105 protein-coding genes, 1 tRNA gene, 1 rRNA gene and 1 pseudogene (1 of these 108 only partly in view) are annotated in these 114969 nt (G+C 75.6%); 76 read left to right on the forward strand and 32 right to left on the reverse strand.

What is annotated here, in order from left to right; translation table 11 throughout:
- Nucleotides 1–7: 7 nt before the first annotated feature.
- The 3 genes from rrf (at nt 8) to ACI78R_RS10535 (ending at nt 2533) form a co-directional block, all read left to right on the forward strand.
- Nucleotides 8–124: ribosomal RNA gene (rrf, locus tag ACI78R_RS10525) — 5S ribosomal RNA — on the forward strand.
- Between the two features lie 1068 nt (nt 125–1192).
- Complete coding sequence (locus ACI78R_RS10530; RefSeq protein ID WP_457040676.1) at nt 1193–2074, forward strand: tetratricopeptide repeat protein; 882 nt, start codon at nt 1193–1195, stop codon at nt 2072–2074.
- 99 nt (nt 2075–2173) lie between these two features.
- Nucleotides 2174–2533 (forward strand): single-stranded DNA-binding protein, encoded by a 360-nt coding sequence (locus ACI78R_RS10535; RefSeq protein WP_454555468.1) that lies wholly within the window; start codon nt 2174–2176, stop codon nt 2531–2533.
- A gap of 11 nt (nt 2534–2544) precedes the next feature.
- On the opposite strand, the gene ACI78R_RS10540 is transcribed toward ACI78R_RS10535, so the two are convergent.
- Nucleotides 2545–3858 (reverse strand): DUF1015 domain-containing protein, encoded by a 1314-nt coding sequence (locus ACI78R_RS10540; protein WP_457040677.1) that lies wholly within the window; start codon nt 3856–3858, stop codon nt 2545–2547.
- Between the two features lie 93 nt (nt 3859–3951).
- On the opposite strand from ACI78R_RS10540, the gene ACI78R_RS10545 reads away from it, so the two are divergent.
- The 7 genes from ACI78R_RS10545 to ACI78R_RS10575 all read left to right on the forward strand — a co-directional run bounded on the left by ACI78R_RS10545 (nt 3952) and on the right by ACI78R_RS10575 (nt 10574).
- Nucleotides 3952–4407, forward strand: coding sequence for a tetratricopeptide repeat protein (locus tag ACI78R_RS10545; RefSeq protein ID WP_457040678.1), 456 nt, complete (start codon nt 3952–3954; stop codon nt 4405–4407).
- Nucleotides 4404–5495 (forward strand): HAD-IIA family hydrolase, encoded by a 1092-nt coding sequence (locus tag ACI78R_RS10550; RefSeq protein WP_457040679.1) that lies wholly within the window; start codon nt 4404–4406, stop codon nt 5493–5495. Before ACI78R_RS10545 ends, ACI78R_RS10550 begins: the two co-directional genes overlap by 4 nt.
- Before the next feature lie 184 nt (nt 5496–5679).
- A complete protein-coding gene (locus tag ACI78R_RS10555) occupies nt 5680–5868 on the forward strand; it encodes a hypothetical protein (protein ID WP_457040680.1) in 189 nt (62 codons plus the stop codon).
- On the forward strand, nt 5868–6665 hold the full coding sequence (locus ACI78R_RS10560; protein ID WP_457040681.1) for a TlyA family RNA methyltransferase: 798 nt from the start codon (nt 5868–5870) through the stop codon (nt 6663–6665). Before ACI78R_RS10555 ends, ACI78R_RS10560 begins: the two co-directional genes overlap by 1 nt.
- Before the next feature lie 92 nt (nt 6666–6757).
- Entirely contained in the window at nt 6758–7813 is a 1056-nt protein-coding gene (locus ACI78R_RS10565) for an NAD kinase (RefSeq protein ID WP_073420624.1), read from the forward strand.
- Nucleotides 7788–9722: a DNA repair protein RecN gene (gene recN, locus ACI78R_RS10570; protein WP_457040682.1), complete on the forward strand. Its 1935-nt coding sequence runs from the start codon at nt 7788–7790 to the stop codon at nt 9720–9722. The genes ACI78R_RS10565 and recN overlap by 26 nt, the downstream gene beginning before the upstream one ends.
- A 135-nt stretch (nt 9723–9857) precedes the next feature.
- Complete coding sequence (locus tag ACI78R_RS10575; RefSeq protein WP_457040683.1) at nt 9858–10574, forward strand: methylase; 717 nt, start codon at nt 9858–9860, stop codon at nt 10572–10574.
- A gap of 36 nt (nt 10575–10610) precedes the next feature.
- Here ACI78R_RS10575 and ACI78R_RS10580 read toward each other — a convergent pair whose 3' ends face one another.
- Both ACI78R_RS10580 and ACI78R_RS10585 read right to left on the reverse strand, forming a co-directional pair.
- Entirely contained in the window at nt 10611–11315 is a 705-nt protein-coding gene (locus ACI78R_RS10580; protein WP_457040684.1) for a hypothetical protein, read from the reverse strand.
- A 43-nt stretch (nt 11316–11358) separates the two neighbouring features.
- Nucleotides 11359–12153, reverse strand: a complete 795-nt coding sequence (locus ACI78R_RS10585) for a TetR/AcrR family transcriptional regulator (protein WP_457040685.1) — start codon at nt 12151–12153, stop codon at nt 11359–11361.
- Nucleotides 12154–12591: 438 nt separating this feature from the next.
- On the opposite strand from ACI78R_RS10585, the gene steA reads away from it, so the two are divergent.
- The 8 genes from steA to ACI78R_RS10625 are packed head-to-tail and all read left to right on the forward strand — an operon-like array spanning nt 12592 to nt 23051.
- The gene (steA, locus tag ACI78R_RS10590) at nt 12592–13728 is read left to right on the forward strand and encodes a putative cytokinetic ring protein SteA (protein WP_245794421.1); all 1137 of its coding nucleotides are present in this window, start codon (nt 12592–12594) and stop codon (nt 13726–13728) included.
- The gene (locus ACI78R_RS10595; protein ID WP_457040686.1) at nt 13725–14675 is read left to right on the forward strand and encodes a copper transporter; all 951 of its coding nucleotides are present in this window, start codon (nt 13725–13727) and stop codon (nt 14673–14675) included. The genes steA and ACI78R_RS10595 overlap by 4 nt, the downstream gene beginning before the upstream one ends.
- Nucleotides 14672–15496, forward strand: a complete 825-nt coding sequence (locus ACI78R_RS10600) for a hypothetical protein (RefSeq protein ID WP_457040687.1) — start codon at nt 14672–14674, stop codon at nt 15494–15496. Before ACI78R_RS10595 ends, ACI78R_RS10600 begins: the two co-directional genes overlap by 4 nt.
- A 16-nt stretch (nt 15497–15512) precedes the next feature.
- Nucleotides 15513–17153 (forward strand): murein biosynthesis integral membrane protein MurJ, encoded by a 1641-nt coding sequence (gene murJ, locus ACI78R_RS10605; RefSeq protein WP_457040688.1) that lies wholly within the window; start codon nt 15513–15515, stop codon nt 17151–17153.
- A complete protein-coding gene (locus tag ACI78R_RS10610; RefSeq protein WP_457040689.1) occupies nt 17146–18288 on the forward strand; it encodes a glycosyltransferase family 4 protein in 1143 nt (380 codons plus the stop codon). Before murJ ends, ACI78R_RS10610 begins: the two co-directional genes overlap by 8 nt.
- On the forward strand, nt 18285–20723 hold the full coding sequence (locus tag ACI78R_RS10615) for a hypothetical protein (protein WP_457040690.1): 2439 nt from the start codon (nt 18285–18287) through the stop codon (nt 20721–20723). Before ACI78R_RS10610 ends, ACI78R_RS10615 begins: the two co-directional genes overlap by 4 nt.
- Nucleotides 20701–22452, forward strand: a complete 1752-nt coding sequence (locus tag ACI78R_RS10620) for a CTP synthase (RefSeq protein ID WP_073419663.1) — start codon at nt 20701–20703, stop codon at nt 22450–22452. The genes ACI78R_RS10615 and ACI78R_RS10620 overlap by 23 nt, the downstream gene beginning before the upstream one ends.
- On the forward strand, nt 22452–23051 hold the full coding sequence (locus tag ACI78R_RS10625; RefSeq protein WP_073419664.1) for an NUDIX domain-containing protein: 600 nt from the start codon (nt 22452–22454) through the stop codon (nt 23049–23051). Before ACI78R_RS10620 ends, ACI78R_RS10625 begins: the two co-directional genes overlap by 1 nt.
- Before the next feature lie 108 nt (nt 23052–23159).
- Here ACI78R_RS10625 and ACI78R_RS10630 read toward each other — a convergent pair whose 3' ends face one another.
- The gene (locus ACI78R_RS10630) at nt 23160–23774 is read right to left on the reverse strand and encodes a fibronectin type III domain-containing protein (protein ID WP_073419665.1); all 615 of its coding nucleotides are present in this window, start codon (nt 23772–23774) and stop codon (nt 23160–23162) included.
- A 122-nt stretch (nt 23775–23896) separates the two neighbouring features.
- Nucleotides 23897–24571: a hypothetical protein gene (locus tag ACI78R_RS10635; protein WP_336026185.1), complete on the reverse strand. Its 675-nt coding sequence runs from the start codon at nt 24569–24571 to the stop codon at nt 23897–23899.
- A gap of 183 nt (nt 24572–24754) precedes the next feature.
- Here ACI78R_RS10635 and ald point away from each other — a divergent pair, with 183 nt between their 5' ends.
- The 8 genes from ald to ACI78R_RS10675 all read left to right on the forward strand — a co-directional run bounded on the left by ald (nt 24755) and on the right by ACI78R_RS10675 (nt 31625).
- Nucleotides 24755–25858 carry an alanine dehydrogenase gene (gene ald / locus ACI78R_RS10640; RefSeq protein ID WP_457040691.1) on the forward strand — a complete coding sequence of 368 codons (1104 nt, stop codon included), beginning with the start codon at nt 24755–24757 and terminating at the stop codon, nt 25856–25858.
- Nucleotides 25837–26817 (forward strand): site-specific tyrosine recombinase XerD, encoded by a 981-nt coding sequence (locus ACI78R_RS10645; protein WP_457040692.1) that lies wholly within the window; start codon nt 25837–25839, stop codon nt 26815–26817. The genes ald and ACI78R_RS10645 overlap by 22 nt, the downstream gene beginning before the upstream one ends.
- A 199-nt stretch (nt 26818–27016) precedes the next feature.
- A complete protein-coding gene (locus tag ACI78R_RS10650; protein WP_073419668.1) occupies nt 27017–27922 on the forward strand; it encodes a ParA family protein in 906 nt (301 codons plus the stop codon).
- Entirely contained in the window at nt 27919–28425 is a 507-nt protein-coding gene (locus tag ACI78R_RS10655) for a hypothetical protein (protein ID WP_073419669.1), read from the forward strand. The genes ACI78R_RS10650 and ACI78R_RS10655 overlap by 4 nt, the downstream gene beginning before the upstream one ends.
- 150 nt (nt 28426–28575) lie before the next feature.
- Entirely contained in the window at nt 28576–29427 is an 852-nt protein-coding gene (locus ACI78R_RS10660; protein WP_457040693.1) for a segregation and condensation protein A, read from the forward strand.
- Complete coding sequence (scpB, locus tag ACI78R_RS10665; RefSeq protein WP_457040694.1) at nt 29424–30248, forward strand: SMC-Scp complex subunit ScpB; 825 nt, start codon at nt 29424–29426, stop codon at nt 30246–30248. Before ACI78R_RS10660 ends, scpB begins: the two co-directional genes overlap by 4 nt.
- A gap of 43 nt (nt 30249–30291) precedes the next feature.
- The gene (locus ACI78R_RS10670) at nt 30292–30726 is read left to right on the forward strand and encodes a hypothetical protein (protein WP_073419671.1); all 435 of its coding nucleotides are present in this window, start codon (nt 30292–30294) and stop codon (nt 30724–30726) included.
- A 50-nt stretch (nt 30727–30776) separates the two neighbouring features.
- The gene (locus ACI78R_RS10675; RefSeq protein ID WP_073419672.1) at nt 30777–31625 is read left to right on the forward strand and encodes a pseudouridine synthase; all 849 of its coding nucleotides are present in this window, start codon (nt 30777–30779) and stop codon (nt 31623–31625) included.
- Nucleotides 31626–31688: 63 nt separating this feature from the next.
- Here the strand turns inward: ACI78R_RS10675 and ACI78R_RS10680 are convergent, their stop codons facing one another.
- Nucleotides 31689–34076 (reverse strand): beta-xylosidase/alpha-l-arabinosidase, encoded by a 2388-nt coding sequence (locus ACI78R_RS10680; protein ID WP_457040695.1) that lies wholly within the window; start codon nt 34074–34076, stop codon nt 31689–31691.
- Nucleotides 34077–34140: 64 nt separating this feature from the next.
- Entirely contained in the window at nt 34141–35148 is a 1008-nt protein-coding gene (locus ACI78R_RS10685; RefSeq protein WP_457040696.1) for a LacI family DNA-binding transcriptional regulator, read from the reverse strand.
- Between the two features lie 428 nt (nt 35149–35576).
- Between ACI78R_RS10685 and ACI78R_RS10690 the strand changes: the two genes are divergently transcribed.
- From ACI78R_RS10690 to ACI78R_RS10730, 9 genes are all read left to right on the forward strand, one after another.
- A complete protein-coding gene (locus ACI78R_RS10690; protein WP_457040697.1) occupies nt 35577–36758 on the forward strand; it encodes an extracellular solute-binding protein in 1182 nt (393 codons plus the stop codon).
- 135 nt (nt 36759–36893) lie between these two features.
- Nucleotides 36894–37730, forward strand: a complete 837-nt coding sequence (locus ACI78R_RS10695) for a carbohydrate ABC transporter permease (protein ID WP_245794427.1) — start codon at nt 36894–36896, stop codon at nt 37728–37730.
- Nucleotides 37731–37732: 2 nt separating this feature from the next.
- On the forward strand, nt 37733–38635 hold the full coding sequence (locus ACI78R_RS10700; RefSeq protein ID WP_457040698.1) for a carbohydrate ABC transporter permease: 903 nt from the start codon (nt 37733–37735) through the stop codon (nt 38633–38635).
- Nucleotides 38636–38647: 12 nt separating this feature from the next.
- The gene (locus tag ACI78R_RS10705; protein ID WP_073419677.1) at nt 38648–39721 is read left to right on the forward strand and encodes an ABC transporter ATP-binding protein; all 1074 of its coding nucleotides are present in this window, start codon (nt 38648–38650) and stop codon (nt 39719–39721) included.
- Entirely contained in the window at nt 39718–40632 is a 915-nt protein-coding gene (locus tag ACI78R_RS10710) for an aldose 1-epimerase family protein (protein ID WP_457040699.1), read from the forward strand. The genes ACI78R_RS10705 and ACI78R_RS10710 overlap by 4 nt, the downstream gene beginning before the upstream one ends.
- A gap of 228 nt (nt 40633–40860) precedes the next feature.
- Nucleotides 40861–41223, forward strand: coding sequence for a chorismate mutase (aroH, locus tag ACI78R_RS10715; protein WP_073419679.1), 363 nt, complete (start codon nt 40861–40863; stop codon nt 41221–41223).
- Nucleotides 41220–41921: a (d)CMP kinase gene (cmk, locus tag ACI78R_RS10720; protein ID WP_457040700.1), complete on the forward strand. Its 702-nt coding sequence runs from the start codon at nt 41220–41222 to the stop codon at nt 41919–41921. The genes aroH and cmk overlap by 4 nt, the downstream gene beginning before the upstream one ends.
- Nucleotides 41918–43264: a ribosome biogenesis GTPase Der gene (gene der, locus ACI78R_RS10725; RefSeq protein ID WP_073419681.1), complete on the forward strand. Its 1347-nt coding sequence runs from the start codon at nt 41918–41920 to the stop codon at nt 43262–43264. Before cmk ends, der begins: the two co-directional genes overlap by 4 nt.
- 170 nt (nt 43265–43434) lie before the next feature.
- Nucleotides 43435–44949, forward strand: coding sequence for a M1 family metallopeptidase (locus tag ACI78R_RS10730; protein ID WP_457040701.1), 1515 nt, complete (start codon nt 43435–43437; stop codon nt 44947–44949).
- A 62-nt stretch (nt 44950–45011) separates the two neighbouring features.
- Here ACI78R_RS10730 and ACI78R_RS10735 read toward each other — a convergent pair whose 3' ends face one another.
- Nucleotides 45012–46490 (reverse strand): MDR family MFS transporter, encoded by a 1479-nt coding sequence (locus ACI78R_RS10735; RefSeq protein WP_457040702.1) that lies wholly within the window; start codon nt 46488–46490, stop codon nt 45012–45014.
- A 187-nt stretch (nt 46491–46677) separates the two neighbouring features.
- On the opposite strand from ACI78R_RS10735, the gene ACI78R_RS10740 reads away from it, so the two are divergent.
- Nucleotides 46678–46751: transfer RNA gene (locus tag ACI78R_RS10740), tRNA-Pro, on the forward strand.
- A 93-nt stretch (nt 46752–46844) separates the two neighbouring features.
- On the opposite strand, the gene ACI78R_RS10745 is transcribed toward ACI78R_RS10740, so the two are convergent.
- From ACI78R_RS10745 to ACI78R_RS10775, 7 genes are all read right to left on the reverse strand, one after another.
- Nucleotides 46845–47063, reverse strand: coding sequence for a hypothetical protein (locus ACI78R_RS10745; RefSeq protein ID WP_457040703.1), 219 nt, complete (start codon nt 47061–47063; stop codon nt 46845–46847).
- 137 nt (nt 47064–47200) lie between these two features.
- Complete coding sequence (locus ACI78R_RS10750; protein WP_457040704.1) at nt 47201–48208, reverse strand: NAD(P)H-dependent flavin oxidoreductase; 1008 nt, start codon at nt 48206–48208, stop codon at nt 47201–47203.
- 207 nt (nt 48209–48415) lie between these two features.
- Nucleotides 48416–49324, reverse strand: a complete 909-nt coding sequence (locus tag ACI78R_RS10755; protein WP_457040705.1) for a PDR/VanB family oxidoreductase — start codon at nt 49322–49324, stop codon at nt 48416–48418.
- 56 nt (nt 49325–49380) lie between these two features.
- A complete protein-coding gene (locus tag ACI78R_RS10760; protein ID WP_457040706.1) occupies nt 49381–51288 on the reverse strand; it encodes an acetoacetate--CoA ligase in 1908 nt (635 codons plus the stop codon).
- Nucleotides 51285–52259 carry a fumarylacetoacetate hydrolase family protein gene (locus ACI78R_RS10765; protein WP_457040707.1) on the reverse strand — a complete coding sequence of 325 codons (975 nt, stop codon included), beginning with the start codon at nt 52257–52259 and terminating at the stop codon, nt 51285–51287. Before ACI78R_RS10765 ends, ACI78R_RS10760 begins: the two co-directional genes overlap by 4 nt.
- Nucleotides 52256–53212 (reverse strand): MBL fold metallo-hydrolase, encoded by a 957-nt coding sequence (locus ACI78R_RS10770; protein WP_457040708.1) that lies wholly within the window; start codon nt 53210–53212, stop codon nt 52256–52258. Before ACI78R_RS10770 ends, ACI78R_RS10765 begins: the two co-directional genes overlap by 4 nt.
- Nucleotides 53209–54417: a cytochrome P450 gene (locus tag ACI78R_RS10775; protein WP_457040709.1), complete on the reverse strand. Its 1209-nt coding sequence runs from the start codon at nt 54415–54417 to the stop codon at nt 53209–53211. The genes ACI78R_RS10770 and ACI78R_RS10775 overlap by 4 nt, the downstream gene beginning before the upstream one ends.
- A 97-nt stretch (nt 54418–54514) precedes the next feature.
- Between ACI78R_RS10775 and ACI78R_RS10780 the strand changes: the two genes are divergently transcribed.
- Together ACI78R_RS10780 and ACI78R_RS10785 are read left to right on the forward strand one after the other, a co-directional pair.
- On the forward strand, nt 54515–55117 hold the full coding sequence (locus ACI78R_RS10780; RefSeq protein WP_457040710.1) for a TetR/AcrR family transcriptional regulator: 603 nt from the start codon (nt 54515–54517) through the stop codon (nt 55115–55117).
- Between the two features lie 337 nt (nt 55118–55454).
- Nucleotides 55455–56261 (forward strand): DNA-formamidopyrimidine glycosylase family protein, encoded by an 807-nt coding sequence (locus tag ACI78R_RS10785; protein ID WP_457040711.1) that lies wholly within the window; start codon nt 55455–55457, stop codon nt 56259–56261.
- A 21-nt stretch (nt 56262–56282) separates the two neighbouring features.
- On the opposite strand, the gene ACI78R_RS10790 is transcribed toward ACI78R_RS10785, so the two are convergent.
- On the reverse strand, nt 56283–57536 hold the full coding sequence (locus tag ACI78R_RS10790) for an alpha/beta fold hydrolase (protein ID WP_457040712.1): 1254 nt from the start codon (nt 57534–57536) through the stop codon (nt 56283–56285).
- Nucleotides 57537–57636: 100 nt separating this feature from the next.
- Complete coding sequence (locus ACI78R_RS10795) at nt 57637–59046, reverse strand: alpha/beta hydrolase family protein (protein ID WP_457040713.1); 1410 nt, start codon at nt 59044–59046, stop codon at nt 57637–57639.
- Nucleotides 59047–59250: 204 nt separating this feature from the next.
- Between ACI78R_RS10795 and ACI78R_RS10800 the strand changes: the two genes are divergently transcribed.
- The 10 genes from ACI78R_RS10800 to ACI78R_RS10845 all read left to right on the forward strand — a co-directional run bounded on the left by ACI78R_RS10800 (nt 59251) and on the right by ACI78R_RS10845 (nt 70076).
- Complete coding sequence (locus ACI78R_RS10800; RefSeq protein ID WP_457040714.1) at nt 59251–60252, forward strand: PaaX family transcriptional regulator; 1002 nt, start codon at nt 59251–59253, stop codon at nt 60250–60252.
- 72 nt (nt 60253–60324) lie between these two features.
- Nucleotides 60325–61176 carry a PaaX family transcriptional regulator gene (locus ACI78R_RS10805; protein ID WP_457040715.1) on the forward strand — a complete coding sequence of 284 codons (852 nt, stop codon included), beginning with the start codon at nt 60325–60327 and terminating at the stop codon, nt 61174–61176.
- 157 nt (nt 61177–61333) lie between these two features.
- Nucleotides 61334–62263 (forward strand): transporter substrate-binding domain-containing protein, encoded by a 930-nt coding sequence (locus tag ACI78R_RS10810; RefSeq protein ID WP_073419685.1) that lies wholly within the window; start codon nt 61334–61336, stop codon nt 62261–62263.
- A gap of 23 nt (nt 62264–62286) precedes the next feature.
- Nucleotides 62287–63225 (forward strand): amino acid ABC transporter permease, encoded by a 939-nt coding sequence (locus tag ACI78R_RS10815; protein ID WP_073419686.1) that lies wholly within the window; start codon nt 62287–62289, stop codon nt 63223–63225.
- A complete protein-coding gene (locus ACI78R_RS10820; RefSeq protein ID WP_457040716.1) occupies nt 63222–64046 on the forward strand; it encodes an amino acid ABC transporter ATP-binding protein in 825 nt (274 codons plus the stop codon). Before ACI78R_RS10815 ends, ACI78R_RS10820 begins: the two co-directional genes overlap by 4 nt.
- A gap of 16 nt (nt 64047–64062) precedes the next feature.
- A complete protein-coding gene (locus tag ACI78R_RS10825) occupies nt 64063–65214 on the forward strand; it encodes a CapA family protein (RefSeq protein ID WP_217651182.1) in 1152 nt (383 codons plus the stop codon).
- Nucleotides 65207–66445, forward strand: coding sequence for a CaiB/BaiF CoA transferase family protein (locus ACI78R_RS10830; RefSeq protein WP_073419688.1), 1239 nt, complete (start codon nt 65207–65209; stop codon nt 66443–66445). Before ACI78R_RS10825 ends, ACI78R_RS10830 begins: the two co-directional genes overlap by 8 nt.
- Nucleotides 66446–67597, forward strand: a complete 1152-nt coding sequence (locus ACI78R_RS10835) for a 2-hydroxyacyl-CoA dehydratase (RefSeq protein WP_457040717.1) — start codon at nt 66446–66448, stop codon at nt 67595–67597.
- A complete protein-coding gene (locus ACI78R_RS10840) occupies nt 67594–68829 on the forward strand; it encodes a 2-hydroxyacyl-CoA dehydratase (RefSeq protein ID WP_457040718.1) in 1236 nt (411 codons plus the stop codon). Before ACI78R_RS10835 ends, ACI78R_RS10840 begins: the two co-directional genes overlap by 4 nt.
- A gap of 2 nt (nt 68830–68831) precedes the next feature.
- Complete coding sequence (locus ACI78R_RS10845) at nt 68832–70076, forward strand: MFS transporter (RefSeq protein ID WP_457040719.1); 1245 nt, start codon at nt 68832–68834, stop codon at nt 70074–70076.
- Nucleotides 70077–70117: 41 nt separating this feature from the next.
- Here the strand turns inward: ACI78R_RS10845 and ACI78R_RS10850 are convergent, their stop codons facing one another.
- The 4 genes from ACI78R_RS10850 to ACI78R_RS10865 are packed head-to-tail and all read right to left on the reverse strand — an operon-like array spanning nt 70118 to nt 73915.
- The gene (locus ACI78R_RS10850) at nt 70118–70573 is read right to left on the reverse strand and encodes a MaoC family dehydratase (RefSeq protein WP_457040720.1); all 456 of its coding nucleotides are present in this window, start codon (nt 70571–70573) and stop codon (nt 70118–70120) included.
- Nucleotides 70570–72117: an acyl-CoA synthetase gene (locus ACI78R_RS10855; protein WP_457040721.1), complete on the reverse strand. Its 1548-nt coding sequence runs from the start codon at nt 72115–72117 to the stop codon at nt 70570–70572. The genes ACI78R_RS10850 and ACI78R_RS10855 overlap by 4 nt, the downstream gene beginning before the upstream one ends.
- A complete protein-coding gene (locus ACI78R_RS10860; protein WP_073419693.1) occupies nt 72114–73010 on the reverse strand; it encodes an amidohydrolase family protein in 897 nt (298 codons plus the stop codon). The genes ACI78R_RS10855 and ACI78R_RS10860 overlap by 4 nt, the downstream gene beginning before the upstream one ends.
- On the reverse strand, nt 73007–73915 hold the full coding sequence (locus tag ACI78R_RS10865; RefSeq protein ID WP_073419694.1) for an SDR family NAD(P)-dependent oxidoreductase: 909 nt from the start codon (nt 73913–73915) through the stop codon (nt 73007–73009). Before ACI78R_RS10865 ends, ACI78R_RS10860 begins: the two co-directional genes overlap by 4 nt.
- A gap of 76 nt (nt 73916–73991) precedes the next feature.
- Between ACI78R_RS10865 and ACI78R_RS10870 the strand changes: the two genes are divergently transcribed.
- The gene (locus ACI78R_RS10870) at nt 73992–74420 is read left to right on the forward strand and encodes a MarR family winged helix-turn-helix transcriptional regulator (RefSeq protein WP_457040722.1); all 429 of its coding nucleotides are present in this window, start codon (nt 73992–73994) and stop codon (nt 74418–74420) included.
- Between the two features lie 15 nt (nt 74421–74435).
- On the opposite strand, the gene ACI78R_RS10875 is transcribed toward ACI78R_RS10870, so the two are convergent.
- Complete coding sequence (locus ACI78R_RS10875) at nt 74436–75302, reverse strand: PaaX family transcriptional regulator (RefSeq protein ID WP_457040723.1); 867 nt, start codon at nt 75300–75302, stop codon at nt 74436–74438.
- A 163-nt stretch (nt 75303–75465) separates the two neighbouring features.
- Between ACI78R_RS10875 and ACI78R_RS10880 the strand changes: the two genes are divergently transcribed.
- The 6 genes and pseudogenes from ACI78R_RS10880 to ACI78R_RS10905 all read left to right on the forward strand — a co-directional run bounded on the left by ACI78R_RS10880 (nt 75466) and on the right by ACI78R_RS10905 (nt 82794).
- Nucleotides 75466–77028 carry an ATP-binding cassette domain-containing protein gene (locus ACI78R_RS10880; protein ID WP_457040724.1) on the forward strand — a complete coding sequence of 521 codons (1563 nt, stop codon included), beginning with the start codon at nt 75466–75468 and terminating at the stop codon, nt 77026–77028.
- Nucleotides 77029–77101: 73 nt separating this feature from the next.
- Nucleotides 77102–77992, forward strand: coding sequence for a branched-chain amino acid ABC transporter permease (locus ACI78R_RS10885; protein ID WP_457040725.1), 891 nt, complete (start codon nt 77102–77104; stop codon nt 77990–77992).
- A 106-nt stretch (nt 77993–78098) separates the two neighbouring features.
- Nucleotides 78099–79154 (forward strand): annotated as a pseudogene (locus tag ACI78R_RS10890) (branched-chain amino acid ABC transporter permease).
- A complete protein-coding gene (locus ACI78R_RS10895; RefSeq protein WP_457040726.1) occupies nt 79151–80404 on the forward strand; it encodes an ABC transporter substrate-binding protein in 1254 nt (417 codons plus the stop codon). The pseudogene ACI78R_RS10890 and the gene ACI78R_RS10895 overlap by 4 nt, the downstream one beginning before the upstream one ends.
- A gap of 3 nt (nt 80405–80407) precedes the next feature.
- Nucleotides 80408–81985 (forward strand): class I adenylate-forming enzyme family protein, encoded by a 1578-nt coding sequence (locus ACI78R_RS10900; RefSeq protein ID WP_457040727.1) that lies wholly within the window; start codon nt 80408–80410, stop codon nt 81983–81985.
- A complete protein-coding gene (locus ACI78R_RS10905; RefSeq protein ID WP_457040728.1) occupies nt 81982–82794 on the forward strand; it encodes a TIGR03084 family metal-binding protein in 813 nt (270 codons plus the stop codon). Before ACI78R_RS10900 ends, ACI78R_RS10905 begins: the two co-directional genes overlap by 4 nt.
- Nucleotides 82795–82870: 76 nt before the next feature.
- On the opposite strand, the gene ACI78R_RS10910 is transcribed toward ACI78R_RS10905, so the two are convergent.
- The 5 genes from ACI78R_RS10910 to ACI78R_RS10930 form a co-directional block, all read right to left on the reverse strand.
- Nucleotides 82871–84370, reverse strand: a complete 1500-nt coding sequence (locus ACI78R_RS10910) for an aldehyde dehydrogenase family protein (RefSeq protein WP_457040729.1) — start codon at nt 84368–84370, stop codon at nt 82871–82873.
- On the reverse strand, nt 84367–85251 hold the full coding sequence (gene folP, locus ACI78R_RS10915) for a dihydropteroate synthase (RefSeq protein WP_457040730.1): 885 nt from the start codon (nt 85249–85251) through the stop codon (nt 84367–84369). The genes ACI78R_RS10910 and folP overlap by 4 nt, the downstream gene beginning before the upstream one ends.
- On the reverse strand, nt 85248–87044 hold the full coding sequence (gene pabB, locus ACI78R_RS10920; protein ID WP_457040731.1) for an aminodeoxychorismate synthase component I: 1797 nt from the start codon (nt 87042–87044) through the stop codon (nt 85248–85250). The genes folP and pabB overlap by 4 nt, the downstream gene beginning before the upstream one ends.
- Nucleotides 87044–87940 (reverse strand): bifunctional methylenetetrahydrofolate dehydrogenase/methenyltetrahydrofolate cyclohydrolase FolD, encoded by an 897-nt coding sequence (gene folD / locus ACI78R_RS10925; protein WP_457040732.1) that lies wholly within the window; start codon nt 87938–87940, stop codon nt 87044–87046. The genes pabB and folD overlap by 1 nt, the downstream gene beginning before the upstream one ends.
- Nucleotides 87941–88047: 107 nt before the next feature.
- On the reverse strand, nt 88048–88911 hold the full coding sequence (locus tag ACI78R_RS10930) for a methylenetetrahydrofolate reductase (RefSeq protein ID WP_073419698.1): 864 nt from the start codon (nt 88909–88911) through the stop codon (nt 88048–88050).
- A gap of 269 nt (nt 88912–89180) precedes the next feature.
- On the opposite strand from ACI78R_RS10930, the gene ACI78R_RS10935 reads away from it, so the two are divergent.
- The 6 genes from ACI78R_RS10935 to ACI78R_RS10960 all read left to right on the forward strand — a co-directional run bounded on the left by ACI78R_RS10935 (nt 89181) and on the right by ACI78R_RS10960 (nt 93898).
- Nucleotides 89181–90782 (forward strand): ATP-binding protein, encoded by a 1602-nt coding sequence (locus tag ACI78R_RS10935; protein WP_457040733.1) that lies wholly within the window; start codon nt 89181–89183, stop codon nt 90780–90782.
- Nucleotides 90779–91441, forward strand: a complete 663-nt coding sequence (locus tag ACI78R_RS10940) for a response regulator (protein ID WP_073419700.1) — start codon at nt 90779–90781, stop codon at nt 91439–91441. The genes ACI78R_RS10935 and ACI78R_RS10940 overlap by 4 nt, the downstream gene beginning before the upstream one ends.
- A 176-nt stretch (nt 91442–91617) precedes the next feature.
- Complete coding sequence (locus ACI78R_RS10945; RefSeq protein ID WP_336026238.1) at nt 91618–92349, forward strand: alpha/beta fold hydrolase; 732 nt, start codon at nt 91618–91620, stop codon at nt 92347–92349.
- A gap of 1 nt (nt 92350) precedes the next feature.
- On the forward strand, nt 92351–92629 hold the full coding sequence (locus ACI78R_RS10950) for a muconolactone Delta-isomerase family protein (protein WP_457040734.1): 279 nt from the start codon (nt 92351–92353) through the stop codon (nt 92627–92629).
- 50 nt (nt 92630–92679) lie between these two features.
- Nucleotides 92680–93048, forward strand: coding sequence for a protocatechuate 4,5-dioxygenase subunit alpha (gene ligA, locus ACI78R_RS10955; protein WP_336026241.1), 369 nt, complete (start codon nt 92680–92682; stop codon nt 93046–93048).
- Nucleotides 93041–93898, forward strand: a complete 858-nt coding sequence (locus ACI78R_RS10960) for a class III extradiol dioxygenase family protein (RefSeq protein ID WP_073419704.1) — start codon at nt 93041–93043, stop codon at nt 93896–93898. The genes ligA and ACI78R_RS10960 overlap by 8 nt, the downstream gene beginning before the upstream one ends.
- Nucleotides 93899–93964: 66 nt before the next feature.
- Here the strand turns inward: ACI78R_RS10960 and ACI78R_RS10965 are convergent, their stop codons facing one another.
- Nucleotides 93965–95323, reverse strand: coding sequence for an aminomethyl transferase family protein (locus ACI78R_RS10965; RefSeq protein ID WP_457040735.1), 1359 nt, complete (start codon nt 95321–95323; stop codon nt 93965–93967).
- A 304-nt stretch (nt 95324–95627) separates the two neighbouring features.
- Nucleotides 95628–97028, reverse strand: coding sequence for a vanillate/3-O-methylgallate O-demethylase (ligM, locus tag ACI78R_RS10970; protein WP_073419706.1), 1401 nt, complete (start codon nt 97026–97028; stop codon nt 95628–95630).
- A gap of 349 nt (nt 97029–97377) precedes the next feature.
- Between ligM and ACI78R_RS10975 the strand changes: the two genes are divergently transcribed.
- From ACI78R_RS10975 to ACI78R_RS11035, 13 genes are all read left to right on the forward strand, one after another.
- On the forward strand, nt 97378–98598 hold the full coding sequence (locus ACI78R_RS10975) for an MFS transporter (RefSeq protein WP_457040736.1): 1221 nt from the start codon (nt 97378–97380) through the stop codon (nt 98596–98598).
- A gap of 189 nt (nt 98599–98787) precedes the next feature.
- The gene (locus tag ACI78R_RS10980; RefSeq protein ID WP_245794435.1) at nt 98788–99546 is read left to right on the forward strand and encodes an ABC transporter ATP-binding protein; all 759 of its coding nucleotides are present in this window, start codon (nt 98788–98790) and stop codon (nt 99544–99546) included.
- Nucleotides 99533–100243 carry an ABC transporter ATP-binding protein gene (locus ACI78R_RS10985; RefSeq protein WP_073419709.1) on the forward strand — a complete coding sequence of 237 codons (711 nt, stop codon included), beginning with the start codon at nt 99533–99535 and terminating at the stop codon, nt 100241–100243. Before ACI78R_RS10980 ends, ACI78R_RS10985 begins: the two co-directional genes overlap by 14 nt.
- A gap of 1 nt (nt 100244) precedes the next feature.
- The gene (locus ACI78R_RS10990; protein WP_073419710.1) at nt 100245–101126 is read left to right on the forward strand and encodes a branched-chain amino acid ABC transporter permease; all 882 of its coding nucleotides are present in this window, start codon (nt 100245–100247) and stop codon (nt 101124–101126) included.
- Complete coding sequence (locus tag ACI78R_RS10995; protein WP_457040737.1) at nt 101126–102232, forward strand: branched-chain amino acid ABC transporter permease; 1107 nt, start codon at nt 101126–101128, stop codon at nt 102230–102232. The genes ACI78R_RS10990 and ACI78R_RS10995 overlap by 1 nt, the downstream gene beginning before the upstream one ends.
- Nucleotides 102229–103491: an ABC transporter substrate-binding protein gene (locus tag ACI78R_RS11000; RefSeq protein ID WP_073419711.1), complete on the forward strand. Its 1263-nt coding sequence runs from the start codon at nt 102229–102231 to the stop codon at nt 103489–103491. The genes ACI78R_RS10995 and ACI78R_RS11000 overlap by 4 nt, the downstream gene beginning before the upstream one ends.
- Before the next feature lie 148 nt (nt 103492–103639).
- Nucleotides 103640–104317 (forward strand): GntR family transcriptional regulator, encoded by a 678-nt coding sequence (locus tag ACI78R_RS11005; protein WP_457040738.1) that lies wholly within the window; start codon nt 103640–103642, stop codon nt 104315–104317.
- 90 nt (nt 104318–104407) lie between these two features.
- Nucleotides 104408–105061, forward strand: coding sequence for a GntR family transcriptional regulator (locus tag ACI78R_RS11010; protein WP_454553952.1), 654 nt, complete (start codon nt 104408–104410; stop codon nt 105059–105061).
- Nucleotides 105058–105771, forward strand: a complete 714-nt coding sequence (locus ACI78R_RS11015; RefSeq protein WP_457040739.1) for a 4-carboxy-4-hydroxy-2-oxoadipate aldolase/oxaloacetate decarboxylase — start codon at nt 105058–105060, stop codon at nt 105769–105771. The genes ACI78R_RS11010 and ACI78R_RS11015 overlap by 4 nt, the downstream gene beginning before the upstream one ends.
- Nucleotides 105768–106862: a 4-oxalomesaconate tautomerase gene (locus ACI78R_RS11020; protein ID WP_457040740.1), complete on the forward strand. Its 1095-nt coding sequence runs from the start codon at nt 105768–105770 to the stop codon at nt 106860–106862. Before ACI78R_RS11015 ends, ACI78R_RS11020 begins: the two co-directional genes overlap by 4 nt.
- 39 nt (nt 106863–106901) lie before the next feature.
- On the forward strand, nt 106902–107852 hold the full coding sequence (locus ACI78R_RS11025) for a VOC family protein (protein WP_457040741.1): 951 nt from the start codon (nt 106902–106904) through the stop codon (nt 107850–107852).
- Complete coding sequence (locus tag ACI78R_RS11030; RefSeq protein WP_457040742.1) at nt 107849–108631, forward strand: DUF1932 domain-containing protein; 783 nt, start codon at nt 107849–107851, stop codon at nt 108629–108631. The genes ACI78R_RS11025 and ACI78R_RS11030 overlap by 4 nt, the downstream gene beginning before the upstream one ends.
- On the forward strand, nt 108628–109674 hold the full coding sequence (locus ACI78R_RS11035) for an amidohydrolase family protein (RefSeq protein ID WP_457040743.1): 1047 nt from the start codon (nt 108628–108630) through the stop codon (nt 109672–109674). Before ACI78R_RS11030 ends, ACI78R_RS11035 begins: the two co-directional genes overlap by 4 nt.
- Before the next feature lie 35 nt (nt 109675–109709).
- Here the strand turns inward: ACI78R_RS11035 and ACI78R_RS11040 are convergent, their stop codons facing one another.
- Entirely contained in the window at nt 109710–110339 is a 630-nt protein-coding gene (locus ACI78R_RS11040; protein WP_454553958.1) for a putative quinol monooxygenase, read from the reverse strand.
- Nucleotides 110340–110578: 239 nt separating this feature from the next.
- Between ACI78R_RS11040 and ACI78R_RS11045 the strand changes: the two genes are divergently transcribed.
- Together ACI78R_RS11045 and purU are read left to right on the forward strand one after the other, a co-directional pair.
- Entirely contained in the window at nt 110579–112156 is a 1578-nt protein-coding gene (locus tag ACI78R_RS11045; protein WP_457040744.1) for a tannase/feruloyl esterase family alpha/beta hydrolase, read from the forward strand.
- Nucleotides 112157–112352: 196 nt separating this feature from the next.
- Nucleotides 112353–113225: a formyltetrahydrofolate deformylase gene (gene purU / locus ACI78R_RS11050; RefSeq protein WP_457040745.1), complete on the forward strand. Its 873-nt coding sequence runs from the start codon at nt 112353–112355 to the stop codon at nt 113223–113225.
- A gap of 24 nt (nt 113226–113249) precedes the next feature.
- Here the strand turns inward: purU and ACI78R_RS11055 are convergent, their stop codons facing one another.
- Together ACI78R_RS11055 and ACI78R_RS11060 are read right to left on the reverse strand one after the other, a co-directional pair.
- On the reverse strand, nt 113250–114455 hold the full coding sequence (locus ACI78R_RS11055; RefSeq protein ID WP_457040746.1) for a cytochrome P450: 1206 nt from the start codon (nt 114453–114455) through the stop codon (nt 113250–113252).
- A gap of 54 nt (nt 114456–114509) precedes the next feature.
- Nucleotides 114510–114969: the 3' end of a PDR/VanB family oxidoreductase gene (locus ACI78R_RS11060; RefSeq protein WP_457040747.1), read on the reverse strand. 524 nt of this gene lie beyond the right edge of the window; the window shows 460 of its 984 coding nt (coding positions 525–984); its start codon lies beyond the right edge, outside the window; it ends in the stop codon at nt 114510–114512.

Consider the following 114969-nt stretch of genomic DNA (forward strand, 5'->3'; position numbering starts at 1 on the left):
ACAGTGTTACGGCGGCCATGGCGAGAGGGAAACGCCCGGACCCATTCCGAACCCGGAAGCTAAGCCTCTCAGCGCCGATGGTACTGCCCTGGAGACGGGGTGGGAGAGTAGGACGCCGCCGGACAACCATTCGAGACGGGGGTCGGAGCCATTGGCTCCGGCCCCCGTTTTCGTGCGTTGTCCGCAGATTCCATCCCACGGAGCGCTCACAGGAGTGCTCCCCGCCGTACGAGGTACTCAGGACTCCATGACATCTCCCCGACGAGGCTCCGCCGGCCGTGGCCGGCCCGACGGCCAGGACGGTCGCGGGCAGGGCCGATCCGGCCGCGACGACCGCCAGGGTCCGCGATCGGGTGGTCGCCCCTCGGGTGCGGGACGCGGATCGGGCGGCTACGGCTCCCGACGTGACGGAATCAGCGGTGGCCGCGAGGGCGGGACTGCCCGCGGCGGTCAGGGTGCCCGCGGGGACCGTCCCCAGGGTGACCGCGCCGGCCGCCCGGTCGCCGGGAGCCGCGGCGCCGGGGACTGGCGCGACCGTCGTCCGGGCACCGACCGCGCCGGCGGGAACTGGCGGGACCGGCGTCCCGACAGCGACCGCAGCGGCGACGACCGTCAGGACCGCCGTCCGGCTCGGTCGTCCGGGGACTGGCGCGACCGCCGGCCCGGTGGCGATCGTCCGACGGGCGACCGGCAGGACCGCCGCCCCACCGGCGGTGGCGGGGGAGGCTGGCGCGACCGGCGTCCGGAGGGCGAGCGGTCGTCGGGTTCGTGGCAGGACCGTCGCAGCGACGTGGGCCCGGTCCGGGACCGGTCCGCCGGTGGCTGGCGGGACCGTCGCCCGGGCGGCGACCGCGGGGAAGGCGGACGTCCGGCCCGCCGCGACGACGCCGCGCGCGGCGCCCGGCCGTACGAGGACCGTCCGCGGCGCCAGGACGTCGATGCGCGCCCCGAGTGGCGGGACCGTCGTCCGCAGGGGGAGCGTCCCGCTCGCGCCGGTGGCTACGAGGGCGGCAGGGGCCGTCCGGAGCCGCGCGGTGCCGGCGGTCGGCCCGACCGCGCCGGGGGCCGTGACTGGCGCGACCGCCGTCCCACCGACGACCGCCGTGCCCGCCCGGACCGCGACCGCACCCCGCCGGCCACGCCCGGTCCCGACCTGCCCGACTGGGCCGACCCGCGCGAGCTCGACCCGGCCGTGCGTGCCGCCCTCCGGGGGCTCGACTCGCGCAACGCGGAGAAGGTCGCCAAGCACCTGGTCGTCGCCGGGACGCTCGTCGACGAGGACCCCGAGCTCGCGCTCGCGCACGCCCGTGCCGCCCGTGACCGCGCGTCGCGTCTCGCCGTCGTCCGGGAGGCCGTGGGCGTCGCCGCGTACCACGCCGGGGACTACGCCGAGGCGTCCCGCGAGCTGCGGGCCTACCGGCGGATGAGCGGTGAGGAGGGCTACCGCGCCGTCCTCGCCGACTGCGAGCGGGCGCTGGGCCGGCCCGAGGTCGCGCTGCGGCTGGTGCGCGAGGCACTCGCCGACCGTCCGGACCGCGAGGAGACCGTCGAGCTGCAGCTCGTCGAGGCCGGGGCGCGCCAGGACCTCGGCGAGGTCGCCGCGGCGCGGCTGGTGCTCGAGGGCGCCCTGGGCGGCCGCCCGGCCCCGGGCCGGGTGGACCTGCGCGACGAGGGCACCCTGCGCCTCGCCTCCGCCTACGCCGACCTGCTCGCGGCGTCCGGGGACGCGTCCGCGGACGCGTGGCGCGAGGTCGTCACCGCCGCCGAGCCGGAGGCCGAGGACATCGCCTTCGGCGAGGAGGAGGTCCCGCTCGCCGAGCTGGCGGTGGACGACGAGCCGCAACTGGCGCCGACCGCTGAGGCAGCGGCGTCGGACGGCGACGCGGACCTCGGCGACGACGCGGACGACGCGGACGAGGACGACTTGGGCGGCGACGCGGACCTCGACGACGACGCGGACGACGCGGACGACGCGGACGACGACGAGCTCGACTTCGACTCCGACGTCGAGCGCGAGGTGGCCGAGCTGCTCGGTGAGGTCGAGCCGCCGGCGGGGGACCAGCCCGGGCACTGACCGCCGACAGTCACGGCGGCGCCGTCCACACCGGCGTCTCCCGTCCACAGCCACCTCGTCGGCTCACCGCCGGGGAGGAGGCGGCCGCACGCTGCCGTCATGAGCGTGGCTGTGATCGACCGCAACGACGTCGTGCTCCGCGGGCGCCTCTCGGCTCCCGCGGAGCTCCGCACCCTGCCGAGCGGCGACCCGCTGGTGACCTTCCGGCTCGTCGTCCGCCGGCCCGAGCCGCGGGCGCGCGGGTCCTCGGTCGACGTCCTCACCTGCATCACCTACGACCGGGCGCTGCAGCGTCGTGTCGCCGCCTGGGAGGCCGGTGACGTCGTGGAGGTGGAGGGGGCGCTGCAGCGGCGCTTCTGGCGCACGGGCGCCGGCACCGCCTCGGTGTGCGAGGTCAACTGCCGCCGGGGGCGGAAGGTGCCGCGGTCGTCGGCCGGCGGCGGCGTCCGGACGGCGTGAGCGCCCGCCGGTCAGCCGCCGTGCGGGCGGAGCACCAGGCCGGTGCGCGGCTTGGGCACGAACAGCGTCGACTTGCGCGGCATGCGGGCGCCCGCGCGGGCCACGGCAGCGACGTCGGCGGGCGAGGGCGGGCGCAGCAGCACGGCCACCCCCGACCGCGCCCCGGCCAGGCGGAGCGCCTCCGGGACGCTGTGGGCCACGAGCAGCGACCCCGGCTCGTCGCTGCGGCCCCACAGCGCGCCGACCAGGCCCGTGGTGGCCAGCACGACGTCGAGCCCGCGCCAGGCCGGCGGTGCCTCCGCCGGCACCGTGGCGCGCACCTCGGCGCTGGGGCCGGTCAGGTGCAGCAGTCGCTCCCCGTCGGTGACGAGGAAGCCGTCGAGGTCGGGCAGCAGCGACGCCACGTGGGCCGACACGGCGCCGGGTCCGCCCGGGACGGGCACCTCGGCCACCGCGAACCCGCGCGCCGCGGCGTCGGCGGCCTCCCGCAGCCCCAGGTCGGGCACGACCCGGTGGATGGACTCGACGCGCAGCCCGCCGGTACCCATGGGGGTGAGCAGGGCCAGGACGCGGCAGTCGCCGTCGGGATGGGTGCGGTGCAGGGCCTGCGCGGCGGCGAAGCGGTGGTGCCCGTCGGCGATCACCGCGCCCGTGCGGCCCAGCGCGCCGGTCAGCTCCCGCAGCACGTCGGGGTCGGCGACGCGCCAGAGCAGGTGCGCGACGCCGTCGTCGTCGACGACCTGCAGGTCCGGGGCGGCGCCCGCCACGGCGGCGGTGAGGGCGGCCACGCGCGGCTCGGGGTCGTGCGCCAGCACGATGGGCTCGAGGTCGGTGGCGGTCGCCGCGAGCAGCGCGCGGCGGCCCTCGACGGCGGCGGGGAAGGTGTCCTCGTGCGGCAACACCGCCCGGCCGCCCGCGGCGGACACCCCGACGGCGCCGAGCCAGCCGACCGTCGGCGTCCCCGTCGCCGGCCGCATCTCGTAGCGCCACAGGGCCGGCTCGCCGTCCCGGACCAGGACACCGTCGCGCTCCCAGTCGCGCAGGGTGGCGGCGGCGCGGGCGGCGACGTCCCCGGCCGCGACCGGGCCACCGGCGCCGGCGGTCCCCGGACCGGACGTGCCCCCGGGCAGGATCAGGCGCACGATGTTGTGCGGGTCGGCGGCCGCCAGCCGCTCGGCGCCGTCGGGCGTCACCAGGTCGTAGGCTGGCGAGCTCACCCGGGCCAGGTGCCCGGGGTCCTGCTCCCGGTAGGTGAGAGCCCGGAAGGGCCGGACGTCGATCCCCGTCGCGACGGGGAGCGGGGGACCCGCCGGCGACGACTGCACCACCGGATCGTAGGAGCCGCCGTCCCCGGCCCGCCGACGCGACCGGTCAGCGGGGGCGGGCGGGGGCGACCGCGGGAGATCGGGAGGGCATCGGTGTCGACAGCAGGACCGCCGGAGGACGCCGGGGCGGAGACCACGCCCGAGGGAGCGGCCGGCCGCACCGGGCCCGAGGGCGGGGTCTACGAGTGGTACCGCCGCGGGCTGGACCTGCTGGGCAGCGGGGACCCGGCCGCCGCGGCCACGCTGCTCAGCCGGGCCGCCGAGGCCGAGCCGAGCTCGCGGAGCGTGCTCGAGGCCCTCGCCCGCGCCCAGTACGACGCCGGCCGCTACCGGGAAGCCGTCGACAGCTTCGGGGAGCTGGCCGCCGTGAACCCCACCGATGACTACGCCCAGTTCGGGCTCGGCCTGGCCGCGAGCCGGGCCGGCGACCTGGAGACGGCGGCCGAGCACCTGGCCCTGGCGGTCGCCATGCGGCCGGACCTGCCGCACTACGCCCGTGCGCTGCGCGGCGTGCGCGCCCGCCGCGGTTCCGGGCCGGGGGCGGCGTGAGCACCGGACGCCCGCCGGCCTTGGCCGCCGGCAGCACCCGCCCGCCGGCCGAGCTGTTCGACGTGGCGCTGCTCGACCTCGACGGCGTCGTCTACGTCGGCCCCGACGCGGTGCCCGGGGTCCCGGAGGGGCTGGCGGCCGCCCGCGCGGCCGGCATGCGCCTCGGGTTCGTGACCAACAACGCGGCCCGCCCGCCCGAGGAGGTGGCCGCGCACCTCAGCGAGCTCGGCGTGCCGGCCGTCCCCGACGAGGTCATCACCAGCTCGCAGGCCGCGGCCACGGTGGTCGCCGGGACGTTCGGCGCCGGCGCGCGCGTGCTCCCGGTCGGCGGCCCCGGGGTGGCGGCGGCCCTGCGCGCGGCCGGGCTGACGGTGGTCGAGCGGGCCGAGGACGAGCCGGTGGCCGTCGTGCAGGGCTACGGCCGCGAGGTCGGGTGGCAGCAGGTCGCCGAGGCGGTCGTGGCCGTCCGGCGCGGTGCCCGGCACGTGGCCACCAACGCCGACGCGACCATCCCCTCACCGCGCGGGCCGCTGCCGGGCAACGGCGCGATGGTCGGGGTGGTGCGGGACGTCACGGGCGTCGAGCCGCTGGTCACCGGCAAGCCCGACCCGGCGATGCACGCCGAGTGCGTCCGCCGCACCGGGGCGCAGCGGCCCCTCGTGGTCGGCGACCGGCTGGACACCGACATCGAGGGCAGCCACCGCGCCGGCGCCGCGAGCCTGCTGGTGCTCAGCGGCGTCACCGTGCCCGCGACGCTGCTGGCCGCCCGCCCGGACCACCGGCCCGACCTGCTGGCACCCGACGCCCGGGGCGTCCTGGTCGCCCACCCGCCGGTCACGGCCGCGGACGGCGGCTGGCGCTGCGGCGGCTGGGTGGCGGCCGCCGACGGCGACGGCACGCTGGTGCTGCGCACGGCCGGCAGGACGGAACCGGACGGGGACGACCGGGACGGCGACGGGCTCGACGGGCTCCGGGCGCTGTGCGTGGCGGCCTGGTCGCGGGGGAGCGGAGCCGACGGCGTCCGGGTGCGTGCGGGGGACGAGCGCGCCCGGGCGGCGCTGGCCCGCTGGGACCTGGAGCCGCGGTGAGGAGGGCCGGGAGGCTCTCCTGCGGGGCGGCCCCGGGAGCACCGGCCGGCTCCCGCGGGCGGGCGGCGGTGTCGTCCCCGGCCGGTAGTCTCGCGGGCCGGGGACACCGCGTCCCCTCCGCCGAGGCCCCCGCTCCCCGGGCTGCCCGCCCCGCCTCCGCCCTCTCTCCCGGAAGGTCCCCGCGATGACCGAGCCGAGCCGACCGCGACCGGTCCCGGGCCCGCCGCGGCCCGGTCCCGTCGCGGACCCGGCCCGCGCGTCCGCGACGGCGCTCGAGGGCCTGGACGAGCGACCGGTGGCCGAGCACGTCGCCGTCTTCGAGGCCGAGCACGACCGCCTGGCCCGCGAGCTCGCCACGATCGACCAGCTCTGATGCCGCGCCGCAGCCGACTCGACGCCGAGCTCGTGCGGCGGGGCCTGGCCCGCTCCCGCGAGCACGCCGTCGCGTTGATCAGCGAGGGACGGGTCGCCGTCGCCGGGCAGGCCGCCAACAAGCCGGCCACCGGCGTGGACCCCGCCACCCCGGTGGTCGTCCGCACCGACCCCGACGAGCAGCGCTGGGTGTCCCGGGGCGCGCACAAGCTCCTCGGCGCCCTCGAGGCGTTCCCCGTGGAGGTCGCCGGCCGCCGCGCGCTCGACGCCGGCGCGTCCACCGGCGGCTTCACCGAGGTGCTGCTGTCCCGCGGCGCGCGCGAGGTCGTCGCCGTCGACGTCGGCTACGGCGAGCTGGCCTGGTCGCTGCGCACCGACGAGCGGGTGCGGGTGCACGAGCGCACCAACGTCCGCACGCTCGCGCCGGAGGACGTCGGCGGGCCGGCCGAGCTGGTCGTCGCCGACCTGTCGTTCATCTCGCTGCGCCTGGTGCTGCCGGCGCTCACCGCGTGCGCGACGGCGGAGGCCGACCTGCTGCCCATGGTCAAGCCGCAGTTCGAGGTCGGGCGCGAGCGGCTCGGCGCCGGCGGGGTGGTGCGGGACCCGGCGCACCGCGCCGACGCCGTGCTCACCGTCGCCCGCGCGGCCACCGAGCTGGGCTGGGGCACCGCCGGGGTGGTGGCCAGCCCGCTGCCGGGGCCGTCGGGCAACGTCGAGTTCTTCCTGTGGCTGCGCCGCGACGCGCCGCCGCCGGAGGAGGCCGACGTCGTCCGCGCCGTCGAGGAGGGGCCGCGGTGACCGGGCCGGGCGCGGGCGGCGATCCCGGGGGACGCTGGGACGGGACGCGGCCGCAGCAGCCGCAGGACGACAGCGACGAGCAGGGAGGACCGATGAGCGAGGCCGGCCAGGGCGGATGGCGTCCCGGGGGTACGCGGCACGTGCTGCTCGCCGTGCACACCGGGCGGGAGGACATCGTCGAGCTGGCCCGCAGCTCCGCCGCGCGGCTGGCGCGCGCCGGCATCACGGTGCGCGTCCTCGAGGACGAGGCGAAGGACCTGGGCATCGAGGGGGCCGAGGTGGTGGCCCCCGACGCCGAGGCCGCCCGCGGTGCGGAGATCGTCATGGTCTTCGGCGGCGACGGCACCTTCCTGCGCGCCGCCGAGCTCGCCCGCTACAGCCACGCCGCGCTCATGGGCGTCAACCTCGGCCGGGTCGGCTTCCTCGCCGAGACCGAGCCCGAGGCCGTCGAGGAGACCCTCACGGCCATCGAGCGCTGCGAGTACTCGGTGGAGAAGCGGCTGGCGGTGGAGGTCGACGTCATCGACGCCGGCGGCGCGGTCGTGGGCGGCACCTGGGCGCTCAACGAGGTGTCGGTGGAGAAGGCGCAGCGCTCGCGCGTCCTCGACGTCGTCATCTCCGTCGACGGCCGGCCGCTGACCAGCTTCGGCTGCGACGGCGTCCTGTTCGCCACGCCCACCGGCTCGACCGCCTACGCGTTCTCCGCCGGCGGTCCGGTGGTGTGGCCCGACGTCGAGGCGATGCTGCTCGTGCCCACGAACGCCCACGCGCTGTTCGCCCGGCCGCTGGTGACCTCGCCGGACGCCGTCCTGTCGGTCTCGATCCCGCCCGACGGCAACCGTGCCCGCGTGTCCGCCGACGGCCGCCGCGCCTTCGACGTGCCCGAGGGCGGCCGCGTCGACGTGCGCCGGGCCGCCCGGCCCGTGCGCATCGCCCGCGTGCACCCCGCCACCTTCGGCGACCGGCTGGTGGCCAAGTTCGGCCTGCCCGTACGCGGCTTCCGCGAGGTGCGCCGGCACGACCCGGGCCACGAGCTCACGCCGTCGCGCAACGTGCTGGCCCGCGACGTGGTGTCGCTGCCGCCGGCTCCCGGCCGCGGCCCGGCACGGGAGGAGGTGCGCGGTGGCTCCGCGGACCCCGACGCGTGAGCGCGGCCCCCGTGCCCGGCGCACCGCGGCGCCCGCGGACACCGCCCCCGACGGCACGGCACCGGCCGGCAGCGCGCCGGCCGCGGACAGCCGCCCCGCCGAGGGCGCGACGGCGGCCGGGCGGGACGCGCCCGCCGGCGACGGCCTCGCCCCGGCGCCCCGCGCGCCGCACGGCCGGGGCCGCCTGACCGAGCTGCGCATCCGCGGCCTGGGCGCCATCGACGACGTCACCCTCGAGCTCGGCCGCGGCCTGACCGTGGTCACCGGCGAGACGGGCGCGGGCAAGACGATGGTGGTCACCGGGCTGACCCTGCTGTTCGGCGGCCGCGCCGACCCCGGCCGCGTGCGCGCCACCGGGCGGGCCGGCGTCGAGGGCCGCCTCGAGCTGCCGGAGGGCTCCCCGGTGTGGGAGCGCGCCGCCGAGGCCGGCGCCGAGCCCGACGACGACGGGTCGCTCATCCTCGCCCGCACCGTCAGTGCCGAGGGCCGGTCCCGGGCGCACCTGGGCGGGCGCAGCGTGCCGGTCGGCGTCGTGGCCGAGCTCGCCGAGGGCCTGCTCGCCGTGCACGGGCAGAGCGACCAGCTGCGGCTGTCGCGCCCCGCCGAGCAGCGGCACGCCCTCGACCGCTACGCCGGGCCCGCGCACCTCCAGCTGCTCGAGACCTACCGCACCGCGTACGCCGGCTGGCGCGAGCTGTCGGCCGACCTCGACCGCCGCCGCGGCCAGGCCCGCGAGCTCGCCCAGGCCGCCGAGGTGCTGCGCCACGGCCTGGAGGAGATCGAGGGCCTGGCGCCCGAGCCCGGCGAGGACGAGACCCTCGACGCGCAGGCCAAGCGGCTCGGCGACGCCGACGCGCTGCGGGCCGCCGTCGACGAGGCGCGCATGGCGCTGGTCGGCGACGTCACCGGCGACCTCGGCGGCGAGGGCCTGCCGCAGGACGCCACCGCCGCCCTGGCCGCCGCCGAGCGGGCGCTGTCCTCCACCGACGACCCCGCGCTGGTGCTCCTGGCCCGCGATCTCGCCGACGCCGTCGCGGTCGTGTCCGACGTCAGCGTCCAGCTCGCGGGCTACGTCGCCGACCTCGACGCCGACCCGGCGCGGCTGGCCGAGGTCCTCGACCGGCGGGCCGCGCTCACCGCGCTGGTGCGCAAGTACGCCGACCCGGGCGAGGGGCTCGCCGGGGTGCTCGCCTGGGCCGACGACGCCCGGGCCAAGCTGTCCGCGCTCGACGTCTCCGACGAGGCGCTCGAGGCGCTGGAGGCCGCCCGCGACACCGCCCGCGCCGAGGTCGACGACCTCGCCGGCCGGATCTCCGCCGGCCGCCGCGCCGCCGCCGACGGGTTCGCCGCCGAGGTGGGCCGCGAGCTGGCGGGCCTCGCGATGAAGAGCGCCCGGGTGTCCTTCTCGATCGACAGCCACCCCGGCGAGCCCGGCGCCGACGGCATCGACGAGGTCGCGCTGCTCATGGCCGCCCACCCCGGCGCCCCGCCGCGGCCGGTGCACCGCGGGGCGTCCGGCGGTGAGCTCTCCCGGGTGATGCTGGCCATCGAGGTGGTCTTCGCCGGCGCCGACCCGGTGCCGGTGATGGTGTTCGACGAGGTCGACGCGGGCGTCGGCGGGCAGGCGGCCGGCGAGATCGGGCGGCGGCTGGCGCGGCTGGCGCGCGACCACCAGGTCGTCGTCGTGACCCACCTCGCGCAGGTGGCCGCCTTCGCCGACACCCACCTGGTCGTCGACAAGTCCCCGGACACCGCCGCCGGCGTCACCGCCACCGACATCCGCGCCGTCGACGGCGAGGACCGGGTGCGCGAGCTGGCCCGGATGCTGTCCGGCCTCGCCGACAGCGACACCGGCCAGGCGCACGCCCGGGAGCTGCTGGCCGTCGCCGCCACCGCCCGAGCGGAGTAGTTGCCGCGCCGCTCGGTCGTGGGCGATCGGGTGACGGAACGCAGGAGTGTCGATCGCGGTCGCCGGGTAGGCGTTCCCCGTGCGCACCGATGCCCGATCCCGAACCGCCCCCCGATGCCCCGCGGGGGGTGCCCGATGAGCTGCTTCAGCTCGGCCGACGAGTCGGCGCACTACGGCTTCTCGGTCTGCATGCTGCTGCAGCAGTACCGGGAGCAGCTGGGCTGGGAGTCCGCGCCCGTGGTGGAGCTCGGCACCGGTGACGCCTCGGCGATCGCCGACGTCGTCGCGGGCCTGCCCGGCCTGCGCATCCGCAGCTACGACATCAGCGAGGACTCGGTGCGCAGGGCGCGGGCCAACGTGGCCGAGCGCGGCGTCGCCGACCGCTACACCGTCGAGCTCGGCGACTTCTTCGACCAGGCCGACGCGGCCGGCGGGGAGCGGGTGACCACGGCGATCTCCAACCCGCCGTACATCCCGGCGCCCGACCGCGACATCCTCATGCCCGAGCTGTGGGGCGGGGAGCGAGGCAACGACCTGACGCTGCAGCTGCTCAAGGCCGGCTACGACCACGTGGTCACCGCGGTCGCGAGCTACGCCGACCCGGTCACCACCGTGGGCACCGCCGCGGACCTCGGCTACCGGGTGGTCAACTTCCTCGCGATGGGCCTGGACTACGGCCCCTACAGCAGCGAGCCGAAGGTGCGCGAGCAGATCCGCCGGATCGTCGCGGAGGGCCGCGGCTGGGCGGGCGACGACGAGTACATGGTCGCCGTCGCCCTGTTCACCCGGGACCCCGACCTCCCCGGCGACCGCGGCGAGCAGCTGCTGCACGCGCTGCAGCTGCCGGCCTGACGGCTCCGGGGCCCGACGGCTCCGGGACCTGACGGCTCAGCCCAGGGGCACGCAGAGCGCCGCCGGGTCGTCGGCGCAGGCCCCGGCGGCCACGGTCACCCGGTCCCACGGCCCGGTGGCGTTCGAGCCCGCCTCGTTGCGCAGCCCCGAGATCCGCAGCACCAGGTCGCTGGTCGGCGCCGCGTCGCGCGCGACGACGTGGACGCTCGCCGAGGCGCCGTCCCCGGCGCCGGCGGACAGGCCGAAGCCGTCGCGGGTGGGCGACGTCGTCCCGTCCTGGCACCAGCGCGTGCCCGGCGCCGACGACCCGACGAACACCGCCGTTCCCGCCCGCGGGGCGCCGCCGTCGGCCGCGGTGAGCTCGACGTCCGCCGCCAGGCCGGCCATGGCGAAGGTCTCGTTGGCGAACCCGACCTCGAGGACGAGCGAGCGCACCGAGCCGTCGTCGGGGAGGGCGCAGTCGGCGGCGAAGGACCTCGGCAGCGGCGGGACGCCGACCGACACCGGGGAGCGGGTCGCCCGCACCGACGCGGTGAACAGCAGGTCGCCGGAGCGGTCGGACAGCCGCGCCGCGCCCACCTCGACCGGCGCGGGCGGCGGCGGGACGTGGACCGACGGCGTCGGCGCCGACACGGCCACCGGGGGCTCCTCGTCCGGCGTGGCGACGGCGGTCAGCAGCGCGCAGCCGGAGGTGGCCAGCACCGCGCAGGGCAGGAGGAGGGCGGTCCGGCGCAGGCGCACGCCGCGCACCCTGGCAGACGCGGCCCCGTTCCGGAACTCCCCGTCAGCGGCGTTTCGCGTACCCGGCCAGGCCGAACTGCAGCAGGGACAGCCCGCGGCGGCCGGCGGCCCGCAGCTCCGCGCCGAGCTCCGGCCCGGTCACCCCGGCCAGCACCCGGTCGCGCGCCAGCTCCAGGAGCCGCCCGTAGAGCGCGGTGACCGCCGCCGCGGTGAGCTCCGGCTCGACCGAGCCGTCGTCGGACCCCGTCTCCTCCCGGAGCTGCGCGGCCAGCGCCGCGGTGATCTCCCCGAGGATCTCCCGCTCGCGCGCCTGCAGGGTCCGCGAGCCGCGCACGATGCGCGCCATCGCGGCCACCCCGGCGGCGGCCTCCGGGTCGCCGAGGGAGGTCATCGCCGCGACGACGAACGTGCCGGCCGCCGCCGCCGCCGACTCGCCCGCCGGACGGCCGGCCACGGCGGCCAGCAGCGCCCGGCGCATCGGCGGGTCGGTGGCCAGCACCAGCCCCTCCTTGACCGGGAAGTGGTTGAACACCGTCTTCTCGACGACGCCGGCCCGCTGGGCGATCTCGACGACGCTGACCGCGTCGAACCCGCGCTCGGCGAACAGCGCCGCGGCGGCCTCGACGATCCGGTCGTGGGTCTCCAGCCGGCGCCGCTCCCGGACGCCGGGGCCGCGCCGCTCCCGCCGCTCACGACGCCGGGCCGCGCGGCCGCCGTCCGCGGGCTCCGGGGCGGGCAGGCCGCCCGGCGGCGCGGCCAGCGGGGAGGGCGCGGGTGCGTCGACGGCGGGCGGCGGGGCCGGCGCGGGCGCCTCGACGGCGGGCGGGGTCCGGTCCACCGGGGGAGCGGCCGGGGCCCGCGGGGGCGTGACCGGGGCCGGGCGGGCGCCTGGCACCGCGCGGACGAGCGCCGAGCCGCTGCCCACGCCTCCGCCTGCGTTCCCGTCCGTGCTCCCGCCCGTGCTCCCGCCCGTGCCCCCGCCCGAGCTCCCGCCCGCGCCCCCGTCCGCGGCCCCGGGGCGGGTCGCCGGGACGCTGACGGCTGGAGCCCCACGAGTCACAGCGACGAACGCTAGACAGCGATCGGGGCGGTGTCGGCGGTGCGGGTGGGGCGTACGCGCCGGGCGTGTCGCGCTGTCCGTGGTGTCGGACACCCTCCGTGAGCAGGTCGTCGCCGATGCGCGTCGGAGGTCGGCCCCTCCAGGCGTGCGTGGGAGCATCGGTCAATGCGCATCGGCACCCTGCGACGGAGCCGGGCCCAGGAGACGGAACCCGGGGTGAGCGGCACCGTCCGGCTGGACCGTCGCACGAAGAACCTCACCAAGCGCCTGCGGCCCGGCGACATCGCCGTCATCGACCACGTCGACATCGACCGCGTGAGCGCCGACTCCCTCGTCGCCGCCCGGGTCGGTGCCGTGGTCAACGCCGCGCCGAGCATCTCCGGCCGCTATCCGAACCTCGGCCCGGAGATCCTCACCGCCGCGGGGATCCCGCTCGTCGACGGCGTCGGCAAGGAGGTCTTCGCCGCGCTCAAGGAGGGCGCGCAGGTCCGCGTCGAGGGCAACGTCCTCTACGGCCCCGACGGCCAGCAGGTGGCCACCGGCACCGAGCAGACCCCGGACACCGTCGCCGCCGCCATGGCCGACGCGAAGGCCGGGCTGTCCACGCAGTTGGAGGCGTTCGCCACCAACACGATGGAGTACATGAAGCGCGAGCGCGCGCTGCTGCTCGACGGCGTCGGCGTCCCCGACGTCAGGACGGCGATCGAGGGCCGGCACGTCCTCGTCGTCGTCCGCGGGTACGACTACAAGGAGGACCTGCAGGCGCTGCGGTCCTACATCCGCGACTACCGGCCGGTGCTGGTCGGCGTCGACGGCGGCGCGGACGCGCTGGTCGAGGCCGGCTACCAGCCGGACATGATCATCGGCGACATGGACTCGGTCAGCGACCACGTCCTGCGCAGCGGCGCCGAGGTGGTCGTGCACGCCTACGCCGACGGCCGCGCCCCTGGCCTGCAGCGCGTGCAGGACCTCGGCGTCGACGCGATCACGTTCCCGGCCGCGGCCACCAGCGAGGACATCGCGATGCTGCTGGCCGACGAGAAGGGCGCCAAGCTCATCGTCGCCGTCGGCACCCACGCCACCCTCGTGGAGTTCCTCGACAAGGGCCGCGGCGGCATGGCCTCGACGTTCCTCACCCGGCTGCGCCTGGGCGGCAAGCTCGTCGACGCCAAGGGCGTGAGCCGCCTGTACCGCAGCCGCATCTCGACCGCCGCGCTCGTCGTGCTCGTGCTCGCCGCGCTGGTCGCCATCGTCGCCGCCGTGGCCGTCACCACCGCCGGGCGCATCTACCTCGACCTGCTGGTCGACCAGTGGGACAGCTTCGTGTTCTGGTTGGAGAACCTCTTCTCGTGATCGACTTCCGCTACCACCTGGTCTCCCTGATCGCGGTGTTCCTCGCGATCGCCCTGGGGCTGGTGATCGGCGCGACTCAGCTGTCGGGCCCGCTGCTGGACAACCTCCAGGGCCAGGTCACCTCGCTGCAGGAGGACAAGCGCGAGCTCGAGGACACCACCCAGGGCCTGCAGGCCCAGGTCGACGGCAGCCAGGCGTTCGAGTCCGCCGTCGCCCCCGCCCTCGTGGAGGGCGCCCTGGCCGGCCGCAGCGTCCTGTTCGTCGTGGCCTCCGAGGACGTCACCACCGACACCGTCGAGGAGGTCACCGCGCTGGTGACCGAGGCCGGCGGCACGGTGGCCGGCCAGCTCACCCTGGCGCCGGAGTACAGCGACCCCGCCAGCGAGCCGGCGCTGCAGAGCTACGTGACCACGCCCGCCGGCCGCCCCGCCGGCGTCGAGCTGCCCGAGACCGACGACACCGGCCGGCTGGTCGGCGCGCTGCTCGCCGAGGTGCTCATGGTCCCGGCCGGCGGCCCCGCGCCCGACGCCGCGGGGGTCTCCACCGTCGTCGCGGGCCTCCAGGCGCTCGACGTCCTCACCCAGGACTCCGCCTCGCTCACCCCGGCCGACTTCGCCGTGGTGCTCACCTCCGGCACGGTCTCCGGCGACGACGCCGCCGACCGCAACGGCGTGCTGCTCGACCTGGTCACCGCCCTCGACGCCGCGGGCTCCGGCGCCGTGGTGGCCGGCGACGCCGCGTCGGCGGGCGAGGACGGTCTGGTCGGCGTCGTGCGCGCCGACCCCGAGACCGCCGCGGCCGTCTCCACCGTCGACAACGTGACCAGCCCCTCGGGCCAGGTCAGCACCGTGCTGGCCCTGCGCAGCGAGAGCGAGGGCACCTCCGGCGCCTACGGCACCGGGGAGGACGCCCAGCCGGTGCCGCCGGTGCCGGCCACCACCCCGTGACCGCCCGCCCGGTCCTGGCCGCGCTGGCCGGGGCGGCCGCCGCCCGGGCCGGCCTGGCCGCGGGCCGCGCGCTCGACGCCCGCCCGGCCGGCGCGCCCTGGCGGCGCACCAACTACGCCGGCCGCCCGGTGACCCTGCTCGGCGGGCCCGCGCTCGCCGCCGCCGCGACCGCCGGTGCCGCCCTCGGCGCGCCGGCCGGCACCCGCGCCGCCGCCGTCGTGGCGGGCGCGGTGTCGGGGCTGGTCGGCGGCTACGACGACCTCGCCGGCGCCCGGCCCGAGCAGGCCCGGGACAAGGGCCTGGCCGGGCACCTCCGGGCGCTGCGCGCCGGGCGGGTCTCGGCCGGGGCGGTCAAGGTCGCCGGCATCGGCGCGGCGGCCGCCGTGACCGCGCTGCTGACCCGCCGCGAGCGGGGGCTCGCCGACGCCGTCCTCACCACCGGCCTGGTGGCCGGCTCCGCGAACCTCGTCAACCTGCTCGACCTGCGCCCCGGCCGCGCGGCCAAGGCCGGGGCGATCGCCGCCGCGGCCGGCCTCGGCGGGTCCGCGGGCGGTCTGGTGGCCGGCCCGCTCGGCGCCGCGCTCGCCGTGCTGCCCGACGACCTCGGCGAGCGGGTGATGCTCGGCGACGCCGGCGCCAACGCGCTCGGCGCGCTGCTGGGCCTGCGGCTGTCGCAGGTGCCCTCATGGCCCGCGCGGGCGGGCGCGCTCGCCGTCGTCACCGCCCTCACGCTCGCGAGCGAGCGGGTCAGCTTCACCCGGGTCATCGAGGCCACCCCCGGGCTGCGCGAGCTGGACCGGCTCGGCCGCCGCCCGGCGTGAGCACGGCGGGGCCGGCGTGAGCACCGCGGGGCCGGCGACGACCGGACGCCGGGTCGCCCAGGGCGTGGCCGGCGCGGCGCTCCTCATCGCCGTCCTCACCGTGCTCGCCCGGGTCGCCGGGTTCGGCCGCACGCTGGTCTTCACCAACGCCGTCGGCCTGGACAGCACCGGCGACACCTACACCGCCGCCAACACCGTCCCGAACATCGTCTTCGAGGTGGTGGCCGGGGGAGCGCTGGCCTCCCTCGTGGTGCCCATGCTCGCCGGCGGCATCGCCACCGGCGACCGCGAGCGGGTCCGCCGCACGGCGAGCGCCCTGCTCGGCTGGACGCTGCTGGTGCTCGTGCCGCTGGGCGCGCTGCTCGCGCTGCTCGCCGAGCCGATCGCCCGCCTGCTGCTCGGCGCCGGCACCGACGCCGAGGTGGCGCTGGCCGCCCGCTTCCTGCTCGTCTTCGCCCCGCAGGTGGTGCTCTACGGCCTCGCCGTCGTGCTCACCGGCGTGCTGCAGGCGCACCGCCGGTTCGCCGCCCCCGCCGTCGCGCCGCTGGTGTCGAGCGTCGTCGTCGCCGGGGCGTACGCGCTGTTCGCGTGGCTGGGCGGCTCCCGGGACGTCGAGGGGCTCTCGACGCCGGCCGAGCTCGTCCTCGGGGTGGGGACGACGCTCGGCGTGGTCGCGCTGACCCTGCCGCTGCTGCTGCCGCTGCGCCGGCTGCGGCTGGGCCTGCGCCCGTCGCTGCGCTTCCCGGTCGGCGCGGCGCCGCGCGTGCGCCGGCTGGCGCTGGCCGGGGTGCTCACCCTGGCCGGGCAGCAGCTGGTGGCCGCCGTGGCGATCCGGCTGGCCAGCGGCGCCCCCGACGGCACCCAGGTGGCCTACACCGCCGGCCTGACGCTGTTCCTCGTGCCGTGGGCCGCGGTCGCGGTCCCGCTGGCCACGTCGGCCTACCCGCTGCTGGCCGAGCGGGCCGGCACCGGCGACGAGGCCGGCTACCGCCGCGCGCTGGCGCCGGTGACCACGCTGGTGCTCGTCGCCTCGCTCGGCGCCGCCGCGGTGCTCGCCGCCGTCGCCGGGCCCATGGCGCGGGTGTTCCTCGTCGGCGGGCCCGACGCCGGCGTCGCCGCGCTGCGCGACACGATCCTCGGCTTCGCCCCGGGCCTGGCGGGCTACGGGCTGGTCGCCGTGCTCACCCGCGCGCTGTACGCCCGGGGGCTGTGGAAGGCGCCCACCGCGTGCGTGCTCGGCGGGTGGTTGCTCGCCGTCGCCGCCGACCTCGTCCTCTCCGCGCTGCTGCCGCCCGCCGACCGGGCGCTGGCGCTGGCCGCCGGGCACAGCACCGGCGTCACGGTGGCCGGGCTCGCGCTGCTCGCCGTCACCGCCCGGGTGGCGCCCGGCGGGCTGGCCGGCGTGGCCCGCACCGGCCTGCCCGCCCTGCTCGCGGCGCTGGCCGGCGCCGCCGCCGGGCTGCTCACCGCCCGCGCGCTGGGCGCCGACCCCGTGCCCGGCGGGTCGCTGCCCGGCGCGGTCGGGGCCGGGGTGCTCGCCGCCGCGGCCGTGACCGCCGTGGCGGCGGCGGTCATGATGGGGACGGCGCGCCGGCCCCTGCTGGCGGCGGTGCGCGGGCTGCGGACGCCCGGGGGGACGGAGGTGCACGGTGACTGACGCGGGAGGCGCGCCGGGACCGCTCGCCGGCCGCCGCGTCGCCGAGGTGCTGGCCACGAGCACCGGCGGCGTGGGCACCCACCTGCGCTCGGTGCTGCCCGCGCTCGCCGGGGCGGGGGCGGCGGTCACCGTCTGCGGGCCCGTCGCCACCGACGCCCTCTTCGGCTTCTCCGCCGCCGCCCGCTTCACCCCGGTCGAGATCTCCGCCGGCCTCGACCCGCTCGCCGACGCCCGCGCCGTGCTGGCCCTGCGCCGCGCGCTCACCGGCGCCGACCTGGTGCACGCCCACGGCCTGCGCGCGGGGCTGGTGGCCGCCGCCGCGGTGCGCACCGGGCCGCCGCGCCGGCTCGTCGTCACCCTGCACAACGCCCTGCCCGACCGCGCCGGCCCGCTGCGCCGCGTGCTCGCGCAGGCCGAGCGGGCCACCGTGCGCGCCGCCGACGTCGTGCTGGCGGCCTCGGCCGACCTCGCGGAGAACGCGCACCGGCTGGGCGCCCGCGACGTCCGGGTGGCGCCCGTGTCGGCGCCCGCGTTGCCCCCGCCCACCCGCACCCGCGAGGAGGTCCGCGCGGGTCTCGGCCTCGCCGACGGGCGCCCGCTGGTCCTCGCCGTCGGCCGGCTGCACCCGCAGAAGGGCTACGACGTCCTGCTCGACGCCGCCGCCACCTGGACGGGGGAGCCGCGGCCGCTGGTCGCGATCGCCGGCGACGGGCCGCTGGAGGCGGAGCTGTCGGCGCGGATCGCCCAGGGGTCCCTGCCGGTGGCACTGCTCGGCCGGCGCGACGACGTCGCCGACCTGCTCGCCGCCGCCGATCTCGTCGTGCTGCCCTCCCGCTGGGAGGCCCGCTCGCTCACCGCCCAGGAGGCGCTGCGGGCCGGCACGCCGCTGGTGGCCACCCGCGCCGGCGGGCTGCCCGAGCTGCTCGGCGACGCCGCGGTGCTGGTCCCGCCCGGCGACGCCGCGGCGCTCGCGTCCGCGGTCCGCGACCTGCTCGCCGACCCCGCCCGCGCCGCCGCCCTGGCCGCCGCCGGGCGCGAGCGGGCCGCCGGCTGGCCCGACGAGGCGGCCACCGCCCGCACGCTGGCCGCCGTCTACCGCGAGCTGCTGGGCCCGCCGGAGAGCGGCGCGGCATGAGGCGGGCCGCCGTCCTGCTGCTCGCGGTGCTGGGGGTGCTGGCGCTCGCGCTGCCGGGCGCCGGCCCCGCGGCGGCGGCCGGCGACCCCTCGGCCGACCGGGTGCTCGTCGTCGGCGTGCCGGGGCTCGTCTGGGACGACGTCGACCCCGAGGCGACGCCCGCGCTCTGGGAGCTGGCCGACACCTCGCCGATCGGCGCCGGGTCGGTGCGGGCGGCGCGCTCCACCACCTGCCTGCTCGACGGCTGGGCCACCCTCGGTGCCGGCAACCGCGCCCGCTTCCCCGCGCCCGACGAGGCCGCGCCGCCGGTCCCGCTGCCCACCGTGCCGCTGCCCGGGGAGACGCCGGGGGCCGGGCCCGACGCCACGCCGTCGCCCGAGCCGGTGCCCGCCGGCCCGCCGGCCAGCCCCGAGCTGTCGCACTGCGGCCTGCAGGAGCGGCTGGCGCAGGTGGGCCTGGCCGACCCGCTGACCGCCGTGCGCGCCGTCGCCGAGGACCGGGCCACGACCCGCTTCGGCGCCGAGCCCGGCGCGCTGGGCACCGCCGTCGGCTGCGCCACCGCCGTCGGGCGGGCCGCCACGCTGGCCGTGGCCGCGCCGGGGGTGGGGCTGACCCGGGAGGAGGCGCTGCCGGAGGACCCGGCCGCCGTCGCTGCCCTGCTCGAGCCCTGCCCGCTCACGCTGGTGTCCCTCGACGGGCTGGTCGACGCCGGCGTCCCCGCGCCCGAGGGCAGCGAGACCGGCACCGAGCCCGCCTCCCGCGAGGCGGCGCTGGCCGGCATCGACGACGCCGTCGCGCGGCTGCGGGCCGCCGTCGCCGCCCTGCCCGGCGAGACGCTGCTGCTCCTCCACGGCGTGTCGGAGGTCAACGACGGCCGCCCGCAGCTGCACGTGGCCATCGCGTCCGGGCCGGGGTTCACCGAGCCGGGCTGGCTGACCTCCGCCAGCACCGGCCGGGCGCCGTTCACCCAGCTCATCGACGTCGCGCCCACCGTGCTGCGGGCCCTCGACGCCGAGCGGCCGGCGTCGGTCAACGGGCAGCCGCTGGCCGTCGCGGAGGGCCGGCCGGGCACCGCCGAGGCCGTCGCCGAGCTCGAGCGGGCCAACACCGCCGCCGTCACCCACCACCGCAGCACCGGCACGTTCTTCGTCGGGCTGGTCGCCGTCGACGCCGCCGTCGTCGCCCTCGGCCTGCTCGTGCTCGGCCTGCGCGGGCGGGCGCGCCCCCGGCTGCGGCCCCTGCTGGAGGCCGCCGCCCTCGCCGCCGCGTCGCTGCCGGTGGCCACCTACCTCGCCGGGCTGCTGCCCTGGGAGCGCACCGGCGCGCCGCGCTGGGCGCTGGCCGGGTCGGTGCTGCTGGCCACCGCCGTCGTGGCCGCCCTCGCGCTCCTCGGCCCGTGGCGGCGCCGCCGGCTCGGCCCGCCGCTGGTCGTCCTCGGCGTCACGCTCGCCACCCTCGTCGGCGACGTGCTCGCCGGCTCGCCGCTGGAGCTCGACGGCCTGCTCGGGTACGACGCGATCGTCGCCGGGCGGTTCACCGGCTACGGCAACCTGAGCTCCGGGCTGCTCGCCGCCGCCGCGCTGCTGTCGACCGCGGTGCTCGCCACCGCCGCCGGCCGCCGCGCCGGCCGGGGCCGCGACGACGGCGGGCGGGACGACGGCGGGCGGGACGACGGCGGGCGGGACGACGGCGGGCGGCGGCAGCGGCGGGTCACCGGCGCGGTCGTGCTCGGCGCCGGGGCGCTCACCACCGTGCTCGTCGGCACGCCGTCGCTGGGCCGCGACTTCGGCGGCGTGCTCGCGGCGCTGCCCGGCTTCCTGCTGCTGGCGATGCTGCTCACCGGCGTGCGGGTGACCCTCGTCCGGCTCGGCGCGGTGCTCGCCGCCGGGGTGGTCGCCGTCGGCGCGCTCGCCGTCCTCGACTGGACCCGCCCGGCCGACGAGCGCAGCCACCTCGGCCGGTTCGTCGAGCAGCTGCTCACCGGCGAGGCGTGGACGGTGGTCAGCCGCAAGGCGCAGGCCAACGTCGACATCCTGCTCGGTAGCGCGCTGGCCTGGCTGCTGCCCGTGGCGCTGGTGGCCGCGCTGTGGCTGGTCCGCGGCCGGCCGGTCCGCGGCCGGCCGGTCCGCGGCCGGCTGGGCCGCGGGCCGCTGCGGGGACCGGGGCTGCTGCGCGACGGCGGCTCGGGGCTCGCGCGCGTCGACGCCGCGGTGCTGCGCGCGGGGCTGGTCGCCACCGCCCTGAGCCTCGCCCTGGGCGCCGCCGTCAACGACTCCGGGGTGGCGCTGCCGGCCACCGCCGCGGCGCTGCTGGTGCCGCTGCTGGTGGCGCTGGCGGCGACGTCCCCCGCCCGGGGGGACGTGTCCGACGGCACCGCGGGCGAGGACGCCGGTGGTGTTACGGTTGCCTCCCGTGGGTCGACCTGGAACACGTGATCGCGGGCTCCTCCACAACTCCCAGCCGACGAAGTTCGTCTTCGTCACCGGTGGAGTTGTCTCCTCTCTCGGCAAGGGCCTGACGGCCAGCTCGCTCGGCGCGCTGCTGTCCGCCCGAGGCCTGCGGGTGACCATGCAGAAGCTGGACCCGTACCTGAACGTCGATCCCGGGACGATGAACCCGTTCCAGCACGGCGAGGTCTTCGTCACCGAGGACGGCGCCGAGACCGACCTCGACGTCGGTCACTACGAGCGGTTCCTCGACACCGACCTGGGCGCGCGCTCGAACGTCACCACCGGGCAGGTGTACTCCGACGTCATCGCCAAGGAGCGGCGCGGGGAGTACCTCGGGGACACCGTGCAGGTGATCCCGCACATCACCAACGAGATCAAGGCGCGCATCCTCGCCGCCGCCGAGACCGGCGCCGCCGGGGACGACGAGGACGGTGCCGACGGCGGCGTGGACGTCGTCATCACCGAGATCGGCGGCACCGTCGGCGACATCGAGTCGCTGCCCTTCCTCGAGGCCGCCCGGCAGGTGCGCCACGAGATCGGCCGCGACAACTGCTTCTTCCTGCACATCTCGCTGGTGCCCTACATCGCGCCCTCCGGCGAGCTGAAGACCAAGCCGACGCAGCACTCGGTGGCCGCGCTGCGCAACATCGGCATCCAGCCCGACGCGCTGGTCTGCCGCGCCGACCGCGAGATCGGCACCGCGCTCAAGCGCAAGATCAGCCTGATGTGCGACGTCGACACCGAGGGCGTCATCGCCTGCCCCGACGCGCCGTCGATCTACGACATCCCGAAGGTGCTGCACCGGGAGGGCCTCGACGCCTACGTCGTGCGCCGCCTGGGCCTGCCGTTCCGCGACGTCGACTGGACGGTGTGGGGCGACCTGCTCGACCGCGTCCACCGGCCGAAGCAGACGGTGACCATCGCGCTGGTCGGCAAGTACGTCGACCTGCCCGACGCCTACCTGTCGGTCAGCGAGGCGCTGCGGGCCGGCGGGTTCGCCCACCGCAGCCGGGTGCAGATCCGCTGGGTGCCGTCGGACGAGTGCCAGACCCCCGAGGGCGCGGCGGCCGCGCTCGGCGACGTCGACGGCGTCTGCATCCCCGGCGGGTTCGGCGTGCGCGGCATCGAGGGCAAGCTCGGCGCCATCCGCTACAGCCGCACCAACGGCATCCCGACGCTGGGCCTGTGCCTGGGCCTGCAGTGCATGGTCATCGAGTACGCCCGCGACGTCGCCGGCCTCGAGCAGGCCAACTCCGCCGAGTTCGACCCCGACACCCCGGACGCGGTGATCGCGACCATGGCCAGCCAGGTCGACGTCATCGCCGGCGAGCGCGGCCTCGGCGGCACGATGCGGCTGGGCAGCTACCCGGCGGCGCTGCTCAAGGGCTCGCAGGCCGCGGCCGCCTACGGCTCCACGGAGATCACCGAACGGCACCGGCACCGCTACGAGGTGGCCAACGCCTACCGCGACCGGCTCTCCGAGGCCGGCCTGGTGTTCAGCGGCACCTCGCCCGACGGCCTGCTGGTCGAGTTCGCCGAGCTGCCGCGCGAGGTGCACCCGTTCTTCGTCGGCACCCAGGCCCACCCGGAGCTCAAGAGCCGCCCGACCCGCCCGCACCCGCTGTTCGCCGCGTTCGTGGCCGCGGCGATCGAGCGCCAGGAGTCCGCGCGGCTCCCCGTGCCGCTCGACGAGGCCGAGAAGGTCGGCATCTGATGACGGAGCCGGCCGCCGAGGGCGACTACCGCGTCCTCGGCACCGAGACCGTCTACGAGGGCCGGGTCATCCGGCTGGTCAAGGACACCGTCGCGATGCCCGGCGGCGGGGACAGCGTGCGCGAGGTGGTCCGCCACCCCGGCGCGGTCGCCGTCGTCGCGCTCGACGACGACGACAACGTCGTCCTGGTCCGGCAGTACCGGCACCCGGTGGGCGGCTACCTGTGGGAGCTGCCGGCCGGGCTGCGCGACGCCGACGGCGAGGCCCCGCTGCTCACCGGCCAGCGCGAGCTCGCCGAGGAGGCGCTGCTGTCGGCGGAGCGCTGGTCGCTGCTGACGACGACGTTCAGCACGCCCGGCTTCTGCGACGAGCAGGTGCTGGTCTACCTCGCCGAGGGCCTGTCCGACGTCGGCCGGCCCGAGGGCTTCACCGTCGAGCACGAGGAGCTCGACATGACGATCGAGCGGGTGCCGCTGGCCGACGCGGTGCAGCGGGTGTTCGACGGCGCGATCCGCAACTCGGCCGCCGTCATCGGCCTGCTGGCCGCCGCCCAGCACCGCGCCGCGCAGCCGCGGCTGCGTCCCCTCGACGCCACCTGAGGTGTCCTCCCTCTGACGCTCGTGCTCTGCACACCACCGTGTGCAGAGCACGAGCGTCGGCGGGAGGACCTGCCGGCCGGCGGGGCTCGGCGCGCGAGCGGGCGCCGCTCAGCCGACGACGACGGGGCTCGACCAGCCGACCTGCACGTACTCGACCACCTGGGTGTCGAGGTCGAGCACGGCCTCCTCGAGCCAGAACACGTACGGGGTGCCCGGCGTCAGCCCGGTGAGCACCGCGCTCACCTCGCCGCAGTCGCCCCGCTGCGGCGCGTCCACCCGCGGGGGCGCCGGCTGCTCGCCGGCCACCAGCCGCTGGCTGACCGCCGTCACGCGGTAGCCCTGCACGGTCTCGCGGCCGTCGGCCTGCCAGGTGACGGTGGCGGAGCCCGGGCCCGGGACGACGCCCGGCGGCATCTGCCGCAGGCTGCCGTAGCCGCCGCACTGCGCGGGCGGCGGCGTGACCTCCAGCGGCTCGCCGCGGGGGACCATCGGCGCGGGCAGCTGGACGTCCATCCGGCGCGGCACCGGCAGGGCGAGCACGGGCGTGTCGACGGCGGGCTCCGGCAGCGCGGGAACCGCCTGCGGGGTGAGCACCGGCGCGGGCTCCGGGCCGTCGGCGGTGCCGGCGTTGCGGAACGGCGCCCAGGACGCGCTGACCTCCGCGGCGATCTCGGTGGCGGGCGCCGACAGCGCCACCAGCCCGACGGCCGCGGCGGCGGTCACGCGCCCGGCGATCCCGGCGGCCGACGCGCCCCGGCGGCCCCGCCGTCGTCCCCGCGTGCGTCCCGCTCGTCCCACCGACACCTCCCGATCCGCCCGGGACATCGGCACCGGCGGGAGCGATGTCAACCCGAGAACGGGGGAGCAGTGGCGCCGGGACCAGGGGTGGTGGCGCCCGACCCGGGGCCGTCCGGGGCGGGCAGCCGCAGGCCCAGCCGCCCGGCCTCCAGCGCCGCCAGGGCACGCACCGCCGCCGGGTCGCCGGCCCGCCACGCCTCCCCGGTGCCCGGCGGCAGGGCGGCCAGCCGGGGCAGGGGAGCGGTGGCGACGGCGCGGGCGGCCAGCAGGTGCAGGTCGGGGTGCCGGCCGCCGGCCAGCCGGGTCACCGCCGTCGCCTCCCGGATCCAGCCCAGCCGCCACGGCAGCCAGCGCAGCAGCGCCCAGCCGACCGGCAGCACCACCAGCACGACGGCGAGCACGAACGCCAGCGTGCCGACGGCGTCCTGCGCGGCCTGCCCCGCGCCGCGCACCGAGCCCGCGGCGTCGCCGAGCGCGTCGAACGGCGACGACAGCTCGTCGCCGACCACCGGCACGTCCTGCGCCGCGTCGGCCGCCGAGCCCATGCTGTCGGCCACCGAGGAGCCGAGGTCCTCCACCGCGCGGCCGGGCTCGGCGAGCACGAGCACCGCCCCGTGCACCGTGCGCGCCACCACCACCCACAGCACGACCCAGGCCAGCAGCCCCGCGTCGGCGAGCAGCTGGCGCAGCCGGTGGTCGGGTCGGGCGGCGTACAGGCGCATGGATCAGCCTTCCGGGTGGACGCACGGGGACTCGCGCCATCGTCGGCGCTGCGCGGACTGGCGGCAGCCCGGGCGCTGGCTAGGGTCCGGTCTGGTTCCCCACCGGGAGCCACGTCACAGGCGCGGGACCGACGACCTCGGCCCGGCCGTCGCAGAACGGGAGCGGATCGCATGCACGTCGGGGTGCCTCGCGAGGTCAAGAACAGGGAGTACCGGGTCGCGCTGACCCCCGCCGGGGTCACCGAGCTGACCCGGGCCGGGCACACGGTGCTCGTCGAGCGGGGCGCCGGCGAGGGGAGCTCCATCCCCGACGCCGACTTCACCGCCGCCGGCGCGCGGATCGTCGGCAGCGCCGACGACGTCTGGGCCGACGCCGACCTGCTGCTCAAGGTCAAGGAGCCGGTCGAGGAGGAGTACGGCCGGCTCCGCTCCGGGCAGACGCTGTTCACCTACCTGCACCTGGCGGCGTCGAAGTCGTGCACCGACGCGCTCGTGGCCTCCGGCACGACCGCCATCGCCTACGAGACGGTGCAGACGGCGAACGGCGCCCTGCCGCTGCTCGCGCCGATGAGCGAGGTCGCCGGCCGGATGGCGCCGCAGGTCGGGGCGCACAGCCTCGAGCGGGCGCACGGCGGCCGCGGCGTGCTGCTCGGCGGGGTGTCGGGCGTCTACGCGGCCAAGGTCGTCGTCATCGGCGCCGGGGTGTCGGGGATGAACGCCGCCACCATCGCGCTGGGCATGCAGGCCGAGGTCGTCGTCCTCGATCGCGACGTCGACAAGCTGCGCGCCGCCGACGCCATCTACCGCGGGCACCTGCAGACGGTCACGTCCAACTCCTACGAGGTGGAGCGGGCCGTCCTCGACGCCGACCTGGTGATCGGCGCCGTGCTCGTCCCCGGCGCCAAGGCGCCGACGCTGGTGAGCAACGAGCTGGTCTCGCGGATGAAGCCGGGCTCGGTGCTCGTGGACATCGCCGTCGACCAGGGCGGCTGCTTCGAGGACAGCCGGCCCACGACACACGACGAGCCGACCTTCCGCGTGCACGGGTCGGTGTTCTACTGCGTGGCGAACATGCCGGGCGCGGTCCCCAACACCTCCACCTACGCACTGACCAACGTGACGCTGCCCTACGTCATGGCCCTGGCCGGGAAGGGCACGCGGGCGGCGGTCGCCGACGACCCGGCGCTGGCCCACGGGGTCAACGTCGTGGCCGGCGAGGTGGTGCTGCCGGAGGTCGCGGAGGCGCACGGCATGACCGCCGTGCCGTGGGAGGAGCTGCTGTCCTGACCGCCGTCCTGTCGCCCGGTCCCGCCGTCGAGCGGGTGGTGTCCGGCTACCTCGACCACCTCACCGTCGAGCGCGGCCTGGCCGCCAACACCATCGCCTCCTACCGCCGCGACCTGCGGCGGTACACGCAGTTCCTCGCCGGCGCCGGCGTGCGCGGGCTGGGGGAGGTGGCCGAGAGCGACGTCGCCGGGTTCCTCGCCGCGCTGCGCGCCGGGGACGACGAGCACCCGCCGCTGTCGGCCACCTCGGCGGCGCGCGCCGTCGTCGCCGTCCGCGGGCTGCACCGGTTCGCGCTGCTCGACGGGCTGGTCACCGGTGACGTCGCCGCCGAGGTCCGCCCGCCGGCCCCGGCGCGGCGGCTGCCCAAGGCGGTGCCGGTGGAGGCGGTGGTGGCGCTCATCGAGGCGGCGGGGTCGGTCGAGGGGCCGCGCGGGCTGCGCGACCGGGCGCTGCTGGAGGTGCTCTACGGCACCGGGGCGCGCATCTCCGAGGCGGTGGGGCTGGCCGTCGACGACCTCGACCGCGGCCAGGCGGTGGTGCGGCTGGCGGGCAAGGGCGGCAAGGAGCGGATCGTCCCGGTGGGCAGCTTCGCGCTGCGCGCCGTCGAGGAGTACCTCGTGCGCGCCCGCCCGGCCCTGGCCGCCGCCGGGAGGGGCGGCGTCCGGGGCGGGCGGCTGTTCCTCAACGCCCGCGGCGGCCCGCTGTCGCGGCAGAGCGCCTGGGCGATCCTGCGCTCGGCGGCAGAGCGCACCGGCGACGCGTCCCTGGCCGAGCACGTCTCCCCGCACACGCTGCGCCACTCGTTCGCCACCCACCTGCTCGACGGCGGCGCCGATGTCCGCGTGGTGCAGGAGCTGCTCGGCCACGCGTCGGTGACGACGACGCAGGTCTACACGCTCGTCACGGTCGACAAGCTGCGCGAGGTCTACGCGGGGAGCCACCCGCGGGCCCTGTCCTGACGACGGCAGGGCGCCCCGTTCGGCAGGTCCTGCCCACGGCTACCCGCCGGTACGCAGGAACCTGGGCGAGATCCGCCAGCGACCGGCGTGTCCCGTGGATCGGCGCAGGTGATCTCCCTACCGTCGTTCCCGGACCCGAGCGGACCGGGCCGGCCGACCGCGGCCGGCACCGCCGGGGAGCACGGAGGAAGGGCGACTCATGGCGATCCGAGGGGACGTGGCCGGTCAGGCTCTCGCACTCCCGGCCGACGGCGGCGAGATGGGTGCGGCCGCCTCGCGGCTGGACCCGGCCCGCGCGCGTCAGCGCAAGCTGCCGGAGCCCCCGCCGCTGAAGCAGCACGGCCCGGCGCGCGTCATCGCGATGTGCAACCAGAAGGGCGGCGTCGGCAAGACGACGTCGACGATCAACCTGGGTGCCTCGCTGGTGGAGTACGGCCGCCGCGTGCTGCTGGTCGACCTCGACCCGCAGGGCGCGCTGTCGGTCGGCCTCGGCGTCCCCGCGCAGCAGCTCGACCGCACGATCTACAACGCCCTCATGGAGCGGCGCACCACGCTGGCCGACGTCCGCGTGGGCACCGACGTGCCGGGCCTGGACCTGGTGCCCAGCAACATCGACCTGTCCGCCGCGGAGGTGCAGCTGGTCAGCGAGGTCGCCCGCGAGCAGACCCTGCTGCGCGCCCTGGACTCCGTGCGCGACGAGTACGACTACATCCTCATCGACTGCCAGCCCTCGCTCGGCCTGCTCACGGTCAACGCCCTGACCGCGGCGCACGGCGTGGTGATCCCGCTGGAGTGCGAGTTCTTCTCCCTGCGCGGCGTGGCCCTGCTCGTGGACACGATCGACAAGGTCAAGGAGCGGCTCAACCCGTCGCTGGAGATCGACGGCATCCTCGCCACGATGTACGACTCGCGGACCGTGCACTGCCGCGAGGTGTTCAGCCGGGTGGTCGAGGCCTTCGGCGACACCGTCTTCCGGACCGTCATCCAGCGCACCGTGCGGTTCCCGGAGACCACCGTCGCCGGCCAGCCGATCACCACCTGGGCGCCCACCTCGTCGGGTGCGGCCGCCTACCGCGACCTGGCGAAGGAGGTCATCTCCCTGTGACCCGCCGTCCCGTGCTCCCGGGCGCTGCGGAGCTGTTCCGGCGCACCGACACCCCGCCCGCGGCGGAGGTCACCGAGCTGCCCAACCTGGCGTCGGCCACGGCCTCCCCGGCGCTGCGCTCGACGCGCCGCCGTCCGGAGCCCGAGCCCGAGGCGGAGGTCGAGCAGCCCGCGGCGCCGCTCACCCTCGTCCCCGGCGGCGCGCCCGCGGACCCGCTGGCCGCCTACCGCGCGCCGGCGACGCTGCCCGCCCCGGGCGCGCGCACCCGCGGCAAGGCCGCCCGCGCCGCCGGCGCCGGCCGCACCCGGCACGACGAGAAGATCACCGTCTACATCTCGGCCGAGGACCTGCTGGCGCTGGAGAGCGCCCGGCTGTCGCTGCGTGCCGAGCACGGCGTCGCCGCCGACCGCGGCCGGATCGTCCGCGAGGCGATCTCGGTGCTGCTGGCCGACCTCGCCGACAACGGCGAGGACTCCGTCCTCGTCCGCCGCCTGAAGGGCTGACGTCCGAGTCGCCTCCCGCATGCGGGAGGCGACCCAGGGGCCATCAGCGCGACAGAGGCCCCTCCCGGCCGCCGTCGGGAGGCCGGCAGAGTCCGCCTTCCGCGCGCGGGTGACCGGAACTGTCGGTGGGACCGGATACCCTTGCGTTCCGTGAGCACGGGAACGCACGCGGTCGCAGCCGCGCCGGAGGTCGCCGACCCCGGCCGGTTCACCGTGCGGCTCACCAACTTCGAGGGCCCGTTCGACCTGCTGTTGCAGCTGATCGGCCGCCACCAGCTCGACGTCACGGAGATCGCGCTGTCGGTCGTCACCGACGACTTCATCGCCCACCTGCGGGCGCTCGGCGACGAGCTCGACCTCGACCAGGCCAGCGAGTTCCTCGTCGTCGCGGCCACCCTGCTCGACCTCAAGGCCGCCCGGCTGCTGCCCGCCGCCGAGGTGGAGGACGAGGAGGACCTCGAGCTGCTCGAGGCCCGCGACCTGCTGTTCGCCCGGCTGCTGCAGTACCGCGCCTACAAGGAGGCCGCGGGGGTGCTGCGCGAGCGGGAGGCCGAGGGCGCCCGGCGCTTCCCGCGCTCGGCGCCGCTGGAGCCCCGGTTCGCCGGCCTGCTGCCCGAGGTGCTGCTCGGCATCACCCCCGAGCGCTTCGCCGCCCTGGCGGCGCGGGCGCTCGCGCCCAAGGAGCCGCCGACCGTCGGCGTGACCCACCTGCACGCGCCGCCGGTCAGCGTGGCCGAGCAGCTGCTCGCCGTCCGCGCGGCCCTGCTCGGCGCCGGGGCGGTCAGCTTCCGGGCGCTCACCGTCGACTGCTCCTCCACGCTGGAGGTCGTGGCCCGCTTCCTCGCCCTGCTCGAGCTCTACCGCCAGCAGCGGGTCGTGTTCGACCAGCCCACCCCCCTCGGCGAGCTGCACGTGCAGTGGACCGGCCCGGCCACCGTCTCCGCCGTCTCCGACCTCGGGGGAGCGGGGGACGACCGCGCCGACGAGCGGGTCGCCTCGTGAGCGAGCGGGAGGACGAGCGCGGGCCGATCTCCTGGGAGGCGCTGGCCGCCGAGCTGGAGGCCACGCGGGACGACGAGGACGAGGCCGCCGGCGCCGACCCGGCCGTCTGGGACGCCGTCGCCGCCCGGCTCGCCGCGCGGGTGGCCGACCGGCCCGCCCCGCCGGCCGACGACGTCCCGGCCGTCCCCGACGAGCCGCTGGTGCTGCCCGGCATGCCGGAGCCGCCCGCGCCCGAGCCGGTACCCGAGCCGGAGGCCGACCTCGACGACGACCTCGACGACGACGAGGTGCGCGGCGGCGTCGAGGCGCTGCTGTTCGTCGCCGAGGGCCCGGCCGACGAGGAGACGCTGGCCGCCACGCTGCGGGTCGGCGCGCTCCGCGTGCGGGCGGCGCTGGCCGAGCTCGCCGAGGGCTACGACGCCCGGCGCGCCGGCATCGCGCTGCGCCGGGCGGGGGAGGGCTGGCGGCTCTACACCCGCGAGGAGTTCGCGCCGGTCGTCGAGCGCTCGCTCACCGGCGGCGGGCGCAGCCGGCTCACCCAGGCCGCGCTGGAGACCCTCGCCGTCATCGCCTACCGCCAGCCGGTCACCCGGGCGCGCATCTCGGCGATCCGCGGCGTCGGCGTCGACGGCGTCATGCGCACCCTGCTCACCCGCGGCCTGGTCGTCGAGGTGGGCACCGACCCCGACAGCGGCGGCGGGCTCTACGGCACGACCCCGCTGTTCCTCGAGCGCATGGGGCTCACCGGGCTGCACGAGCTGCCGCCGCTGGCCCCGCTGCTGCCCGACGCCACCGCGCTCGCCCGGGAGCAGGAGGGCTGAGGCCGCCGGTGGCACCGGGTGCCGCCCTGGCTACGGTCGGCGCATGACCTCGCGCTCCGCCGCCCGGACGACCGCCGCCCGCACGCTCGCCGCCTCGCTCGCCGTCCCGGCCCTGCTGCTGACCGGCTGCGGCGCCTCGGCGGACGAGCAGCGCCTGGAGGCGTTCTGCGAGCAGGTGCCCGACCTGCTGTCGGACATCACCGACGACGTCAACGCCGTCTACTCCGACCCGCAGAGCGCACCCGACGTGCTGAACGAGGCCGTCGGGAAGCTGGAGGAGGTGCAGCCCCCGGCCGACGCCGAGGAGGTCTGGGGCGACCTGGTGAGCTCCTGGCGGGCCTTCACCGACCTCATCGAGTCGGCCGACCTGAGCGACCCGTCGGCCAACACCGACCTCGCCGAGGAGGCCACCCGGCTGCAGGGCGACCTCGTCTCCGCCGGTGAGGCCGTCGACACCTTCGGCCAGGAGAACTGCTGACCCCTCCGGCACCGGCCGGCGCCGCCGGCGGGGGTGGGAGGATGGAGGGGATGGACACCGCACCGCATCCCGACGACCTCCCCGCCACCCCCGGCGGTGAGGGCTGGTCGGAGGACATGGAGCTCGCCCCCGCCCACCCCGGCGACCGCGAGCCCGCCGCCGCACCCGACGAGCGCGAGGGGGAGCGCCTGCAGAAGGTGCTCGCCCGCGCCGGCGTCGGCTCCCGCCGCGTCTGCGAGGACATGATCGACGCCGGCCGGATCAGCGTGAACGGCTCGGTCGTGCGCGTGCAGGGCATGCGCGTCGACCCGGCCACCGACAAGATCGCCGTCGACGGGCAGCGCATCGAGTTGCGCGACGACCGCGTCACCTACGCGCTCAACAAGCCCTTCGGCGTCATCACCGCGATGAGCGACGACCGCGACCGGCCGACCATCGGCGACATGATCGGCGACCTCGCGCCGGGCCTGGTGCACGTCGGCCGGCTCGACCAGGACACCGAGGGCCTGCTGATCGTCACCAACGACGGCGAGCTCGCCCACCGGCTGGCCCACCCGAGCTACGGCGTCAAGAAGACCTACCTCGCGCAGGTGTCGGGCTCGGTCGGCCGCGACCTGCACCGCACGCTGCGCGGCGGCGTCGAGCTCGACGACGGCCCGGTCAAGGTCGACTCGTTCCGCGTGGTCGACACCCACGCCGGCCAGTCGGTCGTGGAGGTCGTCCTGCACGAGGGCCGCAAGCACATCGTGCGCCGGCTGCTGGCCGCCGTCGGCCTGCCGGTCTCGCGGCTGACCCGCACCGCCGTCGGCCCCATCTCCCTGCAGCGCATGCGCACCGGCTCGATCCGCCGGCTCAGCCGCGCCGAGGTCGGGGCGCTCGAGGAACTCGTCGGCCTCTAGGAGGCCCGGTAGGGCACCCCGCCCCGGCCGGAGCGCGGCCGGGGCGGGGGAGCAGGGACCCGCTCAGCGAGGCAGGGACTCCCGCAGGGGCGCGGCCGTCGTCTCCACCGTCACCGGGGTGCTGAGCACCCGGTCGGCGCCGACGACGCGGTCCGGGCCGGTGAGCGGCACGGTCGCCCGCAGCCGCAGGTCCTCGCTGGAGGCGCCGACGGCCAGGACGACGTCGCCGGCCTCCACCACGCGGCGCAGGTCGCGGCCGGTGAACGACGCCCGGTCGGCGTGCAGCCGGAACGACACCCGCGCCGACGCCCCGGCCGGCAGCTCCACCCGGGCGAAGCCGACCAGCCGGCGCAGCGGCTGCACGGTGCTCGCCACCGGGTCGGACAGGTACAGCTGCACCACCTCGGCGCCGTCGCGGGCGCCGGTGTTGCGGACCGTGCAGGAGACGGTCACCTCGCCGTCGGTGGCCCAGGTGTCGCCGGAGAGCTCCAGCCCGGAGTACTCGACGGTGGTGTAGCCCAGGCCGTGCCCGAAGGGCCACAGCGGCGTCGGGTCGGCCGAGCTGATCCCGCCGGCGCGGCCCAGCGTCGGGGCGAGGTAGGTGGCCGGCGACCCGCCCGGGCCGCGCGGCACCGACACCGGCAGCCGGCCCGAGGGCGACACCCGGCCGCTGAGCACGCCCGCGACCGCGCCGGCGCCCTCCTCGCCCGGGAAGAAGGCCTGCACGACCGCCGCGGCTCGGCCGGCGACCGCGCCGAGCGCGTAGGGGCGACCGGTGAGCAGCACGACGACGACCGGGGTGCCGGTCTCCAGCAGCGCCTCGAGCAGCTCCTGCTGCACGCCGGGCAGCGCCAGGTCCGCGGCGTCGCAGCCCTCGCCGGAGGTGCCGCGGCCGAAGAGGCCCGAGCGGTCACCGACGACGGCGACGCAGACGTCGGCCTCCCGGGCGGCGCGCACGGCGTCGGCGATCCCGCTGCGGTCGGTCTCCTGGACCGGGCAGCCCTGCGCGGTGTCGACCGCCGCACCCGGGAACTCGGCCCGCAGCGCGTCGAGCAGGGTCGGCACCTCCAGGCCCAGCGGCACGTCGGGGTGCTGGACGCCCACGTGGTTGGGGAAGGCGTAGCAGCCCATCAGCGACAGCACCTCGTCGGCGCACGGGCCGACGACGGCGAGGCGGCCCGGCGCGGCCAGCGGCAGCACGCCCCCGGGGTTGTCGAGCAGCACGACCGAGCGCTCGGCGAGGACCCGGGCCAGCTCGCGCAGGTGCGGCGGGTCGAAGTCCAGCGCGCCGCCGTCGCGCAGCACCGGCGGCTCGGGGTCCCACCCGGCGTCGAGCAGGCCGAGCTCGCCCTTCTGCAGCAGCACCCGCTCCACGGCCCGGTCCACGAGCTCCACGGGCACCGCGCCCGAGCGCAGCCGCTCCAGCAGCGGCTCGCCGTAGCAGCGCACGGTGGGCAGCTCGACGTCGACGCCGGCGGTCAGCGCGAGCTCCGCGGCCTCGCCGGGGGAGCCGGCCACGGACTGGGTGGTCTCGAGGAACGAGACGCCGAAGTAGTCGGCCACCACGACGCCGTCGAAGCCCAGCGTGCCGCGCAGCAGGTCGGTGAGCAGGCCCGGGTCGGCGGCGGGCGGGACGCCGTCGACGGCCGCGTAGGAGTGCATGACCGAGCGGGCGCCGCCCTCGCGCAGCGCCGTCTCGAACGGCGGCAGGACGACGTCGGCGAGCTCGCGGGCGCCCATCCGCACCGGGGCGTGGTTGCGCCCGGCGCCGGAGGCGGCGTAGCCGGCGAAGTGCTTGAGGGTGGAGACGATCCCGGCGCCCTCGAGGCCGCGCACGTAGGCGGTGCCGAGCGCCGCGACGAGGTACGGGTCCTCGCCGATGGTCTCCTCGGTGCGGCCCCACCGGGCGTCCATGGTGACGTCGAGGACCGGCGCGAGGCCCTGGTGGACGCCGATGGAGCGCATGAGCTCGCCGATGCCGGCGGCCATCCGCTGCACGGTGGCCGGGTCGAAGGTGGCGCCCCAGGCCAACGGGGTCGGGAAGACGGTGGCCTGCCAGGCGGCCAGGCCGGTGAGGCACTCCTCGTGGGCGAGCGCCGGGATGCCCAGCCGCGAGCCCTCGACGATGCCGCGCTGGGTGGCGGCGAGCACCCTCGCGCCGGTGAGCGGCTCGACCGGCACGGTGCCGAACACCCGGGTGAGCTGGCCCAGGCCGGGCCGGGTGAGCTCCTCCCACGGCGGCAGCGGCTCGGAGAACTCGTGCTGGTTCGGGGCGACGTCGGCGCCGCCGTCGGAGCCCTGGTCGATCGTCGTCCAGACGCCGTAGAGCTGGGCGACCTTCTCCTCGAGGGTCATCTGCGCCATCAGCTCGCCCACCCGCTCGGCCAGCGGCCGGGCCGGGTCCCGCCAGTCGCCGGCGGGGGGTGCGTCGAGCAGGGAACGGTCGGTCACGCGGGGACTCCAGACGTGCGGGGAGGACGGCCGGGGCTGGTGCCGCCCGGCCGGGGGAGGGAGGTCAGGGACGCCGGGCCGTGGAGGCGCGCGGCACGAGGGTGGTGGCCAACTCGACGCGCTGGCTGGCGAGCTCCTGGCCGTGGATCAGTTCGAGCAGCATGCGGCCGGCCATGCGGCCCATGTCGACCAGCGGCTGGCGGACGGTGGTCAGGGGAGGGGAGGACCAGCGGGCCATCGGCAGGTCGTCGAAGCCGACGACGGAGAGGTCGTCGGGCACCGACAGGCCGGCCTGCCGCGCGGCCTCGAGGACCCCGAAGGCCTGCTCGTCGCTGCCGGCGAACACCGCGGTCGGGCGGTCGGGCAGCTCGAGCAGCTCGCGGGCCCGCTCGTAGCCGCCGTCGTGGTGGAAGTTCCCGTGCCGGACCAGCGCCGGGTCGGCGGGGATGCCGGCGCGGTCGAGGGCGGCCCGGTAGCCGTCGATGCGCGCCCGGCTGCACAGGTAGTCCTCGGGCCCGCCGATCACCGCAATCCGCCGGTGGCCCAGCTCGATCAGGTGCTCGGTGGCGGCCATCCCGCCCGACCAGTTGGTGGCGCCGACGCTGGGCACGTCGGGGCCGGGCATGTCGGCCGGGTCGATGACCACGACGGGCAGGTGCGAGCGGCCCAGCCGGCGCTGGTCGGCGGCGGTGATCCGGGAGGCGACGACGATCGCGCCGCGGCGGCCGCCGGCGATCAGCGAGCGCACCCAGTCCCCGCCCTGCGGCCGGGCGGCGAGGGAGTCGAGGACCATCTCCAGCCCGCTCTCGGTGATGCCGCGCAGCAGCTCCACCGCCCACGGGCTGTCCAGGGCGGTGAAGACGACGTCGACCAGCGGGCTCTCGGGCTCGGCGACCGCGCGGCGGGCCTGCGGCACGTAGTCGTACTGGTCGAGCAGGGCGAGGACGCGCTGCCGGGTGGCGGGGGCGACGTCGGTCTTGCCGTTGACGACCTTGGAGACGGTGGGCAGCGAGACGCCGGCCGCGGCTGCGATGCTCGCGAGGGTGGGGCGGCCGGCCGTCTGCTCGGTCACTGTCCGTCCTCCGTCGGTTCGCCGGGGTCCGGCCTGCGACGGGGAGCGGCACACCGCCCACCGGCGTCGGTGCCGGACGATCGTGGTCCGAGAAGCTATCGAAACATCTCCGAAACCGCTAGCCCCGACCCATCCACGCTGGTCAGTCCGCGAGCCCGACCGACGAGGCCGGATCGTGACCCGCGACACGCCGTCCGCATCGGGACCCCGGCGTTGACACGTCCGGTGACCTGCCTTACGTTCTCGCACCACCCCGAAACTTTCGGTTTTCAACGTCGAAACAGAAAGGCGGCCATGGGATGACATCCCGGCGTCTGACCCGAGGCACCGCAACTGCCGGCGCTCTCCTCCTCGCAGCGAGCCTGGTCGCCTGCGGCTCCTCCGGCCCTGCCGGCGGCGGCGGCGGTGGCGGCGGCGACGCCGCCCAGGTGTGGGCCCTGCAGGACACGGTCCTCAACCCGATCGAGCAGGCCTCGATCGACCGCTTCAACGAGTCCTCCGAGGCCGGCGACTTCGAGCTGGCGACGTTCGGCAACGACCCGTACAAGCAGCGGCTGCGCACCGCGATCAACTCCCCGCAGGCCCCCGACCTGTTCTTCAACTGGGGCGGCGGCAACCTCAAGGAGTACGTCGACGCGGGCCGGATCGAGGACCTGACCCCGCTGCTCGACGAGAACCCCGAGCTGCGCGACGCGTTCCTGCCCAGCGTGCTCGCCGGCGCCGAGCTCGACGGCAGCGTCTACGGCCTGCCCATGCGCGGCATGCAGCCGGTCGTCCTCTTCTACAACAAGGACGTCCTGGACGCCGCGGGCGTCGCCGTCCCCACCACCTGGGACGAGATGCTGGCCGCCGTCGACGGCCTCAAGGCCTCGGGCGTCACCCCGATCGCCCTGGCCGGCAGCCAGGCCTGGACCGAGCTCATGTGGGCCGAGTACCTGCTCGACCGCGTCGGCGGCCCGGAGGTCTTCCAGAACATCCGCGACGGCGAGAACGGCGGCTGGCAGCAGCCCGAGGTGCTCGAGGCCATGGGCCTGCTGCAGGACCTCATCGAGCGCGGCGCGTTCGGCGAGGACTTCGCCTCCGTCGGCTACGACGTCGGTGGCGCCTCGACGATCCTCGCCCAGGGCGACGCCGGGTTCCACCTGATGGGCTCGTGGGAGTTCACCAACCAGCTCGGCCAGAGCCCCGACTTCGTCACCGGCGGCGGCCTCGGCTGGGCGCCGTTCCCGGCCGTGACCGGCGGCGCGGGCGACCCGTCGAACCTGGTGGGCAACGTGTCGAACTTCTACTCGCTCACCGCCGACTCCCCGAACCGCGAGGCGGCCGAGGAGTTCCTCACCACCGCGCTGACCGACGAGGAGTACATCTCCGACCTCATCGAGGCCGGTGACGTCCCGCCCGTGCAGGGTGTCCGTGAGCAGCTGCAGGAGACCGACAACGCCGAGTACTCGACCTTCATCTACGACCAGACGGTCGAGGCGGCCAACTTCCAGCTCTCCTGGGACCAGGACCTGAGCGCGGACGAGGCCACCGTGATGCTCGAGCAGCTGTCGCGCTTCTTCCTCGGCGAGATCGACGCCCAGGGCTTCGTCGACGCCCTGGCTGCCTGACCGAACGGAGTACGACGGATCGTGGCCATCCGAGGGTCGTCCGCGGTGTCGACGCAGAAGCGTCCGTCCGCACCGACGACACAGCAGCGGACCTCCGCGCCGGCGGCGCAGCAGCGTCCGTCCGCGTGGTACGCGGTGCCGGCAGTCGCCTTCTTCGGGCTGTTCGCCGTGGTGCCGATGGTGCTGGTCGTCTTCCTCAGCTTCACCGACTGGTCGGGCTTCGGGTTCCCCGAGCTGTCCGGGGCGGGCAACTGGAGCCGCCTGGTGGAGGACACCGAGGCGCGTGACGCACTGGGGCTGACCCTCCTGTTCATGGTCCTGTCCTGGGTCGTCCAGACCCCGATCGCCATCCTGATCGGGGTCTGGGCGGCCGGGCGGCAGCGCAACCGCGCCGTCCTCAGCTCGCTGTTCTTCCTGCCGCTCCTGCTGTCGACGGCGGCCATCGCGCTGCTGTGGCGCTCGGTGCTCGACCCGAACTTCGGCGTCACCCAGTCGCTGCCGCTGCTGGACCGGTTCAACTTCCTCGGTGACACCGACGTCGTCGTCTACACGGTCGTCTTCGTGATCGCCTGGCAGTACATCCCGTTCCACACGCTGCTGTTCCAGGCCGCGGCCCGCGGGATCCCGGCCAGCCTCTACGAGGCGGCCACCATCGACGGCGCCGGCCGCTACCGGCAGTTCTTCACCATCACGCTGCCGCTGCTCAAGTACACGGTCGTCACCTCGACGGTGCTGCAGCTGGTCGGGTCGTTCACGACCTTCGACACGATCCTCATCCTCACCGGCGGCGGTCCCGGGGACGCCACCCGCATCGCGCCGCTGTACATGTACATCCGCGGGTTCAGCGGCTTCGAGTTCGGCTACGCCAGCGCGATCGCCACGCTGCTGCTCGTCCTGGGCGCCGGCCTCTCGCTCGTCGTCACCCGGGCGACCGGCTTCCGCAGCATGCAGAGCCAGCAGGAAGGGGCCTGACCGTGGCCACCACCGCAGCCCTGGCCGAGCCGGGCGCCGTCCCCCCGGCCGCCCCGCGGCGGGTCCGGCGCGGACGCCCCGCCGGCCGGCGGGAGAAGCCGAACTGGCTGGCCGGCGTCCTGGCCACCGTCTGGCTGGTCATCGTCGCCGTCCCGCTGTACTACCTGGTCTCGGCGAGCCTGCGCACCCGCCAGGACTACCTGAGCACCAGCCCGCTGACCCCGACCGGTGAGCCCACGGGGGAGAACTACTCCACCGTGCTCTCGGGCGGGTTCGCCCAGTACCTGCTCAACAACGTGATCGTCACGGTCGCGACGGTCGCGATCGTGGTCGCGGTGACCGTGCCGGCGGCCTACACCGTGGCCCGCAACGCCGGCCGGACCGTGCAGCGGATCTTCTCGGTCATGCTCATCGGGCTGGCCATCCCGGCGCAGGCGACGATCATCCCGGTCTACCTGCTCATCACCCAGATGCGCCTGTACGACACCCTGCTGGCGATCATCCTGCCGACGGCGGCGTTCGCCCTGCCGGTCGCGCTGCTGGTGATGACCAACAGCCTCCGCGACATCCCGTCGGAGCTCTACGAGGCCCAGACCCTCGACGGCGCCGGGCCGCTGGCGGTGCTGCGCCACCTGGTGCTGCCGCTGGCCAAGCCCGCGATCACCACGGTCGCGGTGTTCACCGCGCTCAACGCGTGGAACGGCTTCCTCTTCCCGCTGGTCCTCACCCAGTCCCGCGACACCCGGGTGCTCACCCTCGGCCTCTGGGACTTCCAGGGCCAGTTCGGCACCAACGTCCCGGGCCTGCTGGCGGCGGTCACACTGTCCGTCGTCCCCATCTTCGTCCTGTACCTCGTGGGCCGCCGCTACCTGCTCAGCGGACTCACCGCCGGTTTCGGCAAGTAGAGAGGAACCGTCTTGGCCACCGTCACCTACGACGCGGCGACCCGGGTCTACGCCGGCGCGGACCGCCCGGCGGTCGACGCGCTCGACCTCGAGGTCGCCGACGGCGAGTTCCTCGTCCTGGTCGGGCCCTCGGGCTGCGGCAAGTCCACGTCGCTGCGCATGCTCGCCGGCCTCGAGGACGTCGACGGCGGGCGCATCCTCATCGGCGACCGCGACGTCACCGGCGTCGCCGCCAAGGACCGCGACATCGCCATGGTGTTCCAGAACTACGCGCTCTACCCGCACATGACCGTCGCGGAGAACATGGGCTTCGCCCTCAAGATGGCGCGCGTCGGCAAGGCCGAGGCGGCCGAGCGGGTGCGCGAGGCCGCCCGCCTGCTCGACCTCGAGCAGTACCTCGACCGGCGCCCCAAGGCCCTGTCCGGCGGCCAGCGGCAGCGCGTGGCCATGGGCCGGGCGATCGTCCGCCAGCCGCAGGTCTTCCTCATGGACGAGCCGCTGTCGAACCTCGACGCCAAGCTCCGGGTGCAGACCCGCACCCAGATCGCCTCCCTGCAGCGCCGCCTGGGCATCACCACGGTCTACGTCACCCACGACCAGACCGAGGCGATGACGATGGGCGACCGCGTGGCGGTGCTCAAGGACGGCCTGCTCATGCAGGTGGGCCGGCCCCGCGAGCTCTACGACCGGCCGCGCAACGTCTTCGTCGCCGGGTTCATCGGCTCGCCGGCCATGAACCTGCTGACCCTGCCGGTCGCCGACGGCGGCGTGCGCCTCGGCGGCGAGGTGCACCCGGTGGAGCGCTCGGTCCTCGGCGAGGCGCACGCGCCGTCGGTGGTGCTCGGCGTCCGGCCGGAGGACCTCGAGGTCACCGGGTCGGGCCTGCCGGTGGAGGTCGAGGTGGTCGAGGAGCTCGGCGCCGACGCCTACGTCTACGGCACCGCGCTGGTCGGCGACGACCGCCACCCGGTCACCGTGCGCGTCGACGGCCGCCGTCCGCCCCTGAAGGGCGACCGGATCGCCGTCACCCCGCGGGTCGGCCACGTGCACCTGTTCTCCACGGTGGACGGCGAGCGCCTCGGGTGAGCGTGCTCCCCAGCGGCGAGCAGCACGTCCTGCGCAGCGGGGACGCCGAGGCCGTCGTCGTCGAGGTCGGCGGCGGCCTGCGCACCTACACCGCCGGCGACCGAGACGTCCTCGACGGGTGGTCCGAGCGGGAGATGGCGCCGGACGTGCGCGGGCACGTGCTCGCGCCCTGGCCCAACCGGCTGCGCGACGGCGTCTACACCTGGGACGGCGCCGAGCACGTCACCCCGGTCACCGAGCGGGCGCTCGGCACGGCCATCCACGGGCTGGTGCGCTTCGTGCCGTGGCGGGTGCTCGCCCGCTCGGCGGACTCCGTGGTGCTCGAGCACCTGCTGCACCCGCAGCCGGGCTACCCGTTCGCGCTGCGCCTGCGGGTGGGCTACGAGCTGTCCGCCGGCGGGCTGCGGGTGACGACGACGGCCACCAACGAGGGCGACGCCGACGCCCCCTACGGCGAGGGCCACCACCCCTACCTCGCCGCGCCGGCCGGCCTGCGGGTCGACGACTGCACGCTGGTGCTCCCGGCCGCCACCCGCCTGCTCACCGACGACCGGCTGCTGCCCGTGGGCACCGAGTCGGTGCACGAGACGCCGTTCGACCTGCGCGCCGGCCGGGTGCTCGGCGACCTGCGGATCGACGACTGCTTCACGGACCTCGACCGCGACGCCGACGGCACCGCCGAGGTGCGGTTCACCGGTCCCGACGGGCACGGGGCCGCCGTCTGGATGGACGCCTCCTACACGCACGTGCAGGTGTTCACCGGCGACGTCGTCGAGCCGGCGTCGCGGCGCCGGTACGGCCTGGCCGTCGAGCCGATGACCTGCGCTCCCGACGCGCTGCGCACCGGGGCGGTCCGCCGGCTGGCGCCGGGGGAGTCGGTCACCGGCACCTGGGGCATCCGCCCGCTCTGACCCGCACGGCACTGCTCGTAGTGCCGCACGTCGTCCCATGGGCCGTTATCCCCAACGCGGCCGCCCCACCGAGGTCGGTCCTCCGCGCGCGAAGGCGGCGAGAGGGGCCTTTGTAGCGCTATTGGCCCATACGGGCCGGCGGACGGCGGGGAGGCGGGTGGCGCGCCGCACCTAGACTCGACCGGGCACCCCAGATCCGGGAGCCGGTACCGATCGAGGAGGGTGCACGTGGCCGTACGGGCCATCCGGGGCGCGACACAGGTGGACGCCGACGACCGCGACCAGGTGCTCGAGGCCACCCGGGAGCTGGTGAGCGAGGTGGTCGGGCGCAACGGCCTCGACCACGCCGACATCATCAGCATCCTGTTCACCGCGACCCCGGACCTGGTGTCGGAGTTCCCGGCGCTGGCCGCGCGCGAGCTCGGCATGGGCGACGTCCCGCTGATGTGCGCCACCGAGATCGCCGTGCCGCACGCGCTGCCGCGGGTGCTGCGCCTCATGGCGCACGTGGAGACGCCGAAGGAGCGCGCCGACATCCAGCACGTGTACCTGCGGGGTGCCGTGGCGCTGCGACGGGACATCGCCCAGTGAGCGCCGCACGCTTCGCCGGCCAGGTCACCCTCGACGGCCCCTCGGGCACGGGCAAGAGCAGCGTCGCGCGCGCCGCGGCCACCCGGCTCGGTGCGGCCTATCTCGACACCGGCGCCATGTACCGCGCCGCCACGGTGGCCGTGCTCGACGCCGGGGTCGACCCCGAGGACGCCGAGGCGGTGGCCCGCGTGGTCGCCGCGGCCCGCATCGAGGTGGGGACGACGGCTGCGACCGAGCGCGTGGAGGTCGACGGCACCGACGTCGCCGAGCGCATCCGCGGCGCCGAGGTCACCCGCAACGTGTCGGCGGTGTCGGCGGTGCCCGCGGTGCGCCGCCAGCTGGTCGACCAGCAGCGCGACCTGGTCGCCGCGGCCGACGCCGTCGTCGTCGAGGGACGCGACATCGGCACCGTGGTGCTGCCCGGGGCGACCGTGAAGATCTACCTGACCGCCGCGCCGGAGGCGCGCGCCCAGCGGCGCGCGGCCCAGCTCGGCCTGACCACCCCGGAGGAGGTCGCCGCGCTCGCGGCCGACCTGCGCCGCCGGGACGAGTACGACAGCAGCCGCGCGGACAGCCCGCTGCGGCCCGCCGCGGACGCGGTGGTCGTGGACAGCACCGACCTCGACCGCGAGGCCGTCGTCGACCGGGTGGTCGACCTCGCTCTCGCGGCGGCCGGGGCACGAGGAGTGGACGCATGAGCGAGGAGGGCACCGGCGGTCCGCTGCCGGTGGTGGCGATCGTCGGCCGGCCGAACGTGGGCAAGTCGACGCTGGTGAACCGCGTGCTGGGCCGACGCGCGGCGGTGGTGCAGGACGTGCCGGGCGTGACCCGCGACCGCATCTCCTACGAGGCGCTGTGGAACGGGCGGCGGTTCACCGTCACCGACACCGGCGGCTGGGACCCCAAGGCCGAGGGGCTGGGCGCGTCGATCAGCCGGCAGGCGGAGTTCGCGATGCGCACCGCCGACGTCATCGTGTTCGTCGTCGACAGCCAGGTGGGCGCCACCGACACCGACCTGGCCGCCGCGCGCATCCTGCGCCGCAGCGACCGGCCGGTGATCGTCGTCGCCAACAAGGTCGACGACGAGCGCAGCGAGGCCAACGCCGCCGAGCTGTGGTCGCTGGGCCTGGGCGAGCCGCAGCCGGTGAGCGCGCTGCACGGGCGGGGGAGCGGTGACCTGCTCGACCTGGTGCTCGACGCGCTGCCCGAGGCGCCGCGCGAGCAGCCCGAGGAGGGCGGCCCCCGCCGCGTGGCGCTGGTCGGGCGGCCCAACGTGGGCAAGTCCAGCCTGCTCAACCGGCTGGCCAAGGAGGAGCGCTCGGTCGTCGACTCGGTGGCCGGCACGACCGTCGACCCGGTCGACTCGCTCATCACCCTCGGCGGCGAGGAGTGGCGGTTCGTCGACACCGCCGGCCTGCGCCGCAAGGTGAACACCGCCAGCGGCATGGAGTACTACGCGAGCCTGCGCACCGAGGCCGCGATCCAGGCCGCCGAGGTCGCCGTCGTGCTGCTGGCCGCCGACGAGGTGATCAGCGAGCAGGACCAGCGGGTGATCACCCAGGTGATCGAGGCCGGGCGCGCGCTGGTCATCGCGTTCAACAAGTGGGACACCCTCGACGAGGACCGGCACGCCCAGCTCGAGCGCGAGATCGAGCGCGACCTGTCCCGCATCAAGTGGGCCAGCCGGGTGAACATCTCGGCGCTCAGCGGCCGCGGCGTCGGCAAGCTCGCCGACCACCTGCGCGCCGCGCTCGCCTCGTGGGAGACCCGGGTGCCGACGGCGGAGCTCAACGCCTACGTGCGCCAGCTGGTCATGGAGACCCCGCCGCCGGCCCGTGGCGGGCGCGCCCCGAAGATCAAGTACGTGACGCAGGCCGACGTCCGGCCGCCGCGGTTCGTCGTCTTCTCCACCGGCTTCCTCGAGGCCGGCTACCGCCGGTTCCTGGAGCGCAAGCTGCGCGAGCGCTTCGGTTTCCACGGCACGCCGATCGACATCTCGGTGAAGGTCCGCGAGGGCCGGGGGAACGACAAGCGCGGCTGAGGCGGCCCGGGCGGTCAGCGGGGTGTAGTCGCCCGCCGACCGCCCGGGGCGACCGGCCGCGCCGCCGCGCGCGGTCGCCGGACGACCCTCACAGGGACCTCGCAGCGACCTCCCAGCGGGAGTTCACTACCCGGATCCGGAACGGATCCGGCCCATGGACGGGGGTAGTGATGCACCGCAGGCTGACAGTGATCACGACGGCGGGTGTCCTGGTCGTCGCGGGCGCGGGTACCGCCGCGGCCGACGGCGGGCCGGAGGCCTCGCACCCCGGCGCGCCGAGCCCCGGCGCGCCGGGCATCGGCGACCCGTACTTCCCGCTCGACGGGAACGGCGGCTACGACGTCCAGCACTACGGGCTGGACCTGCGCTACGACCCGGCCACCGACGTCCTCGCCGGGACGGCGCTCATCTCGGCCCGGGCGACCCAGTCCCTCTCCAGCTTCGACCTGGACCTGCAGGGCATGGAGGTCCGGTCGGTCACCGTGGGCGGGCACCCGGCGGCCTGGACCCGCGACGGCCAGGAGCTGGTCGTCACGCCCGCGCACCCGCTGCACCAGGGGCGGCGGTTCCTCGTCGAGGTCGTCTACGACGGCGTCCCGCAGACCCTCCAGGACGAGCTCGGAGCCTCGGGCTTCTTCCACACCGACGACGGCGCCGTCGTCGCCGGCCAGCCGCACGGCGCGGCGACCTGGTTCCCGGCCAACGACCACCCCCGCGACGCCGCCTCGCTCGACGTCGCGATCACCGTGCCCGAGGGGCTGGAGGGCATCTCCAACGGCGTGCTGTGCGGCTCGTGGACCACCGACGGGTGGACGACGTGGTCGTGGTCGGCCGAGGAGCCCATGGCCACCTACCTGGTCACCCTGGCCGTCGGCGAGTTCGACGTGCGGGCCTACGAGGCCGACGGCATCGCCTACTGGGACGCCGTCGACCCGCGCCTGGCGGAGTTCGACGCCGACCCGGAGACCGAGGGGCCACTGGCCGGTGAGGTGGTCGACCACTCCTTCGGCCGGCAGCCCCAGATCGTCGCGGCGCAGGAGGAGTGGTTCGGCCCGTATCCGTTCACCGCCGCGGGCGGGATCGCCGACCACGCCCCCGAGCTGGGCTTCGCGCTGGAGACCCAGACCCGGCCGGTGTACTCGCCGTACTTCTTCTCCGACCCGCTGTTCGGGGAGCTCGTCGTCGTCCACGAGTACGCCCACCAGTGGTACGGCGACTCGGTGCGGCTCGACACCTGGCAGCACATCTGGCTCAACGAGGGCATCGCCACCTACGCCGAGTGGCTGTGGCTGGAGCACGAGGGCGTGAGCACGCCGCAGCAGGAGTTCGACGCCCTCGCCGCCGCACCGGAGGAGGCGCTGCAGCCGGGCTTCTGGGACGTCGTCATCGGCGATCCCGGGGCGAGCGCCGACCAGCTGTTCCACTCGGCGGTCTACTACCGCGGCGCGATGACGCTGCAGGCGCTGCGCGTGCAGGTGGGTGACGAGGCCTTCTTCACCCTCCTGCGCGAGTGGGCGGCGACCAAGGCGGGGCAGACGGCGACCACGGAGGAGTTCATCGGCCACGCCGAGGAGGTCTCGGGGCAGGAACTCGACGACCTGTTCACCGTCTGGCTGTTCACCCCGGGCCGCCCGGCCGGGCTCCCCGAGCCCGCGCCGGCGCCGGAGCCGGCCCCGGCTCCCTGAGCCGGTCCCGGTCGCACGAGGGCCGTCCGCGGGCACGCTGCCCGCGGGCGGCCCTCCGCGTGTCAGCCCGCCGGGGCCGGGTCCTGCGCGTCGTCCGACGGGTCGTCGTCGAAGTGCAGCGGCTCGGTCCGGCGGGGCATGGCCAGCACCGCCAGCGCGATGACGACGGCGGTCACGGCGGTCGCGACGAACACGCCGTGCGAGGCGGCGTGCAGGCTCTCCCGGGCGAAGTCGGCGACGGCCCCGCCCTGCCCGAGCGCCGCCGTCGTGCTGTCGACGTCGGTGGGCACCTCGCCGTCGAGCCCTGCCGGCGGGGCGGCGAAGCGCGCGGCGAGGGTGGTGTTGGCGATGGCGCCGAACACCGCCGCGCCGAGGGCCGAGCCCATCGAGCGGGAGAACATGTTGGTGGCGGTGACGACGCCGCGACGGTCCCAGCCGACCACCGACTGCACCGCGACGATCAGCGGCGACGACGACAGGCCGAGGCCCAGGCCGGTGACGAACATCCAGGCGCCGACCTCCCACAGGGAGGCGTCGGGGCCGAGGAACGCCGTCCCGGCCGTGCCGACCAGCACGAGGGCGACGCCGAGCAGCGCGGTGGTGCGGAACCCCAGCCGCAGGTAGACGCGGCCGGCGAGGCTCGCCGCGACGGGCCAGCCGAGGGTGAGGGCGGCGAGGGCGAAGCCGGCCTCCAGCGCGCTCGCGCCGAGCACGCCCTGTGCCCAGGTGGGCAGGTAGGAGCTCAGGCCGATGAGCAGCGCGCCCAGGCCGAGGGCGGCGACGTTGCCGCTGGCCAGGATGCGGCGGCGCAGCACCCACAGCGGCAGCACGGGCTCGGCGGCCCGCCGCTCGACCAGCGCGAACGCGGCCAGGAGCGCGACCGCCGTCGCGAGGACCGCGATGCCGGGCGCGGACGCCCACGCCCAGGCGTTGCCGCCCTCGAGCAGGCCGAGGACCAGCAGCGCGGCACCGGCGGACAGCAGGACGGCGCCGGCGACGTCGAGGCGGTGGGCGCTCCGCTCGACCTTCTCCGTCCACCGGCGGGACAGGGCCCAGAACGCGAGCGCGCCCAGCGGCAGGTTGATCAGGAAGATCCAGCGCCAGGAGAGGGCGTCGCTGAACAGGCCGCCGAGGGTGGGGCCGAGCACCGAGGAGATGCCCCACACCGAGGCGAGGTAGCCCTGGACGCGGGCGCGCTCCTCGACGGTGTAGATGTCGCCGATGACGGTGATGCCCATCGGCTGGACGGCGCCGGCGCCGATGCCCTGCAGCGCCCGGCCCACGATCAGCGCCGGCATCGACCACGCCAGCCCGCAGAACAGGGACGCGGCGACGAACACCGCGATGCCGAACAGGAGCACCGGCTTGCGGCCGTGCACGTCGGCGAGCTTGCCGTAGACCGGCACGGTCACCGCCTGCGTGAGCAGGTAGACGCTGAACAGCCAGGGGAACTGGCTGAACCCGCCGAGGTCGTCGACGACGGCCGGGACGGCGGTGGCGATGATCGTGCTGTCGAGCGCGATGAGGGCGGTGCTGAGCATGACCGCCCCGAGCACGGGCCCGCGCTCGGATCGGAGTCCCACCGCGGCGCGGGTACCGGTTGTCACGAGCAACTGTGACACCTCGGGGTGGCCGGGCATTCCCGCGCCCGACCACCGCGGAGGGCGGCCGACGGCGTGCGGTAACCTCGTCGGCGCAGCGATCGGGCGGTGCGAGCCGCCCGGCGCTCGGGCTGTAGCGCAGCTTGGTAGCGCACCTGACTGGGGGTCAGGGGGTCGCAGGTTCAAATCCTGTCAGCCCGACAGTGCAGGTCAGAGGCGGGTCGTCCGAGTCGGGCGGCCCGCCTCCCGCGTCGTGGAGCGATCCGTGAAGCGACGGGCGTCGACCGGCGTTCCTCAGCACTCCTGAGCCCGGGTCGAGTCGACGTCGGCGACCTCGCCGGCGGTGCGGACCACGTCCTGATCGCCCAGCCCCAGGCCCAGGGGTCCGGCGATCCCGTGGAGCCAGTCGTGGCCCTCGCCCGCCCGCAGGTCGTGGATCTCCGGTGAGGTCGGCTGCGGGATGATCACCGTGTGGGCCGGCGGCTCCCCGGGGCGCCGGCTGAGGGGCAGCATCGGACGGTGGGCCGGCCAGGCAGCGGGACTGTCTCGTCCTGGTCCTCGTGGGTGCCAGGTGGTCGAGCCGATGCCCTCGACGGCCTCGAACAGGTCGCCGTCGGCGCCCGCGACCACGCGCTGGGACCCGGACTCGGTCAGGTCGGCGGCCTCGGGCGCCCCTCGGCGTCCCGCACGGCGGCGGGCGCGATGACCGCCGCGTCCAGGGCGGCCTTGGCTTCGGCGTACTCCCGGGTCAGCCGGGCGACGAGCTCGGCGACGGGGACGACGGCGTCGACGACGCCGATGCCCTGACCGGAGCCCCAGACGTCGCGCCAGGCCTTGGCGCCGCCGTCGGAGCCGAAGCTCATCGCGCTCGGGTCGCTCGTGGGCAGGTCGGCCGGGTCGAGGCCGGCCGCGCGGATGGAGCCGGCCAGGTAGTTGCCGTGCACGCCGGTGAACAGGTTGCTGTAGACGATGTCGGCGGCGGAGCTGTCGACCACCATCTGCTTGTAGCCCTCGGCCGCCCGCGCCTCGGTGGTGGCCAGGAACGCCGAGCCCACGTAGGCCAGGTCCGCACCGGCAGCCTGCGCGGCCAGCACCGACGAGCCGTGCGCGATCGCCCCGGACAGCGCCAGCGGCCCGTCGAACCAGCGCCGGATCTCCCGCACCAGCGCGAAGGGGGACGTCGTCCCGGCGTGCCCGCCCGCGCCGGCCGCCACCGCGATGAGGCCGTCGGCGCCCTTGTCGACGGCCTTGTGGGCGAACCGGTCGTCGATGACGTCGTGCAACACGATGCCGCCGTAGGAGTGCACCGCGTCGTAGACGTCCTCGCGGGCGCCCAGCGAGGTGATGACGATCGGCACCTGGTGCTCGACGCACAGCGCGACGTCGGCCTCCAGCCGGTCGTTGGAGCGGTGCACGATCTGGTTGACCGCGTACGGGGCCACGGTCGCTCCGGTCGCGGCCGCGGCGGCCAGCCGCTCGTCGATCTCGGTCAGCCAGTCACCGAGCTGGGCGGCGGGGCGGGCGTTGATTGCCGGGAAGGATCCGACGACGCCGGCCGAGCACTGGGCGACGACCAGGTCCGGGCCGGAGACGATGAACATCGGCGAGGCGACGACCGGAAGGCTCAGCCGGCCGCGCAGCACGTCAGGTGAGCTCACGACGGGGCGCTCCTCGGGGTCGTCGGGACGGTGGAGCCGGCTGGAACGGCGACGCCCGGCCCGGGGGGACGTAGGACCTCGCCCCGTCGGCGGGGGAGCTGTTGGCTGGTGTCGGCCGCGCACCGGGGAACGGGCCGGTTTCTTGCCGAGTCCGTGTCGTGCGACCACGAGGTCCAGAGCCGGCCTCAGGTCGACCTCGTGGCTCGTCTACAGGTCGAGGACCAGCCGCGACCCCCGTGCTCGGGAGACGCAGATCATCATGCACGTCCCTGCGTCCTGCTCGGCCTGGGTGAGGACGGAGTCGCGGTGGTCGATGTCGCCAGCGAGCACGGGTGTCTCGCAGGACCCGCAGGTGCCCTCCATGCAGGAGGTGACGACGGTCACCCCGGCGGCCTCGACGACGTCGACGATGGACTGGCCGGCCGGCACGGTGAGCTGGAGGCCGGACCGCGTGAGCTCCACGTCGAAGTTCGATGTCGGTCCGGCGAGGGCGTCCTCGTCCGCTGAGAACCGTTCGAGGTGGAGGGCGTCGGCAGGCCAGCCGGTGGTGTGGTGGCGTACGGCGTCCAGCAGGGGGCCCGGGCCGCAGGCGTACACGACCTCGCCGGGGTGCGGGCCGGTGAGGGCTCGTGCGAGGTCGAGCAGTCCGTGCTGGTCCTGGGGGTGGAGGACCACGCGATGGCCGCCGTACCCATGCAGCTCGTCGCGGAAGGCCATCGAGTCGCGGGTGCGTCCGCCGTAGAGCAGGGTCCAGTCCGCTCCGCGGCGCTCGAGGAGCTCGATCATGGGCAGCAGTGGGGTGATGCCGATGCCGCCGGCGATGAACCGGTAGCGAGAGGCCGCGACGAGGGCGAAGTTGTTGCGCGGCGGGCTGACCCGTACTCCGTGCCCGGGCTGCAGCCGGTCGTGGACGTGGACCGAGCCGCCGCGGCCGGTGTCCTCCCGCAGGACGGCGATGGCATAGCTGGACCGGTCGGTGGGGGATGAGCACAGGGAGTACTGGCGGATGCCGACGCCCTGGCCGAGGTGCAGGTCGATGTGCGCTCCGGGTTCCCAGAGGGGCAGGTCCTCGCCGCCGGGATGGGCCAGTTCGACGAGCACGACTCCCTCGGCCACGCGGGTCTTGCTGCGGACGGTCAGCTCGAGCGGACCGCCTGCAGGGTCGGTCGGGGTCATCGGGTGGCCCGCCGGTGCTCGCCGATGCGGTCGTACTCGGCCAGCAGCTCGGGTCGGTCGACCGACTCGGGCTGGACCGGCTCGGGGTGGCCGGTGAGCATGTTCTTGACGGGGACCTCGAGTTTCTTGCCGGTGTGGGTGTGCGGGATGCCGGACACCTGGATGACGTCGTCGGGGACGTGGCGGGGGGACACGGTCGTGCGCACGGCGTCCTTGACGGTCCGTGCCAGCGCTGCGTCGAGGGTGGTGCCCTCGGTGAGGGTGACGAAGAGGGGCATCCAGTAGCCGCCGTCGGGCTCCTCGATCCCGACGACGAGGGCCTCTCGGATGCCGGGCACGCGTTCGACGGCCTCGCAGATGTCGGCGCTGCCCATGCGGATGCCGTGCCGGTTGAGGGTGGCGTCGGAGCGGCCGTGGACGACGACGCTGCCGCGGCTGGTGAGGGTGATCCGGTCGCCGTGGCGCCACACGCCGGGGTGGTCGTCGAAGTAGGTGGCGCGCAGCCGGTCGCCGCCCGGGTCGTTCCAGAAGCCGACCGGCATCGAGGGCATCGGCGAGGTGACGACGAGTTCCCCGACCTCGTCGACGACGGCGTGGCCGTCGGCGTCGAAGGCGTGCAGGTCCACCCCGAGGCACCGGACGGCGATCTCCCCGACGGGGACGTCGACGGTGGGTACCGCTCCGACGAAGGCGCTGACGACGTCGGTGCCGCCGGAGGTGGAGGCGACCACCACCCCCGGCCCCAGCACAGAGGTCGCCCGCTGCTGCACGGTGGGGGTGAGGACCGATCCGGTGCAGCCGACCATCCGGAGGGCGGCCAGGTCGGCTGCCGCGGTGGGATCGAGGTCCTGCTGCTGGGTGGCGGCGAGGAAACCGGGGCTGACGCCGAGGTGGGTGATGCCGGCCCGGCCGGTGAGCTCCCAGATCGCGGCGGGGGTGGGTGCGCCGTCGAAGCAGTGGACGGTGGCGCCGCGCAGCAGTGCGCCGGTGCGGAGGTTCCACAGCATCCAGTTCAGGGTCGTGTACCAGAAGAACTGGTCCCCGGGTCGGACGTCGAGGTGGATGCCCAGGGTCTTCAGGTGTTCGACGACGACGCCGGCGTGGCTGTGCAGGATGCCTTTGGGCACGCCGGTGGTGCCGGAGCTGAAGAGCACCCACAGGGGGTGGTCGGCCGGCAGTGGGGTCGGGTGCAGGCCGTCGTGGTGTGCGGAGACCGCATCCGGCCACGGCACCGTGCCGGGCAGGTGCGCGGAGGGACCGACCAGCACGGTGCCGCGCAGGTGGGGCAGTGCTGTCCGCAGCGCCTCCACCTGGGGTGTGCGGTCGACCCAGGAGCCGCGGTGCCGGTGCCCGGAGGCGGCCACCAGCACCCGCGGGGAGAGCTGGGCCAGGCGGGCGATGGCGGCGTCTGCCTCCAGGTCGGTGCCGCAGCCGGCCCAGACGGCTCCGAGGCTGGCCGAGGCCAGGAAGGCCACGACCGCTTCGGGGCGATCGGGCAGGTAGCCGACGACGCGGTCACCGGCGCGGACGCCGAGGTCGGTGAAGGTGGCGGCCAGGGCGGCGACCTGGTGCTCGAGGTCGGCCCAGCTCGTCTCCACCCGGCCGCCGCCCTCGTCGTAGCCCACGACGGCTGCACCGGTACGACGTCGACGGAAGACCTGGTGGGTGTAGTTGAGCCGCCCGCCGGGGAACCAGCGGGTCGCGGGCATGGGTGCGTCGTCGCTGACCCGGTCAGGTGTCCGTGCCCAGTCGACGTCGAAGAACTCGGTGACGGCGGCCCAGAACTCGTCCCGGTGCTGCACCGACCACCGCCACAGGGCGTGGTAGTCCACGGTCGCCGGCGGGCCGCCGCAGCCCGCCGCGAACTCGGCGAACTCGGTGACGACCGGGCGGGGGGCGCTCACGCCGGCCGCCCCCAGCTGCGCTCGGCGCTGGCCAGCCCGGTGCGGGCGGGTGGCACGGGGTGCGGGTCGACGCCGGCGACCACGGTGTTGGAGACCCGGCCGATGCCCTCGGCGACGAGGGTGACGACGTCGCCGGGGGCCAACGGCGGCGGCTGGTCGCTCCCGGTCCGGGCCCAGTGCTCCAGCAGGGACCCGGCCCCGCAGGTGCCCGACGCGAGCACGTCACCGGTCTTCAGCTCGGCGCCGCGGGACGCGAAGGCCACCATCTCCTCGAACGACCAGGACATGTTGGCCGAGGTGTCGTCCCCTCCGGGCAGTGGTGTGCCGTTGAGCTCGCCGTGCAGGCGCAGGGCGAGCCGGTCCCCGCGGCGGTAGGGCTCGAGCTCGTCGGTGGTGACGATCCAGGGACCGAGGGTGTTGGCGAAGTCCTTGCCCTTGACCGGACCCATGCCCACCGGGATGACCGGTGCCATCAGGTCTCGGGCGGACCAGTCGTTGAAGAGCGTGTAGCCGGCGATGTGGTCGGCGGCCTGCTCGACGGTGAGGTCCTTGCCGGGCCGTCCGACGACGGCGGCGAGCTCGACCTCGAAGTCCAGGCGGCGGCAGCCCGGGGGGACCTCGACGTCGTCGTCGGGGCCGACGACGGCGTTGGAGTTGGAGAAGTAGAACAGTGGCTGGTCGTACCAGGCCGGCGGGGGCTCGGGGTGACTGAGCAGCGCCAGGCTGCCCCGCAGGTGCTCCTCGAAGGTGAGGAAGTCCCGCAGGGTGGGCGGCTGGACGGGGGCCAGCAGTCGTACCGCCGCCAGGGGGACCCGGGTGTCCCGGCCCTCCTCGACCAGGTCCTGCCTCTCGGACGGGGTGGCGGCGAGCAGCTGTTCCACGGAGCTGCCCGGGGTCAGCAACAGGACGACGTCGTCCTCGACGATGCCCACGCGGGTCGCGTCCTCGTGCTGGATGCGGGCGATCTTCACGACGAGGCTCCTTCGCGGGAACGGAGGCGGTGCACGGCCATGTGGTCGAAGTGCTCCATCCGGGTGGTCGGTGGCCGGTCGGGGTCCAGCTCCTCGTAGACGGCCACCACGTTGGCGGCGATGCGCTCGTGCTCGACCATGTCGTCGAACGGGCCGAGGTCGATGTCGGCGACCGCTTCCTCGGCCGACATGCCGGCCCGGAACCGTGTGGTCGTCTCGTGCAGCACGTGGTCGAGGTAGTCGCGCACGCGGCGGACTCCCGTCACGTCGGTCACCGGCCCGTGACCGGGGACGACGACGTCGGGCTCGAGGGCGGTGATCGCGTCGCAGGCGGCGATGCACCGGGACAGCGGCCCGTGCCAGACCAGCGGTGCCGCGCCGGAGAAGACGATGTCGCCGGTGAAGACGACGGCGGCGTCGGGGACGTGCACCAGCAGGTCGCCCTCGGTGTGCGCCGGCCCGACCTCCAGCAGCCGCACCCGTCGACCGCCGACGTCGAGGTCCAGCTGGCCGGTGAAGGTGCGGGTGGGGGGAGCAGGGCTGATCCCGGACAGGTCGAAGGTCCCGCAGACCTCCCGCACGAAGTCACCGATCCGGTCGCGGCGTCGCCACAGGGTCGCGAACGTCGCGACGGAGTCCGGTGTCATGACAGCGGCGGCGGCCTCGGTGGCGGTGATCTCGACGCCCGGGCCGGCGGCCAGTTGGTTGCCGAACCAGTGGTCGCCGTCGGAGTGGGTGTTGACGACCGTCCGGATGGGGTTGTCGGTGGTGTACGGCAGGAACCCCTGCAGCATCGTCGCGGTGTGCAGCAGGTCCATGTGGGTGTCGACGAGCAACGACTGCCCCTCGCCCACGACGAGGCCGCAGTTGTTCTCGCCCCAGTGCCCGGCTCCCAGCAGCCAGGCGTGGCAGTCACCTCCCAGCGCGCGGAGGTCACCGCGGCGGCTGGTCACCGGGCACCGCCTGCCGGGACGAGGCGGACCGGCAGGGAGCTGAACTTGCGGACGGTCTGGCTGGGGTCGCGGACGGCGTCCCCGGTCCGCTCGAACCGGGCGACGTGCTGGGTGAGCTCGGTGATGATCGAGGTGACCTCCAGCCGGGCCAGGGGCTGACCGAGGCACAGGTGCACCCCGGTGCCGAAGGAGGTGTGGGTACGGGCGTTGTCCCGGGTGACGTCGAGGTGGTCGGGGTCGGTGAACTGGGCGGGGTCGCGGTTGGCGGCGCCGAACAGGACACCCACCGACGCGCCGGCGGGCAGGGTGGTGCCGGCGACGTCGACGTCGGTGCGGGTGTGGCGGTAGAAGACCCGGAACGGTGCCTCGTAGCGCAACAGCTCGTCGACCGCGTTGGGGATGAGGTCGGGTCGGGCGCGCAGCAGCTCCCACTGGTCGGGGTGGTCGATGAACGCGTTGATGGAGTTGCCCAGCAGTGCCCCGGTGGAGTCGATGCCGGCCAGCCAGATCGACCCCAGCGTCATCAGCCGCTCGGCGCCGGCCGCATCCAGCGCCCCTCCGGCCCCGCCCTCGTCCATGATGAGGCGCCCCAGGCAGTGGGCGGGCATGCCCGGGATGCCCTCGGTGACCATCCAGCCCAGGGCTTCACCGAGCAGCTCGTTGTGCCGCGGGGTGCCGGCCGGCTCCTCCGCGCGCACCACGGCGTCGCTCCAGTCGACCAGCACCTGCGGGCTGGGCGGGGTGAGTCCGGTCAGCAGTTGCATCGCGCGGTCGGGCATGGGCTGGGCGATGGCCTGCACGACGTCGACGTCGCCGGCCTGCACCGCGGCGCCGACGATCGCGGCGGCGGCCTCCCGGATCGCCGGCCCGAACGCGTCGATGGGCTCCCTGGCGAAGGAGGGCTGCACGGCTCGCCGGATACGGGTGTGGTCCGGCGGGTCGCTCTCCAGCAGCGGGAACCGCTCGGTGCGGACGGTGGCGCCGGAGTAGGTGACCCCGTCTCCGGAGACGAAGTCAGCGTGCCCACGCAGCACCTTCACCGCTGCGGCGTGGCTGGTGACGTACCAGGCGTCGCGCTGGGGCACGTGGACCAGCGGGCCCTGCTCCCGCAGCCGTGCGTAGAACGGGTAGGGGTCAGCCAGTGCGTCGGGCTGGTAGGGATCCAGATCGACCTCGGCGGACGTCGGCGTCACTACGTTGGTCATGGCGAACCTCCCGGATGATGTGTTGCACTTGAGTGCAACAGTCGGGAGCCTGCACTGGAGTGCAAAATGTGTCAACGGTCATACAGCGGGAGGCGCGTTGGGTGAATCCGCCGAGTCGGATCGGACCCGGTTGCGTGCACTGGCCACCCAGGACCGCCTCTACCGGGCCGCCGCTGACCTGTTCGCCGAGCAGGGCTACGAGGACACGACGATGGCGCAGATCGCCGACCGCGCCGGTACGTCCCGGCGCACGGCCTTCAACCACTTCCCCAACAAGAGCGACATCCCGATGCTCTGGGTGCGGCGCCTGGCCGACGTCGCCGTGCGGGTCGTCGCCGAGGACAGGACCAGTGGGGGCCTCGACCGCATCCGCGCGTTCTTCTCGCTGATCTGCCGCATGGTGCAGGACGAACCCGAGGTGTCGCGCCAGATGATGATCGGCTGGACCGCCGCCGCCGGACCCATCAGGTACGAGTCCGCCTTGCTCGTCGACCTCTGCCCGCTCATCGATGCCGGCAAGACCCGCGGGGAGATCGCCGGTCACCTCGACACCGCAACGGTGGCCCGGACCCTCAGCGACGTCCTCCTCGGCGCCGTCTTCCGCTGGGTCCGCGAACGCGACCAGCCGACGACCGTCGCCGCGCACGTGGACGCAGGCATCGGCGTGGTCCTGCGAGGGCTACGGCCGAGCGACGCCTGATCGAGGCTGGTCGACCGGATCCCGGAGGCGTCGTTCCACGGCCGACCGAGCGCTCGGGACACGGCGCCGGTCGTGTCTGGCAACGCGGCACGCCGGGGGCGTCCGCTCGCGGACGTCAGCGACCACCGCTGCGTGCTGACCTGCGTGGACCGGATGTGTACGGACCTCGGCGGACCTCCGGGTGCCGGCTGGGGCCGGGGGCGCAGGGCCTATCGTGTGAGCCCGAGAGTCCAGGTCGAGAGCCGTTCCGGAGCGATCCGGGGCGGCCCTCGACGGCCTTCCGGGGGAACCCGGGCGGGTCCGGCCGGTCCTGCCGCCCGCGATCCGAGGGGGAGCGATGCCCGAGGGCGACACCGTCCACCGCCTCGCCCGGCGCCTCGGGGTCCTGACGGGCACCACCGTCCGCGGCAGCGACTTCCGCGTTCCCCGGCACGCCACCGCCGACCTGTCCGGCGCGGCGGTGCTCGGGACGACCGCCCGGGGCAAGCACCTGCTCACCCGCTTCGACCACGCGGGCCAGGCGCTGACCCTGCACACGCACCTGCGGATGGACGGCGAGTGGACGGTCCTCGCGGCCGGGCGCTCGCTGCCCCGCCGCGTGCAGGCCGACGCGCGGGTGGTGCTGACGACGACCGGGCCCACGGCGGCCGCGCTGCGCATGCCCGTGGTCGAGCTGCTGCCCACCGACGCCGAGGAGTCCGTCGTCGGGCACCTGGGCCCCGACCTGCTCGACCCCGGGCGCTCCGCCGACGACCTGGTCGCGGACGCCGTCGGCCGGCTGGCGGCGCAGCCGGACCGGCCCCTCGTGACGGCGCTGCTCGACCAGCGGACCGTGGCCGGCCTGGGCAACGTCTGGGTCAACGAGCTGTGCTTCCTGCGGGGGCACCTGCCGCGCACGCCCGTCGGCGAGGTCGACGCCGAGCCGCTCGTGCGGCTGGCGATCCGGGCGATGCGGTTCGCGATCGCGCCCGGCGGGCCCGGGCGCGTGACCACCGGCGACACCCGGCCCGGCCGCCGGTACTGGGTGTACGGCCGCACCCACCAGCCGTGCCTGCGGTGCGGGACGGCGCTGCTGTTCAGCGAGCAGGGGAGCGAGGACCCGGAGGGCCGGCACACCTGGTGGTGCCCCCGCTGCCAGACCTGAGCGCGCGCCCGGGCCGGTCGGTCAGCGGTCGCGCAGGCCGAGCAGGCGGTCGAGAACGTCGCCGGCGCGCAGGCCGTCGTGCTCGAACTCGTTGGTGACCCAGGTGCGCACGTTGCCGACGGCGTCCGCCGTCCGCAGCGACAGGTCCGCGTCGACGTACATGTCGTCGAAGTAGACGACGGCGTCGACCGGCACCTCGTTGGCGGCCAGCCGCGCCGGGTCGTACAGCGGCGGGTGCTCCGGCAGCGCGGCCAGGGCGTGCGCGGCGTCCCGGAAGGGCCGCAGCGAGGCGATCTCGTCGAACATCCAGGGGTAGACCATCTCGCCGGTGAACGGCAGGGGGCGCAGGTCGGGGGAGAGGTCGGGCCCGCGCTCGGCCTCGGCGGCCCAGCCGGTGGCGCCCGGCCCGCTGCCGTAGATGCTCTCGTGCAGGACCGCGTAGAGCGGGTTGTCCCAGTACGACGTGCGCCGCGCGACCTCGTCGAGGAAGCCCGCGGACGGCTCGCCGTCGACCAGCGCCTCGTCGAAGAGCCAGTGCAGCTGCTCGGCGCCGCTCCCGGTGCCCAGCGCGTGGCCGAGGGTCTGCAGCCGGCGCACGGTGAGCCGGTCACCGTCGGGGAGCCGGACGTCCCCGGCGGCCAGCAGGTCGGCGACCGCGGCCACCCGGTCGACGTCGCCGGGGAACCGCTCGTAGAAGCGGCGGGTCTTCGCGGCCACCCGCGGGCCGGTGCGCCGGTACACCTCGCGCGCGTCCGCCGTCAGGCCCGGCAGCCCGCCGGTGACGAGGCAGCGGTCGAGGGCCTGCGGGGCGCGCGAGAGGTAGGTGAGCGTCAGGAAGCCGCCGTAGCTCTGGCCGAGCGTCGTCCAGCGGCGGCCGCCGTAGACCGTCGCCCGCACGTGCTCGGCGTCGGCGACGATCGAGTCGGCCCGGAAGGCCATGAGGTGGGCGGCGGCCGCCGCCGGGCCGGCGAGGGCACCGATCCGCCGGGCGGTCACCGGGGTGCTGCGGCCGGTGCCCCGCTGGTCGAGCAGTACCACCCGGAAGTCCCGCAGCGCCCGGTCGACCCAGTCGCCGCGCCCGACCGGCCGCGGTCCCTTGCCGCCGGGCCCGCCCTGCAGGAACAGCAGCAGCGGCAGGTCGTCGGCGTCCCGGGACGGGCGGACGAGCTCCCGCACGAAGACGTCGATCGTCGGGCCGTCGTCGGCGTCCCAGTGCAGCGGCACGGGCACCGTGTGCTCGCGCACCCGCATGCCGGGCAGGTCGTACTCGGTCACCGCCCGATCCTGTCAGTGCGCCCGGTGCCGACCTGCCGCCGTCTCCCGGTCGGGGAGGCAGCGGCAGGTCGACACCGGGCGCACGGCGCCGCGAGCGGCGTCAGCCGGGGTACGGCCGGTTGAACCGCGGCGGGGTGTAGCCGACGTAGCGGGGCGCCGGGTCGGCCCCGAGCTCCGCGGCCCGGGCGTTCATGGCCTGCGGCGACGTCGCCGGCCAGGAGCCGCTCTCGAGGCGGTCGCCCATCGTGCGCAGCGCCGCCTGCTGCTCGGCCCCCGAGAACGTGCAGTGGCCGACGGACTCGACGTACGTCTGCCGCAGGAGCCGGTTCGCCCCCTCCCGCCGCACCCGGTCCTCGTAGGACTGCTGCTGCGCGACGGTCGAGATCTGGTCGCCGGTGCCGGACACCGTGAGGACCGGCACCTGCAGGTCCCCGTCGAGGACGATGCCCCGTGCGAAGCGCTCCACCGCGGCGGGGTCCGCGGCGATGCGCGGGGCCGCGGCGAGGGCGTCCAGGTCGGCCCCGAGGTCGAGCCCGGCCGCCGCGTACAGCTCGCGGACGGCGCGGCGCAGCTCCGGGTCGGCCCGGCGCAGCTGCTCGGCGTAGTCGACGCCGGTGTTCCACGACGGGTTGCCGCCGACGACCGCGGTGATCTGCCGCCGGCTGCTCATCGCCTGCCCGACGTAGGGCAGCGGCCCGCCGGCGAGGGCGAGGTAGGCGCCCTCCTGCAGGGCCGCGGCGTCGCGCGGGTCCGGGGGCGGCGGCGCCGTCCCGTCCGGCCGGACGCCCCAGGCGGGCAGCTGGCCGATCGCGGCGGCCAGCGCGATGCGCGCCCGGCCCTCCGCCGTCTGCTGTGCGGCCGCGAGGGCGTCGATCCACGCCCGCTGGGCACCCGCGACGTCGGCGGGGACGTCGACGACCGGCAGGCCCGGTGCCACCAGGTGCTCGAGCACGAAGACGGTGTCGAGCTTCTGGTTCCACTGCCCGACCGAGCCGCCGAGCCCGCCGCAGAACGGCACGGCCGCGTCGAAGACGTCCGGGTGGACCTGGGCGACCCCGGCGGACACGAACCCGCCCATCGAGGTGCCGGAGGCGATCGCGTACCGGGCCGGGCCGTAGGCGTCCTCGAACCGGGCCAGCGCCTCGGCCTGGTTGTCGATGGCCGACGCGATGTCCCAGCCGGTCACCGCGCGGGTGGTGCCGCCGCGGGCCACGCCGTCGGACAGCAGGCGGGCCGTGAGCTCCTGCGCCGGGCCGGGGCCGGCGAAGTCGAGGGCGACCACGACCGTGCCGTCCCAGTCGGCCGGCACGACGAACTCGTAGGGCGTGCCGTCCTCGAGGGTCCCCGAGATGCAGGTCGGCCGGTCGGGGGAGCCGGGCAGGCAGGGCGTGCCGCCCGGGGCGGCCGGTGCGGCGGTGGCCGTGCCGCTGCCCAGGACGGTGGCCGCGGCGAGGGCGGCCGTCAGGGTCCGCACGGTCGTGGTGCGCGAGAGCACGTCGTGTTCCTCCACGTCGAGGTGATGGGACGGGCGAGGGGAAGGGATGGGGCGGCCGACTCCGTGTCGGCGCGAGCCCCTGTGACCGGCATTACTGCCGCATGGCCGGACGAGCGTCCAGCGATGTGTCGTCCGTGTCAACCCGGTCGGGGGGTGGTCCCGGCGGCCCCGGGACGTACGGTGGGTGCTCGCCGAGCCAGCCGAGGACGGACGAGACACATGACGCCGATCGACCTCCCCCGGAACCAGACGGGGCCCGAGCCGCAGCTGCTCCTGACGTCGCTGCTGGGCGACTTCTGGTACTGGCGGGACGAGCACATCCCCTCCAGCGCCCTCGTCCGGCTGCTGGCGGAGTTCGGCACCACCGCCGACGGCGCCCGTGCGGCGATGCGCCGGCTGGCATCCCGGGGGCTGCTCACCGTCTCCCGCAGCGGCCGGACCACCGCCTACGGCATCCCGCCGCGGACCTCGGAGGTCATCGTCCGGCGCACCCACCGCCTGCTGACCTTCGGGGCGTCGGCGCCGCGGTGGGACGGGAGCTGGACGGTCGTCGCCTTCTCCGTGCCCGAGCAGTCGCGGGAGCTGCGCGGTGCCCTGCGGGCCCGCCTGCGGGTGCTGCGCTTCGCCGCCCTCTACGACGGCGTGTGGGTGTCCCCGCACGACAGCGGGGCGGCCGCGCGCAGGCTGCTCGACGAGCTCGGCGTCGAGACGGCCACCGTGCTGCGCTCCACCGAGGTGCCCGGGGCCGGGCGGCTCGGCAGCCCGCGGTCGGCCTTCGACCTCGAGCCGCTGGTCAAGGAGTACCGGCAGTTCGTCGAGCGCTACGAGCCGCTGCTGGCCGCCGCCGCGGCGGGCCGGATCGGTCCGGCCGACGCCCTGCGCGCCCGGACCGAGCTCCGGGTCGACTGGCGCCGCTTCCCGGAGACCGATCCCGACATGCCGGCCGAGCTCCTGCCCGCCGACTGGCCGCGGGCGCGGGCGCAGCGGGTCTTCGTCGAGATCTACGACCGGCTCGGGCCCCTGGCCGAGATGCGCTTCCGCGAGGTGCTGGCGCAGTCGGACCCGGACCTCGCCGCGCTGGCCCGCCACCACGACTCCCGGACCGTGGCCGAGCTGTTCGCCCAGCTCGGCGACCCGCAGCCCACCGGTGGCACGCCGTTCGAGCGGGCGGTCGAGGAGCGCCGGCTGCGCGAGGCCGCACCGCGGGGCCGTGGGCTCTGACGCGGCGCCCGGGCGTACCGGATCCGTTGCGGCCGTCACGGGAACGGTGAGGAACGCCGCCGGGGTGCGCCCGTGAGCGCGGAGCCGGCGGCGCCCGACGTCACGGCGGTGCCGGCCGGCGCCGCCCGGCCGCAGGCCCTCCTGCTCACGCTCCTCGGCCGGCACGTCCTCGGCCGCGCGGTCCTCGTGTCGCAGACCAGCGTCTCGGAGGTGATGGCGCGGGTCGGCGTCTCCGACCCCGCCACCCGCTCGGTCCTGCTCCGGATGGAGAAGCGCGGCCTGCTCCGCCGCGAGCGGCGCGGCCGGCCCGTGTTCCTGGGGCTGACCCCGCGCTCCCGGGAGCTGCTCGCGGACGGCCAGCGGCGGCTGTGGGCGGCGGCTGCGGTCAGCGGCCACTGGGACGGCGCCTGGACGCTGCTGACCTTCTCGCTGCCCGAGGCCTGGCAGCGCCAGCGCCACCAGATCCGGTCCCGCCTGCAGTGGGCGGGCTTCGGCATGCTGCAGGGCGGGCTGTGGATCGCGCCGTCCGCCCTCGACGTCGGGCAGGTGCTGGCCGGCGTCGAGGGGGCCGACCGGGTCAGGGCGTTCGTCGCCCGCCCCGGTCCCGACGTCGACGTCCCCGAGATGGTGCGGGACGCCTGGGACCTCGCCGAGCTGCGGGCCCGGTACGACGACTTCCTCGCCCGCTGGGGCGACTGCGGGCCCGCCGGGGCCGCCGGCGACGCGCTCGCCGCCCAGCTGGCCCTCACCACCGACTGGCTGGCCGTCCTGCGCAGCGACCCGCGCCTGCCGCTGGAGCACCTCCCCGCCGACTGGCCCGCCCGCCGGGCGCAGGAGGTCTTCCGCCGGTGGCACGCCGAGCTCGACCCGCCGGCGCGCGCCGCCGCGGCCGACATCCTGGTGACGGCGCCCGACCTGTCCTGAGGGCCCGTCCGACGACCCGGGGGCCGGGCGGTGACGCGGGCGTTGCCGGGGCGTTTCGTTGACAGCCGTTGTGGCGGTGGTTACTTTCGCCCCCTGTAACCGGCGACACTTTCTCGTACTGCCGACCGCGCACCTGTGACGTACGACTGGAGACCCCATGCGCCACACCACTGCTCGACTCGCGCTGCCCCTGGCCGTCTCCATGGCCGTCCTGGCCGCCTGTGGCGGGTCGGGGGAGACCTCGTCGGCCGCCCCGGGGCCGGACCCGGCGGCGGGACCCTCCGGCGGCGTCGACACCGAGGCGGAGCTGTACGACCGGCTCCCGCAGGAGATCAAGGACGCGGGCGAGATCGTGTTCGCGGGCGACTCGCACCCGCCCTACCGCACGGTCGGCGCCGACGGGCAGACCGTGACGGGGATCGACGCCGACCTGCAGGCCGCGCTCTCCGAGGTGCTCGGCGTGCCCATCCGGACGGAGATCACCACGGGTCTCCCGGCGATGCTCTCCGGGATGCTGTCCGGGCGCTACGACGCCTTCAACGGGCCGGTGCGGACCACCCCGGAGCGCGAGGCGGAGTTCGACGCCGTCGTCTGGATGACGACCGTGACCTCCTACGTCGTCCCCGAGGGCAGCGACGCCGGCATCGAGGACAGCGGCGACCTGTGCGGCAAGACGGTCGCCGGCACCGAGGGGTCGGTGACCCAGGAGATGGTCACCCGGCTCTCGCAGTGGTGCGAGGGGCAGGGGGAGGGGCCGGTGGAGTTCACCGGGCTCGCCGACACCAACGCCACGATCCTCGCCGTCGACGCCGGCCGGGTCGACGCCGCCGCGGTCACCGAGGCCGCCGCCATCGACATCGTCAGCGCCAGCGAGGACTACTACTACGTCTCGCAGACCGAGGACCAGGGCGCCGGCGTGGACCAGATGGCCCTGCTGACCCCGAAGTCCAACGAGCTCGGTCCCGTGGTGTTCGAGGCCTTCCAGGTCCTCTTCGAGAACGGCGACTACGAGCGCGTGATGGAGGAGTGGAACCTCCAGGACGTCACCATCGACGAGCCCCTCCTCAACCCCGCCACCGAGCAGTGACCCTCCTGTCAGGGGACGCCTCCATGACCACCACGCACCCCGCTCCCGACCCCGCCGTCCAGGAGCGACCACCGGACGACGTCGCGGCCGCGCGGCCCCGGTTCCGCCCGGGGCGCTGGCTGCTGGGGGCCGTGCTCCTCGTGGTCGGCGCGCAGCTGGCCACCTTCCTCGTGGGCAACGAGCGCTTCGAGTGGGACGTCGTCGGGGAGTACCTCTTCCACCCGACCGTGCTGCAGGGCCTCGGCATGTCCGTGATGCTCACGGTGATCGCCATGGTCGTCGGGTCGGCGCTCGGCGTCGTGCTCGCCGCCGGGCAGCTCTCCGACTTCGGCCCGGTCCGGTGGGCGTCGACCCTCTACGTCGGCGTCTTCCGCGGCATCCCGCCGCTGGTCCAGCTCATCTTCTGGTACAACCTCGCGTTCCTGGTGCCCGACGTGTCGATCGGCATCCCGTTCGGCCCGACGTTCGCGTCGTGGTCGGCCAACGAGGTCATCACCCCGCTCACCGCGGCCCTGATCGGCCTGACCCTGCACGAGGCGGCCTACATGGCCGAGATCGTCCGCGCCGGCATCCTCGCCGTGGACCCCGGCCAGCGCGACGCCGCCCGCGCCATGGGCTTCAACGGCCGCCAGGCCTTCTTCAAGGTCGTCCTGCCGCAGGCGATGCGGGTGATCATCCCGCCCACCGGCAGCCAGTTCATCAGCCTGCTGAAGGGCACCTCGCTGGTCAGCGTCATCGCCATGAGCGACCTGCTGCACTCGGTCCAGGTCATCTACAACCGCACCTACGACGTCATCCCGATGCTGGTCGTCGCCTGCATCTGGTACCTGACCGTCGTCACGGTCCTCTCGCTCGGCCAGAAGCGCCTCGAGCGCCACTTCGGCCGCGGCCACGACCGCACCGCCACCGTCGCCGGCGGCCGCCGCCGGCCCCGCCTCGGCCTCGCCGGAGCGCGGGCATGACCGCCCCGGGGAGCGGGCCCGCACGCCCGGTGCTGTCCGTCCGCGGGCTGCGGAAGGTCTTCGGCGACCACGTCGCGCTCGACGGCGTCGACCTCGACGTGCACGAGGGCGAGGTCGTCGTCGTCCTCGGGCCGTCCGGGTCGGGCAAGTCCACCCTGGTCCGCTGCGTCCACCAGCTCGAGTCGGTCGACGGCGGCGCGGCCTACCTGGACGGCGAGCTGCTCGGCTACGAGCAGCACCGCGGCCACCTGCGGCCCCTGCCCGAGGCCCGCGTCGCCCGCCAGCGCCGCCGGATGGGCATGGTCTTCCAGCAGTTCAACCTGTTCCCGCACTGGACGGTCCTGCGCAACATCACCGAGGCCGCCGTCAAGGTGCACGGCCAGCGTCCCGAGGAGGCCCGCCGCCGGGCGGTGGAGCTGCTGGAGCGGATCGGCCTGGCCGACAAGCACCAGGCCCACCCCAAGCAGCTCTCCGGCGGTCAGCAGCAGCGGGTGGCCATCGCCCGCGCCGTCGCCACCGACCCGCGGATCATGCTCTTCGACGAGCCGACCAGCGCCCTGGACCCGGAGCTCGTCGACGAGGTGCTCTCGGTGGTCCGCGACCTCGCGAGGACCGGGATGACGATGGTCGTCGTCACCCACGAGATGGACTTCGCCCGCGAGGTGGCCGACCGCTGCGTCTTCATGGACCGCGGCCGCGTCGTCGAGGTGGGGACGCCGCAGGAGGTCTTCGAGGCCCCGCGCTCCCCGCGCCTGCAGGCCTTCCTCACCCGTTTCGCCCAGCGGCAGCAGCGCGCCGACGCCGCGGCTCCCGCCGTCTGACCCGAGGAGACACCCCGTGGACCACCCCGTGACGGTCATGGCCGTCGGCGACCTGGTGCTCGACGAGCCCGATCCCGACAGCTTCTTCGCCCCGTCGACCGACACCCTGCGGCGCGCCGACCTGGCCATCGGCCACGTCGAGGTGCCGCACAGCACCACGACCACCAGCGCCAGCACCGACGTGCCGGCGCCCCCGGCCGACCCCGAGCACCTCAAGGCGGTCACCGCCGCGGGCTTCGACGTCGTCACCCTCGCCGGCAACCACGTCTACGACGCCGGCACCGAGGGCGTCGCCGACACCATCGCCCACGCCCGCGCGGCCGGACTGCTCACCGCCGGCGCCGGCATGGACCTCGAGCAGGCGCGCACCCCTGCCGTCGTCGAGCGCGGCGGGCTGCGGATCGCGGTGCTCAGCTACAACTGCGTGGGGCCGAAGGAGTCCTGGGCGACGTCGCGCAAGGCCGGCTGCGCCTACGTCAAGGTGCTCACGCACTACGACCTGGAGTACGCCAACCCGGGCGGCCCGCCGACCGTCTACACCTTCGCGGCCCCGGACAGCCTGCGGCGCATGCAGGACGACGTCCGCGCGGCGGCCGCCTCCGCCGACGTCGTCTGCGTGTCCCTGCACAAGGGGATCGGCCACACGCCCGTGCACGTCGCCGACTACGAGCGGCAGGTGTCGCACGCGGCGGTCGACGCCGGCGCGTCCGTGGTGTTCGGCCACCACGCGCACATCATGCGCGGCATCGAGGTGTACCGCGGCCGGCCGGTCTACCACGGGCTCGGCAACTTCGTGACGGTCACGCGGGCCCTCACCCCGTCCGGCGGCAACGCCGCGGAGCTGGAGGCCTGGGCGCGCAAGCGCCGCGAGATGTTCGGCTTCGCGCCCGACCCGCGCATGCCGACCTACCCCTTCCACCCGGAGAGCCGGGCCACGGCGATCGCGGTGTGCCGGTTCGGCGCGGACGGCCGGGTCGAGGCGGGCTTCGTGCCGTGCTGGATCGACGACGACGCCCGGCCGGTCCCGCTGGGGCGCGGGGTGAAGGGCGAGGAGGTGGCCGGCTACGTCGAGCGCATCTCGCGCGAGGCCGGCCTGGACACGCGGTTCGAGTGGTCCGGCGACGAGGTGCTCGTCCGCGCGGCCGGCGAGGAGGTCCCCGGTGAGTGAGCGTCCCCTGCAGGGCAAGGTCGTCGTCGACCTGACCACCGCGCTGGCCGGTCCCTACGCGACCCTGCTGCTCGGCGGGCTCGGTGCCCGGGTCATCAAGGTCGAGAACCCCGACACCGGCGGTGACGCCTCCCGCAACAACTCGCCGTACCTGACCGCCGACGGCCTGGGCGTGCGCCGCCAGGACGCCGACGACATGTCGGTCTCGATGCTGGTGCGCGGCCGCAACAAGGAGAGCGTCACCCTCAACCTCAAGGACCCGCAGGGGCGCGAGGTGCTCGCCGACCTGGTGCGCGCCGCCGACGTCGTGGTGGAGAACTACAGCGCCGGCGTGACCGCGCGCCTGGGCATCGACCACGAGTGGGCGCGGGAGCTCAACCCCCGCGTCGTCTACACGTCGATCAGCGGGTTCGGTGCGCAGGGCGGGCCCGGGTCGGGCAAGGCCATGGACACGATCATCCAGGCGCTCAGCGGCGTGATGATGACCGCCGGCGCCCCCGGCGAGCCCCCGGTCCGCTTCGGCCTGCCCGTCGGCGACCTGGTGGCGCCGCTGTACGCGGTGATCGGCACGCTCGCCGCCGTCGTGCAGGCCGACCGCACCGGGCGGGGCCAGCACGTCGACGTCTCGATGCTGGGCGCGCTCACCTCGCTCGTGGCCTGCGAGCCCTTCGACGCGCTCGAGGAGATCGGCCTGCCCACCCGCACCGGGCCGACGGTGCCCCGGCTGGCGCCGTTCGGGATCTTCGCCGCCCGGGACGGGTGGCTCGCGCTGTGCGCGCCCACCAACTCCTTCGCGCACGGCGCGCTCCGTGCGATCGAGCGGCCCGACCTCGTCGGCGACCCGCGCTTCGCCGAGCGGGACGGGCGGGTCGCGAACGCCGCGGCGCTGCACGACCTCATCGCCGACTGGGCGCGGGACCGGGACGTGGCCACCGTGTGCGCCGCGTTCACCGCGCACGGCGCGCCCGCGGCCGAGGTCCGCGACCCCCGGGCCGCGGTCCGCGACCCCCTGGTCGCGCAGCGCGGCGAGGTGGTGCCGCTCGCCGACCCCCGGTTCGGGACCGTCGCCGAGCTCCGGGCGACCGGCGTGCCGATCCGGATGTCGGACAGCGACACGACGCTGGACCGGCCCGCGCCGCGGCTGGGGCAGCACACGGAGGCCGTGCTCGGGGAGCTCCTCGGCTACGGCGAGGACCGGATCGAGGACCTCCTCAAGGCCGGGGTGCTCTGAGTGCCGGACACCGGAGCCGGCTCCGACCCCACCTGGTGGCGGGACGCCGTCGACGGCCGCCGGGACCGGGCCCGGGAGCGGGCCGCCGGCGGGGTGCCCGTGGTCGGGTACGTCGGCGCCGACGTGCCGGGAGAGCTCGTGGAGGCGGCCGGGGCCTGCCCGGTCCGGCTGTCCGGGATCCCCGGGCGGACCTCGGCCGAGGCGGACCGCCTGCTGGGCGCCGCGGTCGACCCCGCCGTGTCCTCGGTCCTGGCGCAGCTCCTCGACGGCGACTGGCGGTTCCTCACCGGGCTGGTCGTGTCCCGGGACAGCCAGGCGTCGCTCGCGCTGTTCTACGTGCTCCGGGAGCTGCGCCGTCTCGAGCCGGGGCTGCAGCTGCCGCCGGTCCACCTGCTCGACCTCCTGCACCTGCCCCGCGCGTCCACCACCCGCTACGACGCCGCCCGGGTGGCGCAGCTCGCGGAGGTGCTCGCGGGGTGGACGGGCACCGCGGTGACCGGTGACGGGCTGGCCCGCGCGGTCGCGGGCGCCCGGCGGGTGCGGTCGCTGCTGCGGGACGCCCAGCGGCTGCGCCGCGCCGACCGTCCCGGGCTGTCGGGGACCACGGCCCTGCACGTCCACGGCGCCGTGACCGCGATGCCCGGGGCGGAGGCGGCCGAGCGGCTCGGCGAGCTGCTGGCCGCCGCGGCCGCGGGCCCCGCGCTGCCCGTGCGCCCGCGCCTGTTCCTGACCGGGAGCGCCCAGGACCACGACCGGCTCTACGTCGCGGTCGAGGACGAGGGCTGGCACGTGGTGGGGGAGGACCACGACCGGGGGGACCTCGCCCTGACCGTCGACGTCCCCGGGTGGGCCGGCACGGACGAGATCGCCCGCGCCTACCAGCACCGCGGGCCGGCGGCGGCCACCTCCTCGATCCGCGCGCACGCCGAGTGGACCGCGGCGGAGGCGGCCGCGTGCCGCGCCGACCTCCTGCTCGCCGTGGTCCGGGAGCACGACGAGGCGCCGGCCTGGGACCTGCCCGTCCAGCGGGAGCGGGCCGCGGCGCTCGGGATCGGGACGGCGGCGCTGCTGCGCCAGCCGTACGTCAGCCGCACCTCCGACGTCCGCGCGGTGCTCGCGACGGCGTCCGCCGCGACGAGGGAGTCCGCATGAGCCGCCTGGCCTCGGCCACCGCCGCGACCGCGCACCAGAAGCAGTGGTTCCGCTCGGTCCAGGAGCGGGTCGCCGCGGGCGAGCCGCTCGCGCTGGTCAACGCCGACGCACCGCAGGAGGTGCTCAAGGCGATGGACATCCCGTACGTGGTCAACCAGTGGTGGGCGTCGGTCGTCTCCGCCAAGCGGCAGGCCGACGCGAGCCTGCAGGTGCTGCGGGACCGGGGGTTCCCCGACCACAGCCGGCAGTACGACGCGATCTCCCTCGGCTCGACGAGCCTCCCGCCGGAGACGGCGCCGTGGGGCGGCCTCCCGGAGCCGAGCATCGTGATCGCCGAGACCAGCGGGGACGCGGCGCGCAAGGTGTTCGACCTGTGGGCCGAGCGGCCCGGCGTCGACTTCTTCCCCTTCGAGCGGTCGTCGGCGGTCACCGCGCCCGCCCGGTGGTGGGAGCTGGTCCCGCACCGCTGGGAGGAGGCCTACGGCAGCGAGCGGCTGGACCTGATGGTCGCCGAGATCGAGGAGCTCGTCGGCTTCCTCGAGGAGCGCACCGGCAGGACCCTCGACGTCGGCCGGCTGCGGCGGGTAATGGACCTGGTCAACGAGCAGGCGGAGTGGAACCGCCGGACCCGCGACCTCCTCGCGGCCACCCGGCCGACGCCGGTGGCGGTCAACGACACCATCCCGGGCGTGATGGTCCCGCAGTGGCACCGCGGGACCGAGTGGGCCGTGGACGCGGCCCGCCGCCTGTACGAGGAGGTCGCGGAGCTCGCCGCGTCCGGCGCCGCGCTGTGCCCGGACGAGCGCGTCCGGCTGATGTGGATCGGCCGGGGCCTCTGGTTCGACCTCGACCTGTACCGGCGCTTCCAGGAGAGCCACGGCGCGGTGTTCGTCTGGTCGATGTACCTGGCCATCGCCGCCGACGGCTACCCGCGCCACGGCGACGACCCGGTCCGGGCCCTCGCGGCGCGGTTCGCCGGCTTCACCGACCAGCTCTACACCCCGCCGTGGTCGGGGGAGTGGTACGTGAAGGAGGCGCGCGCGCACGGCGTCGACGGGGTGGTGCACCTCGTGGCCGACGACGTGCCGGCCAGCTCGTTCACGACCCGGGCGCTGGAGGACGCCGGCATCCCGGTCCTCGAGATCCGGGCCGACAACGCCGACCCGCGGGCCAGCGACCCGGACGCGCTCACCGCCGCGATCACCGGGTTCATCGACGGCCGGCTCAGCTGAGCGTGCGCCGGCCGCCGTCCTCCCTGCGCATCGGCAACTTCCGGCTCTTCTTCGCGGGACAGGTCGTCTCGAACACCGGCACCTGGTTCCAGAACCTGACGCTGTCGCTCATCGTCCTGGAGGAGACCGGCCGGGCGAGCGCGCTGGCGCTGGTGACGGTCTGCCAGTTCACCCCGCTCCTGCTGGTCGGGATGTACGCCGGGACGCTGGCCGACCGGCGCGACGTCCGGCGGATCCTGCTCGCCACCTCCCTCGCGTCGGCGGTGGCGGTCGCGGGCCTGGCGTGGGTCGTGTCGCGGGACCCGCTGCGGCTGCCGCTGGTGCTCGGCCTGGTGGCGGTCCTCGGGGCGGCGCAGGCCTTCGAGCGGGTGGCGGCGCAGGCCTTCGTCTACGAGCTGGTCGGGCCGGAGCGGCTGGCCAACGGCGTCGCGCTGAACACCGTGGCGGTGTCCTCGGCGCGCTCGGTCGGGCCGGCGCTGGCCGGCGTGGCCTACGGCGCGGCCGGCGGCGTCGCCTGCCTGCTCGTCAACACCGCGTCCTACCTGGTCATCGCCGGGTGCCTGGTGCGGATCGACCGCACCGCGCTGACCTCCCGGCGGGGAGACGGCGCGGCGCCACCGGGCCTCCGGGCGGCGCTGCGGGAGATCCGCGGGAACCGGCCGCTGGTCGCCGTCCTCGTCGTCAACACGGCGGTGACCGTCGGCGCGCTGAACCTCATGGTGGTGATCACCGCGATGGTCTCGCTCACCCTCGGCGGGGACGCGGAGGTGCTGGGGGCGGCCCACGCCCTCAACGCGGTGGGCGCGGTGGCCGGCGGGCTCGCCGTGTCCTCCCGCCGGCAGGTCGGCCTCACGGCCCTCGGGGTGTCCTGCGCGGGGTACGGGTGTGCGCTCGCGGTCAACGCGGCCGCCCCGTCGGTGACGCTGTTCCTGCTCGCCGCGCCCCTGCTCGGCCTGGGGCTCGGCGCCTACCAGGGCGCCGTCAACGGCGCCGCCCAGTCCCTGGCCCCGGCCGTCCTGCTGGGCCGGGTGACGGCGCTGCTCACCCTCGGCAGCGTCGGCACGGCCCCCGTCGGCGCCCTGCTCGTGGGGGCGCTGGTCGACGCGTCGAGCGCCCGGGTCGCCATGGGCGTGGGTGCGGTCGTCTGCGCCCTCTGCGCGGTGGCCCTCGTGCTCGTCCGGCGGTCGGCCGCCGCGGGTATCCCGGTCGGCCCGGGAGCCGTGGCGGCCGACCGCGCCGGCGCGTGAGGGTGCCGGCCGGCCGAGGGGACGGCCGGCCGGGAGGACCGTCAGCCGAGGAAGCGGAAGACCGGCTCGGCGATGCAGACCGGCTTGTCGCCGCCCTCGCGCTCGATGACCGCGGAGACGGTGAGCTGGTAGCCGCCCCGGACCTCCTCGACGTCGGCGAGGGTGGCGGTGAGGCGCACCTTGGAGCCGACGGGCACGGGCGCGGGGAACCGGACCTTGTTGAGCCCGTAGTTCACCGCCATGGCCGTGTCGGTCACCGTGAGGACCTGCGACCACATCGGGATGAGCAGCGACAGCGTCAGGTAGCCGTGGCCGATCGGGCCGCCGAAGGGGCTCTCGGCGTTCGCGCGCTCGACGTCGACGTGGATCCACTGGTGGTCACCGGTGGCGTCGGCGAACGTGTTGACGCGGTCCTGGGTGACCTCGATCCAGTCGCTGGTGCCGAGCTCGGTGCCCTTGAGGCCGGGCAGCTCGGCGAGGGTCGTGGTGGTGGTCATGCGGGGGTCTCCTCGGGGGTGACGTAGCGGTCGCGCAGGTCGGGTTTGCGGATCTTGCCGGTGGCGGTCTTGGGCAGCTCGGCGACGAACTCGACGTGGCGCGGCACCTTGAAGCCGGCCAGCCGGGCGCGGAGGGCGGTGCGGATCGCCTCGGGGTCCTCGGCCGATCCGGGTGCCGGGACGACGACGGCGAGGCCGACCTCGCCCCACCGCGCGTCGGGGACGCCGATGACGGCGGCCTCGAGCACGTCGGGCAGCTCGAGGAGGGCCGACTCCACCTCGGCGGGGTACACGTTCTCCCCGCCCGAGATGATCATGTCCTTGTAACGGTCGCGGATGTAGAGGTAACCGTCCTCGTCGGTCGAGCCGGCGTCCCCGGAGTGGTACCAGCCGTCGACGATCGCGGCCGCCGTCGCCTCGGGGGCGTTCCAGTAGCCGGCCATGATGTTGGGCCCGGACAGCACGACCTCCCCGATCTCACCCGGGTCGCACTCGGTCCCGTCGGGGCGGACGACCCGCACGTCGACGAAGAACTGCGACCGGCCGGCCGAGCCGACCTTGGCCACGGCGTCGGCGCTGTCCAGGGCGGTGCCGGCCGGTGCCGACTCGGTCATCCCGTACGCCTGCTGCACGGTGATGCCGCGGTCCAGCCACGTGCGCAGCAGGGGGAGGGGGAGCGGGGCGCCGGCTGCGCCGATGGTGCGCAGCGCGGACAGGTCGACGGTGTGGAAGTCCGGCTGCCGGCTGATCGCGTCGAGCATCGTCGGGACGGCGAAGAACGACGTGACCCGCTGCTCGACGACCACCCGGAGCGTCGCCGGCGGGTCGAAGCCGCGGACCAGGACCACGCACCCGCCGCGCAGCAGCGTCGGGTTGAGCGTGCCGTTGAGCCCGCCGATGTGGAACAGCGGCGCCAGCCCCAGCGTGCGCTCGTCCGGCGTGAAGTCGAACCCGAGGACCTGGTTCATGCAGGACCACGTCATGTTGCCGTGGGTCAGCGTGGCGCCCTTGGGCCGGCCGGTCGTGCCGGACGTGTACATGATCAGGCAGACGTCGTCGAGGGTGACCGGCTCGTCGCGCAGCACCGGCTCGGCGTCGGCCAGCAGGCGCTGCCAGTCGAGGGAGTCCGCGCCCCCCTCGAGCGGGGGCTCCGCGGCCGCCCAGTGGCGGACGGCGGGCACCTGCGCCCGCAGCGTGTCCGCCGTCGTCCCGTGCTCCCGCCCGTGGACGACGACGGTCGCGCCGGAGTGCTCGAGCACGTACCGGGCCTCGGGTGCGGTGAACCGGGCGTTGACCGGCACCCAGATCGCCCCGAGCTGGCCGCAGGCGTAGAGCGTCTCCAGCGCGGCCGGGTGGTTGGCGCCGAACCAGGCGACCCGGTCGCCCCGCGCCACGCCGAGGGCGTCCAGCGCCGCGGCCGCCCGGCGGACCCGGTGCGCGAACTCGCCGTGGGTGGTCGTGGTCCCCTCGAACCAGATCGCCGGCTTCCGCGGCGAGATGCGCAGCCGGCGCTCGGGCCAGCTGCCCAGGCCCGCGTTCCTCACCGCTGGGCGGCCGGGGCGAGGTTCAGCGCGCGGATCGCGTTCTCCTTCATGATCAGCGGCCGGACCTCGTCCTTGATCTCGAGGGTCTCGAAGTCGCGGATCCACCGCTCGGGGCGGATGAGCGGGTAGTCCGAGCCGAAGAGCACCTTCCTCTTCAGGAGCCCGTTGGCCGCCTTCACCAGCTGCGGCGGGAAGTACTTCGGCGACCAGCCGGACAGGTCGATGTAGACGTTGGCCTTGTGGGTGGCCACCGAGATGGCGGCGTCCTGCCAGGGCACCGACGGGTGGGCCATGATGATCGTGAGGCCGGGGAAGTCGGCGGCGACGTCGTCGAGCAGCATCGGGTCGGAGTAGCGCAGCTTGATGCCGCGCCCGCCGGGCAGGCCGGCCCCGATGCCGGTCTGCCCGGTGTGAAACAGCGCCGGGACGCCGAGGCTCTCCAGCTCCTCGTAGAGCGGGTAGTGCCGGCGGTCGTTCGGCTCGAAGTCCTGGAAGCTGGGGTGGAACTTGAAGCCCCGCACGCCGTGCGACTCGACCAGCCGGCGGGCGGTGCGGATGCCGGCCCGGCCGCGTGCGGGGTCGACCGAGCCGAACGGGATGAGCACGTCGGGGTGCTGGGCGGCGGCCTCGGCGATCTCCTCGTTGGACAGCGTCATCTGGCCGGTCGCCGCCTCGGCGTCGACGGTGAAGACGACCGCCGCCATCCCCTTCTCGCGGTAGTCGGCGGCGATGTCGTGCACGGTGGGGTCGTAGGGGTCGCCCTTGAAGTACTGCGCCGCCGCGGCGCCCAGTTCGTCGTCCAGCGCCTTGTGGCCGTGCGCGTCGGCGTGCACGTGGGTGTGCACGTCGATCGCGACCAGCGCGTCGAGGTCGAGTCCGGTCGGGGTGCTCACTTCGGGGGCTCCGGGAGCTGCTGGCCCACCGTCTGCTGGGAGGGGGCGAACCGCTCGGCCCAGATGCCGGCGATGGCGTCGGGGGACCAGCCGGTGCCGTCGGCGAACTCGACGACGACCTCCGCCGGGTGGCTCCACAGGGCCAGCCGGTCGCCGCCGATGCCGATGGCCTGCCCGGTGATCCCGGCGGCGGCGTCGGAGGCGAGGAAGGCGACCAGCCCGGCGGCGTCCTCCGGCGAGCCGAAGCCGAGCTGCTGGCGGGCGAAGGCGGGCAGGGGCTCGCCGGCGGCCAGCGCGTCGACGTACGGCTTGAGGAAGGGCACGGTCTCGGTCATCGCGGTGGCGGCCACCGGCACGACCGCGTTGACGGTGATCTCCGCCCGCGCGAGCTCCATCGCCCAGGTGCGGACCATCCCGACGATGCCGGCCTTGGCCGCGGCGTAGTTGGTCTGGCCGAAGTTGCCGACCTGCCCGGTGGGGGAGCCGACGCCGATGACCCGCCCGCCCTCGCCCTGCTCGCGCATGCGGACGGCCGCGGCGCGGGTGCAGGTGAAGGTGCCGCGCAGGTGGGTGGTGACGACGGCGTCGAACTGCTCGTCGGTCATCTTCCACAGCGTGGTGTCGCGCAGGATGCCGGCGTTGTTGACCAGCACGTCGAGCCGGCCGAACTCGTCGACCGCGCGGTCGACCAGCGCCTGCGCGGCCTCGGAGGTGCCCACCGGCACGACCTCGGCGACGGCGCTGCCGCCCGCCCCGGTGATGGTCTTCACGGCGGCCTCGGCGACGGCGGCGTCGACGTCGTTGACGACGACGGCGGCGCCGCAGCGGGCGAGCTCGGTGGCGTAGGCGAGGCCGAGGCCCCGCCCGCTGCCGGTGACGATGGCGACCTTGCCGGTCAGGTCCACGGGCTCTCCTCCTGGGACGGGTCAGTGCGGGCAACGTAGGTCGGTATCATTGAGGTTGTCAACGATGGAGGAGTGCATGGTCCACCCCCTGGCCGACGACCTCGGCTTCCTCCTGTCGCGCGCCAGCGGGCAGGTCGTCCGGGCCACCAACGCGGCCCTCGCGGCGCACGGCCTGCGCGTGCGGCAGTACTCCGTCCTCGCGCTCGCCTGCGAGTCCGGGGAGGGGATCAGCCAGCGCGAGGTGGCCGCGGTCCTCGGGCTGGACCCGTCGCAGGTCGTGCTCCTGGTCGACGAGCTGGTCGGTGCGGGCCTCGTCGGGCGGCAGTCGCCGGAAGGTGACCGGCGGACCCGCCTGGTCGTCCCGACGGAGCAGGGCCGGCGGGTCCGGGAGCTGGCCGGCCGGGACGCCGACGGCGCCGTCGAGGTCCCGCTGGGCCTGCTCGGCGCCGCGGAGCGGGACCGGCTGCGGGACATGCTGACCCGCATCTGGACCGCCGGCGGCTGACCCCCGGGAGGTCGGTCAGGCCAGACGGCCGCTGGCGCGCAGGCTGCGCTCCAGCGCGGCCCGGGCGGCCGGCCGGAGACCGGTGGACACGCGCCGGTAGGTCGCGGCGCTGGTCGCCGCCGGCCAGTCCGGCCCCAGCTGCGCGGCCGGCAGCCCCGGGTCGGTGCGCAGCAGCGAGAGCCAGTCGGCGCCCAGCAGGGTGAGCTGGGCGAGGGAGCCCGCGACGACGGGCGGACGGGCCCAGGTCTCGACGAACCGCAGGTGGGCCTCGCGCACGGCGGGCACGTCCCACGCCCGGCGGACCAGGCGGTCGACGTCGGTACCCGGCAGGACCCGGGCCGCGAAGGCGTCGGCGAGCCCGGTCACGCCCGCGAGGTCGGACCGGCCGAGCACCGCGGCCACGTCCACCGTCCCCGGGGCGATCCAGAGTCCGTCCCGCAGGCCGCCGAAGCCGGCCCAGGTGAGCCGGGCGCGGACGCGGTGGCGCAGGTCGCGCCGGCTCTCGGGGACCGAGTAGCTGAGCAGCGTCCACTCGCCCTCGGGGTGCGCGAAGGGCGTGGGGGAGTCGACGCGGCCGGTGGCCTCGCGCAGCACGTCCTCGGCGAGGGGCGTGAGGGAGTACTCGGCGGTCCGGCCCACCTGGCCGCGGGAGAGCAGCCCGCGCTGCGTCATGCGCTTGAGGGTGGCGCGGCCGGCGGCCTCGGCGACCCCCAGGTCCGCCATCAGGTCGAGGAGTGTCGCCGAGGGCAGCGGTGGCAGGCCCGCGTCGAGGACCAGGGCCCCGAAGAAGCTCAGCAGCAGCGACTGCGGCCGGTGGATGCCGGGCGGTGCCGGTGCCGGCGCGGGCCACGACGCGTCGTCCAGGGACTCCAGCGCGCTCATGTGCCTCCTCGGTCGCGGCGCCCCCGATTCCAGCACAGCCGGGCGGTGGGCGAGAAAGCTAGACACTTGCTTGACGTGCGTCCAGTGCGCCTCTAGCTTCTCCGTGACCTGCACCACGTGTCACCACCCTGTCGGGTCGACCGGCCGGACCACGAGGACGCCGATGACACAACCGCTGCTGGACGTGGAGCACCTCGACGTCTCCTACGACGGCGCCGTCTCGGCGCTGGAGGACGTCTCCCTGCAGGTGGCCCCGGGACAGGTCGTCGCCGTCCTGGGCTCGAACGGGGCGGGCAAGTCCTCGCTGCTGCGGGCGATCTCCCGGGCGCTGGGCTCCTACGGGGGCGCGGTCACCGGGGGCACGATCCGCTTCCGGGGGTCCGACCTGGCCCGGCTGGACGCCTCCACGGTGGTGCGGCGGGGGATCGTGCAGGTGCCCGAGGGCCGGCGGGTGTTCCGCGACCTGACCGTCGAGGAGAACCTGCAGGCGGGTGGCTTCACCGTCCGGGACGCGAGGAGCCGCGCCGAGGCCCGCGACCGGGTGTTCGACCTCTTCCCCGTGCTCGCCGAGCGGCGGTCCCAGCCGGGCGGGCTGCTGTCGGGCGGTCAGCAGCAGATGCTCGCGATGGGGCGGGCGCTGATGACCTCGCCCGAGCTGCTGCTCCTCGACGAGCCCTCCCTGGGCCTGGCCCCGCTGCTGGTCGACCAGATCGGGGAGATCGTCACCCGGATCAACGCGCAGGGGACCGCCGTCCTGCTCATCGAGCAGAACGCGGTCATGGGGCTGCGGGTCGCCGACCGCGCGTACGTCCTCGAGGTGGGGCGGGTGACGGCCTCCGGCAGTGCCGAGGAGCTGGCCGCCAGCGACGACGTCCGCGAGCGCTACCTCGGCGTGGCGGTGCCGGTCCGGGCGGCCGACGTCGTGGTGGCCGAGCCCGCGATCCCCACCGCCGAGCCGCCGGAGCGGCTGTCGGTCGAGGACCTGACGGTGCGCTTCGGCGGCGTCGCGGCGCTGTCCGGCGTCTCGTTCACCGTCGAGCCCGGGACGGTGCACGCCCTCATCGGGCCCAACGGGGCCGGCAAGTCCACCTGCATCAACGTGCTCGGCGGGGCGTACCGGGCGACCGAGGGCCGGGTGACCTACGGCGACGAGGTGCTCACCTCACTGCCGGCGCACCGGACCGCCGGGTTGGGCGTCGCGCGCACCTTCCAGAACATCTCCCTCGCCCTCGAGGACACCGTCGAGGACAACCTGCTCGTCGGCCGGCACCGGCTGATGCGCTCCGGCGTGCTGACCGGCGCCCTGCGGACGCCGCGGGCGCGACGGGAGGAGCGGCAGCACCGGCAGACCGTCCGCGACATCGCCGAGCTGCTCGGGCTCACCCGGCTGCTCCGGGCGCCGGTGCACAGCCTGTCCTACGGCAACCGCAAGCGCGTCGAGATGGGGCGGGCGCTGGCCGCGCGGCCCTCCCTGCTCCTCCTCGACGAGCCGGTCGCCGGCATGACGCACGGGGAGTCGCAGGAGATGGCCGAGACGATCCGGCAGGTCCGCCGCGACCTCGGCCTCTCGATCCTGCTCGTCGAGCACGACATGCCCTTCGTCATGGGTCTCGCCGAGCAGGTCACCGTCCTCGACTTCGGCAAGAAGATCGCCGAGGGCACCCCGGCGGAGGTCCAGCAGGACCCCGAGGTGCTGCGGGCCTACCTGGGAGCGGCCGCCGTATGAGCGACGTGCGAGCGAGCATCGCAGCGAGGCCTGCGAGCGAGGAGCGGAACGAGCCCGGAGCGGGAGACAGGGCATGAGTTACCTCCTCACCCAGGTCCTCAACGGCCTGTCGTTCGGGCTGGTGCTGAGCCTCATCGCGGCCGGCTTCGCCATCGTGTTCACCTCGACCGGGGTGCTCAACTTCGCCCACGGCTCGGTCGTGCTGCTCGGCGCGTACCTGGTGGCCGTCTCGCAGCCGACGATCGGCTTCTGGCCGGCCGTGCTCGTCGGCGTCGTCGGTGCCGCGGTCGTCGGCGTCCTGGTCAACGCGCTGCTGGTGCGCAACCTCGCCGACCCCAACCCCGGCACGGCCGCGATCCTGATGCTGGGTGTCGACATCCTGCTGCTCACCGAGCTCACCCGCCGGATCGGCAACGAGGTGCTGCCGCTCGGGGCGCCGTGGGGGGCCGACGTGGTCCGGGCCGGCGGCATCGCCCTGCCCGCGGGCCGGGTGCTGGCGGCCGGCGTCGCGGTCGTGGTGTTCGCCGGGCTCTGGTTCCTCTTCGCGCGGACCCGCCTGGGCATCGGGATGCGCGCCGCGGCCGCGGACGGGCCCACGGCCTCGCTGATGGGCATCCGGCTCTCCCGCACCGGGGCGACCGGCTGGGCGCTGGCCGGGGTGCTGGCCGCGCTCGCCGGGGTCTTCCTGACGTCGTTCCCCTCGCCCGGGGTCGCGCCGCCGGTGGCGCTGTCGGCCTTCCTCGCCATCCCGGCCTGGGTGCTGGGCGGCTTCGACTCGGTCCCCGGGGCCGTGCTCGGTGGCCTGGTCATCGGCCTGGTCACCGCGCTCGCCGTCGGCTACGAGAGCGACCTGCACTTCCTCGGCAGCGGCTTCGGCGAGGTCGTGCCCTACCTCGTGATGATCGTCGTCCTGCTCGTGCGGCCCCAGGGGCTGCTCGGCAGCAAGGAGGCCGTCCGTGTCTGACCTGCTCCGTCGGACCGCGGGCGTCGTCCTCCTCGTGGTGGCACTCGCTCTGCCGCTGGTCCTCGAGGACTTCTGGCTGCAGCTCGGCCTCTTCGTGATGGCCACGATGGTCGGGGCGGTGGGCCTCACCCTGCTGGTCGGGGTGGCCGGCCAGCTGTCCCTCGGCCACGCCGCCTTCGCCGCCATCGGCGCCTACGTCTACGTGTGGGCGACGTCGGAGTCCGAGCCGTCGCTCGCGGGGGCCGGCCTCCCGGCCGTCGCCGGGCTGGTGCTCGCCGTCGCGGTCGCCGCGCTCGTCGGCCTGGCGTTCGCCCCGGTCGCCAGCCGGCTGCGGGGCATCTACCTCGGCCTGGCGACCCTCGGCCTGGTGTTCCTGGTCCGGCACCTGCTGCTCAACCTCGACAGCTGGACCGGCGGGTTCAACGGCCGCTCGGTCGAGCCGTTCACGCTCGCCGGCTTCAGCTTCAGCAACCGCGACCCGGACTAACTCGCCGTCGCGGGCGTGGAGCTCGAGGGCCTGCACCGGCTCTGGTACCTGTTCCTGGTCCTCACCCTGCTGGCCTGCTGGCTGGCGGCCAACCTGCGGTCGAGCCGGACCGGCCGGGCCTGGGCGAACGTGCGGGACAGCGAGACGGCGGCCGCCGCGATGGGGATCGGGGTCGCCCGGCACAAGGCCTCGGCGTTCGTCGTGTCCTCCGGGTACGCCGGGCTGGCCGGGGCCCTGCTCGCCCTGGCGTACGGCCGGCTGGCACCCGACGTCTTCACGCTCACCGTGTCGGTCGACTTCCTCGTGATGATCGTGATCGGCGGCCTGGGGTCCGTGGGCGGCGCCATGGTGGGCGCCCTCTTCGTCACCGCCCTCCCGCTCGTGCTGACCCAGTACAGCGACGCCCTGCCGTTCCTGGCCGCTCCCGGCTCCGGCGGCCTGGACCCGGCGACGACGTCCCGGCTCCTCTACGGACTGGCCATCATCGCGGTCCTCGTCTTCCTCCGGGGTGGCCTCGCCGGGACCTTCCGCCGGCTCACCGGACGGGGGGCGTCCGGCGCCCCGGACGACACCCGCGGCCCGGCGGGCCCCCACCGCGCCGGGCACCCCGGCCCGATCGACCCCGGCCACCAGGCCGGGGACTCCCCTCTGAGGTCGAAGGAGACCGCTCGATGAGGAAGACCCGTCCCGCCCTGGCCGCCGCCGCCGCGTGCCTGTTCGCGGTCGGCGCCTGCTCCACCACGGAGCCGGAGGCGGCCGCCGGCGGCGGCTCCGGCGACGTCGAGACCGGCAACGGCGTCACCGACTCGGCGATCACCGTCGGCGTCCTGACCGACCTCTCCGGGCCCTTCGCCGCCGGCGCCGCCGTCCAGGTCACCGAGTTCCAGGCCTACTGGGACCAGGTCAACGCCGACGGCGGGGTGTGCGACCGCGACGTCGAGATCCAGGTGCAGGACCACGCCTACGACCCGCAGAAGGCCGTCTCGCTCTACCGCAGCATGTCCTCCGACATCGTCGCCCTGCAGCAGGTCCTCGGTGGCCCGACCAGCGCCGCCGTCCTGCCGCTGGCCCAGCAGGACAGCGTCTACGTGGGCGGGGTGGGCTGGGCGAGCACGGCCCTGGAGTACGAGAACAACCAGCTCCCGGGCGCGAGCTACAGCATCCAGGGAGCCAACGCGATCGACTACCTGGTCGACGAGCTCGGGCTGTCCGAGGGCGACTCGGTCGGCGTCGTCTACTTCGTCGGCGACTACGGGAGCGACGCCCTGGCCGGCGCCGAGCACGCCGCCGAGGAGCGCGGGCTGACGATCGTGCCGCAGGAGATCACCCCCGCGGTCACCGACCTCTCCGCCCAGGCCTCGGCGCTCGTGCAGGAGGACGTGCAGGCGGTGGTCCTGGGCGCCGCGCCCGCGCAGCTGGCGTCGCTGGTCGGCGTCCTGTCGGCCCAGGGTGCCGACGTGCCCGTCATCGGGATGAACCCGACGTTCAACCCGGCGCTGCTGGACACGCCCGCGGCCGACGCGCTGCTGGCCAACACGTACAGCATCACCAGCGTCGCTCCCTACGCGAGCGACGCGCCGGGCGTGCAGGAGGCCAACGCCCTGTACACCGAGGCCGACCCCGACGGGGCCCTCGGCTGGGAGGTCCCCCTGGCCTACGGGCAGGCCCAGCTGCTCCGGACCGCGCTCGAGGACGCCTGCGAGGCCGGCGACCTGACCCCCGAGGGGGTCGTCGCCGCGGTCGGTGAGGCCTCCGACGTCGACACCGACGGGGTCTTCCCCGACGGCCTGGACTTCACGCAGGTGGGTGAGTCGCCGACCCGGACGGTCTTCGTCTCCAAGGTGAGCGACACCGCGGAGGCCGGGCTGGAGGTCCTCGACGACGCGTACGAGGGCCCCAGCGCGCAGAGCTACACCTTCGGCTGACCGATGGCCCTGGAGCGCAGTGAGCTGCTGGCCGCTCCGGTCCCGGGCCCGGTGGGGGGCGTCCTCGGCGACGTCCTCCACCGGGCCGCCCGGGAGGCTCCGGACGACCTGCTGCTGAGCACGCCGGCGTCGGGGGAGACCTGGACGGCGGCGCGGCTGCTCGCCGACGCGCGCGCGGTGGCCGGGGGGCTGCTCCGCGACCTGGAGCCGGGCTCCCGCGTCGCCACCTGCCTCGGCAACGGCCCCGAGCCGGTGCTGCTCCAGCTGGGTGTCGCGCTGGCCGGGATGACGCTGGTGCCGGTCAACCCGCGCTCCCGCCCGGCGGAGCTCGAGCACGCCCTCCGCCTCTCCGGCGCGGTCCGCCTGTACGCGGCCGAGGAGGTCGCGGGCAACCCGGTCGCCGACCTGGCGGCCCGGGCCGCGGACCGGCTGCCCGCGCTGCGGGAGGTCCGCCGCTGCGGCGACGACCGGCGCTCCTCGATCGACCTCGCCGAGCCCCGCGAGCTGCCGGCCGTCGACCCGGAGAGCCTGGCGCAGGTGCAGTTCACCTCCGGGACCACCGGGCGGGCGAAGGGCGTGCGCATCACGCACGCCGGCATGGTCACCACCGGCCGCGCGTTCGCCGACCGGCTCGGCCCGACGGCGGGGCGGGTGTGGGTCGACCCCATGCCGCTGTTCCACACGGCCGGCAACGTCCTCGGCGTCGTCGGGGCGCTGGAGGCGCGGGCCGAGCACGTCGTCCTGCCCTTCGCCCCCGGCCCCGTCCTGCGCGCCGTGGCCGACCGCCGGGCCACGCTGCTGTCGGCCGCTCCCACCCTGCTCGACCTCCTGGCCTCGCACCCCGACCTGCCGGGCACCGACCTCTCCGCGCTGCGGGTGCTGTTCACCGGCGGCATGACCGTGACGCCGTCCTTCGTCGACCGCGTCGAGTCCCTGTTCGGGGCCCGCCTGTCGATCACCTTCGGCATGACCGAGACCTGCGGCGCCGTGCTGCAGACCGCGCCGACCGACCCGGACCGGGTCCGGCGGGGGACCGTCGGCGCGCCGCTGGCCGGCACGGACGTGCGGATCGCCGGCCCGGACGGCGCGGCGGTGCCCCCGGGCACCCCCGGTGAGCTGTGGGTCCGCGGCGCGCGGATCACGCGCGGCTACCTGGACGACCCGGCCGCCACCGCCGAGGCCGTCGACGCCGACGGCTGGCTGCACACCGGCGACCTGGGGGAGATGGACGCCGACGGCGCCTGCCGCGTCGTCGGGCGGATCAAGGACATGATCAAGACCGGCGGCGAGAACGTCTCGCCGGTCGAGGTGGAGGAGTGGCTCGTGCGGCACCCGGACGTCGCGCGCGCCGCCGTCGTCGGCGTGCCCGACGAGCGGTGGGGCGAGCTCGTCGTCGCCTTCGTCGTCCCGGTGGACGGGCGCGAGCCGGTGGCGGAGGACCTCACCGCGTTCTGCCGGGACGGTCTCTCGCCGTTCAAGGTGCCCCGGCGGTGGCGCGTCGTGGACGACCTGCCGATGACGGCCTCGGCGAAGGTGCAGCGCGCCGAGCTCCGCCGGATCGCGGCGGCGGGCACCTCGTGAGGGAGCGGCTCCTCGCCGACCTGGCGGACGAGGGAGCGGCCCTGGAGGAGGTCCTCGTCCCGCTGCCCGCCGCGGACTGGGCACGGCCCACGCCGGCGTCCGGCTGGACGGTCGCCGCCCAGGTCGCCCACCTCGCGTGGACCGACGACCTCGCCCGGCAGGCCGCCACCGACCCGGCGGGGTTCGTGCAACGCCCCGCCCGGATCCCTCCCGAGGCCCTCCCGGACGCCGTGGACCGGGCGGCCCGGGACGGCGCGGCCCTTCCTCCGGCGACCCTCCTGGCCCGCTGGCGCGAGGGCCGGGAGCGGCTCGCGGCCGCTCTCGCCGCGACGCCCGACGGCGTGCGCCTGCCGTGGTTCGGCCCCCCGATGGGTGCCGCGTCCATGGTGACCGCGCGGCTCATGGAGACCTGGGCCCACGGCACCGACGTCCGCGACGCGCTCGGGCTCGCGCCGCTCGCCTCGCCGCGGCTGGACCACGTCGCGCACCTCGGCGTGCGCACCCGCGGGTTCGCCTTCGCCGCCCACGGGCTGCCCGTCCCGACCGCCCCGGTCCGGGTCGAGCTCGAGCGCGCCGACGGCACGGTGTGGAGCGACGGGCCCCCGGACGCCGGTCAGCGGATCAGCGGGCCGCAGCTCGACTTCTGCCTGCGCGTGGTGCAGCGGCGTCGCCGGTCCGAGCTGGCGCTGACCGCCGTGGGCCCCGACGCGGAGGCCTGGCTGGACGTCGCGCAGGCCTTCGCCGGCCCGCCGGGACCGGGCAGCGAGGGGGGACGGCGCGGGAGCGCGGCGGGCGACGGGCCCGGCTGACCGGATCGCCGGCACCCGCACGCGCGCCGCCGGGACGCCGGGCCGGCGGGCGTGCGCACCGCCGGCCCGGCGGGACTCAGTGCGCGGCCCCCGCCTCGCGGGTCTCGTCCGCGCCGTGGGCGATCGACCGGGTGTCCTGGAACGCCCGGACGCCCTCGATGCCCTGCTCCCGGCCCATGCCCGAGGACTTCATGCCGCCGAACGGCGCCCGCAGGTCCAGCCGCGCCGCGCCGTGGTCGTTGACCCAGACGTAGCCGCACTCGAGCCGCCCGCCCAGCCGGTTGGCGGCGTCGGCGTCCGCGGTCCAGACCGAGGCGCACAGGCCCGCCCACGTGTCGTTGGCCAGCCGGACCGCCTCGTCGTCGTCGTCGAAGGGCAGCACCGGGATGACCGGGCCGAACTGCTCCTGGGTGACGACGCGCAGCGACGGGTCGGGGTCGACGACGACGGCCGGGCGCAGGAAGTTGCCCTCGGCGAACTCGCCGCCGGGGAGCTCGCCGAACTCCAGCACGGTCGCCCCGGAGTCCTTCGCCTCCTCGATGATCTCCGCGACGAAGGCCTTCTGCGCCGGCTGGTGGAGCGGGCCCATCGTGGTGCCCTCGGCCAGCCCGTGGCCGAGCACGGTCCGCTCGAGCCGGGCCGACAGGCCGGCCACCAGCTCGTCCATCCGGGACCGGTGCACGTAGATCCGCTTGGCGTTCATGCAGATCTGGCCGGTGGTGTCGTAGACGGCGCTGAACAGCCGGTCCAGGTGCTCGTCGTCGAGGACGGCGTCGGCCCGCACGATCGCCGGGTCGTTGCCGCCGAGCTCGAGGGTGACCCGGGTGAGGCTCCGCGAGGCCATCTCCATGATCTTCTTGCCGCCGTTGACGCTGCCGGTGAAGCAGACCTTGGCGACGGCGGGGTCCTCGATCAGCCCGGCCATCTCGCTGTCCCGGCCGGTGACCACGTTGACCACGCCGGGCGGCAGCTTCTCCGCCACGCGCTGCACCAGCCGGGTGGTGGCCAGCGGCGTCGACGGCGGCGGCTTGACGATGACGGTGTTGCCGGCCAGCAGCGCGTGCGGGAGCGACGCGGCGAGGATGGCGATCGGCCAGTTGAACGGCACGATGATCGTCACCACGCCGAGCGGCTGGTGGGCGACGGTGGTCTGCACGGGGATCCCCGGCGCGGGCGGCAGCACCTTGGTGGCCTCCACCTCGTCGGCGAGGGAGAGCGCGAGCTGCCACCGGATCTCGAAGACCAGGGCGTCCACCCAGGCCTCGTGGACGATCTTGCCGTTCTCCAGCGAGAGGACGCGGGCGTCCTCGTCGCGCTCGTCGGCCAGGCCCTCGACCGCGGCGGCCATGGCGGCGGCGCGCTCGGTCGCGGGCATCGCCGACCAGGCGGGGTAGGCCGACCGGGCGGCCGCGACGGCGTCGGCGACGTCGTCGGCGGTGGCCGCCGCCGCCGTGCCGACGACGACGCCCGGCCGGGCCGGGTCGACGACCTCGAGCACCTCCGCCGTGGTCCGTGCCTCGCCACCGATGTAGAGCCCCGTGGTGACCGGGGCCGCCGTGTCGATCGTGCTCGTCATGCGGATCGATCCCTTCCTTCTCCTGCGTGGTGGGTGCTGTGCGGTCGAGCATCGGGAAGCGGGCGCCCCGCGTCCACGGCCGCGAGGAGGCGGACCGCGTCCGCGCTGCCGGCGACGTCGTGCACCCGCACGCCCCAGGCCCCGGCGCGGGCGGCCAGCACGGTGGTGGCCAGGGTCGCGGCGTCGCGCCGGGCGGGCGGCGGGGGAGGCCCGCCGGGTGGCGCCAGGACGGCGCCGAGGAAGCGCTTGCGGGAGGCGCCGACGAGGACGGGGAAGCCGAGGTCGGCGATCCGGTCCAGCCCGGCCAGCAGTGCGAGGTCGTGCCCGGGCAGCTTCGCGAACCCCAGCCCGGGGTCGACGACGATCCGGTCGGCCGCCACGCCCGCCGCCATGGCCGCGTCGACGCGCCGGCACAGCTCGCGCCGCACGTCGGCCACCACGTCCCCGTAGGCGGCCTCGGCGTCCATGTCGCGGCTCTCGCCCCGCCGGTGCATGAGCACCCAGGGCACGCCGGCGTCGGCGACCACGCGGGCCATGTCCGGGTCCGCGAGGCCCCCGCTGACGTCGTTGACCATCGCCGCGCCCGCCCCGAGGGCCGCCGTGGCCACCGCGGCGCGGGTCGTGTCGACGCTGACCGCGACGCCCGCCCGCGCGAGGGCGGCGACCACCGGCAGGACGCGGCGGCACTCCTCCCCGGCGTCCACCCGCCCGGCGCCGGGCCGCGTGGACTCCCCGCCGACGTCCACCCAGTCGGCGCCGTCGGCGGCCAGCGCGAGCCCGTGCGCGACCGCGGCCTCGGCGGTGGCGTGGCGGCCGCCGTCGGAGAACGAGTCCGGCGTGACGTTGAGGACCCCCATGACGACGCAGCGGCCGGCGGTCACGGGCCGCCCCCCGGGGACGCCGCCACCGCCGGCTCGCGGGCGGGGACGAGGTGCGCCGGGCGCCGGCCGCGCAGCGAGTTGAGCACCGCGACCTCCTCGGCGGCGTGCAGGTCGGCGACGGTGAGCACCCGCTCGGCCAGCAGCCCCTGCTCCAGCAGCCGCGCCCGCTCGACGCCGGGGAGGCAGCCGGAGGAGGTCGGCGGGGTCCACCACCGGCCGCCGAGCCGCAGGGCCACGTTCGCCGTGGTGGTCTCGGTGAGCTCGCCGCGGCGGTTGACCAGCACGACGTCGTCGGCCTCTGGGTGGGCCAGCGCCCGGGTCAGGTAGACGTCGCGGCGGGTGCTCTTGTGCTGCAGCCACGGGTCGGCGTCGTCCACGGGGTCGTCGCTGAGCGCGAGCCGCACGGGCCCGGCCGGCGGAAGGGGCGCGGGCCCGACCTCGACGTCGAGGTCGCCGTCGCGGGACAGCAGAAGCCGGACCCGGGCCGGCCCGGCGTGCCCCGCGACCGCGCGGTGCAGCGCCGCGAGGGCCGCCGCCGCGTCGAAGCGGAAGCCGGCCCAGTGGGCCGAGTCGGCCATCCGGGCCAGGTGCCGGGCGGCGTGGCGGAGCTCCCCGCCGGCGGTGAGGGCCAGGGTCTCGAGCAGCCGGTGCTCGGTGACGTCGTGCGTGAGGACGGCGGCCTTCGCGTGCAGCTCGGCCCGCTCGCGGGCGGGGTCGGAGTCCCAGGTGATGCCGCCGCCCGCGCCGTAGACGGCCCCGCCGGTGGCGCGGTCGACGACGGCGGTGCGGATGGCGACGGAGAAGCGCGCCCGGACCGGGGCCGACGGCGGCCCGACCAGGCCGACGGCGCCGCAGTACACCCCGCGCGGAGCCGGCTCCAGCTCCCCGATCAGCCGCATGGTGGCCCGCTTCGGGGCGCCGGTGACCGAGCCGCACGGGAACAGCGCGGTGAACAGGTCCAGCAGCGTGGTCCCGGCCGGCACCCGGGCGCTCACCTGCGAGGTCAGCTGCCAGACGGTGGGGTAGCGCTCGAGGGCGAACAGCTCGTCGACCACCACGCTGCCCACCTCCGCCACCCGGCCCAGGTCGTTGCGGAGCAGGTCGACGATCATCAGGTTCTCGGCCCGCTCCTTGGCGCTCGCGAGCAGGGCGCGGCTGCGCTCGGTGTCCTCGGCGGTGGTGCGGCCGCGGGGGGCGGTGCCCTTCATCGGGCGGGTCCGGACGACGTCGCCCGCCCACTCGAAGAACAGCTCCGGGCTGGCGCCGGCGACCACGTGCCGGCCGAGGTCGAGGTAGGCGTTGTGCGCGCCGCGCTGGGCGAGGGCGAGGCGGGCGTAGAGGGCGCCGGGGTCGCCGGCGGCGGGGGAGCGGAGCCGGTCGGTGAGGTTGCACTGGTAGGTCTCGCCCGCGGCGATCCGCTCGCGGACGACCGCGACGGCGTGCGCGTGCTCGGCGTCGGTCCGGTCGGGCTGCCACGCCGGGCCCGGGGCAGCGGCGGCCGCGGGCGGCCGCACCGGCTCGACGCGGGTGGGCTCGCCGCACAGGCCGAACCACACCAGCGGCGGCTGCCCCGGCGGCGTCGGGCCGCCCGGCAGCCGGGGGTCCAGGCCGGAGGCGGCCTCGTAGGCGACGTACCCGTAGGCCCAGCTCCCGGCCTCCGTGGCGTCGTGCACCTCCCGGAGCACCCCGGCGACCTCGTCGGGGTGCACCGCGGTGAGCACCCGGGACGGCGGCGGGCACAGCAGCGCCTCCCCGGCGCGCAGGTCGTCGAACCGTGCCCAGAGGGCGGCCATCAGGCCGGGACCTCCCGCGGGACCTCCTGCTCGATGCCCTGCTCGATGCCCTGCTGCGCCCGCGCCGCGGCCAGCGTGTTGGCGAGCAGCATCGCGATCGTCATCGGCCCGACCCCGCCGGGCACCGGCGTGAGCGCGCCCGCCACCTCCGCGGCCGGGTCGTGGTCGACGTCGCCGCGCAGCCCGTCCTCGCCGCGGTGGATGCCCACGTCGACGACGACCGCCCCGGGCTTGACGGCGTCCGCGCCGACGAGGCCGGGGATGCCCGCCGCGACGACGAGCACGTCCGCGCGCCGGCACACCTCGGCGAGGTCGCGCGTGCGCGAGTGGCAGATCGTCACGGTCGCGTCGCGGGCCAGCAGCAGCTGCGCCATGGGCCGGCCGACGAGCACCGACCGGCCGACGACGACGGCCTCGGCGCCCGCGAGGGGGACCTCGTACTCGTCGAGCAGCGCCATCACCCCGGCCGGCGTGCACGGGCGCAGCCCCGGCCGGCCCTGGGCGAGCAGGCCGGCGTTGTCCGTCGTCAGGCCGTCGACGTCCTTCGCCGCGGGGATGCGGGCGACGAGGGCGTCGGCGTCGAGGTGGGCCGGCAACGGCAGCTGCAGGAGGATCCCGGACACCGCCGGGTCGGCGGCCAGCTCGTCGACGAGCGCAGCCACGGTCTCCTGGCCGGCGTCGGCGGGCAGGTGCCGGTGCAGGTCGCGCATGCCCGCCTCGACCGACAGCCGGCGCTTGTTGCGGACGTAGACCTCCGACGCGGGGTCGTCCCCGACCAGCACGGTCGCCAGGCCCGGGGCGGTGCCGCCCGCGGCGACCAGCTCCGCCACCCCGGCCGCGACCTCCTCGCGGACCCGCCGCGCCACCGCCTTGCCGTCGATCACCCGTGCGGTCACCGTGCTGTCCTCCAGGGGGTCGGCCGCGCGGGACGCGCCGGCGCGTGCGTCGTGGACCGCCGTCTCAGGCGATGAGGTGCGGCGAGGTCGGGAGAGGTCAGGCGAGGTCAGGCGAGGTCGGCCAGCGTCCGCCGGCGCCACGCCTCGGTCGGCTCGAGGTCGTTGAAGGTGAAGACGTGGAAGCCCTCGATGGCGTTGTCCGGCTTCCCGATGTGCGGGGCCAGGCCCTTGATGATCTTGTCCGGGCTGTAGCCGCCGGGGACGAAGAAGCGCCAGAGCAGGTTCTGCTGCTTCTTGAGGAACTTGGCCGACTCGCCGATGCCCAGGCCGCCGGAGACCCGGATCAGCTTCTGCCGGTGCACCGCGCCGGGGACGCCGACGTGCACGGGCAGGTCGATGCCGCGGGTCCTGAGCTCCCGCGCCCAGCGCAGGATGGCCGCCGGGTCGAACACGATCTGGGTGACGATGTGCGTGGCCAGCGGCGCCTTGTCCACGAGCGCCTGGAACATGACGTCCTCGGCCGCGCTCGGGTGGCCCTCGGGGTGCCCGCCGATGCCGATGTCGGTGAAGCCGTGGTCGAGCTCGTGCAAGGCGACCAGCAGGTCGTGGGCGTGCCGGAACTCCGTGGGGTCCTCGGTGGGGTCCCCGCCGACCACGAAGACGTCGGTGATGCCGGCCTCGCGGCAGCGGTCGACGACGTCGGCGAGGTGCGCGCGGTCGCGGACCTGGCGCGCCGACAGGTGCGGGGCCACCGAGTAGCCGTGCGCGGCGAGCGCGACGGCGAGGTCGATGGTGGCGTCCTGACCCTTGGCCGGCGAGGCCGTCACGGTCAGGCGGACGTCCTTCGGCACGTGCGCGAGGACCGACTGCTCGGTCTTCTTGAACGGGATCACCTCGTAGCCGAGGCCCTGGAAGGCGTGCCGCAGCGTGGCCCGGGTGGTCGTGTCCCGGACGGCCAGCGAGCGCTTCACGTGGTCTCTCCTCCGACGGTGGGGCGGAACCTGCCGTCGTCCATCGTGACCTGCGCCACGCCCCTCCGGGCACGGTGCCATGACGGCACCTCGGGGGCCGGATCGGCAGCAGCGGATGGGTCAATCGTCGCGGTCGGCGGGCCCGGACGGGTGGCGGTGCGGGGATGCCGCGCCGCGGGCGGCGATGGCCGGTGCCGGCGTGTCAGCATTCCCCCGTGGTGAGCCGCGTCACGGACGGCCCGGGAGGTGCGGCCGGGGAGGAGCGACACGTGCGACGAGGAGGACCGGCGGCACCGGGCGCGATCACCTCCGCGGAGGAGGTGGTGCGGCGCGCCCCCGACGGCCTCGCGGTGGTCGACGGCCGGGCCCGCTTCGTGGAGGCCAACCCCGCGGCGGTGCTGCTGTGCGGCCTCGACCCCGACGCCGTCGCCGGCTCCCCGTCGCCGTTCCCGGTGCCGGACGACCCCGCCGCCGCCCGGCCCGGCGAGCTGACCGTGGCCTGGGAGCCCGGGCCCGGGCAGCGGCGCGAGTTCGCCTACGTGCTCGCCCCGGTGCCCGGGGAGGAGCGCTGGGTCGTCTCCTTCCGGGACGTGACCCTGAGCCGGCTGCGGGAGCGGCGCCTCGCGGCCATCGCCAAGGCGGCGTCGAGCGTGGCGTCCAAGCGCTCGCTGGTGGGCACCCTCGAGGCGCTCGCGCAGGAGGTGGCGGGCACCGACGCGCTCGCCGGCGTCCAGGTGCTCACCGTCAACTCCTCCGGCGACCGGCTGCACGTCATGGGCGCCGCGGGCTTCGGGCGGGCGGCCGACTTCTTCGACCGGCTCATGGAGTGCCACGCCCTGGGCGCCGAGCTCAAGATGCTCGAGGCGCTGCGCCGGCGCGAGCCGCTCGTGGTGCCCGACCGGTACGAGCAGACGATGCGGGACCCGGCCTGGGCGCCCCTGCACGAGCTGCTGCGCCACCCGCGCTGGGACTGGTTCGTCAGCGTGCCGCTGCTCGCCCGCGGGGAGCCGGTGGGCATCCTCAACGCCTTCTACGCGCCGGGGCAGGTGGTCGGCGACACCGAGCTGGAGTTCCTGCTGGCGATGGCCGAGCAGGCGGCGATGGCCGTCGACCACGCCGCGCAGCGCCAGCGCGAGCGCGACGTCGCCCGCCGGGAGGAGCGCCAGAAGCTCGCCCGCGACCTGCACGACTCGGTGGTGCAGCAGGTCTTCTCGATGATGATGCAGGCCCGCTCGCTCGGGGTGCTGGTGGAGCGGGGGCTGCCGCCCACGCCGGACCGGGTGGCCCAGGTGGCCGACGACCTCAGCACGAGCGCCGAGGCCGTGCTGGCCGACCTCCGGGGCATGGTCGTGGAGCTGCGGCCGGCGGCCACCACCGGCGACGGCCTGCACTCGGCGCTGCAGTCGCTGGTCGACACCACGACCGCCCGCACCGGGGTCGCCGTGGCGCTCGACGTGCACGACCCCGACGACGAGCTGTCCGCGCAGGACGGCGACCTCCTGGAGGACGTCTACCGGGTGCTCGCCGAGGCGCTGCACAACAGCGTCAAGCACGCCGACGCCTCGACGATCACCGTCCGGCTGGTCGTCGGCCCCCGCGGCCGCCGGCGGCGGCTGGTCGCCGACGTGACCGACGACGGCCGGGGGATGACCGACGCGGACGCCGCGGGCGGCGCCGCCGTGCCGACCGGCGCGGGCGACTCCGCGTCGAGCGGCTACGGCATGACGGTCATGCGCGAGCGCGCGGACCGGTGGGGCGGCGCCGTCCGGGTGCGCCGCCCCGCGGCCGGGGGCACGACCGTGCGGCTGACCCTGCCCCTGCGGACCTCGCTGCCCGCGTCGCCGGCCGGCGACCGTACGGTCGCCCCGTGACCGCGCCGCACCCCATCCGCGTCCTCGTCGTCGACGACCACGCCGTCGTGCGGCGCGGCGTGGTGGCCTACCTCGAGGCGCTCGAGGACGTCGAGGTCGCCGCCGAGGCCGGCGACGGGCAGGAGGCGCTCGACCAGCTGGCGCGCGCCGCGGCGCACGGCGAGCTGCCGCACGTCGTCCTCATGGACCTGCAGATGCCGGGCATGGACGGCGTGACCGCGACCGGCGAGGTGCTGCGCCGGTTCCCCGAGCTCAAGGTCGTGATCCTGACCAGCTTCGGGGAGACCGAGCGCGTGCACGCGGCCCTGGAGAGCGGCGCCTCGGGCTACCTGCTCAAGGACGCCGGGCCGGCCGAGGTCGACGCGGCGCTGCGCGCGGCCGTCCGCGACGAGGTGTTCCTCGACGCCGCGGTCACCCGCCGGCTCACCCAGGAGATGCGGGCGCCCCGCAGCGGCCTCGGGGCGCTCACCTCGCGGGAGAAGGAGGTGCTCGTCCTCGTGGCCGAGGGCCGGTCCAACAAGGACATCGCCCGGCACCTGGTGATCAGCGAGCGGACCGCCCGCACGCACGTCAGCCACCTGCTCACCAAGATGGGCCTCACCTCCCGCACCCAGGCCGCGCTGCTCGCGGTGAAGGAGGGCCTCGTCCAGCCGCGCTGACCCGCGGCCCGGTCGGGGAGCACCGGGACGGATGACGTAGCGCGCACCCGCCGCGGCGGTGGCGCGGCCGTGACATCGGACGGATCCGTCCCGGCCCCCGGGTGCCTAGCGTGGGGTGCCGCCGGGACGCGGCAGGGGACATCCGGCCCCGGACGACCTCGACGAGGAGGGGCAGCGTGGCCACGTTCGTGCTCGTCCACGGCGCCTGGCACGGCGGCTGGTGCTGGGACCGGGTGGCCCGCCCGCTGCGCGCGGCCGGCCACGAGGTGCACGCCCCCACGTTGACCGGGCTGTCGGAGCGGGCGCACCTGCTCTCCCCGCTCGTGGGGCTGGAGACGCACGTGGAGGACGTCGTCCGGCTGATCGACGTGCTCGGGCTGACCGACGTCGTCCTCGTCGGGCACAGCTACGCCGGCCAGGTCGTCACCGCCGTCGCCGACCGCCGGCCGGACGCCGTCGCGCGGCGCGTCCACCTCGACGCCTTCGTGGGCGCCGACGGCGAGGCCGCCCGCGACCTGCTCCCGGAGACGGTCGAGCACCACTGGGCGCAGTCGGCCGCCGAGCAGGGGTTCGGTTGGCTGGTGCCGGTGCGGAAGCTGTCAGTGCTCGGCGTGACCGAGCAGGCCGACGTCGACTGGCTCACCCCCCGGCTCACCCCGCACCCGTGGAAGACCTACACCGACCCGCTGCGGCTCACCGGCGCGGCCGACGCCGTGCCCGCGGCCTTCGTCGAGTGCACCGACTGGATGCGTGTCTTCGCCGCCCAGGCCGACCGCGCCCGCGCGCTCGGGTGGCCGGTGCACGAGATCGCGACCGGCCACGAGGCGATGGTGACCGCGCCCGGCGAGCTGGCGGCGGTGCTCACGGAGATCGCCGGCAGCGTGCCGGGCGGCAGCGGAGGAGGCTGACGTGGAGTTCCTGGTCCGGTCGGAGAACCGGCTGCCGGCCGACACCCCGGCGCAGCGGCGGGAGGAGCTGCGGGCGGGGGAGCGCGCCCGCGCGATGGAGCTGCGCGCCGCCGGCGTCCTCAAGCGGCTGTGGCGGGTCCCCGGGCGCAACGCGACCATCGGCCTGTACGAGGCCGAGGACCCGGTGGCCCTGCACGACGCGCTCATGTCGCTGCCGATGGCCCCGTGGCTCGACGTCTCCGTCGAGGCGCTGGCCACCCACCCCCAGGAGCGGACGTGACGCAGGCGCCCGCGACGCGGGCACCGGTACGGGAGAGAGGAACGACGGCCATGGGCACCACCGCCGGCCCGGGACGCCGGGACCTGCCGGGGACGCCGGTCTTCGACGGCGACAGCAGCCGGCGGGGACTGCGCATGAACCGGCTGTTCATGAGCCTGCGCCACGCCGAGGCGCGGGAGCGGTTCGCCGCCGACGAGGCCGCATACTGCCGGGAGTTCGGCCTGAGCGCCGAGCAGGAGCGGGCCGTGCTCGACCGCGACTGGCAGGCGATGATCGACCTCGGCGGCAGCATCTTCTACGTCTACAAGCTGGCGATGATCGACGGCCGGTCGATGCAGTACCTCGGTGGGGTGTTCACCGGCATGGGCGAGGAGGACTTCCTCGCCGCGATGCGCGCGGGAGGCCGCCGCGATGGCTGAGGTGATCTGGGGCCTGGCGACCTCGCACGTGCCCTCGATCGGCGCCGCGATGGACCGCGGGAAGACCGACGACCCGAACTGGAAGGCGCTCTTCGACGGGTACGCCCCGGCGCGCGCCTGGCTGGCCGAGCACCGGCCCGACGTCGCGATCGTCGTCTACAACGACCACGCCAACGGCATCGACCTCGACTTCGTGCCGACGTTCGGGCTGGGCACCGCCGAGCGCTACGAGGTCGCCGACGAGGGCTTCGGCCGGCGCCCGGTCCCCGACGTCGTCGGGCACCCCGAGCTGTCGCTGCACCTGGTGGAGAGCCTGGTCGACGAGGAGTTCGACCTCACCGTCTTCCAGGAGCTGCAGGTCGACCACGGCTTCACCGTGCCGCTGTCGGTGTGGACCCCCGACCCGGGCGACGCCTGGCCCTGCCCGGTGGTGCCGCTGCTGGTCAACGTCATCCAGTACCCGCAGCCGACGGCGGCCCGCTGCTACGCGCTCGGCCAGGCGCTCGGGCGGGCCATCCGCAGCTTCCCCGAGGACCTCACGGTCGGCGTCCTCGGCACCGGCGGGATGTCCCACCAGCTGGCCGGCGCCCGGGCGGGGTTCATCAACCCCGAGTTCGACGCGCTGTGGATGCAGGCGATCGAGACCGACCCGGCGCGGCTGGCGGCCATGTCCCGGGAGGAGCTCATCCGGCAGGCGGGCTCCGAGGGCATCGAGCTGATCATGTGGCTGGTCATGCGCGGGGCGATGGACGAGCAGATCACGAAGGTCCACTCGGACTACTTCGTGCCGGCGTCCAACACCGCGGCCGGCATCGCGCTGTTCGAGAACCGGGCGCCGCGGCCGGCCTGACCGCCGCGCCCCGAGACGAGGAGGCCCCCCGGGACGACGTCCCGGGGGGCCTCCTCGCGTGTGCCGTCAGCGCGACCGGTAGGTGTCCCGCGCGTCGTACGGGCACGGGGCGACCGTCGCGCGGATCTCGACCTGCACGTGGTCCTCGACCGCGGGCTTCGCCGACACCGGCCGCTCGCCCCAGACGACGACGACCTCGGTGCCCGGCTCGGCGAGCGCGGTGTCGACGGTGGCCAGGGAGACCATCTCGCGCTCGTTGGCGAGGTAGCCGCAGTCCAGCGAGATGCCCACCGGCCGCCCGTCCTTGAGCACCACGTCCTCGTGGTGGGTGGCGTAGCGGGCCTTGGGCATCTCGATGTACTTGGCGCCCGGCCCCGGCCGGTAGAGCGAGCCGACCGCCGCGGTGACGTCTTCGGCGTCCCAGACCAGCGTCACCTTCGTGCGCGGCGGGGCCGCCTCCGCCAGGCGCTCGAGGGCCTCGCGGCCGACGAAGTCGTGGTCGAACTTGACGGTCTTGCCGTAGCCGACGTCGTAGGGGGTGAGGTAGTAGTCGGCGATGTCGGGGGAGTCGAGGCTGCCGCCGAGGGAGCCCACGCTCGTGACGGGGAGCCACTCGCGGTACTCGGCGAGCAGCGGGTCGTCGCCGAAGACGGCCGGCAGCGGGGCGGGGACCCAGCCCGAGCCGAGGTTGGCGGTGGAGTAGGCCTTCGACCCGACCCGGACGAGCCCGTGGTCCTCCCCGGCGCGCAGCAGGGCGTCGAGGACGGCCTCGCCGTCCTCCCAGGGGCCGAAGAGCTCGAAGCCGGGCTGGCCGGCCATGCCGTGCCGCAGGCCGTGGACGCGCCGGCCGGCGACGGTGAACTCGGTCATCGAGAAGAAGCGCACCTCCGGCACCGCGGTGCCGAGCACCGCCTCCATCAGGGCGGGGGCGGTCGGGCCCTGCAGCTCGTAGCGGTAGAACCGCGGCGGGCCGGACCGGCGCACGATCGAGTTGTCGTCGCGCTCCACCTTCACGTCGTAGCCGCCGCGCTCGACGTGGAAGGTGACCCAGTCGATGACCATCGGGTGGCCCACGAGGTCGAACAGCTCCTCCTCGAGGTGGAAGAGGATGGCGTCGCCGATGAGGTGGCCGTCGGGGGCGACGGCGACGAACTGCTTGGCCCGGCCGACGCCGAAGTTCGCGAACGTGTTGACGGCGAGGTCGCTGAGCAGCCGCAGCGCGTCGGGGCCCTCGATGAACAGGTCGGTCATGTGGTGCGACTGGTCGAGCAGTGCGCAGGTCTCCAGCCAGGACCGCTGCTCGGACCGCCAGTTCGTGAACTCGGGCCGGACCGGGAAGGTGCTCGGCGGGAAGGCCAGGTTGCGCAGCAGCTCGACCGGGCTGCCGGCGCGGGCGAGCGCCGCGGCCAGACTCTCGGTGGACATGACGGGGGACCCTCTCGTCGCGGGACGGCAGGAGTGCTCCTGCCCGGGGGTGCCGCGGAGCCTCTCCGGCCCACCTCCTGCGGCGCAGCCCACGCTAGGGAGCGCGGGGTGTGCAGCGGATCACTCCGATGACGCTGTCCGGCGTCCACACCGGCCCGCCCGCGCCGCGACATGTGACGTAGCCGTCACCCCGCCCTGCCTCGCCTCGCCCTGCCTCGCCTCGCCCTGCCGGGGGCCGGAGACGGCCGTGGCCGGGTGACGACGGGATCGTCACCCGGCCACGCCGGTCGGTGCGGGGTGCGGGTCAGGCGCGCCCGCTGGTGCGCCAGCCGCCCTGGTAGGTCTCCCGGGCCATCTTCGCGTAGGGGACCGGGCTGACGATGGCGCGGACCTCGAACTGCTCGTGCGGCTCGACGGTGGTCTTGCGGCTGCCGCCGTCGGGCTCGCCCCAGACCACGCGGACCTCGGCGCCGTGCGGGACGTCCGGGCTGACGGTCGCCAGCGACAGGCCCTTCTTCTCGTTGGCCGAGATGCCGGTGAACATCGAGACCCCGAGGACGGTGCCGTCCGCGTCGAGGACGGAGTCGAAGTTCGACGACCCGTAGTTGGCGTTGGGCAGGTCGAAGAACTGGTAGCGGGCGTCCTCCACCTGGTTGGCGAGCAGCTTGGCGAGGTCCTCGGAGTTCCACTCGAGGGTGACCTTGCGGCGCTGCGCGTCCTTGTCCAGGGCCTCGAGGGCGTCCCGGCCGACGAAGTCGTGGTCGAACTTGACGAAGGAGCCGTACCCGAGCTCCCACGGGTTGGTGTAGTAGTCCTCGATGTCGGAGGACACGAAGCTGCCGGCGATTGCGTTGGTCGCCTCGTAGCTGTCGGCGCCGAGCCACTCGCGGTAGGGGCGCAGCTCCTCGCCGGTGTAGATCGCCGGGAGCGGCGAGGGGATCCAGCCCGACTCGAGGGTGTTGGTCGAGTAGGCGCGCGAGCCCACCGGCTCCATGCCGAACTCGCGGCCGGCCTCGAGGATGGCCTCCCGGACCCGGTCGTAGCTCTCGTACGGGCCCCAGATCTCCAGGCCCGGCGCGCCGGCCATGCCGTGGCGCAGCGTGCGCACCGTCTCGCCGGCGATCGTCATCGTGCTCATGCGGAAGAACTTGAGCTGCTCGACGGTGCCGCCGTTCAGCTTCTCGATGATCGGCCAGGCGTTGGGCCCCTGGATCTGGAAGCGCCAGAGGTCGCGGGTGACGGCCTTGCCGTAGGGCCGCGACGGCGACCGCGGGTCGTTGCGGATCTCGACGTCGTAGCCGCCGGTCTCGCCGCGGAACTGCAGCCAGTTCGCGCCCGGCGCGCGGCCGACGTAGACGAACTCCTCCTCGGCCAGGTGGAAGAGGATGCCGTCGCCGATGACGTTGCCGGCGGGCGTCACGGGCACGAACTGCTTGGCCATGTCCACCGGGAAGTTGGCCACGCTGTTGATGCCGCTGTCGGAGATCAGCTTGAGCGCGTCCGGGCCGCGCATGAACAGGTTGAACATGTGGTGCGACTGGTCGAAGAGCACGGCGGTCTCCTGCCACGCCTTCTGCTCCCGCCGCCAGTTGGTGAACTCGGAGGGGACGACCGGGTAGATGTAGGCCCCCAGCTGGGAGTTGCGCAGCAGGCCCACGGTGTCGCCGCTCTGGTCCAGGAGCTCCTGGAGGTTCTTCGCAGTCATCTCGGTCCGTTCTCGTCGGTTGTTCCTGCCGCGGGCCGGCGGAGGGCCGGGCCGTGCCCGGTGTCCCCGCGGGCGCCCCTGGACGCGCGGGACCGCGGTCCCGGCACCGTCGCGGGTCGAGCCTAGGCCGCCTGCTGTGGCCCAGCACACAGTCATCCGTCACCCGGCCCCGGCCGATCCGGCGGGAGCGTCGTGCGTCGGATGGCCGGGGGCCCGCGTCATTTGACGTACCCGACCGCGCGTCGGTGCCCCCGGCCCGGCGCGGGCGCGGGCGGTGGGTGAGGCTGGCGCGGGTCCGGACCGCAGCAGGACCGGACCCGAGGGGACCGGCCCGTGGAGGGAGCAGCCCGTGACGCGTTGGCCGCTCGGCCGCCGGGAGCCGCCGGGAGCCGCCCCCGGTCCCGGCCGGACCTCCTGGGCCGCCGTGGCGGCCCTGCTCGGGGCCGGGGTGGTCGCCGCCGCGCAGATCGGCGGGGCGGCGGCCGCGCTGCCGGTGCTCACGGACTCCTTCGGGCTCGGGCCCGGCACCGCGGCCTGGTACCTGTCGACGGTCAGCGCCCTCGGGGCCGCGGGCGGGGCGCTGCTCGGGTGGCTCGGCCAGGGCCTGGGCTTCGGCCGGCAGGTCCGGCTCGGGCTCGCGGCCATCGTCGCCGCCGACCTCGGCGGCGCGCTGGCCGACTCGCTCGCGGGGCTGATGGTGGCCCGGGTGGGGGAGGGCCTGGGGCTGGTCCTGGTCATCCTGGCCGCACCGCCGCTGCTCGCGGAGGTCTCCGCGCCGGGGCAGCGGCGTCTCGTGGCCGGCACGTGGGGCGCGTACATGCCCGTCGGGTCGGGCCTGGCCGCCCTGCTCGTGCCCGTCGCGATCGGGCTGGTCGGCTGGCGGGGGGCGTCGGTGGCCGACGGGTGCGTCGCGGCGGTCGCGCTCGCGGTGGTCGCCCGCTGGGTGCCGTCGGTCGGGGAGCGCCGGCGGCCGTCGTCCGCGGGGCTGCTCGGTGCCCTGCGCTCGCCGACCGTGGTGCTCACCGCGGCGGTCTTCGCCCTCTACGCCGCCCAGTACCTCGCCGTGGTCGGGCTGTTCCCGGCCGCGCTCGTCGCCGACGCCGGGTTCTCGGTCGCCGACGCCGGGTGGGTGGGCGCGCTGGTCTTCCTCGTCAACGCGCCCGCCAACGTCCTCGGCGCCTACCTGCTGCACCGGGGCGTGCCGCTGCGGTGGGTGGTCGCCGGCGGGTGCGCGGGCATGGCGCTGGCCGTGTGGGGGGTGCTCGACCCGGGGCTGCCGGTGGGCGTGCGGATCGCCGCGGCGGTCGCCTTCTCCGGGGTCTCCGGGGTGGTCCCGGCCGCGCTGTTCGCCGGGCTCGCGGCGGTGTCGGGGGGCACCCGGTCCGCCGGCGCCGCCATCGGCCTGGTGACCCAGGGGTCCGCGGTGGGGCAGCTGCTGGGGCCGCCGCTGGTGGTCGCGGTGGGGGCGGGCCTGGGCTCCGGCGCGCCGCAGGCGGCGGTGCTCGTGGGCGTGTCCGGCCTGGTCGCGACCGGCGCGTCCCTGCTGCCGCGGGACCCGCGGGCGACCTGAGCGCGGGGTCGCGCGGGGCCGCGCGCGCCCGCGGGAGGGGCCGGGCCGGCGCGATACGACCGTGGACACGACCTTCAGATCAGATCGTTGACAATCCCCCGAGGCCGTCCGTACGTTGCGGCGCACGCACCGGAGCAACACCCAATGGCGGGAGATGCGGGTATGGCGGGTGGGCTGACGCTGCAGGACGTGAGCCTGCGGTTCGGCGGTGTCACGGTGCTCCAGGACGTGGGCTTCGCGGTCGAGCCGGGCCAGATCCTCGGGCTCGTCGGGCCCAACGGCGCGGGCAAGACGTCGCTGTTCAACTGCATCAGCGGGCACTACCGGCCGACGTCGGGGCGGGTGCTCATCGACGGCGCCGAGGTGCAGGGCGCGCGCCCGGCCACGCTGGCCAAGCACGGCCTGGCCCGCACGTTCCAGCACCCCGCGCTGCAGCTGCGCGCCACGGTGCTGGAGAACGTGCTGCTGGGGGCGCACACGCGGCTGCCCGGCGGGGCGCTGGAGTGGGCCTTCCGCACGCCGCGCACCCGGCGGGCCGAGCGGGAGCTGCGCGCGGAGGCCCTCGCGCTGCTCGAGCGCAACGGCCTCGGCTGGGCGGCGCACCTGCCGGCCGACGAGCTCTCGCACGGCCTGCACAAGGGCGTGGAGCTGTGCCGGGCGCTGCTCATGCGGCCGAGCCTGCTGCTCCTCGACGAGCCGGCCGCCGGCCTGTCGCACGGCGAGGTCGAGCAGCTCATCACCACCGTCCGTCGGCTGCGCACCGACGACGACATCACCGTCGTGGTCGTCGAGCACCACATGGGCCTCATCGCCGCGCTCACCGACCGCGTCGTCGTCCTCGACCACGGCGCGAAGCTCATGGAGGGCACGGCCGCCGAGGCGCAGTCCGACCCCCGCGTGATCGAGGCCTACATCGGGAAGGACGCCGCCGCCGATGACGCTGCTTGAGCTCGAGGGGGTCACCGCGGCCTACGGCCCGGTGCAGGTGCTCGAGGACGTCTCGCTGACCGTCCCGGACGGCGGCGCCGTGGGCATCCTCGGCGCCAACGGCGCCGGCAAGACCACCACGCTGCGCGCGATCAGCGGCACCGTCCGCGCCGGCGGGCGGATCGTCTTCGACGGCCGCGACGTCCGCGGCCTGCGCCCCGACCAGGTCGCCGCCCTCGGCATCGCGCACGTGCCCGAGGGGCGCGGCACGCTCGGCGACCTCACGGTCCGGGAGAACCTCCGGGTCGGCGCCTACCTGCGCAAGGACGCCAAGGGCGTCGAGCGCGACATCGACTACTGCCTCGACCTGTTCCCCAACCTGCAGGCCCGGATCCGGTCGAACGCCTCCGCCCTGTCCGGCGGGGAGCAGCAGATGCTCGCCGTCGGCCGGGCGATCATGTCCAAGCCGCGGCTGATGCTGCTCGACGAGGCGTCCCTGGGGCTGGCGCCCAGCACCGCGAAGACCGTCTACGACGCGATCCGGCGCCTGCGCGTGGAGTCCGGGATCGCGATGCTCGTGGTCGAGCAGAACGCCAACCTCGCCTTCACCCTCGTCGACACCGCCGCGGTGCTCGAGACCGGGCGGACCGTCCTCACGGGCACGTCCGCCGAGCTCAAGGGCATGGACGAGATCCGTCGCGCCTACCTGGGAGGCTGACATGGAGAAGTTCGTCCAGCTCGTCGTCGACGGCCTGTCGACCGGCTCGGTGTACGCCGCGCTCGCGCTGGCCATCGTGCTCGTCCACTCCGCGACCGGCCTGATCAACTTCGCGCAGGGCGGCCTGGCCGTCCTGGCCGCGTACGTGGCCTGGGTGCTCACCAACCAGGGGCTCCCGGTGGGGCTCGCCATCGTCGCGGCGATCCTGGTCTCGTTCGTGCTGGGTGCGGTGGTGGAGCGCTACCTCATCCGGCGCTTCGAGCGCGGTGACCCCGACACCGCCGTGGTCGTCACGATCGGCCTGCTCACCCTGGTCACCGGCGTCGCCGGCTGGATCTGGGGCTACAACAACCAGCAGTTCCCCTCGCTGTTCCCCCTCGACACGGTGTCGCTGCTGGGCGTCTCGGTGAGCATCCGCTCGCTCGGCACGACCGCGGTGATCGTCGTGGCGATGGTGCTGCTGCAGGTCCTCTTCGTCCGCACGAAGATCGGCCTCGCGCTGCGGGCGGTCGCGATCAACCCGCAGTCGGCGGCCTTCAGCGGCCTCCCGGTCGGCCGCCTGCTCATGGTCGGCTGGGGGCTCGCGGCGGCGCTCGGCGCGGTCGCCGGCACCCTCGTGGCGCCCCAGCTCACGCTGACGCCCGGCATGCTCGACAACGCCCTGGTCTACGCGCTGGCCGCCGTCATCCTCGGCGGTCTCACGAGCCCGGTCGGCGTCGTCGTCGCGGCATGGATCATCGGCGTCCTCGAGAACCTCGCCGCGGTCTACGTCGGCTTCATCGGCTTCGACCTCAAGGTCGCCGTGCCGTTCATCCTGATCTTCGTCGTCCTCCTCGTCCGACCCCAGGGCCTGTTCGGCCGGAAGACCGTGGTGCGTGTGTGATGGCCCGAGTCCTGGACACCCCGACCCCCTCCACCCCGCCCCCGCCGGCGCGGTCCCTCCGGCAGACGCCGTGGGTGCGCTGGGGAGCACCGCTGCTGCTGCTCGCCGCGCTCGCCGTGCTGCCCCTGGTGGGCACGGAGTCGTTCAACGACACGCTGGCGCGCATCGGGGTCTTCGCCGTGGCCGTGCTCGGGCTCAACGTGGTCATGGGCTACACCGGCCAGGTCTCGCTGGGGCAGATCTTCTTCCTCGGCCTCGGCGCCTACGTCACCGCCTACGGCGTCCAGCAGGGCTGGAACGTCGTCCTCGTCTTCGTGCTCGCCTGCCTGCTCCCCGCGGTCGCCGGCCTGCTCGTGGCGCTGGCCGCCGCCCGCCTGGGCGGCCTGGCCATCGCGATGGTCACGATCGCCCTGCCCATCGTCGGCGTGCCCCTGGCCAAGCGGCTCAGCGAGTTCACCGGCGGCTCCCAGGGCCTGTCCGCGCGCTTCACCGACGCGCCCGAGGGCAGCGGCCTCTACGACGACCAGTTCCAGCTGTACCTGGTGCTCGGTATCGGCGGCGTGGTGTTCCTGCTGACCGCCTACCTGGTCCGCGGCAAGTACGGCCGGGCGTTCGCCATCGTCAAGGACAACGAGAACGTGGCGTCGTCCATGGGGATCTCGCCCTACCGGTACAAGGTGCTCGCGTTCACCATCGCGTCGCTCATCGGCGGGGTCAGCGGGTTCCTGTACATGGTCGTCGTCCAGTACACGTCGCCGGAGACCATGAGCTTCGGGCACTCGATCGAGCTGCTCGTCGCGATGGTCATCGGCGGCGCCGGCAGCATCGCCGGGTCGCTGCTCGGCGGCGTGTTCTACGTCGTCGTCCCGGACCTCACCAACGCCGTCGACCCCAGCCTGACGTCGCTGCTGCAGGGCGCGCTCCTGCTGCTGGTGCTGTTCCTGCTCCCCGGTGGCCTCGTGTCGCTGCCCCGTGCGCTCGCGCGCCGGCTGCGGCGCTCTCCCGCCGGCCGCGGCTCCGCCGCGCCACCGACCCCTCCGTCGTCGACCCCCGGGTCGGCCACCGCGGCGGAGCGACCCCAGACAGAGAGGCAAGGGCACGCATGAACGGACACGTCCGGTCGCGGAGGACGCTCGGCATCGCCGTGGCGTCGGCGCTCGCGGTCACGCTCAGCGCCTGTGGCGGTGCCACCGACGCCGGTCGCGGTGGCGACACCGCCGAGGGGGCGCCCAGCCCGGGGATCACCGACGACTCGGTGACGCTCGGCATCACCACCCCGCTCAGCGGCTCGACGGCCGGCCCGGGCACCTGCACGGTCGCCGGCGTGCGGGCCTACTTCGGCATGCGCAACGCCGAGGGCGGGATCGAGTTCGGCGACGGGCAGACCCGCACGGTCGAGATCGAGGCGCTCGACGACACCTACGACCCGCAGCAGGCGGCGGCGAACTACGACCAGCTCAAGAACGAGGTCTTCGCGATGACCGCGGGGCTGGGCACGCCGACCAACCGCGCCTGGCGCGACGCGGCGATCGCCGACGAGGTGCCGCAGGCGCTGATCATGACCGGCGACCCGATCTTCAGCGACACCGAGCAGAGCCCCTGGCAGCTGGGCTTCGTGCCGATCTACCAGAACGAGGGCGAGGCGTTCGGCGAGCTGCTGGCCGCCTCCGGGCAGCAGCACCGGGTCGCGATCCTGTCCCAGAACGACGACTACGGCGAGGGCTACGTCGAGGGCTTCAAGGCCGCCGTCGAGGGCGCGGACAACATCGAGATCGTCGACGAGCTCACCTACGAGGCGACCGACACCTCGGTCGACGCGCAGATCACCGAGCTGGCCAACAGCGGCGCGGACGTCATCTTCAACGCCATGTCGCTCGTGCCGCTCGTGGTCGGCGCGCTGCAGAAGGCGCAGCAGCTCGGCTGGACGCCGAGCTGGTTCCTGCCCTCGAACACCTCCAGCCCCGGCGCGGTCCTCGAGCCCGGCGGCGGCGGCGCGTTCCCCGGCATCTACTCGGTGTCCTTCGCCAAGGCGCCGGCCAGCCCGGCCTTCGCCGAGGACGAGGACGTGCAGACCTACCTGTCGGCCCTCGCGGAGTACGGCGACTACCCGGAGCCCCCGGCGTTCCCGCACTGCCAGTGGAGCTGGATGGTCGGCGCCACCCTCGAGCAGGCCTTCACGCAGATGGAGGAGCCGACCCGGGACAGCTTCATGGAGGCGCTGCGCGGCATCCAGGGCTACGAGGCGCCGCTGATGCTGCCGGGCACGTCGGTCGACACCACGCAGGACGGGCAGCCCGCGGTGTCCAGCGTCGTGGTGCAGAAGTACAACGGCCGGGGCTACGACACCGTCGAGTCCTTCGGCTGAGCCCGGCATGACGAGCGGGGGCGGTCCGGGTCGACCCGGGCCGCCCCCGCGCGCGTCGGGGGCCCGGCGTGACCCTCCCGGGGGATCCCGGCGCCCGGGACCCCCGGGGCGCTCGACCCGCGCTGCGGCCGCTGCCTACGGTGACCGGATGCCCCAGGGGACCGGTGAGGGTGCGCGCCTGCTGACCGGCGTGCAGGCCCGGCGCACCGCCGAGCGGCGCCTGCGCGAGGAGATCACCCGGGGGGTCGTCGTCCCCGGGCAGCGGCTGGTCGAGCCCGAGCTCGGCGAGCGCTACGGCGTCACCCGCAACAGCGCCCGGCTGGCGCTGGACGCCCTGATCGCCGAGGGCCTGGTGGAGCGCATCCCCAACCGGGGGGCGCGGGTCCGGGTGATGTCCGGCGCCGAGGCGGTCGCCGTGCTGGAGTGCCGCCAGGTCCTCGACGGGCTGCTCGCGGCGAAGGCCGCCGAGCACGCCACTCCCGCCCAGGGAGAGCGCCTGCGCGCGACCCTCGAGCGCCTGCGGCGGGCCGTCGCCGACCACGAGCTGCTGGAGTGCTGGGACCTCGTCCAGGAGCACCACCGGCTGGTCGCCGACGCGGCCCGCCAGCCCCTCGCCTCCTCGCTCGTCGCCCGCCTGCAGGGGCGGGTGGCGCGCTCGCAGTTCCAGCTCCTGCTGCGCCCGGGGCGGGCGCAGCAGGCCCTCGCGGAGCTGGCCGACGTCGTCGACGCCGTCGCCGGCGGCCGCCCCGCGGACGCCGACCGGGCCGCCCGGACGCACGTGCAGAGCGGCATCGACGCCCTCGCCGCGGAGTCCCCGGAGGGCTGACGCCGGGCCCGCGGAGGACCCGCGCGGACGTCGAACCGGATCGCTCACAGGATCGTTGGCAATCCTGCGGACGTGGGCTACCGTGCCGCCATGGTGTCCGGCGCGCAGGAGACGGCCGAGCGCGCCCTGCGCCTCGCCATCGCGCGCGGGGACATGCCGCCCGGCTACCGGCTGGTCGAGGCCGAGCTGGTCTCGCGCACGGGGGTGAGCCGCGGCGCCGTCCGGCTGGCGATCGACGCCTTGGTCGCGGAGGGCCTGGTGGAGCGCATCCCCAACCGCGGGGCGCGGGTGCGGGTGGTCACCACCGAGGAGGCCGTCGCGATCACCGAGGTGCGGCTGCCCCTGGAGGCGCTGCTCGCCCGCAAGGCGGCCGAGCGGGTCACCGACGCCGAGATCGGGCGGCTGCGCGCCCACCTGGAGACGATGACCGACGCCGTCGGCTCGGGCGACGTCCGCAAGTACTCCGAGCTCATCCAGCAGCTCTACGCCATGGTCGGCGAGGTCGCCCGGCACCCGATCGCCGCGGACCTGGTCGGCCGCCTGCAGGCCCAGCTCGTCCGCCACCAGTTCCGCCTGTCGCTGCGCCCCGGCCGGCCCCGCGTGAGCCTCGCCGGCTTCACCGAGCTCGTGGAGGCGCTCACCGCGCGGGACCCGGCACGCGCCGAGGCCGCGGTGGCCACCCACCTGCGCGGGGTGATCGCGGCGCTCTCCGAACCGACCCCCGACCCGGGAGGACCCGCATGAGGACCGTCGTCGTCACCGACCCGCCGCGCGCCGACGCGGCCGACGCCGAGACGCTCGGGGGGTTCGGCGTCGCCACCGTGCACGAGGCGCTGGGGCGGGTCGGCTACCTCGGCCCGCAGTTCCGCCCGGCGTGGGCCGGGGCGCGCATCGGCGGCACCGCCGTCACGGTGCTGTGCTGGCCCGGGGACAACCTGATGATCCACGTCGCCGTGGAGCAGTGCCGGCCCGGCGACGTGCTCGTCGTCGCCACCGCCTCGCCCTCCAGCGACGGCCTGTTCGGCGAGCTGTTCGCCACGGCGCTGGCCCACCGCGGGGTCCGCGGGGTCGTGCTGGGCAGCGGGGTGCGCGACGTCGCCGAGCTCCGGGAGATGGGCTTCCCCGCCTGGTCGACCGCGGTGAGCGCGCAGGGGTCGGTGAAGGCCACCGCCGGGGCGGTCAACGTGCCGGTCGTCCTGGGCGGCCAGCGGATCTGCCCCGGCGACGTGGTGGTGGCCGACGACGACGGCGTGATGGTCGTGCCGCGCGCCGACGTGCCGCGCGCGCTCACCGCGTCCCGGGCGCGCGCCGAGAAGGAGGAGGCCACCCGCGAGGCCTTCCGCCGGGGCGAGCTGGGGCTCGACCGCTACGGCCTGCGGGACAGGCTCCCCGCCTTCGGCATCGACTACGTCAGCCACGCCGACGAGCACGCCGAGGAGGCGGGGGAGCGGTGAGCCACGACGACACGACCTACGACGACACCGGCGTCCGCACCACGATGCTGCGGTCCGGCACGTCCCGCGGCCTCTACCTCGAGGCCCGCGACCTGCCCGCCGACCCGGCCGAGCGCGACGACCTGCTGCTGCGCCTCATGGGCACCCCCGACCCCCGGCAGATCGACGGCCTGGGCGGGGCGACCACGCTGACCAGCAAGGTCGCCGTCGTCTCGCCGTCGGAGGACCCGGAGGTCGACGTCGACTACCTGTTCCTGCAGCTCGGCGTCGACGAGGCCACCGTCAGCGACCGGCAGAACTGCGGCAACATCCTGGCCGGCGTCGGGCCGTTCGCCGTCGAGCGCGGGCTGGTGCCCGCCGCCGGCGAGGAGACCAGCGTGCGGATCCGGATGGTCAACTCCGGCAGCGTCGCCGTCGCCACCTTCCCCACGCCCGGCGGGCGGGTCGAGTACCGCGGGGACGTCGAGATCGCCGGGGTGCCCGGGCGGGCCGCCGGGATCGTCCTCGACTTCGCCGACACCGAGGGGTCGGCCACCGGCGCGCTGCTGCCGACCGGGCACGTCCGCGACACGGTCGAGGGCGTCGAGGTCACCTGCGTGGACAACGGCATGCCGGTCGTGCTGGCGCTCGCCTCGTCGTTCGGGCTCACCGGGTACGAGACGCACGAGGAGCTCGCGGCCGACGCCGCGCTGCTCGCCCGGGTGGACGCCTTCCGCCGCAAGGCCGCCGACCTCATGGGCATGGGCGACGTGTCGCAGGCGTCGGTGCCCAAGACGGTGCTGCTCGCCCCGCCGCGCGACGGCGGGCAGGTGAGCACCCGCTCGTTCATCCCGGTGCAGCCGCACACCTCGATCGGTGTCCTCGGCGCGGTCAGCGTCGTCACCGGGATGCTGCTGCCGGGCGCCGTCGGCCACGAGCTCACCGCGGACTGGCCGGCGGGCACCTCGCAGGTCGACGTCGAGCACCCGACCGGGCACCTGCTCGTCGACGTCGTGGTCGACACCGCCGCCTCGCCGCCGCGGGTGGTCCGCTCCGGCGTCGTCCGCACCGCCCGCAAGCTCTTCGACGGCACCGCCTTCCCGCGCGCCTGAACCCCGCGCCTGAACCCTTCGCCCCCAGAGGAGAGTCCCGTGCCGCCGCTCCACGAGATCGCGCACCTGGCCCACGTCGAGCTGCTCACCCACAAGCCGGAGGAGAGCCTCGACTTCTTCGTGCGCTACCTCGGCATGACGGAGAACGGCTCGTCCGGGGACTCGGTGTTCCTGCGCGCGTGGGACGACTACGAGAACACCACGATCAAGCTGACGGCGGCCGCGCAGCCGGGCGTCGGCCGGACGAACTTCCGCGCCGCCACCCCGGAGGCGCTGCAGCGCCGGGTGGCCGCGATCGAGGCGACCGGGCTCGGGAGGGGCTGGCAGGACGGGGACCCCGGCTACGGGCCGGTCTACGTCTTCACCGACCCCGACGGCCACGAGATGGGCGTCTACTACGAGACGGAGTGGTACCGCCCGCAGGGCGACCTCGTGCCGGCGCTCAAGAACCAGGCGCAGGCCTACCCGGGCCGCGGGGTCAGCGTCCGGCGGATCGACCACATCAACTACCTCGGCGTGGACCCGCGGGCGAACCGCGACTTCTTCGTCGACACCCTCGGGGCGATGACCACCGAGCAGATCGTCCTCGACAGCGGCGAGATCGCCGGCACCTGGACCACCTTCACCAACCAGGGCTACAACGCGGTCTGGACGAAGGACCGCACGGGCACCTCCGGCCGGCTGCACCACGTCTCGTTCGCCGTGGACAGCCGGGACGACATCATCCGCGCGGCCGACCTCGCCCTGGAGCACGGCGTCCACATCGAGACCGGGCCGCACAAGCACACGATCCAGCAGAGCTTCTTCCTCTACGTCTGGGAGCCGGCCGGCAACCGGATCGAGCTGGACAACCCGGCCGCCCGCCTCGTGTTCGCCCCCGACTGGGCGCCGGTCGACTGGTCGGAGGCCGAGCGGGCCAGGGGGCAGGCCTGGGGCCTGCAGACCATCTCGACCTTCCACACCCACGGCACGCCCCCGGTCCAGCAGTGACGCGCATCGCCGTCCTGGGCCTCGGGGAGGCGGGCTCGGAGATCGCCCGGGACCTCGTGGCGGCCGGCGCCGACGTGCGCGGCTACGACCCCAAGGGCCTCGCCGTCGACGGCGTCGCCACGCGGGGCAGCGAGGCCGAGGCGGTGGCCGACGCCGACCTGGTGCTCAGCGTGAACAGCTCGCACGACGCCGCGGTCGCCCTGGACAACGCGCTGCCGGCGCTGCGGCCCGGCACCCTGTGGGCCGACCTCAACACCGCGAGCCCGGGACTCAAGGCGGCCCTGGCCGAGCGGGCCGCGCCGGCCGGGGTCGACGTCGTCGACGTGGCGCTCATGTCGCCGGTGCCGGGCAAGGGCCTGCGCACCCCGATGCTGGTGTCGGGGGAGGCGGCCGGCCGCTACGTCGGGCTCGTCACCGGGCTCGGCGCGGACGCCGAGGTCCAGGAGGGCCCGGTCGGCACCGCCATCTCCCGCAAGCTGCTGCGCAGCGTCTTCTACAAGGGCCTGGCCGCCGCCGTCACCGAGGCGCTGCGGGGCGCCGAGGCCGCCGGCTGCGAGGACTGGCTGCGCGGCAACGTCGCCGCCGAGCTGGCCGGGTTCGACGAGCGCACGCTCGACCGGCTGGTCGAGGGCACCCGCGTGCACGCCCGCCGGCGGGCCGACGAGATGGCCGCCGCCACCGAGCAGCTGGAGGAGCTGGGGGTGCCGGCGCGCATCGCCCCGGCCGCCCGCGACCTGCTCGTGGAGCTGCGCGACGCCGCCCCGGGAGGGACCGCGTGATCATCGACTGCCACGGCCACTACACGACCGCCCCGGCCGCGCACACCGCCTGGCGCGAGCAGCAGGTGGCGGCCTGGGAGGCCGGGACGACGCCGCCGCCCTACCCGGCGATCAGCGACGACGAGATCCGCGAGACGATCGAGGGCAGCCAGCTGCGGCTGATGGACGAGCGCGGCATCGACGTCACGCTGTTCTCCCCCCGCGCCTCGGCGATGGCCCCGCACGTGGGCGACGCGGCCGTGAGCCTGGAGTGGTCCCGCCGCAGCAACGACCTCGTGCACCGGGTGGCCACCCTGTACCCGGGCCGCTTCGTCCCGGTCGCGCAGCTGCCCCAGTCGCCCGGGGCGGACCTCACCGCCTCGGTCGCCGAGCTGCGCCGCTGCGTGGAGGAGCTCGGGTTCGTCGGCTGCAACCTCAACCCCGACCCCAGCGGCGGGTCCTGGTCCTCCCCGCCGCTGACCGACCGCAGCTGGTACCCGGTCTACGAGGCGATGGTCGAGCTCGACGTGCCGGCGATGGTGCACGTCTCGGCGTCGGCGACCCCGGTGTTCCACGCGACCGGGGCGTACTACATCAACGCCGACACGACGGCGTTCATGCAGCTCGTGCAGGGCGACCTGTTCGGCGACCTGCCGGACCTGCGGCTGGTGATCCCGCACGGCGGGGGAGCGGTGCCCTACCACTGGGGCCGCTACCGGGGCCTCGCGGACATGCTCGGCCGGCCGCCGGTGGAGACCACGGTCATGGGCTCCGGCATCGCGGGCGGGGTCTTCTTCGACACCTGCGTGTACCACCAGCCCGGCATCGACCTGCTGCTCGACGTCGTCGACACCCGCAACGTGCTGTTCGGGTCGGAGATGGTGGGCGCCGTCCGCGGCATCGACCCGCGGACCGGGCACCACTTCGACGACACCCGGCGCTACGTCGAGGCGGCCGCGGCGCGGGGGGCGCTCTCCGACGAGGGGCGGGCCGCGGTGTTCGAGGGCAACGTGCGGCGGGTCTACCCGCGGCTCGGGCCGGCGCTGGCGGCCGCCGGGCGCTGAGCCGGGGGTCCCTGGGCGTCTCCGGACCGCGGGGGTCAGGTCGTCTCGGGGACCCGCAGGTGGGCGACGGCGACGTCGAACTCGGCGGTGTCGAGCACCTCGAGGCCCATCGCCGGGGCGAGGCCCTCGCGGAACTCCCGCGCGCCGTCGGCGGCCGCCTCGGCGTCCTCCCGGCTGCCGTAGGACACCGCGGCCACGGTGAGCCCCTCGTCCCGGCGGACCAGCACGCTCACGCTGCAGAAGCCGGGCAGGTCGTCGAGCTTGGGCATCAGCGACAGCCGGACGGCGTCCACGGCGCGGTCGACGGCGTCCGGCGGCGTGCGGAGCCAGGTGACGCGGGCGCGGGCGCCGTCGCCGGCGTCCAGGACGCGGTGCATGGCCGCGACCTCCCACTCCCGCACGTCCGGCTCGCCGCCCAGCAGCGCGGCGGTCCGCTCGGCGAAGGGGCGGACCTCCTCGCGGCTGTCGGCCAGCGCCTGCCCGTCGCGCCACGACGTGGTCACGATGCAGCGGCCGCCCCGTGGGTCGGCGAGGACCGACAGGCCCAGGCAGCCGGGCATCCGCTGCACCGCCGGGAGCACCTCGTCGCGGGCGTGCGCGACCGCCGCCGCCACGGACGCCGGGGTCCCGGCGACCTCGGTGGACCGGGCACGGATCTCGGCCACGCGGCCTCCCGTCGGGGTCTCGGGCCGGGGTCTGGCCCGGTCGGGCCGGCGGGGTCCCGGGCGGGTGCCGGCCCGGCCCAGCGTGCCCGCCGCGCCCGCGTCCGGGCAACCGAGTCAATCGTCGCGGCCGGAGCGCGACGGGGAGGGGCTGTGACCCCGGTCACCCGCGCCGAGGATCGGGAGGCCGGCCCGCGTCCCGATCCGTCCGGCGGCCGGCCCGACCCCAGGGGGAACCGCCCATGCGGACACGTCCACGACTCGCCGTCCTCTCGGTGCTGGCGGCCACCGCCGCCGCGGTGCTCGCCGCGCCGACCGCGCAGGCCGCGCCACCACTGCCCGATCCCGGGCCGCTGCTGCCCGTGGCCGACTGCGGGGAGATGGCGGGCTTCACCCGCCCGGGCACGACGGTGACCGCCGTCGAGGAGCACCGCGGCGACGACCGGACGCCGGCGTCGTGCCGGATCACCCTGCGCGTGGAGGACCCCGAGGACGGCGGCGTGGTGACCGTCTGGGTGGCCCTGCCCGAGGAGACGTGGAACGGCCGGTTCCAGGCCGTCGGCGGCGGGGGCTTCTCCGGCGGCAGCGCCGGCAGCCTCGAGGCGCCGCTGCGCGACGGCTACGCCGCGGCGGCCACCGACGCCGGTCACGTGGGGCCCTCGGGCACCTTCGGCCTGCGCCCCGACGGCACCCCCGACCAGGCCGCCCGCGAGGACTTCGGCCATGAGGGCGTGCACGACATGACCGTCACCGCGAAGGCCGTCGTCGCCGAGTACTACGGGCGCGACCCCGCCTACTCGTACTGGAACGGCTGCTCCACCGGCGGCCGCCAGGGGCTCATGGAGGCGCAGCGGTACCCCGACGACTACGACGGCGTCCTCGCCGGCGCCCCGGTGGTCAACTTCCCGGAGATGCAGACCGGCCAGATCTGGGGCCAGGTCGTCATGCTGCAGGAGGACGCCCCGATCCCCGCGTGCGAGTTCGAGGCCGCCCTGGCCGCCGCGGTCGAGGCCTGCGACACCGTGGGCGACGGCGTGGTCGACGGCGTCATCGGCGACCCGTTCGCCTGCGACTTCGACCTCACCACGCTCATCGGCACGGTGACCCCCTGCGGGACCATCACCGCCGAGGACGTCGCGGTGATGCAGCGCATCCACGAGGGCCCGCGCGGCACCGACGGCCGGTTCCTCTGGTACGGCCTGCCCTACGGCGCCCCCTACGCCGGCCTGCACGACGTCACGCTCGACGAGTCCGGGCGGCTGGTGGGCAACCCGTTCCTCTACGACATCTGGTGGATCCGGTACTTCCTGACCGACGACCCCGATCTCGACTGGCGCACCATCGGCTACGAGGAGTTCGAGGGCCTGTTCGACCTGGCCGTCGAGCGGTACGGCGACATGATGGGCGCGAGCGACCCGGACCTGTCAGCGTTCCGCGACAGCGGCGGGAAGCTGCTGATGTGGCACGGCCTCGCCGACTTCGGGGTCACCGTGCAGGGCACCGTCGACTACCACGAGCGGGTCCTCGAGGAGCTCGGCCCGGGCCACACGCAGCAGTTCGCGCGACTGTTCCTGGCGCCCGGCGTGGGCCACTGCCGCGGTGGGGCCGGCGCCCAGCCGGTCGACCCGTTCGGCGCGCTGGTCGCGTGGGTGGAGGGCGGGCAGGCGCCGCGCACCCTCGACGGCGTGACCGCCGACGGGGCCACCCGCCCGATCTGCGCCTACCCGACGGTGGCGCGGTGGACGGGCCGGGGGAACCCGGCCGACGGCGCCACGTACCGCTGCGTCCCGGCGACGCGCATGGAGCTGCGGCAGCCGTGACGGCGACGGCGCAGGCCGGTGACACGCGTCCCCGGCCTGCGCCGTCCCGGCCTGCGTCGATTGTCGCGCCCCGGGTGCGGTTTTCCGCCGACGGAGAGACGTCATCTGTGGCGTGCGGCACACCGGCGACCGGCCATAGGTTCGCCGCACGGCGGCCGGCGAACGCCCGGCGCCCACCACTCGCGGAGGAGGTCCGATGACCCGGCCCGTCGACGCCCAGCACGGCGTCCTGGTGCTGTCCTGCGAGGACGCGCCCGGCATCGTGCACGCGGTGTCCGGCCTGCTCCTGCAGGAGCGGTGCACCATCCTGGAGAGCCACCAGTTCGACAGCCCGACCAGCGGCATGTTCTACATGCGGGTCGAGTTCGCCCACGTCGACGGCTCGCCGCTGGACATCGAGGCGCTGCGCGCCGCCTTCGAGGAGACCGCGCAGCGGTTCGCGATGGACTGGCGGATGGTCGACTCCGCGCAGCGGCCGCGGGTGCTCATCCTGGTCAGCAGGTACGCGCACTGCCTCAACGACCTGCTGTTCCGCAACTCGATCGGCGAGCTCGACCTCGACGTCGTCGCCGTCGTCTCCAACCACCCCGACCTCGCCGGCACCGCCGAGTTCTACGGCGTCCCCTTCCGGCACGTGCCGGTCACCCCGGAGACCAAGCCCGAGGCCGAGGCGGCGCTGCTGGAGATGGTGCGCGCGGAGCGGATCGACCTCGTGGTGCTCGCCCGCTACATGCAGATCCTGTCCGACGGGCTGTGCAAGGAGCTCGAGGGCCGGGCGATCAACATCCACCACTCGATGCTGCCGAGCTTCAAGGGCGCGCGGCCCTACCACCAGGCGCACGCGCGCGGGGTCAAGTTCATCGGGGCGACGGCGCACTACGTCACCGCCGACCTCGACGAGGGCCCGATCATCGAGCAGGAGATGCTGCGCGTGGACCACGCGCTGACCCCCGAGGAACTCGCCGCCCGCGGCCGGGAGGCCGAGACCCGCGCGCTCGCGCACGCGGTGCGCTGGCACACCGAGAACCGGGTGCTGATCCGGGGGAACCGGACCGTCGTCTTCGAGTGAGCCGGTCCGGCGCCCCTGCCGGGATCAGGCGGGGGTCAGCCGGACCGGGAGGCTCTCCCACGCGCGCAGCGTGTTGTTGTGGTGCCGCACGGGCGTGCCGGCGGGCGCGATCGCGCGCACCCGCCGGGCCAGCGCGGCGAGCAGCGCCTCGGCCTCCAGGCGCGCGACGTGCTGGCCCACGCACTGGTGGATGCCCATGCCGAACCCGACGTGCCCGGAGGGGTCGCGGGACAGGTCGAAGGCGTCGGGGTCGGCCCAGCGGCGCGGGTCGCGGTTGGCCGCGGCCAGGAACATGAGGATCTTGCGGCCCTCGGGGACGACGACGTCGCCGACCCGCACGTCGGTGGTGGCGGTGCGGAAGAAGGTCTGCACCGGGGACTCCCAGCGCACCGCCTCGTCGAAGGCGACGCGGGCCAGCGACGGCTCGGCGCGCAGCCGGTCCCACTGCGCGGGGTGGGTGGCGAAGGCGTGCAGGATCGCCGACAGCGCGTGCACGGTGGTGTCCACCCCGGCGGTGAGCAGCGAGCGCACGACCAGCGGCGCCTGCTCCGGGGTGATCTCGCCGCGGTCGCTGGCCGCCCAGATCTCGGCGCCGAACCCGCCGGGGGCGAGCACCTCGCGGCGGCACTGCGCGGCGACCCATCCCGACAGCTCGGCCACCCGGGGCGCGCCCTTGGCGACCAGGTCGTTGGCCGGGCCGAACGCGTTGAAGGCGTGGTCGCCGTAGGGCAGCAGGTTCTCCCGGCCGTCGTCCGGGATGCCTACGGCGTCGGGGAAGACGCGCAGCGGGAACACCTCGGTGAGCACGGGGACGGCGTCGAACTCCGTCCCGGCGGCGAGCACCTCGTCGACGAGGGCCTCGGCGTCGGCCCGCCAGTGCTCGTGCAGCCGGCGCAGCGCGCGGGGCCCGAGGACCTTCTGCAGCACCCGGCGGGGCGCGTCGTGCCGGGGCGGGTCGGCCTCGAGCAGCAGGCTCGGCGGCCGCCACGGCTCCTCGTACCGGAAGTTGGACAGGCCCACGCCGGCGGCGGACTGGAAGCCCTGCCAGTCGGTGAGAGCCGCGTGCACCTCCGCGTAGCGGGCCATCGCGTAGACGTCGTGGCGGGACAGGTGCACGACCGGGCCCGCCTCGCGCAGGGCGGCGTGCATCGGCAGCGGGTCCTCGAGCACCTCGTGCGCGAACGGGTCGACGTCGCTGGTGGGGATCGTCGCGGGGACGGTGGCGGTCATGGCGGACTCCGGTCGGTGATCGGTGCTCGGTGATCGGTCCTCAGAGCTCGGTGCTCACAGGTCGAGGACGAGGCGCTCGTCGCGGGAGCGGGACACGCAGACGTACATGCAGTCGTTCGCGGCGCGCTCGTCGTCGTCGAGCAGCGCGTCGCGGTGGTCGGGCCGCCCGGCCAGGACCGTCGTCTCGCAGGTGCCGCAGACGCCGCGGCGGCAGGAGGACAGCACCTCCACGCCGACCCGGGCCAGGGCGTCGAGCACGGTGCTGCCGGGGTCGACGACGACCGTCGTCCCGGTGCGGGCGAGCTCGACCTCGAACGGCGCGGTGCGCGCCGGGGCGCCGCCGTCGACCGCCACGAACCGCTCGGTGCGCAGCGTGTACGGCGGCCAGTCGGCGCAGGCCCGCTCCATCGCCGCGAGCAGGGGCGTCGGGCCGCAGGAGTAGACGCGGACGCCGGGGCGCGGCCGCCCGAGGAAGCCGGCGAGGTCCAGCAGCCCGGTCTCGTCCTGCGGCCGG

It is taken from the genome of Geodermatophilus sp. SYSU D01106, assembly GCF_054049995.1.

Coding starts and splice junctions, on each gene's coding strand:
- ACI78R_RS10535 (WP_454555468.1), top strand. CDS start 2,174: ATGAGCGTGGCTGTGATCGACCGCAACGACGTCGTGCTCCGCGGGCGC.
- ACI78R_RS10555 (WP_457040680.1), top strand. CDS start 5,680: ATGACCGAGCCGAGCCGACCGCGACCGGTCCCGGGCCCGCCGCGGCCC.
- ACI78R_RS10560 (WP_457040681.1), top strand. CDS start 5,868: ATGCCGCGCCGCAGCCGACTCGACGCCGAGCTCGTGCGGCGGGGCCTG.
- ACI78R_RS10565 (WP_073420624.1), top strand. CDS start 6,758: ATGAGCGAGGCCGGCCAGGGCGGATGGCGTCCCGGGGGTACGCGGCAC.
- ACI78R_RS10575 (WP_457040683.1), top strand. CDS start 9,858: ATGAGCTGCTTCAGCTCGGCCGACGAGTCGGCGCACTACGGCTTCTCG.
- ACI78R_RS10615 (WP_457040690.1), top strand. CDS start 18,285: ATGAGGCGGGCCGCCGTCCTGCTGCTCGCGGTGCTGGGGGTGCTGGCG.
- ACI78R_RS10625 (WP_073419664.1), top strand. CDS start 22,452: ATGACGGAGCCGGCCGCCGAGGGCGACTACCGCGTCCTCGGCACCGAG.
- ACI78R_RS10635 (WP_336026185.1), bottom strand. CDS start 24,571: ATGCGCCTGTACGCCGCCCGACCCGACCACCGGCTGCGCCAGCTGCTC.
- ACI78R_RS10650 (WP_073419668.1), top strand. CDS start 27,017: ATGGCGATCCGAGGGGACGTGGCCGGTCAGGCTCTCGCACTCCCGGCC.
- ACI78R_RS10670 (WP_073419671.1), top strand. CDS start 30,292: ATGACCTCGCGCTCCGCCGCCCGGACGACCGCCGCCCGCACGCTCGCC.
- ACI78R_RS10675 (WP_073419672.1), top strand. CDS start 30,777: ATGGACACCGCACCGCATCCCGACGACCTCCCCGCCACCCCCGGCGGT.
- der (WP_073419681.1), top strand. CDS start 41,918: ATGAGCGAGGAGGGCACCGGCGGTCCGCTGCCGGTGGTGGCGATCGTC.
- ACI78R_RS10730 (WP_457040701.1), top strand. CDS start 43,435: ATGCACCGCAGGCTGACAGTGATCACGACGGCGGGTGTCCTGGTCGTC.
- ACI78R_RS10735 (WP_457040702.1), bottom strand. CDS start 46,490: ATGCTCAGCACCGCCCTCATCGCGCTCGACAGCACGATCATCGCCACC.
- ACI78R_RS10745 (WP_457040703.1), bottom strand. CDS start 47,063: ATGCTGCCCCTCAGCCGGCGCCCCGGGGAGCCGCCGGCCCACACGGTG.
- ACI78R_RS10775 (WP_457040709.1), bottom strand. CDS start 54,417: ATGACCAACGTAGTGACGCCGACGTCCGCCGAGGTCGATCTGGATCCC.
- ACI78R_RS10785 (WP_457040711.1), top strand. CDS start 55,455: ATGCCCGAGGGCGACACCGTCCACCGCCTCGCCCGGCGCCTCGGGGTC.
- ACI78R_RS10800 (WP_457040714.1), top strand. CDS start 59,251: ATGACGCCGATCGACCTCCCCCGGAACCAGACGGGGCCCGAGCCGCAG.
- ACI78R_RS10810 (WP_073419685.1), top strand. CDS start 61,334: ATGCGCCACACCACTGCTCGACTCGCGCTGCCCCTGGCCGTCTCCATG.
- ACI78R_RS10815 (WP_073419686.1), top strand. CDS start 62,287: ATGACCACCACGCACCCCGCTCCCGACCCCGCCGTCCAGGAGCGACCA.
- ACI78R_RS10820 (WP_457040716.1), top strand. CDS start 63,222: ATGACCGCCCCGGGGAGCGGGCCCGCACGCCCGGTGCTGTCCGTCCGC.
- ACI78R_RS10840 (WP_457040718.1), top strand. CDS start 67,594: ATGAGCCGCCTGGCCTCGGCCACCGCCGCGACCGCGCACCAGAAGCAG.
- ACI78R_RS10850 (WP_457040720.1), bottom strand. CDS start 70,573: ATGACCACCACCACGACCCTCGCCGAGCTGCCCGGCCTCAAGGGCACC.
- ACI78R_RS10870 (WP_457040722.1), top strand. CDS start 73,992: ATGGTCCACCCCCTGGCCGACGACCTCGGCTTCCTCCTGTCGCGCGCC.
- ACI78R_RS10875 (WP_457040723.1), bottom strand. CDS start 75,302: ATGAGCGCGCTGGAGTCCCTGGACGACGCGTCGTGGCCCGCGCCGGCA.
- ACI78R_RS10880 (WP_457040724.1), top strand. CDS start 75,466: ATGACACAACCGCTGCTGGACGTGGAGCACCTCGACGTCTCCTACGAC.
- ACI78R_RS10885 (WP_457040725.1), top strand. CDS start 77,102: ATGAGTTACCTCCTCACCCAGGTCCTCAACGGCCTGTCGTTCGGGCTG.
- ACI78R_RS10895 (WP_457040726.1), top strand. CDS start 79,151: ATGAGGAAGACCCGTCCCGCCCTGGCCGCCGCCGCCGCGTGCCTGTTC.
- ACI78R_RS10900 (WP_457040727.1), top strand. CDS start 80,408: ATGGCCCTGGAGCGCAGTGAGCTGCTGGCCGCTCCGGTCCCGGGCCCG.
- ACI78R_RS10910 (WP_457040729.1), bottom strand. CDS start 84,370: ATGACGAGCACGATCGACACGGCGGCCCCGGTCACCACGGGGCTCTAC.
- pabB (WP_457040731.1), bottom strand. CDS start 87,044: ATGGCCGCCCTCTGGGCACGGTTCGACGACCTGCGCGCCGGGGAGGCG.
- ligA (WP_336026241.1), top strand. CDS start 92,680: ATGGGCACCACCGCCGGCCCGGGACGCCGGGACCTGCCGGGGACGCCG.
- ACI78R_RS10960 (WP_073419704.1), top strand. CDS start 93,041: ATGGCTGAGGTGATCTGGGGCCTGGCGACCTCGCACGTGCCCTCGATC.
- ACI78R_RS10965 (WP_457040735.1), bottom strand. CDS start 95,323: ATGTCCACCGAGAGTCTGGCCGCGGCGCTCGCCCGCGCCGGCAGCCCG.
- ligM (WP_073419706.1), bottom strand. CDS start 97,028: ATGACTGCGAAGAACCTCCAGGAGCTCCTGGACCAGAGCGGCGACACC.
- ACI78R_RS10985 (WP_073419709.1), top strand. CDS start 99,533: ATGACGCTGCTTGAGCTCGAGGGGGTCACCGCGGCCTACGGCCCGGTG.
- ACI78R_RS10990 (WP_073419710.1), top strand. CDS start 100,245: ATGGAGAAGTTCGTCCAGCTCGTCGTCGACGGCCTGTCGACCGGCTCG.
- ACI78R_RS10995 (WP_457040737.1), top strand. CDS start 101,126: ATGGCCCGAGTCCTGGACACCCCGACCCCCTCCACCCCGCCCCCGCCG.
- ACI78R_RS11000 (WP_073419711.1), top strand. CDS start 102,229: ATGAACGGACACGTCCGGTCGCGGAGGACGCTCGGCATCGCCGTGGCG.
- ACI78R_RS11005 (WP_457040738.1), top strand. CDS start 103,640: ATGCCCCAGGGGACCGGTGAGGGTGCGCGCCTGCTGACCGGCGTGCAG.
- ACI78R_RS11010 (WP_454553952.1), top strand. CDS start 104,408: ATGGTGTCCGGCGCGCAGGAGACGGCCGAGCGCGCCCTGCGCCTCGCC.
- ACI78R_RS11015 (WP_457040739.1), top strand. CDS start 105,058: ATGAGGACCGTCGTCGTCACCGACCCGCCGCGCGCCGACGCGGCCGAC.
- ACI78R_RS11045 (WP_457040744.1), top strand. CDS start 110,579: ATGCGGACACGTCCACGACTCGCCGTCCTCTCGGTGCTGGCGGCCACC.
- purU (WP_457040745.1), top strand. CDS start 112,353: ATGACCCGGCCCGTCGACGCCCAGCACGGCGTCCTGGTGCTGTCCTGC.
- ACI78R_RS11055 (WP_457040746.1), bottom strand. CDS start 114,455: ATGACCGCCACCGTCCCCGCGACGATCCCCACCAGCGACGTCGACCCG.